106 protein-coding genes, 1 tRNA gene, 1 other RNA gene, 3 pseudogenes and 1 riboswitch (1 of these 112 only partly in view) are annotated in these 115,343 nt (G+C 48.2%); of the genes and pseudogenes, 73 read left to right on the forward strand and 38 right to left on the reverse strand.

What is annotated here, in order from left to right; translation table 11 throughout:
• The 7 genes from T411_RS01000000119750 to purF form a co-directional block, all read left to right on the forward strand.
• On the forward strand, positions 1 to 939 hold a 939-nt coding region (locus T411_RS01000000119750; RefSeq protein ID WP_032473897.1), incomplete at its 5' end, for a FimV C-terminal domain-containing protein.
• A gap of 121 nt (positions 940 to 1,060) precedes the next feature.
• Positions 1,061 to 1,855, forward strand: coding sequence for a tRNA pseudouridine(38-40) synthase TruA (truA, locus tag T411_RS0117125; protein WP_001216995.1), 795 nt, complete (start codon positions 1,061 to 1,063; stop codon positions 1,853 to 1,855).
• A 173-nt stretch (positions 1,856 to 2,028) separates the two neighbouring features.
• Positions 2,029 to 2,955, forward strand: a complete 927-nt coding sequence (gene accD / locus T411_RS0117130; protein ID WP_000118596.1) for an acetyl-CoA carboxylase, carboxyltransferase subunit beta — start codon at positions 2,029 to 2,031, stop codon at positions 2,953 to 2,955.
• Between the two features lie 44 nt (positions 2,956 to 2,999).
• A complete protein-coding gene (gene folC / locus T411_RS0117135) occupies positions 3,000 to 4,265 on the forward strand; it encodes a bifunctional tetrahydrofolate synthase/dihydrofolate synthase (protein WP_000192370.1) in 1,266 nt (421 codons plus the stop codon).
• Entirely contained in the window at positions 4,266 to 4,862 is a 597-nt protein-coding gene (locus tag T411_RS0117140) for an SPOR domain-containing protein (RefSeq protein WP_000157055.1), read from the forward strand.
• Between the two features lie 62 nt (positions 4,863 to 4,924).
• Positions 4,925 to 5,416 (forward strand): CvpA family protein, encoded by a 492-nt coding sequence (locus T411_RS0117145; RefSeq protein WP_001104251.1) that lies wholly within the window; start codon positions 4,925 to 4,927, stop codon positions 5,414 to 5,416.
• 32 nt (positions 5,417 to 5,448) lie between these two features.
• Entirely contained in the window at positions 5,449 to 6,963 is a 1,515-nt protein-coding gene (gene purF, locus T411_RS0117150; protein ID WP_000334237.1) for an amidophosphoribosyltransferase, read from the forward strand.
• A 126-nt stretch (positions 6,964 to 7,089) separates the two neighbouring features.
• Here the strand turns inward: purF and T411_RS0117155 are convergent, their stop codons facing one another.
• The 3 genes from T411_RS0117155 to T411_RS1000000121510 all read right to left on the reverse strand — a co-directional run bounded on the left by T411_RS0117155 (position 7,090) and on the right by T411_RS1000000121510 (position 9,391).
• Positions 7,090 to 8,415, reverse strand: a complete 1,326-nt coding sequence (locus T411_RS0117155) for a Na+/H+ antiporter family protein (protein WP_001889879.1) — start codon at positions 8,413 to 8,415, stop codon at positions 7,090 to 7,092.
• Between the two features lie 100 nt (positions 8,416 to 8,515).
• Positions 8,516 to 9,190, reverse strand: a complete 675-nt coding sequence (gene rnt / locus T411_RS0117160; RefSeq protein WP_000130223.1) for a ribonuclease T — start codon at positions 9,188 to 9,190, stop codon at positions 8,516 to 8,518.
• 69 nt (positions 9,191 to 9,259) lie between these two features.
• Entirely contained in the window at positions 9,260 to 9,391 is a 132-nt protein-coding gene (locus T411_RS1000000121510; protein ID WP_001172787.1) for a hypothetical protein, read from the reverse strand.
• A gap of 72 nt (positions 9,392 to 9,463) precedes the next feature.
• Between T411_RS1000000121510 and motY the strand changes: the two genes are divergently transcribed.
• A complete protein-coding gene (motY, locus tag T411_RS0117170) occupies positions 9,464 to 10,348 on the forward strand; it encodes a flagellar protein MotY (RefSeq protein WP_001045943.1) in 885 nt (294 codons plus the stop codon).
• Between the two features lie 48 nt (positions 10,349 to 10,396).
• Here the strand turns inward: motY and T411_RS0117175 are convergent, their stop codons facing one another.
• From T411_RS0117175 to T411_RS0117225, 10 genes are all read right to left on the reverse strand, one after another.
• Positions 10,397 to 10,834 carry a DUF2753 domain-containing protein gene (locus tag T411_RS0117175; protein ID WP_001021926.1) on the reverse strand — a complete coding sequence of 146 codons (438 nt, stop codon included), beginning with the start codon at positions 10,832 to 10,834 and terminating at the stop codon, positions 10,397 to 10,399.
• Positions 10,835 to 10,996: 162 nt separating this feature from the next.
• Complete coding sequence (gloA, locus tag T411_RS0117180) at positions 10,997 to 11,413, reverse strand: lactoylglutathione lyase (RefSeq protein WP_000064966.1); 417 nt, start codon at positions 11,411 to 11,413, stop codon at positions 10,997 to 10,999.
• Between the two features lie 40 nt (positions 11,414 to 11,453).
• Positions 11,454 to 12,095 (reverse strand): endonuclease III, encoded by a 642-nt coding sequence (gene nth, locus T411_RS0117185; protein WP_001057745.1) that lies wholly within the window; start codon positions 12,093 to 12,095, stop codon positions 11,454 to 11,456.
• A 26-nt stretch (positions 12,096 to 12,121) separates the two neighbouring features.
• Positions 12,122 to 12,814, reverse strand: a complete 693-nt coding sequence (locus tag T411_RS0117190) for an electron transport complex subunit E (RefSeq protein ID WP_001293888.1) — start codon at positions 12,812 to 12,814, stop codon at positions 12,122 to 12,124.
• A gap of 1 nt (position 12,815) precedes the next feature.
• Complete coding sequence (gene rsxG, locus T411_RS0117195) at positions 12,816 to 13,445, reverse strand: electron transport complex subunit RsxG (protein ID WP_000954366.1); 630 nt, start codon at positions 13,443 to 13,445, stop codon at positions 12,816 to 12,818.
• Between the two features lie 11 nt (positions 13,446 to 13,456).
• On the reverse strand, positions 13,457 to 14,503 hold the full coding sequence (gene rsxD, locus T411_RS0117200) for an electron transport complex subunit RsxD (protein ID WP_000863737.1): 1,047 nt from the start codon (positions 14,501 to 14,503) through the stop codon (positions 13,457 to 13,459).
• Entirely contained in the window at positions 14,503 to 16,824 is a 2,322-nt protein-coding gene (gene rsxC / locus T411_RS0117205; protein ID WP_000949718.1) for an electron transport complex subunit RsxC, read from the reverse strand. Before rsxC ends, rsxD begins: the two co-directional genes overlap by 1 nt.
• Positions 16,825 to 16,832: 8 nt before the next feature.
• Positions 16,833 to 17,420, reverse strand: a complete 588-nt coding sequence (gene rsxB, locus T411_RS0117210; protein ID WP_000104488.1) for an electron transport complex subunit RsxB — start codon at positions 17,418 to 17,420, stop codon at positions 16,833 to 16,835.
• On the reverse strand, positions 17,420 to 18,001 hold the full coding sequence (gene rsxA / locus T411_RS0117215; protein ID WP_000141550.1) for an electron transport complex subunit RsxA: 582 nt from the start codon (positions 17,999 to 18,001) through the stop codon (positions 17,420 to 17,422). Before rsxA ends, rsxB begins: the two co-directional genes overlap by 1 nt.
• Before the next feature lie 219 nt (positions 18,002 to 18,220).
• Positions 18,221 to 18,296 (reverse strand) — tRNA-Asn (locus tag T411_RS0117225).
• A gap of 586 nt (positions 18,297 to 18,882) precedes the next feature.
• Between T411_RS0117225 and uvrB the strand changes: the two genes are divergently transcribed.
• The 3 genes from uvrB (at position 18,883) to luxU (ending at position 23,056) form a co-directional block, all read left to right on the forward strand.
• A complete protein-coding gene (gene uvrB, locus T411_RS0117230) occupies positions 18,883 to 20,913 on the forward strand; it encodes an excinuclease ABC subunit UvrB (RefSeq protein ID WP_000029983.1) in 2,031 nt (676 codons plus the stop codon).
• Positions 20,914 to 21,301: 388 nt separating this feature from the next.
• Entirely contained in the window at positions 21,302 to 22,711 is a 1,410-nt protein-coding gene (luxO, locus tag T411_RS0117240; protein WP_001164507.1) for a quorum-sensing sigma-54 dependent transcriptional regulator LuxO, read from the forward strand.
• Between the two features lie 3 nt (positions 22,712 to 22,714).
• Positions 22,715 to 23,056 (forward strand): quorum-sensing phosphorelay protein LuxU, encoded by a 342-nt coding sequence (gene luxU / locus T411_RS0117245; protein ID WP_001209531.1) that lies wholly within the window; start codon positions 22,715 to 22,717, stop codon positions 23,054 to 23,056.
• On the opposite strand, the gene T411_RS0117250 is transcribed toward luxU, so the two are convergent.
• Positions 23,045 to 23,935 (reverse strand): YvcK family protein, encoded by an 891-nt coding sequence (locus T411_RS0117250; protein ID WP_000061070.1) that lies wholly within the window; start codon positions 23,933 to 23,935, stop codon positions 23,045 to 23,047. The genes luxU and T411_RS0117250 overlap by 12 nt on opposite strands.
• Positions 23,936 to 24,112: 177 nt before the next feature.
• Positions 24,113 to 24,252: riboswitch (molybdenum cofactor riboswitch) on the forward strand.
• On the opposite strand from T411_RS0117250, the gene moaA reads away from it, so the two are divergent.
• The 5 genes from moaA (at position 24,241) to moaE (ending at position 26,988) form a co-directional block, all read left to right on the forward strand.
• Positions 24,241 to 25,230, forward strand: a complete 990-nt coding sequence (moaA, locus tag T411_RS0117255) for a GTP 3',8-cyclase MoaA (protein WP_000068572.1) — start codon at positions 24,241 to 24,243, stop codon at positions 25,228 to 25,230. (Overlaps the previous riboswitch by 12 nt.)
• A gap of 59 nt (positions 25,231 to 25,289) precedes the next feature.
• Positions 25,290 to 25,802 carry a molybdenum cofactor biosynthesis protein B gene (gene moaB, locus T411_RS0117260; RefSeq protein WP_000509705.1) on the forward strand — a complete coding sequence of 171 codons (513 nt, stop codon included), beginning with the start codon at positions 25,290 to 25,292 and terminating at the stop codon, positions 25,800 to 25,802.
• A gap of 10 nt (positions 25,803 to 25,812) precedes the next feature.
• Positions 25,813 to 26,292, forward strand: a complete 480-nt coding sequence (moaC, locus tag T411_RS0117265) for a cyclic pyranopterin monophosphate synthase MoaC (protein ID WP_000080915.1) — start codon at positions 25,813 to 25,815, stop codon at positions 26,290 to 26,292.
• On the forward strand, positions 26,289 to 26,534 hold the full coding sequence (moaD, locus tag T411_RS0117270) for a molybdopterin synthase sulfur carrier subunit (protein ID WP_000598590.1): 246 nt from the start codon (positions 26,289 to 26,291) through the stop codon (positions 26,532 to 26,534). Before moaC ends, moaD begins: the two co-directional genes overlap by 4 nt.
• A gap of 1 nt (position 26,535) precedes the next feature.
• Positions 26,536 to 26,988, forward strand: a complete 453-nt coding sequence (gene moaE, locus T411_RS0117275; RefSeq protein WP_000350079.1) for a molybdopterin synthase catalytic subunit MoaE — start codon at positions 26,536 to 26,538, stop codon at positions 26,986 to 26,988.
• 14 nt (positions 26,989 to 27,002) lie between these two features.
• Here the strand turns inward: moaE and T411_RS0117280 are convergent, their stop codons facing one another.
• Complete coding sequence (locus T411_RS0117280; protein WP_000200622.1) at positions 27,003 to 27,977, reverse strand: GGDEF domain-containing protein; 975 nt, start codon at positions 27,975 to 27,977, stop codon at positions 27,003 to 27,005.
• Positions 27,978 to 28,205: 228 nt separating this feature from the next.
• Here T411_RS0117280 and T411_RS0117285 point away from each other — a divergent pair, with 228 nt between their 5' ends.
• The 3 genes from T411_RS0117285 (at position 28,206) to udp (ending at position 32,263) form a co-directional block, all read left to right on the forward strand.
• The gene (locus tag T411_RS0117285) at positions 28,206 to 28,622 is read left to right on the forward strand and encodes a CBS domain-containing protein (protein WP_000377741.1); all 417 of its coding nucleotides are present in this window, start codon (positions 28,206 to 28,208) and stop codon (positions 28,620 to 28,622) included.
• Positions 28,623 to 28,734: 112 nt separating this feature from the next.
• Positions 28,735 to 31,041 carry a zinc/cadmium/mercury/lead-transporting ATPase gene (locus T411_RS0117290; protein WP_000337457.1) on the forward strand — a complete coding sequence of 769 codons (2,307 nt, stop codon included), beginning with the start codon at positions 28,735 to 28,737 and terminating at the stop codon, positions 31,039 to 31,041.
• A gap of 460 nt (positions 31,042 to 31,501) precedes the next feature.
• On the forward strand, positions 31,502 to 32,263 hold the full coding sequence (gene udp, locus T411_RS0117295; RefSeq protein ID WP_000169476.1) for a uridine phosphorylase: 762 nt from the start codon (positions 31,502 to 31,504) through the stop codon (positions 32,261 to 32,263).
• Between the two features lie 72 nt (positions 32,264 to 32,335).
• Here udp and T411_RS0117300 read toward each other — a convergent pair whose 3' ends face one another.
• On the reverse strand, positions 32,336 to 33,151 hold the full coding sequence (locus tag T411_RS0117300) for a hypothetical protein (protein WP_000498217.1): 816 nt from the start codon (positions 33,149 to 33,151) through the stop codon (positions 32,336 to 32,338).
• 303 nt (positions 33,152 to 33,454) lie between these two features.
• Complete coding sequence (metG, locus tag T411_RS0117305) at positions 33,455 to 35,506, reverse strand: methionine--tRNA ligase (protein WP_001262550.1); 2,052 nt, start codon at positions 35,504 to 35,506, stop codon at positions 33,455 to 33,457.
• A gap of 157 nt (positions 35,507 to 35,663) precedes the next feature.
• Here metG and apbC point away from each other — a divergent pair, with 157 nt between their 5' ends.
• From apbC to T411_RS0117325, 3 genes are all read left to right on the forward strand, one after another.
• Positions 35,664 to 36,740 (forward strand): iron-sulfur cluster carrier protein ApbC, encoded by a 1,077-nt coding sequence (gene apbC, locus T411_RS0117310; RefSeq protein WP_002033968.1) that lies wholly within the window; start codon positions 35,664 to 35,666, stop codon positions 36,738 to 36,740.
• A gap of 167 nt (positions 36,741 to 36,907) precedes the next feature.
• Positions 36,908 to 37,549, forward strand: coding sequence for a uridine kinase (gene udk / locus T411_RS0117320; protein WP_001293736.1), 642 nt, complete (start codon positions 36,908 to 36,910; stop codon positions 37,547 to 37,549).
• A 97-nt stretch (positions 37,550 to 37,646) separates the two neighbouring features.
• Positions 37,647 to 39,758: an AsmA family protein gene (locus tag T411_RS0117325; RefSeq protein ID WP_000732544.1), complete on the forward strand. Its 2,112-nt coding sequence runs from the start codon at positions 37,647 to 37,649 to the stop codon at positions 39,756 to 39,758.
• 71 nt (positions 39,759 to 39,829) lie between these two features.
• Here T411_RS0117325 and cobO read toward each other — a convergent pair whose 3' ends face one another.
• Positions 39,830 to 40,546 (reverse strand): cob(I)yrinic acid a,c-diamide adenosyltransferase, encoded by a 717-nt coding sequence (gene cobO, locus T411_RS0117330; RefSeq protein ID WP_000557625.1) that lies wholly within the window; start codon positions 40,544 to 40,546, stop codon positions 39,830 to 39,832.
• Between cobO and T411_RS0117335 the strand changes: the two genes are divergently transcribed.
• The gene (locus T411_RS0117335; RefSeq protein WP_000526756.1) at positions 40,545 to 40,988 is read left to right on the forward strand and encodes a low molecular weight protein-tyrosine-phosphatase; all 444 of its coding nucleotides are present in this window, start codon (positions 40,545 to 40,547) and stop codon (positions 40,986 to 40,988) included. The genes cobO and T411_RS0117335 overlap by 2 nt on opposite strands.
• Before the next feature lie 26 nt (positions 40,989 to 41,014).
• On the opposite strand, the gene T411_RS0117340 is transcribed toward T411_RS0117335, so the two are convergent.
• The 4 genes from T411_RS0117340 to T411_RS0117355 form a co-directional block, all read right to left on the reverse strand.
• A complete protein-coding gene (locus T411_RS0117340; protein WP_001911972.1) occupies positions 41,015 to 42,313 on the reverse strand; it encodes an outer membrane protein transport protein in 1,299 nt (432 codons plus the stop codon).
• Between the two features lie 302 nt (positions 42,314 to 42,615).
• The gene (locus tag T411_RS0117345) at positions 42,616 to 43,902 is read right to left on the reverse strand and encodes an outer membrane protein transport protein (RefSeq protein ID WP_001061937.1); all 1,287 of its coding nucleotides are present in this window, start codon (positions 43,900 to 43,902) and stop codon (positions 42,616 to 42,618) included.
• Positions 43,903 to 44,161: 259 nt separating this feature from the next.
• Positions 44,162 to 44,893, reverse strand: coding sequence for a DUF3379 domain-containing protein (locus tag T411_RS0117350; protein WP_000343824.1), 732 nt, complete (start codon positions 44,891 to 44,893; stop codon positions 44,162 to 44,164).
• Entirely contained in the window at positions 44,886 to 45,392 is a 507-nt protein-coding gene (locus T411_RS0117355) for a sigma-70 family RNA polymerase sigma factor (RefSeq protein ID WP_000375854.1), read from the reverse strand. Before T411_RS0117355 ends, T411_RS0117350 begins: the two co-directional genes overlap by 8 nt.
• Before the next feature lie 587 nt (positions 45,393 to 45,979).
• Here T411_RS0117355 and fadI point away from each other — a divergent pair.
• The 3 genes from fadI (at position 45,980) to T411_RS0117380 (ending at position 50,088) form a co-directional block, all read left to right on the forward strand.
• Positions 45,980 to 47,287, forward strand: a complete 1,308-nt coding sequence (gene fadI, locus T411_RS0117370; RefSeq protein WP_000517924.1) for an acetyl-CoA C-acyltransferase FadI — start codon at positions 45,980 to 45,982, stop codon at positions 47,285 to 47,287.
• Positions 47,287 to 49,413 carry a fatty acid oxidation complex subunit alpha FadJ gene (gene fadJ, locus T411_RS0117375; protein WP_000369797.1) on the forward strand — a complete coding sequence of 709 codons (2,127 nt, stop codon included), beginning with the start codon at positions 47,287 to 47,289 and terminating at the stop codon, positions 49,411 to 49,413. The genes fadI and fadJ overlap by 1 nt, the downstream gene beginning before the upstream one ends.
• Positions 49,414 to 49,539: 126 nt before the next feature.
• Positions 49,540 to 50,088 (forward strand): NAD(P)H nitroreductase, encoded by a 549-nt coding sequence (locus T411_RS0117380; protein WP_000387680.1) that lies wholly within the window; start codon positions 49,540 to 49,542, stop codon positions 50,086 to 50,088.
• A gap of 76 nt (positions 50,089 to 50,164) precedes the next feature.
• Here the strand turns inward: T411_RS0117380 and T411_RS0117385 are convergent, their stop codons facing one another.
• The gene (locus tag T411_RS0117385) at positions 50,165 to 51,040 is read right to left on the reverse strand and encodes a LysR family transcriptional regulator (RefSeq protein ID WP_000762360.1); all 876 of its coding nucleotides are present in this window, start codon (positions 51,038 to 51,040) and stop codon (positions 50,165 to 50,167) included.
• Between the two features lie 247 nt (positions 51,041 to 51,287).
• Here T411_RS0117385 and T411_RS0117390 point away from each other — a divergent pair, with 247 nt between their 5' ends.
• The 7 genes from T411_RS0117390 to recR all read left to right on the forward strand — a co-directional run bounded on the left by T411_RS0117390 (position 51,288) and on the right by recR (position 56,869).
• Positions 51,288 to 52,379 (forward strand): response regulator, encoded by a 1,092-nt coding sequence (locus tag T411_RS0117390; protein ID WP_001911483.1) that lies wholly within the window; start codon positions 51,288 to 51,290, stop codon positions 52,377 to 52,379.
• Between the two features lie 169 nt (positions 52,380 to 52,548).
• A complete protein-coding gene (locus T411_RS1000000121515; protein ID WP_000013199.1) occupies positions 52,549 to 52,680 on the forward strand; it encodes a hypothetical protein in 132 nt (43 codons plus the stop codon).
• Positions 52,680 to 53,078 carry a YbaN family protein gene (locus T411_RS0117400; RefSeq protein ID WP_001892232.1) on the forward strand — a complete coding sequence of 133 codons (399 nt, stop codon included), beginning with the start codon at positions 52,680 to 52,682 and terminating at the stop codon, positions 53,076 to 53,078. The genes T411_RS1000000121515 and T411_RS0117400 overlap by 1 nt, the downstream gene beginning before the upstream one ends.
• 131 nt (positions 53,079 to 53,209) lie before the next feature.
• A complete protein-coding gene (apt, locus tag T411_RS0117405) occupies positions 53,210 to 53,755 on the forward strand; it encodes an adenine phosphoribosyltransferase (protein WP_000206218.1) in 546 nt (181 codons plus the stop codon).
• A gap of 18 nt (positions 53,756 to 53,773) precedes the next feature.
• Positions 53,774 to 55,852 (forward strand): DNA polymerase III subunit gamma/tau, encoded by a 2,079-nt coding sequence (dnaX, locus tag T411_RS0117410; RefSeq protein WP_000120804.1) that lies wholly within the window; start codon positions 53,774 to 53,776, stop codon positions 55,850 to 55,852.
• Positions 55,853 to 55,922: 70 nt separating this feature from the next.
• Entirely contained in the window at positions 55,923 to 56,252 is a 330-nt protein-coding gene (locus T411_RS0117415; protein ID WP_000467102.1) for a YbaB/EbfC family nucleoid-associated protein, read from the forward strand.
• Between the two features lie 14 nt (positions 56,253 to 56,266).
• Entirely contained in the window at positions 56,267 to 56,869 is a 603-nt protein-coding gene (recR, locus tag T411_RS0117420) for a recombination mediator RecR (RefSeq protein WP_001260579.1), read from the forward strand.
• Between the two features lie 109 nt (positions 56,870 to 56,978).
• Here the strand turns inward: recR and T411_RS0117425 are convergent, their stop codons facing one another.
• Positions 56,979 to 57,227, reverse strand: a complete 249-nt coding sequence (locus T411_RS0117425) for a YkgJ family cysteine cluster protein (protein ID WP_000340598.1) — start codon at positions 57,225 to 57,227, stop codon at positions 56,979 to 56,981.
• Positions 57,228 to 57,364: 137 nt separating this feature from the next.
• On the opposite strand from T411_RS0117425, the gene T411_RS0117430 reads away from it, so the two are divergent.
• Positions 57,365 to 57,802: a YcgN family cysteine cluster protein gene (locus tag T411_RS0117430; RefSeq protein WP_001880862.1), complete on the forward strand. Its 438-nt coding sequence runs from the start codon at positions 57,365 to 57,367 to the stop codon at positions 57,800 to 57,802.
• A 93-nt stretch (positions 57,803 to 57,895) separates the two neighbouring features.
• Here T411_RS0117430 and T411_RS0117435 read toward each other — a convergent pair whose 3' ends face one another.
• On the reverse strand, positions 57,896 to 58,639 hold the full coding sequence (locus T411_RS0117435) for a YciK family oxidoreductase (protein ID WP_001109956.1): 744 nt from the start codon (positions 58,637 to 58,639) through the stop codon (positions 57,896 to 57,898).
• 158 nt (positions 58,640 to 58,797) lie between these two features.
• On the opposite strand from T411_RS0117435, the gene sohB reads away from it, so the two are divergent.
• A complete protein-coding gene (gene sohB / locus T411_RS0117440) occupies positions 58,798 to 59,859 on the forward strand; it encodes a protease SohB (protein WP_000394900.1) in 1,062 nt (353 codons plus the stop codon).
• Positions 59,860 to 59,983: 124 nt separating this feature from the next.
• On the opposite strand, the gene T411_RS0117445 is transcribed toward sohB, so the two are convergent.
• A complete protein-coding gene (locus T411_RS0117445) occupies positions 59,984 to 61,051 on the reverse strand; it encodes a PLP-dependent cysteine synthase family protein (RefSeq protein ID WP_000337335.1) in 1,068 nt (355 codons plus the stop codon).
• A 121-nt stretch (positions 61,052 to 61,172) separates the two neighbouring features.
• Here T411_RS0117445 and T411_RS0117450 point away from each other — a divergent pair, with 121 nt between their 5' ends.
• Positions 61,173 to 61,631, forward strand: a complete 459-nt coding sequence (locus tag T411_RS0117450; protein ID WP_000923262.1) for an Lrp/AsnC family transcriptional regulator — start codon at positions 61,173 to 61,175, stop codon at positions 61,629 to 61,631.
• An 8-nt stretch (positions 61,632 to 61,639) separates the two neighbouring features.
• On the opposite strand, the gene tesB is transcribed toward T411_RS0117450, so the two are convergent.
• Complete coding sequence (tesB, locus tag T411_RS0117455; protein ID WP_000042747.1) at positions 61,640 to 62,500, reverse strand: acyl-CoA thioesterase II; 861 nt, start codon at positions 62,498 to 62,500, stop codon at positions 61,640 to 61,642.
• A gap of 150 nt (positions 62,501 to 62,650) precedes the next feature.
• On the opposite strand from tesB, the gene T411_RS0117460 reads away from it, so the two are divergent.
• The gene (locus tag T411_RS0117460; protein ID WP_000756880.1) at positions 62,651 to 63,082 is read left to right on the forward strand and encodes a YbaY family lipoprotein; all 432 of its coding nucleotides are present in this window, start codon (positions 62,651 to 62,653) and stop codon (positions 63,080 to 63,082) included.
• A gap of 53 nt (positions 63,083 to 63,135) precedes the next feature.
• On the opposite strand, the gene T411_RS0117465 is transcribed toward T411_RS0117460, so the two are convergent.
• Positions 63,136 to 63,438, reverse strand: a complete 303-nt coding sequence (locus tag T411_RS0117465; protein ID WP_000371949.1) for a DNA base-flipping protein — start codon at positions 63,436 to 63,438, stop codon at positions 63,136 to 63,138.
• A 50-nt stretch (positions 63,439 to 63,488) separates the two neighbouring features.
• Between T411_RS0117465 and T411_RS0117470 the strand changes: the two genes are divergently transcribed.
• The 8 genes and pseudogenes from T411_RS0117470 (at position 63,489) to T411_RS01000000119770 (ending at position 73,996) form a co-directional block, all read left to right on the forward strand.
• The gene (locus T411_RS0117470; protein ID WP_000603545.1) at positions 63,489 to 64,232 is read left to right on the forward strand and encodes a VP0952 family biofilm-associated protein; all 744 of its coding nucleotides are present in this window, start codon (positions 63,489 to 63,491) and stop codon (positions 64,230 to 64,232) included.
• Between the two features lie 146 nt (positions 64,233 to 64,378).
• Positions 64,379 to 66,400, forward strand: coding sequence for a GGDEF domain-containing protein (locus tag T411_RS0117475; RefSeq protein WP_001912619.1), 2,022 nt, complete (start codon positions 64,379 to 64,381; stop codon positions 66,398 to 66,400).
• Positions 66,401 to 66,530: 130 nt separating this feature from the next.
• Positions 66,531 to 66,627, forward strand: an RNA gene (gene ffs / locus T411_RS1000000120635) — signal recognition particle sRNA small type.
• Positions 66,628 to 66,941: 314 nt separating this feature from the next.
• Positions 66,942 to 67,283: a metalloregulator ArsR/SmtB family transcription factor gene (locus T411_RS0117480; protein ID WP_000936745.1), complete on the forward strand. Its 342-nt coding sequence runs from the start codon at positions 66,942 to 66,944 to the stop codon at positions 67,281 to 67,283.
• 96 nt (positions 67,284 to 67,379) lie between these two features.
• On the forward strand, positions 67,380 to 68,381 hold the full coding sequence (locus T411_RS0117485; protein ID WP_000985828.1) for an ArsJ-associated glyceraldehyde-3-phosphate dehydrogenase: 1,002 nt from the start codon (positions 67,380 to 67,382) through the stop codon (positions 68,379 to 68,381).
• A 13-nt stretch (positions 68,382 to 68,394) separates the two neighbouring features.
• Positions 68,395 to 68,892 carry a cyclin-dependent kinase inhibitor 3 family protein gene (locus T411_RS0117490; RefSeq protein WP_000149578.1) on the forward strand — a complete coding sequence of 166 codons (498 nt, stop codon included), beginning with the start codon at positions 68,395 to 68,397 and terminating at the stop codon, positions 68,890 to 68,892.
• A 44-nt stretch (positions 68,893 to 68,936) separates the two neighbouring features.
• Entirely contained in the window at positions 68,937 to 70,166 is a 1,230-nt protein-coding gene (arsJ, locus tag T411_RS0117495) for an organoarsenical effux MFS transporter ArsJ (RefSeq protein ID WP_000952195.1), read from the forward strand.
• A gap of 614 nt (positions 70,167 to 70,780) precedes the next feature.
• Positions 70,781 to 73,996, forward strand: a pseudogene (locus T411_RS01000000119770) (glycosyl hydrolase family 18 protein).
• Between the two features lie 89 nt (positions 73,997 to 74,085).
• Here the strand turns inward: T411_RS01000000119770 and T411_RS0117505 are convergent.
• On the reverse strand, positions 74,086 to 74,916 hold the full coding sequence (locus tag T411_RS0117505) for a CPBP family intramembrane glutamic endopeptidase (protein ID WP_000926911.1): 831 nt from the start codon (positions 74,914 to 74,916) through the stop codon (positions 74,086 to 74,088).
• Between the two features lie 283 nt (positions 74,917 to 75,199).
• On the opposite strand from T411_RS0117505, the gene T411_RS0117510 reads away from it, so the two are divergent.
• Positions 75,200 to 75,742: a YbhB/YbcL family Raf kinase inhibitor-like protein gene (locus T411_RS0117510; RefSeq protein WP_000647512.1), complete on the forward strand. Its 543-nt coding sequence runs from the start codon at positions 75,200 to 75,202 to the stop codon at positions 75,740 to 75,742.
• Between the two features lie 12 nt (positions 75,743 to 75,754).
• Positions 75,755 to 76,543, forward strand: coding sequence for a helix-turn-helix transcriptional regulator (locus T411_RS0117515; RefSeq protein WP_000048790.1), 789 nt, complete (start codon positions 75,755 to 75,757; stop codon positions 76,541 to 76,543).
• A 48-nt stretch (positions 76,544 to 76,591) separates the two neighbouring features.
• Here T411_RS0117515 and T411_RS0117520 read toward each other — a convergent pair whose 3' ends face one another.
• Positions 76,592 to 77,080 carry a hypothetical protein gene (locus tag T411_RS0117520; protein WP_001286335.1) on the reverse strand — a complete coding sequence of 163 codons (489 nt, stop codon included), beginning with the start codon at positions 77,078 to 77,080 and terminating at the stop codon, positions 76,592 to 76,594.
• 263 nt (positions 77,081 to 77,343) lie between these two features.
• Positions 77,344 to 78,333 (reverse strand): L-threonylcarbamoyladenylate synthase, encoded by a 990-nt coding sequence (locus tag T411_RS0117530; RefSeq protein ID WP_001132585.1) that lies wholly within the window; start codon positions 78,331 to 78,333, stop codon positions 77,344 to 77,346.
• A 245-nt stretch (positions 78,334 to 78,578) separates the two neighbouring features.
• On the opposite strand from T411_RS0117530, the gene T411_RS0117535 reads away from it, so the two are divergent.
• From T411_RS0117535 to nosR, 8 genes are read left to right on the forward strand one after another with little or no spacing between them, the layout of a single operon-like run.
• The gene (locus T411_RS0117535; protein ID WP_000438236.1) at positions 78,579 to 78,944 is read left to right on the forward strand and encodes an Hpt domain-containing protein; all 366 of its coding nucleotides are present in this window, start codon (positions 78,579 to 78,581) and stop codon (positions 78,942 to 78,944) included.
• Positions 78,941 to 80,083 (forward strand): HDOD domain-containing protein, encoded by a 1,143-nt coding sequence (locus T411_RS0117540; RefSeq protein WP_000215322.1) that lies wholly within the window; start codon positions 78,941 to 78,943, stop codon positions 80,081 to 80,083. Before T411_RS0117535 ends, T411_RS0117540 begins: the two co-directional genes overlap by 4 nt.
• A 34-nt stretch (positions 80,084 to 80,117) precedes the next feature.
• Positions 80,118 to 80,483, forward strand: coding sequence for a response regulator (locus T411_RS0117545; RefSeq protein ID WP_001007798.1), 366 nt, complete (start codon positions 80,118 to 80,120; stop codon positions 80,481 to 80,483).
• Complete coding sequence (locus T411_RS0117550) at positions 80,480 to 81,064, forward strand: chemotaxis protein CheC (protein ID WP_000029435.1); 585 nt, start codon at positions 80,480 to 80,482, stop codon at positions 81,062 to 81,064. Before T411_RS0117545 ends, T411_RS0117550 begins: the two co-directional genes overlap by 4 nt.
• Before the next feature lie 10 nt (positions 81,065 to 81,074).
• Positions 81,075 to 82,394, forward strand: a complete 1,320-nt coding sequence (locus T411_RS0117555; RefSeq protein ID WP_001130104.1) for a sensor histidine kinase — start codon at positions 81,075 to 81,077, stop codon at positions 82,392 to 82,394.
• Between the two features lie 11 nt (positions 82,395 to 82,405).
• Positions 82,406 to 83,710, forward strand: a complete 1,305-nt coding sequence (locus T411_RS0117560; RefSeq protein ID WP_000227833.1) for a sensor histidine kinase — start codon at positions 82,406 to 82,408, stop codon at positions 83,708 to 83,710.
• Positions 83,710 to 85,320 (forward strand): EAL domain-containing response regulator, encoded by a 1,611-nt coding sequence (locus T411_RS0117565; protein ID WP_001191584.1) that lies wholly within the window; start codon positions 83,710 to 83,712, stop codon positions 85,318 to 85,320. The genes T411_RS0117560 and T411_RS0117565 overlap by 1 nt, the downstream gene beginning before the upstream one ends.
• A gap of 16 nt (positions 85,321 to 85,336) precedes the next feature.
• Positions 85,337 to 86,680 (forward strand): response regulator c-di-GMP phosphodiesterase, NosR family, encoded by a 1,344-nt coding sequence (gene nosR, locus T411_RS0117570; RefSeq protein ID WP_001177847.1) that lies wholly within the window; start codon positions 85,337 to 85,339, stop codon positions 86,678 to 86,680.
• A 36-nt stretch (positions 86,681 to 86,716) separates the two neighbouring features.
• On the opposite strand, the gene T411_RS0117575 is transcribed toward nosR, so the two are convergent.
• Complete coding sequence (locus tag T411_RS0117575) at positions 86,717 to 88,336, reverse strand: sensor histidine kinase (protein WP_000027788.1); 1,620 nt, start codon at positions 88,334 to 88,336, stop codon at positions 86,717 to 86,719.
• A 3-nt stretch (positions 88,337 to 88,339) separates the two neighbouring features.
• Positions 88,340 to 89,152, reverse strand: a complete 813-nt coding sequence (locus tag T411_RS0117580; protein ID WP_001268833.1) for a phosphate/phosphite/phosphonate ABC transporter substrate-binding protein — start codon at positions 89,150 to 89,152, stop codon at positions 88,340 to 88,342.
• A 623-nt stretch (positions 89,153 to 89,775) separates the two neighbouring features.
• Here T411_RS0117580 and T411_RS0117585 point away from each other — a divergent pair.
• The 6 genes from T411_RS0117585 to T411_RS0117610 all read left to right on the forward strand — a co-directional run bounded on the left by T411_RS0117585 (position 89,776) and on the right by T411_RS0117610 (position 96,477).
• Positions 89,776 to 91,407, forward strand: coding sequence for an ABC transporter substrate-binding protein (locus tag T411_RS0117585; RefSeq protein ID WP_000277613.1), 1,632 nt, complete (start codon positions 89,776 to 89,778; stop codon positions 91,405 to 91,407).
• Between the two features lie 148 nt (positions 91,408 to 91,555).
• Positions 91,556 to 92,476 (forward strand): oligopeptide ABC transporter permease OppB, encoded by a 921-nt coding sequence (oppB, locus tag T411_RS0117590; RefSeq protein ID WP_001880879.1) that lies wholly within the window; start codon positions 91,556 to 91,558, stop codon positions 92,474 to 92,476.
• A gap of 13 nt (positions 92,477 to 92,489) precedes the next feature.
• Positions 92,490 to 93,392, forward strand: coding sequence for an oligopeptide ABC transporter permease OppC (gene oppC, locus T411_RS0117595; protein WP_000956294.1), 903 nt, complete (start codon positions 92,490 to 92,492; stop codon positions 93,390 to 93,392).
• A 27-nt stretch (positions 93,393 to 93,419) separates the two neighbouring features.
• A complete protein-coding gene (gene oppD, locus T411_RS0117600; protein WP_000054408.1) occupies positions 93,420 to 94,391 on the forward strand; it encodes an ABC transporter ATP-binding protein in 972 nt (323 codons plus the stop codon).
• A complete protein-coding gene (gene oppF, locus T411_RS0117605; protein WP_000110064.1) occupies positions 94,388 to 95,380 on the forward strand; it encodes a murein tripeptide/oligopeptide ABC transporter ATP binding protein OppF in 993 nt (330 codons plus the stop codon). Before oppD ends, oppF begins: the two co-directional genes overlap by 4 nt.
• 149 nt (positions 95,381 to 95,529) lie before the next feature.
• A complete protein-coding gene (locus T411_RS0117610) occupies positions 95,530 to 96,477 on the forward strand; it encodes a glutathione S-transferase family protein (protein ID WP_000517149.1) in 948 nt (315 codons plus the stop codon).
• 97 nt (positions 96,478 to 96,574) lie between these two features.
• Here T411_RS0117610 and pta read toward each other — a convergent pair whose 3' ends face one another.
• Both pta and T411_RS0117620 read right to left on the reverse strand, forming a co-directional pair.
• On the reverse strand, positions 96,575 to 98,719 hold the full coding sequence (pta, locus tag T411_RS0117615) for a phosphate acetyltransferase (protein ID WP_000091710.1): 2,145 nt from the start codon (positions 98,717 to 98,719) through the stop codon (positions 96,575 to 96,577).
• Between the two features lie 135 nt (positions 98,720 to 98,854).
• Complete coding sequence (locus T411_RS0117620) at positions 98,855 to 100,051, reverse strand: acetate kinase (protein ID WP_000041130.1); 1,197 nt, start codon at positions 100,049 to 100,051, stop codon at positions 98,855 to 98,857.
• 352 nt (positions 100,052 to 100,403) lie between these two features.
• Here T411_RS0117620 and yfbV point away from each other — a divergent pair, with 352 nt between their 5' ends.
• Positions 100,404 to 100,856 (forward strand): terminus macrodomain insulation protein YfbV, encoded by a 453-nt coding sequence (gene yfbV / locus T411_RS0117625; RefSeq protein ID WP_001060891.1) that lies wholly within the window; start codon positions 100,404 to 100,406, stop codon positions 100,854 to 100,856.
• 122 nt (positions 100,857 to 100,978) lie between these two features.
• Here yfbV and T411_RS0117630 read toward each other — a convergent pair whose 3' ends face one another.
• Positions 100,979 to 101,389 (reverse strand): VF530 family protein, encoded by a 411-nt coding sequence (locus T411_RS0117630; protein WP_000131945.1) that lies wholly within the window; start codon positions 101,387 to 101,389, stop codon positions 100,979 to 100,981.
• Positions 101,390 to 101,826: 437 nt separating this feature from the next.
• Between T411_RS0117630 and T411_RS0117635 the strand changes: the two genes are divergently transcribed.
• The 4 genes and pseudogenes from T411_RS0117635 to T411_RS0117650 all read left to right on the forward strand — a co-directional run bounded on the left by T411_RS0117635 (position 101,827) and on the right by T411_RS0117650 (position 106,267).
• Complete coding sequence (locus T411_RS0117635; protein ID WP_001201234.1) at positions 101,827 to 102,792, forward strand: ABC transporter substrate-binding protein; 966 nt, start codon at positions 101,827 to 101,829, stop codon at positions 102,790 to 102,792.
• Positions 102,793 to 102,906: 114 nt separating this feature from the next.
• The gene (locus T411_RS0117640) at positions 102,907 to 103,851 is read left to right on the forward strand and encodes an ABC transporter permease (protein WP_001272063.1); all 945 of its coding nucleotides are present in this window, start codon (positions 102,907 to 102,909) and stop codon (positions 103,849 to 103,851) included.
• Positions 103,848 to 104,631, forward strand: a pseudogene (locus T411_RS01000000119780) (ABC transporter ATP-binding protein). Before T411_RS0117640 ends, T411_RS01000000119780 begins: the two are co-directional and overlap by 4 nt.
• 166 nt (positions 104,632 to 104,797) lie before the next feature.
• Entirely contained in the window at positions 104,798 to 106,267 is a 1,470-nt protein-coding gene (locus T411_RS0117650) for a sensor domain-containing diguanylate cyclase (protein ID WP_001880886.1), read from the forward strand.
• Positions 106,268 to 106,299: 32 nt separating this feature from the next.
• Here T411_RS0117650 and dusC read toward each other — a convergent pair.
• Positions 106,300 to 107,271: pseudogene (gene dusC, locus T411_RS01000000119785) on the reverse strand (tRNA dihydrouridine(16) synthase DusC).
• A 165-nt stretch (positions 107,272 to 107,436) separates the two neighbouring features.
• Here dusC and T411_RS0117660 point away from each other — a divergent pair.
• The 4 genes from T411_RS0117660 to serS all read left to right on the forward strand — a co-directional run bounded on the left by T411_RS0117660 (position 107,437) and on the right by serS (position 111,534).
• The gene (locus tag T411_RS0117660) at positions 107,437 to 108,057 is read left to right on the forward strand and encodes a YecA/YgfB family protein (protein ID WP_001109756.1); all 621 of its coding nucleotides are present in this window, start codon (positions 107,437 to 107,439) and stop codon (positions 108,055 to 108,057) included.
• A gap of 95 nt (positions 108,058 to 108,152) precedes the next feature.
• Positions 108,153 to 108,749, forward strand: a complete 597-nt coding sequence (gene lolA / locus T411_RS0117665; protein ID WP_001045827.1) for an outer membrane lipoprotein periplasmic chaperone LolA — start codon at positions 108,153 to 108,155, stop codon at positions 108,747 to 108,749.
• A 24-nt stretch (positions 108,750 to 108,773) separates the two neighbouring features.
• On the forward strand, positions 108,774 to 110,123 hold the full coding sequence (locus tag T411_RS0117670; protein ID WP_000073973.1) for a replication-associated recombination protein A: 1,350 nt from the start codon (positions 108,774 to 108,776) through the stop codon (positions 110,121 to 110,123).
• Between the two features lie 103 nt (positions 110,124 to 110,226).
• Positions 110,227 to 111,534 carry a serine--tRNA ligase gene (gene serS, locus T411_RS0117675; protein WP_000887349.1) on the forward strand — a complete coding sequence of 436 codons (1,308 nt, stop codon included), beginning with the start codon at positions 110,227 to 110,229 and terminating at the stop codon, positions 111,532 to 111,534.
• 107 nt (positions 111,535 to 111,641) lie between these two features.
• Here the strand turns inward: serS and bioA are convergent, their stop codons facing one another.
• Positions 111,642 to 112,922: an adenosylmethionine--8-amino-7-oxononanoate transaminase gene (gene bioA, locus T411_RS0117680; RefSeq protein WP_000362279.1), complete on the reverse strand. Its 1,281-nt coding sequence runs from the start codon at positions 112,920 to 112,922 to the stop codon at positions 111,642 to 111,644.
• 132 nt (positions 112,923 to 113,054) lie between these two features.
• Between bioA and bioB the strand changes: the two genes are divergently transcribed.
• The 3 genes in view from bioB to bioC are tightly spaced (each overlapping or abutting the next) and all read left to right on the forward strand, a layout consistent with a single transcriptional unit that may run on beyond the window.
• Entirely contained in the window at positions 113,055 to 114,107 is a 1,053-nt protein-coding gene (gene bioB, locus T411_RS0117685; protein ID WP_000453785.1) for a biotin synthase BioB, read from the forward strand.
• Entirely contained in the window at positions 114,091 to 115,245 is a 1,155-nt protein-coding gene (bioF, locus tag T411_RS0117690; protein ID WP_000175211.1) for an 8-amino-7-oxononanoate synthase, read from the forward strand. Before bioB ends, bioF begins: the two co-directional genes overlap by 17 nt.
• Positions 115,242 to 115,343 carry the beginning of a malonyl-ACP O-methyltransferase BioC gene (gene bioC, locus T411_RS0117695; protein ID WP_000063017.1) on the forward strand. It continues 702 nt past the right edge of the window, so the window shows 102 of its 804 coding nt (coding positions 1-102); its start codon is at positions 115,242 to 115,244; its stop codon lies off the right edge, out of view. The genes bioF and bioC overlap by 4 nt, the downstream gene beginning before the upstream one ends.

Below are 115,343 nucleotides of genomic sequence, written 5' to 3' on the forward strand. Positions count from 1 at the left end.
GAATCAGAAGTTGAGCCGGAGCTTGAGTTGGCAAGCGTTCTCGAAGAGGAAGACTCCTTTACTGAGCTTGATGAGCTCGATTTGCCTGAGTACACTGAAAAAGACGCCTTGGCGGATGCACAGTTAGAGCCTGCCGCTGAATCGGAAGTTGAGCCAGAGCTCGGTGATGAGACAGAAACGCTAGCACAAGAGACAGAAAGTGATGCGCTGGTTGCCGATGAGGATTTACTGGCCAGTGTTGAAAGCGCAGTAGACGAGGTTCAGCCTGAACTTTTGGGCGCGACTCAAGATGTGCCACCGACACAATCTTTGGCTAACAAGGCATTTGATGAAGAAGCGCTGCACGATTGGCTGAGTGATAATCCCGATGGTGAAAAACCGTTTAGCTTTGATCGTCCACTTGATGCTAAAACGATTGATAGCGCGGGCATGGATATTGATGCCATGTTGCAAATGGGCGGCGAAGATTGGAATGGTTTCCACCTAACCCCAGATCAGCAAGCGCAGTTGCCGGATGATGTACCTGAGGATGAGCAAGCGATTTGGGCGAGTGAAACACCGGAGCCGCAAGCGAAGCCTGAAAACTGGGGATCGCAAGAGGATTTGCTGGATTTCGACCCACAGCGTGATGGCTACATGACCATCGACGAGCTCATGGCACAGGTAGAATCGGAAGAGCAAGGCTTAAATCCTGATGAAGAGGAGCTTAAGCTTGATGTGGGTCTGGATGAGTTTCCTGATGTGATTGGTGATATTCGAGATATTGATGTGGATAGTGGTGCGGAAGCAGCTGGTAAGCTGGATTTGGCCAAAATCTACATTGAAATGAACGATGAGAAAGGGGCGATTAAACTGCTCGAAGAGGCGATTGTTGACGGCGATGATGAGATTCGCCAACAAGCTAAACGGCTGATCGATGTGCTGAATGGGCGAGTGTAGCTCCCTCTGATTCTTTCGACACTTTAAAAGGCAGCTTAGCTGCCTTTTACTTTTGTAGTGATTAGAAATTTACTGGCAAACTGTTTATACTTCCCGACCCATTTTTATTGAGACAAACAGCATGAGAATCGCGTTAGGTATTGAGTATGACGGGACTCACTACTACGGTTGGCAGCGCCAGAGAGAAGTCAAAAGTGTCCAAGAAGCGTTAGAAAAGGCGCTGAGTAAGATTGCCAATCATCCAGTGGAAGTGCAGTGTGCTGGGCGAACTGATGCGGGGGTACATGGTACTGGGCAAGTGGTGCACTTTGATACCACCGCCGAACGGCAGATGGTCGCTTGGACCATGGGCGCCAACGCGAATTTGCCGAAGGATATTGCAGTACGCTGGGCGATGGCGGTTCCTGATGAATTTCATGCACGATTCAGTGCCACTGCACGCCGTTATCGTTATGTCATTTACAACCATGTTTATCGCCCGGGGATTTTGAATTCTGGTGTCAGCCATTACCACGGCGAGCTGGATGTTGAAAAAATGCAGCAAGCAGGGCAGTACTTGCTGGGGGAAAATGATTTCACCTCATTTCGTGCGGTGCATTGTCAGTCCCGTAGTCCTTGGCGTAACGTCATGCATCTGAATGTGACGCGTCACGGTCGTTATGTGGTGATTGATATTAAAGCCAATGCGTTCGTGCATCATATGGTACGCAATATCACGGGTAGCTTGATAGCCGTCGGGCGTGGTGAGCAGAAGCCAGAGTGGATTCAATGGTTATTGGCACAAAAAGATCGCACCTTAGCGGCGGCGACGGCCAAAGCGGAGGGGCTCTACTTGGTTTCTGTTGATTACCCTGCGCATTTTGGGTTGCCCGAAATGCCAATTGGGCCACTTTTCTTGCCTGATAATTTGAACTAACAGCTAGTAATTGACTCAAAAATAAACAATATTGTGCTTTGGCTAAAGCGCAGAAATAGGTACAACCAGTTTTTTGTCTACAGTTGGCATTTTCTGTGTTTTAATCCACACGCATTTTTTGTCGAATTTATCTCTCCTGCCGATGGCGGGAGATTGAGAGTAAAAGGTCTTCCATGAGTTGGCTCGAAAAGATTTTAGAGAAAAGCAACATCGTCAGTTCACGCAAAGCCTCTATCCCAGAAGGCGTTTGGACTAAATGTACATCGTGTGAACAAGTGCTTTATTACGCGGAGTTGGAGCGTAACCTAGAAGTTTGTCCTAAGTGTGATCATCACATGCGCATGAAAGCACGCCGCCGTTTGGAAACGTTTCTGGATCAAGGTGAGCGTGTTGAGCTGGGTGAAGAGCTCGAGCCACAAGACAAACTGAAATTTAAAGATTCTAAACGCTACAAAGAGCGTCTTGCTGCGGCGCAAAAAGCCAGTGGTGAGAAGGATGCTCTGGTCGTCATGAAAGGTGCTGTGCTTGGTGTTCCTGTCGTAGCGTGTGCCTTTGAGTTCTCGTTTATGGGCGGCTCAATGGGTTCTGTGGTTGGCGCTCGTTTTGTGCGTGCGGTTGAAGCGGCCATGGAACACAACTGCGGATTAATCTGTTTCTCTGCCAGCGGCGGTGCGCGTATGCAAGAGGCATTAATGTCTCTGATGCAAATGGCCAAAACCAGTGCCGCGCTAGAGCGTTTATCGGATAAAGGCTTGCCTTTCATTTCCGTGATGACCGACCCAACCATGGGCGGGGTGTCAGCGAGTTTGGCGATGCTGGGCGATATTAATATCGGTGAGCCCAAAGCATTGATCGGTTTTGCTGGTCGTCGCGTTATTGAGCAAACCGTACGTGAAGAGCTTCCAGAAGGTTTCCAACGCAGTGAGTTCCTGCTAGAGCATGGTGCGATTGATATGATCGTTGATCGCCGAGACATGCGTCAGCGTGTCGCTAGCTTACTGGCGAAAATGACTGGCCAAGCGTCTCCTCTCGTAGTTTCTGTGAACGACGCGCCAAATGAAGCGCCTTATGCGGTACCAGAAGCCAATAAAAAAGGGTAAAGTAAGCGCTAACTAAACCAACGGATTCTATGGTTGTACGTTAGATGACTCAAAAGCCTGTTCCTCAAGCCACATCTCCACTCGCGGTGTGGCTTGATTATTTAGCCCACATACACACTTCCGCCATTGATCTCGGCCTAGAACGTGTTCAAGCCGTCGCTCAAAAAGCCAAACTCACCAAACCAGCGCCCACCGTTATCACGGTGGCGGGCACCAATGGTAAAGGTTCCACCTGTGCATTAATGGAAGCGATTCTATTGCAAGCGGGTTATTCCGTTGGCGTGTACAGTTCTCCGCACTTGATTCGCTATAACGAGCGTGTACGCATCAATGCCCAAGATCTTGCCGATGAGATGCACACCCAAGCGTTTGCGCATATTGAGCAAGAGCGCGGTGACATAAGCTTAAGCCTATTTGAATTCGGTACACTCGCCGCTCTTTATCTTTTTGAGCAGCAGAAAGTCGATGTGTTGCTGCTTGAAGTGGGGTTGGGGGGCCGTTTAGATGCGACCAACGTTGTCGATCACGATGTCAGTGTCATCACCAGCTTAGCGCTGGATCATACCGATTGGCTTGGCAATGACATCGCTGTGATTGGTTATGAGAAAGCGGGCATCTTCCGTTCAGGAAAGCCTGCGATTTGTGGGCAGCCTAAGCCACCCGCAACCGTTGCTGCGCATGCCGATGATATCGGCGCTAAACTGCATCAGGTGGAAATCCAATTTAGTTATGAGAAAACCTCAGCAACGACTTGGAATTGGCGTAGTGGCCGCTTTGAATTGACCGATCTTCCTATCCCATCTCTGCCGTTACCGAATGCGGCAACGGCTTTAATGGCGCTGGGTTGCTCTGGGCTTGCCATCAGCGATATTAATATCGTGGATGGGCTACGGAATGCCCAATTAGCGGGACGAATGCAGGTGATTAGCCATCAACCTACGATAGTGCTTGATGTCGCACATAACCCGCACTCAGCCCATTATCTGGTTCAGCAACTGACACAACGCTACCCAGAGCGCACCATTCATCTGGTGTTTGGGATGTTGCATGACAAAGATATTGCTTCAACGGTGGCCGAGTTAATTCCGGCGGTTACTCATTGGTATCCCGCTTCGTTGTCTGGCCCTCGTGCGGCTACAGCGGCGCAGCTCTGTCAGTATTTACCTGCGGATATTACTCAATATGCCAATCCTGTGTCGGCATTTGAAGCCGCGTTGACACAGGCTGGGGCACAAGATGTCATTGTAGTTGCGGGCTCTTTCCATACGGTAGGTGAAGTGCTTGAACATTGGCAAAAGAGAGGGGAATAAATGGCCAGTAAATTTCAAAGCCGTTTAGTTGGCACCATAGTGTTGGTCGCCATCGGCGTGATTGTGCTGCCCGATGTGCTTGATGGTAAGAAAACGCATTTTAAAGAAGAGATTGCCAGCGTCCCAATTAAACCGCAGCCGGAAGGCGAGGTAGAAAAGTTTGAAGTGCTGGATCCGGTGCAAGATGATATTGCCTTACCTGAAGCGCCGGTTTCCGTCACTCAGACGGGGCAGGATAATCAAGCCAGTGTTGCACCAGTAACGCCGACGGTGGTGAAAAACAGTGCGCCAGTCAAAGTGGCAGCAGAGCAGCCTGTGCCCGTGACGGTCACTGAGGTTCCAGAAACGAATGAATACCAAGATTCCGCGTGGATCATTCAGTTAGTGGCACTGAAAAATGCCGATAATGCACGCAATCTCGTGGCTGACTTACAAAAGCGTGGTTACCAAGCGCATGTCAAACAAGAGAATGATTTCACCCGAGTGATTATTGGTCCTGATGTTTCAAAATCTAAGTTAGAAACCCAACTCGTGGAATTGGAAAAAATTACCGGTGCTAAAGGTCAATTGCTCAAATTTAAACCACTAAACCCATAAGAAAACGTTTGCGTCGCGTTTTTTTCTGTTAAAATGCGCGCCAACTTAAGATGTAAGAACTCATGAACTGGTTAGATATTGTCATTTTAAGTGTGATCGGCTTGTCTGCGCTGATCAGTCTTGTTCGCGGCTTTGCCAAAGAAGCCTTGTCTTTAGTGATTTGGTTTGGGGCGTTTTATATCGCTTCGGAGTACTACGCCAAACTGGCGGTGTATTTCACCAACATTAAAGATGACATGTTTCGCAATGGAGCGGCGATTGCGGCTCTGTTTGTGGCGACATTGATCGTCGGTGCTATCGTTAACTACGTGATTGCCCAACTGGTCGAAAAAACAGGACTCTCAGGAACCGACAGAATTCTCGGTGTGGTGTTTGGTGCACTACGTGGAGTGTTGATTGTCGCAGCAGGTCTGTTCTTCATGGATGCGTTTACCGCATTTCCAAATACAGAGTGGTGGAAAAGCTCGCAGCTAGTGCCTGAATTCAGTCGCGTTATTGCTCCGTTCTTTGAACACCTAAAAGCAACATCAAGTTTTCTCTCTGGCGCGATTTAGCGCCGGAGACGGTTGAAATCGAGGATTAGGACATGTGTGGTATTGTTGGAATCGTGGGTACAACGCCTGTAAACCAGTCAATTTATGACGCTTTGACGGTCTTGCAGCATCGTGGCCAAGATGCCGCGGGTATTTGTACCATAGAAAGCAATCGTTTTCGTCTGCGTAAGGCAAACGGATTAGTCAGGGATGTCTTTGAAGCGAAACACATGCAACGCCTGCAAGGCAACGTCGGGATCGGCCATGTGCGTTACCCCACCGCAGGTAGCTCTAGCGCCTCAGAAGCTCAACCTTTCTATGTCAACTCTCCTTTCGGTATCACACTTGCTCACAACGGTAATCTGACCAACGCGAACCAAGTGCGTCAAAAGCTGTTTGAAAAAGACCGTCGTCATGTGAATACCACTTCGGATTCAGAGGTGTTGCTCAATGTCCTGGCTCATGAAATTGATACCGTAAAGGGCAATGTCACCGCCGAAGATGTGTTCCGTGCAATCAGCAATGTTCACCGTACCATTCGTGGTGCTTATGCGGTGGCGGCGATGATCATTGGTCACGGTATGATTGCGTTTCGTGACCCACACGGTATTCGCCCATTGTGTCTCGGTAAGCGTGAAGTTAATGGTCAGCTCGAATATATGGTCGCCTCCGAATCGGTCGCACTGGATGCGGTTGGGTTCGACTTCGTGCGAGATGTCGCGCCCGGTGAAGCGATTTATGCCACTTTCGACGGTGAGCTCTACACCAAACAGTGTGCCGATAATCCAGCACTCAACCCATGCATCTTTGAATTTGTCTACTTTGCGCGCCCAGATTCGTTTATCGACAAGATTTCCGTTTACAGCGCTCGTGTAGAGATGGGTAAGCGTTTAGGTGAGCGCATCAAAAACGATTACAGCGATCTCGATATCGATGTAGTCATCCCGATTCCTGAAACCTCTTGTGATATCGCCCTACAAATTGCACAGGCGATTGATAAACCATATCGCCAAGGCTTTGTTAAAAACCGCTATGTTGGTCGAACCTTTATCATGCCGGGTCAGCAGCAACGTAAGAAATCGGTACGCCGCAAACTCAATGCGATTCGCTCAGAGTTTAAAGATAAAAACGTACTACTGGTGGATGATTCTATCGTGCGTGGCACTACCTCAGAGCAGATCATTGAGATGGCTCGTGATTCTGGGGCGAAGAAAGTCTACATCGTCTCTGCTGCCCCTGAGATTCGCTTCCCGAACGTGTATGGTATTGATATGCCAAGTGCCAATGAGCTGATTGCTCATGGTCGTGATAACGATGCTATCTGTAAGCAGATTGGTGCTGATGCCTTGATATTCCAAACTTTAGAGGATTTGGTGGAAGCGGTTCGCTGTGGCAACCCTGATATCGTCAAGTTTGAAGCTTCGGTCTTTAATGGCGAATACGTGACGGGTGACATCGATCAGCAGTACTTAGATTTTCTCGAGTCAATGCGCAGTGATGACGCGAAAGTGCAGCGTGAAATTCAACAAGATCTGGCTAACCTTGAGCTGCATAACGAAGGTGCTTAAGCAAATAACGGGTTCGGATCATCATCAAAAAGGCTTCCTGCGGGAAGCCTTTTTCGTTATCCCCCTCACGACCGCTACGCTTGGGTGAGGGGATGAGGTGATGGTTGGACTCTTGGTTAGCGGAGGTTACAGCACCATGGCGGCAATCCAACCGAATACGATGAGTGGCAGATTGTAGTGAATAAAGGTTGGCACAACGGTTTCCCAAATATGCTCGTGCTGACCATCCGCATTGAGGCCGGATGTTGGGCCTAAGGTTGAATCGGACGCAGGAGATCCTGCATCTCCTAACGCAGCGGCGGTACCGACCAGAGCAACGGTGGCCATTGGGGAAAAACCAAACGAAAGACACAGCGGCACATAGATGGTTGCGATGATCGGAATGGTCGAGAATGACGAGCCGATGCCCATAGTCACCAACAAGCCTACGACTAACATCAGCAGAGCTGCTAGAGCTTTATTGTCACCAATGCTGGTGGAAAGCGAAGTGACCAGTGTTTCAACGCCGCCAGTGGCTTTCATCACTGCGGCAAAACCGGCCGCAGAAATCATGATAAAGCCAATCATCGCCATCATATGCACGCCTCTTGTGAACACATCATGCGTCTCTTTCCACGCAATCACGCCCCCAAAAGTGAATACCATAAAGCCTGCTAGTGCGCCAATGATCATAGACCCCGTCAACAATTGCACCGCTAATGCAGCCACAATGCCGACACCCGCAATCGCGATATGCTGTTTATTGATCGACGAGCTTTCTTGTTGCACTACGGTCAATTCCGTTTCTTGATACTCACGAGGTTTGCGATAGCTAAAAAGTACCGCCAGCAACAGACCAAAAATCATCCCAGCTGCGGGCAAAATCATCGCCGTGGGAACTTGGCTTGCGGTGATGCTTTCCAAACCATTTTCATGCAGGTTTTTTAGCAAAATGTTGTTGAGGAAAATGCCGCCAAAACCGACGGGAAGCACCATGTAGGGGGTGATCAAGCCAAAAGTGAGGACGCAGGCGACTAAGCGACGGTCGAGTTTCAGCTTAGCAAAGACACTCAGGAGCGGCGGGATCAAAATGGGGATAAACGCAATGTGGACGGGGATGACGTTTTGTGAGGCCATCGCCATCAGCAGCAAAGAGATGAGTACGAGGTATTTTAACCCGGTTGATGCTGCGTGGCTTTCTTGGCCGTGAATGCGACGAATCACGCTTTGCGCCAGTAAATCGGTGATCCCCGATTTCGAAATGGCCACCGCAAAGGTGCCAAGCATGGCGTAACTCAGGGCGATCGTGGCGCCACCACCCAAACCGCTTTCAAATGCGGCAACGGTTTCATTCAAACTCATACCAGCGACTAAACCACCGATCACGGCACTGAACGTCAAAGCAACCACGACGTTCACCCGCATCAGGGCTAGCAGCAGCATGACACAAACGGAAATGACTACTGGATTCATATTTTTTCTCGGGATGTTGTGTATCCCCAGCCCACTTGAAGAAGCAAGAAGGGTAGGGATGGGCCTGATTGGTTAAAGCGGTTCATGGGTAGAACGAGCTTCAATCTAAATCGGCATCGTTGTTATTGTCCTCATCATCATTGACCAATGGCCAGCCACCTAAAGCTTTCCACTGGTTGACAATGGTGCAGAACAGCTCTGCAGTTTTTTGGGTATCGTACAAGGCGGAATGTGCCTCGCGATTGTCAAATTCCATCCCAGCAGTTTTACAGGCTTTAGCCAGCACGGTCTGCCCGAAAGCAAGACCACTTAGCGTTGCCGTGTCAAACGTGGCAAAGGGATGGAAAGGAACACGTTTTAATTTACAACGTTCGCTCGCGGCCATCACGAAACTGTGATCGAAATGCGCGTTATGCGCCACAATAATGGCGCGGCTGCAATCTGCGGCTTTTTGCTCTTTGCGAACCAGTTTGTAAATCTCTTTTAATGCATGATCTTCACTCACCGCCCCCCGTAGTGGGCTAAACGGATCGTAAATGCCGGTAAATTCTAGTGCGGCTTTTTCGAGATTCGCGCCTTCAAAGGGTTCGACATGAAAATGGATAGTACTTGCTGGGTGTAAATCGCCGTTTTCATCCATACTCAAGGTGACAGCACAAATTTCTAAAAGCGCATCGGTTTGCGCATTGAATCCTGCGGTCTCTACATCGATAACCACAGGAAAATAGCCACGAAAGCGTTTTTTCAAGGTTAGCGCGTCATTTTTATCAGTCATGCGGGTTCTAAATTGTGTGATAAGGCTGGCATTATTGCAGATTCTGCGGTGGAGCAAAACCTAGCTTATCTAAATCGCGGCAATTAATTGTTCAATAAAGAGAAGCGATAAGGTTGAAAGGAATGCATTCACGGCTGTTTTGCGGTAACCAAGTTGTTTGGGAACCGTCATGCCTGTATCGTGCTGGCTAGATTTTTGCATCATCTCCACCAAGTCTCGCAGGCGGCAAATTATCGCCTGAGCATGCAGTATCAGTAGTGAGAAAAAGTATTTATGAATAAATGGGTTATCACAAGTTTGTTTGCCATAAGCATGTTATCAGCGTCTGTCGCTTCGGCGTTGGAAGTGCGTTATGTGGCAACACCACAACAGTCTACGTGGCAAATGGCAACCAATACTCCGTTGGAATGCCGCCTTGTGCACCCGATCCCCAACTATGGTGACGCCGAGTTTTCGTCTCGCGCTGGCAAGAAAATCAATCTCGACTTTGAATTAAAAATGCGTCGCCCAATGGGGGATACCCGTAATGTCAGCCTAGTCTCTATGCCTCCGGTTTGGCGGCCGGGGGAAGGCGCAGATCGCATCACGAATCTGCAGTTTTTCAAACAGTTTGATGGTTATATTGGTGGACAGACCGCGTGGTCGTTACTCAGTGAACTGGAAAAGGGGCGCTACCCGACCTTCAGTTATCAAGATTGGCAAAGCCGCGATCAACGTATTGAGGTTGCGCTCTCTTCAGTGCTGTTTCAGCAACCCTACAATGAGTTTAGTGACTGTATTTCTAAGCTATTGCCTTACAGCTTTGAAGACATCTCGTTTACGATTTTACACTACGACCAAGGCACCAGTGTTGAGTTGAATAAAGCGTCACAAAAGCGTTTGGCACAGATCGCTGAATATGTACGCTATAACCAAGATATTGATTTAGTGCTGGTTTCCACCTATACCGATTCCACGGACACCAATAACAATAGCCAAAATTTGTCGGAACAACGGGCTGAGGTACTGCGTGAATACTTTAAATCGATCGGGTTGCCGGAAGATCGTATTCAAGTGCAGGGCTATGGCAAACGTCGGCCGATCGCCGATAATGCTTCGCCGATTGGTAAAGACAAAAACCGCCGCGTGGTGATTTCACTAGGCCGAACTCAGGTGTGATAGCGAGTCACACCTGAATTGGGAGAGCGCATTGGTTGGGTGATACCGTTAATTGAGGCGAAATTGAGCAATAATCTCGCATTTCGAGGCGGTATCTATATGTTGCACCATGCGTGCGATCTCTGGATTAGGGTGGCGCTTCATAAAATCGAGCAGCGCTTTACGGCAGCAGCCTAGAGAGTCAACAAAAGCTTCACAACCCGGTTTATGGCACTGAGGGATGAGCGTGAGGACGCGCTCTGAGGCCAGTTGTAGGTATTTAAGCTCGTATTGGTTATCGCCTATGGTGCGCCAAAACTTGGCCATGTTGTGGCAAGAGATAACCGAGATCATCATGCGATCTTCCATGTCAATCTCTTCACTTTCATCCAACTGTTGGCTGACGGTGAGCGCTTGTTGATAGTGAAGAATGCTGCGCAGGTGGTCTGACTCCTGCATAGCGATATCGGCTAATAGGGTATGCCTTTCCCACTCTTTTATATTCATCACACCTTCTCCTTAATTATCTGTTGCCTCAGATTAATTGATAATTATTATCATGTAAATGACAGGAATTGTGTGGGAATTACGCATTGTAGAGAAAGGGTGAAAGAACAGCGCGCAAAAAAATGCCGTCCATAAGACGGCATCATGCATCAGAATCGGCGATTAGCCTTCAAGACCAGCATGGGCTTGCTTGTTTTGGATAAGCTCAATCATGTAACCATCAGGGTCTTTCACGAAAGCGATGTGAGTTGTCCCGCCTTTCACTGGGCCTGGTTCACGGGTTACAATGCCTCCCGCTGCTTTGATGGTATCGCAAGTCGCATAAATATCATCAACCCCAATCGCGATATGGCCGTATGCGTTGCCTTTCTCATAGTCCGCCACGCCCCAGTTGTAGGTCAGTTCAATGACCGCACCTTGGGATTCATCACCATAACCTAAGAAGGCGAGGGTGTATTTGTACTCAGTATTCTCATTTTTGCGCAGCAGGCTCATACCCATCACTTGAGTATAGAATTCGATCGATTTATCCAAATCGCCGACGCGTAGCATGGTGTGCAAAATACGATGGTTGGACATTAAGAGCTCCTTACTTTCCGGATAACGGTTTTTTGGGAAATTAGCTTTCTGGGTACACTTTATCTTTGAATTCACAAAGATCTTCGATAATGCAACTGCCACAACGTGGTTTGCGCGCGACACAGGTGTAACGGCCATGCAGAATCAGCCAGTGGTGCACATCGAGTTTAAACTCATTAGGTACGACTTTGAGTAGCTTGTGCTCTACTTCGTCGACGTTTTTGCCGACCGCAAATTTGGTGCGATTGGAGACGCGAAAGATGTGCGTATCGACCGCAATAGTCGGCCAGCCAAAGGCTGTATTCAACACCACATTGGCGGTTTTACGCCCAACGCCTGGCAGCGCTTCTAATGCTTCACGATCTTCCGGCACTTCACCTTGATGCTTTTCAAGCAAAATACGGCAAGTTTTGATGACGTTTTCGGCTTTAGAGTTAAATAAACCAATGGTTTTTATGTACTCTTTGACGCCATCAACACCTAGATCAAGCATGGCTTGTGGCGTATTGGCCACTGCATACAGTTTATCGGTGGCTTTGTTGACGCTGACATCGGTTGCTTGCGCGGAGAGCAGCACAGCAATCAGCAACTCAAAGGGGGAGTTCCAGTTTAATTCGGTTTCGGGTTTTGGGTTGTTAGCCCTCAGCCGTTCTAAAATTTCAATCCGTTTCGCGTTATTCATTAGACGGGTTGGCTTCCTTGATCTGGTTAGACATTGGTCACGCGTGCACGCTCTATGGCTTGCTTTTGTTGTTTTGGTTGGCGAGCGGCAATCTGTTTATCAATCACGCTTTTAGCGGCGATCAAAAAGCCAACGCCGATGAAGGCACCGGGGGGCAGCAGTGCCAGCAAAAAGGCGCTGTCAAAGTGAAACACTTCGATGCGTAGAACTTTAGCCCATTCTCCGAGTAGGAGGTCCGCGCCATCGAACAGCGTGCCATTGCCGATGATTTCGCGCAGTGATCCGAGCACAACCAGTACTGAGGTCATCCCCAATCCCATCCAAAATCCGTCTAACGCGGCTGGGAGCACATCATTTTTTGAAGCAAACGCTTCAGCACGACCTATGATAATGCAGTTGGTCACAATCAGCGGAATAAAAATGCCGAGCGAGAGATAAAGCCCGTAAGCGTAGGCGTTCATCAGTAACTGTACGCAAGTCACCAGCGAAGCGATGATCATCACGAACACCGGAATTCGGACTTCTTTCGGCACATAATCACGCACGAGAGAGACGGTGACATTCGAGCCGACGAGAACAAGAAGCGTGGCAATGCCTAATCCGAGGGCATTGGTCACGGTGGAGGAAACGGCGAGCAGCGGACACAATCCCAGTAATTGCACTAAGGCTGGGTTGTTGTTCCACATGCCATTTAACATCAGAGTTCGGTTTTCACTCATGTTATTGACCCTCACACGGATTCGGCTGATTGTGCAGCTGTTGTTGATGTTGGTTGACATACTCCACGGCTTTTTTGACCGCCAGTACGACAGCGCGAGGAGTAATGGTTGCACCCGTAAATTGGTCAAACTGACCGCCATCTTTACGTACTTTCCAGTCATCCTGATTATCGGCGGTGACTTGTTGGCCGTTAAAGCCTAATACCCAATTACTGATCCGTAAATCAATCTTATCACCTAGCCCCGGTGTTTCTTGGTGGGCAAGTACACGCACACCAAGTACGGTGCCGTTATTGGCGATCCCGACGATCAATTTTATTTCACCGTTATAACCATCGGGGGCAATGGTCTCAATCGCAATGGCTGTGGGCTGGCCGTCACGTTGCGCCAGATAAGCATGCATGGGTTTGGCTGTACCGAGTTTGTCATCATTGACTAAAGTACAGGCTTGCGCCAGAGGGTTATCGTGATACTTATGTGGGATCACTTGGTTGAGAACCTGCAGTAGCTGCTTTTGCTCTTGTTGTTGAATTTGCTCTGCGGTGAGGGCGTATGTCAGCGCCACCAAACCCGTTGAAACACAGGCAAAGACGGCGAGGATCAGGCCATTTTTTCGAATTGCTGTCAGCATAAGTCGCGCTCTTAGTGTCCGTAAGTTCTCGGTTTGGTGTAGTAGTCAATCAGCGGTACGCACATGTTGGCGAGCAGTACGGCAAAGGCGACACCATCAGGGAAGCCGCCCCAACTACGGATCAGAAACACCATTGCACCGATGAAGAAACCGTAAATCAAGCGGCCTTTATCCGTCGTGCTGGCGCTGACCGGATCGGTCGCGATAAAAAATGCGCCCAGCATGGTTGCGCCCGAGAGTAGGTGGATCATGGGGGACGCGGTTGTTCCCGGTGCAAAAAGTTGTGCCAGTAACGCTGTGAAAACCAAACCTGCCAGCATTGCCACTGGAATGTGCCAACGGATAATACGCAGTTTCAGCAGAATCAGGCCACCGAGTAGATAGGCAATATTGACCCATTCCCAACCGATACCCGCAAAGCCACTAAACTGAGGCTGGGTCAAGGTTTCACTCATGGTGTGTCCTGCTTTGAGCGAGGTCTTGATCGCATCGAGCGGGGTTGCCATGGTAATGCCATCGATGCCCGTACGGATTTGCTGTAGCGATAGACCATCACTGTCAAAACCGCCGAAGATCAGTGAGAACGAGTCTACCAGTGAGCTGGGTTCGGCGGTTAATTTGATGGGCGCCATCCAACTGGTCATCTGAACCGGAAAGGAGATCAACAACACTACGTAGGCGATCATCGCTGGGTTAAAAGGGTTTTGCCCAAGTCCACCATACAAATGTTTGGCAATCACGATCGCAAAAATCAGACCGATCACGACGACCCACCATGGTGAGAGGGGCGGGATAGCGACCGCGAGTAACCATGCGGTAACCACCGCGCTGTAATCGCGCAGTGCTGAGATTGGTGATCGTTTACGCAGCAGCATAATGCCCGCTTCGAGTGCCACTGCGACCGAGATGGCCAGCAGTAACTGGATCAGTGTGCCGTAGCCAAAAAAGTAAGTCTGAGCGATCAGGCCGGGCAGTGCGCAGACTAATACCCAACGCATAACGTCAGCCGTGCTGCGCTTACTGCGTAAATGTGGGGAGCTAGCAATAAAGAAGGCCACTAGTCTTTCTCCTCAGCGTTTAAATTAGATGATGATTGTTGGGCGGCTTTCCGTGCTTTGGCGCGAGCAATCGCGGCGGCCACCGCAGCTTTTTTCGGGTCAGCGTCGTCACTGCTTGGCGTGGCTTGTTCTGGCTGAGCTGTACTTTTGGTTTCCTGCTGCTCTGCTTTACGCGCTTTAGCGCGAGCAATAGCGGCAGCGACCGCAGCTTTTTTCGGGTCAGCGTCGTCACTGCTTGGCGTGGCTTGAGCTGGCTGAGCTGTGCTTTCGGTTTCCTGCTGCTCTGCTTTACGCGCTTTAGCGCGAGCAATAGCGGCAGCGACCGCAGCTTTTTTCGGATCAGCCTCGTCACTGCTTGGCGTGGCTTGTGCTGGCTGAGCTGTGCTTTCGGTTCCCTGCTCTGCTTTACGCGCTTTGGCGCGAGCAATGGCGGCGGCGACCGCAGCTTTTTTCGGATCAGCATCGTCACTGCTTGGTGTGGCTTGTGCTGGCTGAGCTGCGCTTTCGGTTTCCTGCTGCTCCGCTTTACGCGCTTTGGCGCGAGCAATCGCTGCAGCGACAGCCGATTTCTTATCGTCCGCACCATCACTGGTTGATGCTTCAGTCACTTCACCTTTTTGTGCCTTGCGTTCCCGAGCTTGGCGTTTACGCTCTTCACGTAGTTTAGCCATTTCACTATTATCAGGCTCACTGGCACCACTTTGCGCTGCTTCTGCCTGTTTGGCTTTAGCGCGTGCAATCGCAGCCGCAATAGCCGGTTTTACGCTGTTATCGGTTGGCTCGAGCTGAGCTTTTTGGGCTTTAACCCGTTCAATGGCCGCCGCAATCGCATCGGAGCCACCTTGCTGCTGCATCTCTTTGCGGCGATCTTCCGCCGCTTGCTTGAAGCGATTTTCACGCTCCGCTTTATCCCGCTCCATGCGCGCTTTTTTCTCTTCGAAGCGTGCTTTTGCTCGTTCAGCGGCTTCCGCTTCTAAGCTGCGGGTACGAATTTCTGCTTTGGCTTGGCGATAGTACTGCACCAACGGAATTTCACTCGGGCAGACATAAGCACAAGCGCCGCATTCAATACAGTCTTTTAGATCGAGCTCTTCGCACTTATCAAATTCTTCGGCTTTCGCGTGCCACTGTAACTGCTGTGGTAATAGCGATACCGGACAGGCTTCGGCGCATTGACCGCAGCGGATACACGCCATCTCATTATCACTACTGGTTAACTCATTGCGTGTAGGCGCAAGAATACAGTTAGCGGTTTTAGTGATCGGCACTTGCGCATGGGGTAGAGTGAAGCCCATCATCGGGCCGCCCATGATGAGACGCGGCAGCTTTTTATCGGCTTTGTAGCCAAACTCATTGAGCAGCGCTTGGACAGGCGTGCCGAGCAATGCCCAAACGTTACGTGGTTTACGGAAACAATCGCCGGTGAGTGTCACTACACGGCGGATCAGAGGTTCACCATGTACAATCGCGCGCGCAATCGCCTGCAATGAGCCGACATTTTGCACCATTAAACCGATATCGGCAGGAATACCACCTTTCGGAACTTCCAAGTTAGTCAGGATTTTGATGAGTTGTTTCTCACCACCAGACGGGTATTTGGTTGGGATAACGCGGATCACCATCGGTTTGTCTTGCGCGGCTTGCTGCAGCGCTGCAACGGCTTCCGGTTTGTTATCTTCAATCCCGATGATGGTGAGTTTAGGCTTTAGAATGTGCTCAACAATCTCGATTCCCTGAATAATTTCATGGGCATATTGACGCATTAACACATCATCTGCGGTGATATAAGGCTCACACTCGGCGGCGTTAATGATCAAGATTTCGGTGCGCGAAAGCCCAGATTGCAGTTTCTTCGCAGTTGGGAAACCTGCGCCACCCATACCTGAGATACCGGCCTGACGGATCAGCTCCAACAGTGTTTCAGGGGTCAACTGCTGAAAATCCGGCTGCGGCTGCAACTCAAACCACTCTTCTTGTTGGTCTGGCGTTAGTACGATACACAGCTCACTCAAACCGGAAGGGTGAGCGACGGTACGTGGCTCAATAGCGCTAATAACGCCTGAAGTTGGTGCATGAATCGGCAACATGAAGGTCGACGTATATTGCGTCAGCGGCTGGCCTTTTAAAACGCGATCGCCCACTTTCACCAGTAGATCGCCGGCCTTACCAATGTGCTGCTTGAGTGGCAGTACCAGCTCATTCGGAATGCTCGCATTGATAATCGGCTGACGGTTGGATTGGTGTTTATTTTCAAACGGATGAATGCCGCCGGGGAAGTCCCAAAGCTTACCTGATTTGATTTGTTCGATTAATGACAACATACCCATCCTTAATTCGCACTTTTCTGCGCAGCAGGCGCAGAATCGGTCACATTGACCACAGGGATGGCATTGAGTTGCCACTTCCAGCTCTCTGGCGTGGTTTGTACCGGGATCATTTCAATACAGTCGGTCGGGCAAGGCGCGACGCACAGGTCACAACCCGTGCACTCATTTTTGATCACTGTGTGTACGGCTTTGTTACCGCCCACAATCGCATCGACCGGGCAAGCCTGAATACACTTGGTGCAGCCGATACACATGTCTTCATGAATAAAGGCGACCATTTTGACTTTGTTGTCCAGATCGTGGGCGGAGTCTTGCACTTCGACACCCATCAAATCTGCAAGTTTTTCAATGGTCGCTTGGCCACCCGGAGGGCATTTGTTAATCGCATCACCATTAGCAATGGCTTCGGCGTAAGGGCGACATCCGGGGTAGCCGCATTGGCCACATTGGGTTTGTGGCAAGATAGCATCTATTTGGTCCACGATAGGGTCGGCTTCTACCTTAAAGCGAATCGAAGCAAAGCCGAGTATGGCTCCAAACACGGCGGCCAATGCCGCCAGCGCAATAACAGCGATGACTATGGTACTCATTACAGTTTCACCAATCCGGTAAAGCCCATAAAGGCCAAAGACATTAAACCTGCGGTGATCATCGCAATGGATGCGCCCTTAAAGGGAGCGGGGACATCGGCTACATGGATTCGCTCACGCATTGAAGCGAACAAGATGAGCACCAGCGAGAAGCCAACAGCAGCGCCAAAACCATAAATGATCGATTGAATAAAGTTGTGATTTTCGTTGATGTTGAGCAGCGCAACCCCTAATACCGCACAGTTGGTGGTGATGAGTGGCAGGAAAATGCCCAGCAGGCGATAGAGTGTCGGACTGGTTTTGTGCACCACCATTTCGGTGAACTGTACTACGACAGCGATCACCAAAATAAAGCTCATGGTGCGCAGATACTCAATGCCGAGCGGACGTAACACGTAACTTTCCACCAGATAAGCGCACACCGAAGCTAAGGTGAGGACGAATGTCGTCGCCAACCCCATGCCAATGGCGGTCTCTAGTTTTTTTGATACGCCCATAAAAGGACATAAGCCCAAAAACTTCACCAGTACAAAGTTATTGACCAGCACGGTGCCGATTAACAACAAAAGATATTCGGTCATAGTTATATAAATGTTTGCTTCCGATCCCGGCATTATCCTGCTTTGCCAAAGCAATAACAACCAAGGAAAGATAAGGTTTTAGGTAGATGGAGATAAATTATACGCAATAAGTGGCAAATGGGATGCGAATGGCAGGGATTGATAAGAGATCTTGACGGGAATCTTGCAGAGAAAAACATCAATAAAAAAGCCCAGTCGTTACTGACTGGGCTCTAAATTTGGCTCCTCCTGCGGGACTCGAACCTGCGACATACGGATTAACAGTCCGCCGTTCTACCGACTGAACTAAGGAGGAATAGTTTCGGCGCGGATTTTAACGACCCAACTAGTGGGTGTCAATGATTTTCAATGAAAAAAAGCGCACTTTTTTATGTCGTAAAGGGTTTACTTTTTTGTATCCCTTACCGCTATTGAGCTGTATTCACTTATCCACCAAAATTGTGGATAAGTGTGTTAATGGATCTTGAGTTAATGTTTGAGCGAATAAGTCTTGAGTAAATACTCAGTTTGATTTTGGTGTGGTATTTTCGTTAAGTATTTATTTTTTTGGGGAATTTTTAGCTTTTCCACAGTGGTAACTCAGCTCAGTAAATCGATGAATTACAGACAAGAAAATGCGTTCAGAAGAAAATCTGGGGAAAACAGGTGGATTATTTTTTGGATCAAGAGTGGCGCTAGGCCGATGTAGGGCTGAGGATGTTAGCAAACCTCTATTGAGGAAGCTAGGAATATTTTCACGAAGATTAAGATCTGCCCCACAGGAACTACGAAATCTGTTTACACCACGTTGTACGTGGCAAAAAGCGAGAGAAGAAGTGCTTGATCATCCGGTCAGCATCCCGCCACAATAGCGCTCAACACAAAAGCGTGACGAGGATGCAATGAGCAAAGCATTTGAATTGGTTTCAGACTATCAACCTGCTGGTGATCAGCCTACCGCGATTAAGCAATTGCTGGAGGGGTTGGAAGCGGGCTTGGCTCATCAAACTCTGCTTGGGGTAACGGGTTCAGGTAAAACCTTTACGTTAGCGAATGTGATTGCCACCGCGCAGCGTCCCACCATTATACTTGCGCCTAATAAGACACTGGCGGCTCAATTGTACGGCGAAATGAAAGCCTTTTTTCCCAACAATGCGGTGGAGTATTTCGTTTCTTACTACGACTACTATCAACCAGAAGCCTATGTGCCGACCACGGATACTTTTATTGAAAAAGACGCGTCCGTGAACGCTCATATTGAACAGATGCGCTTATCGGCCACTAAAGCCTTGCTTGAGCGCAAAGATGCGGTGATTGTCGCTTCAGTTTCTGCCATATACGGTCTGGGCGATCCGGACTCTTATCTAAAAATGATGCTCCATTTACGTCGTGGTGATGTGATTAATCAACGTGACATGTTGCGTCGTTTGGCGGAGCTGCAATATTCACGCAATGATATGGCATTTGAGCGCGGTCAGTTCCGGGTACGCGGAGAAGTGATTGATATTTTCCCTGCCGAATCGGATCAAGAAGCTGTTCGAGTGGAAATGTTTGATGATGAAATCGAATGCATCAGTTTATTTGATCCGCTGACCGGCGTGATTACGTCACGCGATTTAGCTCGCTTTACGATTTACCCCAAAACTCACTATGTCACCCCACGCGAGCGCATTCTTGAGGCGATAGAGCAGATTAAGAGCGAGTTGCAGGTCCGCCGCCAATATTTGCTGGATAACAATAAATTGCTGGAAGAGCAGCGGATTTCTCAGCGAACTCAGTTTGATATTGAGATGATGAACGAATTGGGATTCTGCTCAGGGATCGAAAACTACTCACGTTACCTAAGTGGTCGTGCAGAAGGCGAGCCGCCTCCAACGCTCTTTGATTACTTGCCTCACGATGGCTTGCTGATCATCGATGAATCACACGTCACCGTGCCGCAAATTGGCGCGATGTTTAAAGGCGATCGTTCACGAAAAGAAACGCTGGTGGAGTTCGGTTTTCGCCTACCTTCAGCCTTAGATAACCGCCCACTTAAGTTTGATGAATTTGAAGCATTAGCACCGCAAACCATCTTTGTGTCAGCAACACCGAGTGAATATGAGCTCACTAAATCGGGTGGTGAAGTGGCGGAGCAGGTGGTGCGTCCAACCGGTTTGTTAGACCCGATCATTGAAGTACGTCCGGTCGCCACTCAGGTGGATGATCTGCTTTCTGAAGCGCGCATTCGCGCGGCCAATGATGAGCGGATTTTGGTGACTACCTTAACCAAACGCATGGCCGAGGACTTAACCGAATATCTGCATGAGCATGGTGTGAAAGTTCGCTATTTACACTCGGACATTGATACCGTCGAACGGGTAGAAATTATTCGTGATTTACGATTAGGCGTATTTGATGTGTTGGTGGGGATCAACTTGCTACGTGAAGGTCTGGACATGCCAGAGGTCGCTTTAGTGGCGATTTTGGATGCTGATAAAGAAGGCTTTTTGCGTTCCGAGCGTTCACTTATCCAGACCATGGGTCGTGCAGCACGTAACGTGAATGGTAAAGCAATTTTGTATGCCGACTCGATCACCAAATCCATGCGTAAAGCGATCGATGAAACCGAGCGTCGCCGTGAGAAGCAGCTGGCTTATAATGAGCAGCGCGGTATCACGCCGCAGCCTTTAAAACGCAGCGTTAAAGACATCATGGAGCTGGGCGATATTGCGAAATCGCGCAAACAGAAGAACAGCAAAGTGGTGCCATTGGCGAAAGTAGCTGAAGAATCGGCGGCTTACCAAGTGTTGACTCCTCAGCAGCTTGAAAAAGAGATCAGTAAATTAGAAGCCGCAATGTATCAGCATGCGCAGAACTTAGAGTTTGAGTTAGCGGCGCAAAAACGTGATGAAATTCATCAGTTGCGTCAGCAGTTTATCGCCAATAGTTAGCCTTTCTTTCATTTTTAGAGGAAGCTGCGCGATAACACGACAGTGTTCGCCAATCATAGGTATCTTTATGTGAATTAGGGATAAATCAGGCGCCACTGAGCAAGTGTTTAGGAAGAGAAAAACACTGATTTCAAACACGCAGATAAAAAAATAGCCAATAGAATGAGTCTATTGGCTGTTATTTGTGAACATTGATTATTCACTAACAACGTCAGTTGGCTAGGTGACCCTTGCGGGTCAGTAGTAATCAAGCACATATCGTGCCAACTCAAATCGGTCTAGATGTGTGATGTTTGGCATCATTTATCAAGAAATTTTAATTCAAATTTGCAAAATGCAATTCCAAATGCAATTATTACAGCAAAATGCAAAATAATATGGCTAGGCTATGCAACATAATCAATCTTTGCAGAAAACAAAATATGTCCTCATGGTAGAAGACACGGCGTCGGTGGCGGCGCTGTATCGTTCTTACCTCACACCGCTGGATATTGATATCAATATCGTGGGTACCGGACGCGATGCCATCGAGAGTATTGGCCGTCGCGAGCCTGACTTAATCCTGCTGGATTTACGTTTGCCAGATATGACGGGGATGGACGTACTCTATGCAGTGAAAGAGAAATCACCGGATGTGCCTATCGTGTTTATGACCGCTCATGGTTCGATTGATACGGCGGTTGAAGCCATGCGTCATGGTGCGCAAGACTTTTTGATCAAGCCGTGTGAAGCGGACCGACTGCGGGTCACAGTGAATAATGCGATTCGCAAAGCCTCGAAACTCAAAAACGATGTTGATAATAAAAATCAAAACTATCAAGGCTTTATTGGTAGCAGTCAAACCATGCAGGCGGTGTACCGCACCATTGACTCTGCGGCGAGCAGCAAAGCCAGTATTTTTATTACCGGCGAAAGTGGTACAGGTAAAGAAGTGTGCGCGGAAGCGATTCATGCCGCGAGCAAGCGTGGAGATAAGCCATTTATCGCCATCAACTGTGCGGCCATTCCGAAAGATCTGATTGAAAGTGAGTTGTTTGGTCACGTCAAAGGGGCTTTTACTGGGGCGGCGACTGAGCGTCAAGGCGCGGCAGAAGCGGCTGATGGGGGAACCCTCTTTTTGGATGAATTGTGCGAAATGGATCTGGATCTGCAGACCAAACTTCTGCGCTTTATTCAGACAGGGACATTCCAAAAAGTCGGCTCTTCCAAAATGAAAAGCGTGGATGTGCGTTTTGTGTGTGCAACGAACCGCGATCCGTGGAAGGAAGTGCAAGAAGGACGCTTTCGTGAAGACCTGTACTACCGCTTGTATGTGATCCCGCTGCATTTACCGCCATTGCGCGCGCGTGGTGATGATGTGATCGAGATTGCTTATTCACTGCTTGGCTTTATGTCCAAGGAAGAGGGCAAAGATTTTGTCCGTTTGTCGGCTGAAGTGGTGGAGCGTTTTCGCCAATACGAGTGGCCGGGCAACGTGCGTCAATTGCAAAACGTTTTGCGCAACGTGGTTGTGCTCAATGAAGGTCGTGAAATCACCCTAGATATGCTGCCTCCTCCTCTTAATCAAATGTCCGCGCCGATCAATCGGGCTTTACCGCTTGCGCATGAGAATAAAGTATCCGTGCATGAGATTTTTCCGCTGTGGATGACCGAAAAACAAGCTATTGAACAAGCCATCGAAGCGTGTGATGGCAACATTCCCCGTGCCGCAACCTATCTGGATGTCAGCCCGTCAACCATCTATCGCAAGCTGCAAACTTGGAATGAAAAAGTGAAAGAAAAAGAGAAGGAACGGTAAGCGATGAGAGAATGGATCAACCAAAGCAAAATCGACTTACTGGCGAAGGAGATCGGTGAAGAAAACGTGCCGATCTTGGTCAACATTTTTCTTGGTGAACTCAATGATTACCAAAGTAAGTTAGTCAGTGATACGGTCGCGGACAAACTCGGGTATCTCAAGGAAATCAGCCATGCGCTGAAAAGCAGTGCGGCCAGTTTTGGGGCTGATCGCTTGTGCGCCAAAGCGGTGGAGTTAGATAGTCGCGCCAAATCTGGCGAGATGATGGACATCTCGCTAGAGGTTGAACATATGCTTGAGTTACTGAAGCAGACGCATCAATGCTACTCCGATTTAGTTCATTAACTGCTCTTCGATAGCTTGTCTCAGCTTCTGCCGATCATGACGCCAGTCGCGGTTGGCGGAAGCCAAATCTCGGGTAACAAAATTCCAACGCTGTTCTAACTCTGGATGAGGGTGATGGCCCAATACCACATCAATTTTGCGCCCTTGGCAGGCGCGTTCACACCATTCCAATTTTTGCTCTAAGCTCATTCGTCCTGCAGGTCCATATTCTGGCGATAGGTTCTCGACAAAAATCACTTTCGCAGTTTGATTACGAGCAATCGCCTTGCCCAATTCTGGCAGCAGAAGAGGAGGCATGACGCTGGTTAAAAAGCTTCCGGGGCCCAGAATCACGCAGTCTGCGTCTTGAATGGCGGTTACCGCTTCTTTGGTGGCCGGGACTTCAGGCGCAAGGTCAAGTCTTCGCAAATCTTGAGTCATCTCATCGACGCTGGTTTCACCGGTGACCCATTTGCCATCCATAGCGAGGGCTGCCAGATCGGATGGATGTTCAGACATCGGTAGGATATTGACATCGACTTTGAGCATGTTGCGAATAAGATTGATCGCATCCAATGGGCGCACCGAAAGGTTATCTAATGCGGTGAGCATTAGGTTGCCCAAGTTGTGGCCGTTGAGCTCCCCTGCGCCTTTAAAGCGGTATTCAAACATCATTGAACTGATCGACGGCTCGGTAATCAACTGGTTGATGCAGTTACGGGTATCTCCCCAAGCAATCCCACCTTGGCAGTGACGAATGCGTCCTGTTGAGCCGCCGTTGTCTGTGGTGGTGACTATGCCTGTGGCATTGGAACCAAACACTTTGAGCGCTGCCAGCATTCGCCCAAGACCGTGGCCGCCGCCAATCGCAACCACTTTTTTGTTTTCGTATAGAGACATAGGTTTTTCTTATTTTTTCATAACTCGCAGCAATTTAGCTAACTTGGTTCATAATGAGTACCCATTTAGGGCTAATTTCTGCAAGGTAACCATTTTTTTCTGGTTAAGGCTAGAATCACGTACAATTATTAAGTATTTTACCAGCAGCCTGAGCTAAAGAGATGGCAACATCATAGTGCTTGGCCTTAACTCCGAGCTTACCGCGCTAAGTTTAAACCTTTAAATATGCGTTGTAAGCCAGTGACCGCTTGTCACAAGGGCAGAATTGGAAATGATTTTGCCTCCCGTATTTGGAAAGGTGTTCTGTGGCGCAACAATTCGAAGACAGATTTCAGCGTAAATTTTACTATTTACGTCTATCCATAACCGACGTTTGTAATTTCAAATGTACGTATTGCTTACCTGATGGTTACAAGCCATCAGCGGGTCGCCCTGCCTCTTTTCTGACGGTGAATGAGATTCGCCGAGTGGTGAGTGCGTTTGCCCATTGTGGTACTTCCAAGGTCAGAATTACCGGCGGTGAACCTTCACTGCGCAAAGATTTTGGCGAAATCATTCATACCATAGCGCAAACTCCCGGCATTCAAAAAGTTGCGACGACCACCAATGGCTACCGTTTAGCCAAACATATTGGTGAGTGGCGCGAAGCGGGGTTGACTCAACTGAATGTCAGCGTAGATAGCTTAGATCCACGTATGTTTGCGCAAATCACCGGTGAAAACCGCTTTCAGCAAGTGATGTCCGGCATTGATCGCGCCTTTGAAGTTGGATTCGAGCAAGTCAAAGTCAACGTGGTACTGATGAAAAATCTTAACCACCTTGAACTGCCCCAATTTATGGCGTGGATTAAAACTCGCCCCATCCAACTGCGTTTTATTGAGTTGATGCAAACCGGAGAAATGGACGCGCTGTTTGCTCGCCATCATGTTTCTGGCATTTCGATCCGCGACTATCTCTTCGGTAACGGCTGGTTACTCAAAGCCAGAGCCGATAACGATGGCCCTGCACAGGTGTTTATCCATCCGGATTTCCAAGGCGAGATTGGCCTTATCATGCCTTATGAGAAAGATTTTTGTCGCAGCTGTAACCGCCTTCGGGTGTCAGCACTTGGCAAACTGCATCTGTGCTTATTTGGCGAACAAGGCATCGAGCTACGCGATCTTTTGCAAGACGATCACCAAGAAAACGCATTGATTGAACGAATTCAAACTCAGTTGCAAAACAAGGCGGAAACCCACTTCCTGCATGATGGAAATTCGGGTGTGACGCCGCATTTAGCCTCGATTGGCGGCTGAGTTTCTACCGATAATCTGACCTCACCATTGAGGTTTAACCATTTTGAAAAGGTGAACAAATGGGTCACGCAGAAAGCAAATTTCAAGCAGCAAACATCGCCGTTTTAACCGTGTCAGATACGCGCACGGAAGAAAACGATACCTCAGGCCGTTACTTGGCAGAGCAGCTTCAAGAAGCTGGCCATACACTGGCAGATAAACAGATCGTGATTGACGATATGTACAAAATCCGTGCGGTGGTTTCACAGTGGATTGCGGATGAAACCATCCAAGCGATTCTGATCACCGGTGGCACTGGGTTTACGTCACGTGACAGCACACCTGAAGCACTTAAGCCTCTGTTTGATAAAGAAGTGGAAGGTTTTGGCGAGCTGTTTCGCATGGTCTCTTTTGAAGAGATTGGCACCTCGACCATTCAATCGCGCGCGGTTGCGGGGTTTGCTAACCACACGGTGATTTTTGCTATGCCGGGTTCGACTGGCGCATGCCGCACCGGTTGGACAAAAATCATTAAACAGCAATTGGATGCTTCCCATCGCCCATGTAACTTTATGCCGCACCTAACGGTATAGGGGAGGTTTGATGAGCCAACTCACTCATATTAATGCTTCGGGTGAAGCCAATATGGTGGATGTGTCGAATAAAGCCGATACTGTCCGTGAAGCTCGTGCCGAGGCCTATGTGCGCATGGCACCCGAAACGCTGCAACTCATCCTCTCTGGCCAGCACCATAAAGGGGATGTGTTTGCCACTGCGCGTATTGCGGGCATTCAAGCCGCGAAACGTACGTGGGAGCTTATTCCGCTCTGTCACCCGTTGCTGCTTTCCAAGGTGGAAGTACAGCTTGAAGCCTTGCCAGAACAAAGCAGCGTACGCATTGAATCTCTGTGTAAACTCAGTGGTAAAACCGGGGTGGAAATGGAAGCGCTGACGGCGGCATCGGTGGCGGCACTGACCATTTACGACATGTGCAAAGCGGTTCAAAAAGACATCGTAATTGAGAACGTGCGATTGCTTGAAAAATCGGGCGGAAAATCGGGACACTTTAAGGTGGATGCATGATTAAGGTGCTGTTTTTTGCCCAAACTCGAGAGTTGGTGGAGTGCGATAGTCTGGTGGTTGACCACGCTTTTGCAACGGTAGAAGCTTTGCGCCAACATTTAGCGCAGCAGCCGGGTAAGTGGGATATGGCACTTGAACCGGGTAAGCTATTGGCGGCCGTTAATCAATCGATTGTGCCATTCGATACAGAGCTACAAGATGGCGATGAAGTGGCCTTTTTCCCACCAGTGACTGGAGGCTAGTATGGACCATCGCGTATCGGTGCAGAAGGAAGATTTCTCTGTTGCTCAAGAATATGAAGCGTTAGCGCAAGGCTCACAAGCGGGGGCTGTGGTGACTTTTGTCGGCAAAGTTCGGGATATGAACTTGGGCGATAATGTCGTGGGCTTACACCTTGAACACTATCCGGGCATGACGGAAAAATCCTTTCTGGAGATTTGCGATATGGCTCAGGAGCGTTGGCCTCTACAACGCGTTCGCGTTATTCATCGCATCGGCGATATGCTCAGCGGCGATCAAATCGTGTTGGTTGGTGTCAGCAGTGCGCACCGCAATGCTGCGTTTGCAGCGTGCGAGTTCATCATGGATTACTTGAAAACCCGCGCGCCATTTTGGAAAAAAGAGCTGACGACCGAAGCGAGTCGCTGGATTGATTCACGCGACAGTGATCATCAAGCCGCGCAGCGCTGGGAATAAGAAGAGTAATAAGGCTATTCATGCCAAGTGGTACTACTAAACATATGAATGGTGCCACGTTGCTCATGTTTGGCATGAAACAGCGCTTTATCGGCGACTAACACAAGCTTTTCCGCGGTCATTTCTTTCTCTATTTGATCACAGTGGCGAATGCCTACGGTAATCGTCACATGATCCGCCACTCGAGAACTCAGGTGCGGGATGTTCAGCTCATGAATCATCGCCATCAGTTTTTCGGCTCGTTGCTGGCACTGCTTTGCATCGACTCTGGTCATAAAAATCAAAAATTCATCCCCGCCGTAGCGAAAGCAGAGATCGAGATTCGATTTCCATTGACGCAGCGTTTGGCTGACCTTGCGCAGGACATCATCGCCTTGAATATGGCCATATCCGTCGTTGTACTCTTTGAAACAGTCAATATCGATCATCAATAATGCGCTGCTGACCCGATCGAGTCGGGCGATGTCCAGTGCTTGCGGCAGCAACGAATCCATTGCGTAACGGTTGTACACTTGGGTCAGATGATCCATATGAGTCAGGTGCTCAAGTTCCAACTGATGCTGCGCGAGTTTTTCAACCGTGTGCTTGTAGTCTGAGATGTTACGCACGGTCCACAACACCATGTCTGTGTTGGGAAGAGGGATGACTAATGCGGAGAAATACTGCTTTTGGCTTGGCCCAGGGACATTGTCAAAACAGGGCAACTGGGTTGGATCAATTTCATATTCCAACTCTTTGGCACAGCCCTGCTCGATCGCTTGTTGGATGACGTCAGTAAACCAAGCAGCCTGTGCTGCCGGTAACACATCATACTGGTTTAAACCGACCAGATAAGAGGGGTTGTGATGGCGTTCACTGTCCGTACCTCCCCATGCTTCGATATACACCCCTTTCTTATTGATGAGAAAAGTGGGTTCAGGCAGCGATTGAAAAATAAACTGCAGAATTTCAGGATTGGCAATAATCGTCGAGGAAAAAATAGAAGTCACCGACCTGATTCCTAATGAGTGATCGCTTATTACTCTATTTATAGATGATCTTACTCAGAACGGATACGGGTAGGCCGTCACATTCAATCTCAAAAGCTCATGTTCATAAAAAAGGATGAATTTTTGGAAATTGTGTGGTGCAACCACAAAATGAAACAGGATAAATGGCTCATTTTGAACAACACTTAACTCAATCAGCGTGAGATGGGTTTAATAAAGGAGAACAGGATGGACTCACTGAAAGTCAGCGATTATATGACCCTACAAGCGGTAACGTTCAGTCCAGATATGTCGCTCAGTGCGGCGCTCGAAAAAGTGGTGCGTTCAGACAACATGGGCGGCCCTGTGATTGATGCGCAGCGGCATGTGATTGGCTTTTTATCCGAACAGGATTTGTTGGATAAGCTGGTGCATGCCAGTTATCACTGCCAAGATGCCCATTTGGTGAGTGATTGTATGCACAAAGAGGTGCTCTCGGTTGCGCCAGAGACTTCCATTATTGAGCTTGCGGCGATGATGAAGGTCGGAAAACCGAAAATGTATCCTGTGGTGAGTGATGGCAAATTGGTTGGTGTGATCACGCGGCGTGATGTGCTACGAGCCTTGAGCAAAACCTTAACCAACTGTTTTCAACATCCGGTTTAATGTGACCGATGAGCATGTCCAACTTTTTATGCTTTTGTGCTTGAATCCGCTTGACCTTGAAGTTGACTCCAAGGTGTAAGCTGATCACAGCACACAAAAAGGAGATGGAAATATGTGTACTAAACACCATGCTTGTCGTTCAAAATCGTTAACTCAACCTATGCACAGCCACCAAACGAGCTGTGACGGAAGCCCCAAAATTGTCGCCATTCGTGCGGCAGGCGTAAGCGCTTCTTGTGACGGCGATAGTTGCTGTACCAGTGATGGTGGTGGCGGTGCGACGTTGGAAGAAGACCCCGAGCGACGTCACGAACCACGTTCATCACACTATCAGCAGAGTTGGTATATCGCAGGAATGGACTGTCCTTCTTGCGCACAAAAAATTGAAAAAGCCGTTAAGCAGTTGGGTGATGTCACTCAAGTGCAGGTGATGTTCGCCACTCAGAAATTGGTGGTTGGCTTTAATCAACCCTCAACCGCGCCGCTTATCGAACAAGCAGTACGCGACAGCGGTTTTAGCCTAAACCCAGCCGCCAGTTCAGCGGCAACACCATCCCAATCCAAGCCGCCCCTCTGGCAGAGTGAAAACGCACGAATTATCGGTATCGCTGCGCTGATGGCAATAGGTGCCTTAGTCAACTCCAGCGAGATGAGCCGCTGGATTTATACGCTGACTTGTCTATTGGGGCTGTTCCCCATCCTTCAACAAGCTTGGCGTCTTGCCAAATCGGGTTCTCCTTTCTCGATTGAAACCTTAATGTCGGTTGCCGCAATTGGCGCGCTTTATTTGGGGGAAACCTTAGAAGCCGCCATGGTATTACTGCTGTTTTTGATTGGTGAGCGCTTGGAGGCTTATGCCGCTTCTCGGGCACGTACGGGCGTACAAGCCTTGATGGCGCTGGTGCCAGAAACGGCGATTCGTATAGAACATGGAGAGCGTGTTACCGTTCCTGCCGCGCAGTTGCAACCGGGCGATGTCATTGAAGTGGCTCCCGGAGGTCGTTTACCAGCGGATGGGCGCTTACTTGCCGCCGCCAGTCTGGATAACAGTGCGTTAACGGGCGAATCCTTACCTGTCGAATTAACGGCAGGGGAGCGAGTTTCTGCAGGTTGTGTGATCGTGGATAAGGTGGTGCAGATTGAAATCACCTCGAAACAAGGTGAAAACGCCATCGACCGTATTTTGCATATGATTGAAGAGGCGGAATCGCGCAAAGCACCCCTGGAGCGTTTTTTAGATAAATTCAGTCGTTGGTATACCCCGCTGATGATGCTGGTCGCGCTCGCCGTGATTGTGGTCCCGCCATTAGCGTTTGGTGCCGATTGGCAGACTTGGATTTACCGTGGCCTTGCTTTGCTGCTCATCGCTTGTCCTTGTGCGCTAGTGATCTCCACACCTGCGGCGATCACTTCGGGTTTGGCGGCGGCGGCGCGTCGTGGGGCTTTAATTAAAGGTGGTGCGGCATTAGAGCAATTGGGAAAAATCGAGACCATTGCCTTTGATAAGACAGGCACCTTGACCGAAGGTAAACCGCAAGTCACAGACCTTATCCCGCTGCAAGGTTGGGATAGCGCGACCTTGTTAGCTCGGGCTGCTGCGATTGAGATGGGCTCACATCATCCCTTAGCGACCTCGCTGGTGGCAAAAGCGCAGGCGGAGCAACTGACCATCCCACAAGCGCAAGAGCGTACCGCCTTGGTTGGGCGAGGCATTAGCGGCCAGATTGATGGTGTTCAGTATCGTCTGCTTGCGCCAAATCGGGTCGAAACCAAATTGCCCGACGTGGTGAAACAGCATGTCGAAATGCTTGAAGCTGAAAGTAAAACCGTAGTCGTGATGCTGGCAAGTGACGCGGTGGTTGGTGTGATTGCTTGGCAAGACACGCTGCGCAGTGATGCACGTCAAGCGGTCGCCGCCTTACATCAACTCGGGATTAACGCCTTGATGCTGACGGGAGACAACGAACGCAGCGCGGCCGCAATGAGCCAGCAACTGAATATGGATTTTCGGGCAGGTTTATTGCCGCAAGATAAAGTCGGCTACATTCAGCAGTTGGCGCAACATCAACGTGTCGCCATGGTGGGCGATGGCATTAACGATGCCCCAGCCATGAAAGAGGCGAGTATTGGTATCGCAATGGGCGGCGGCACCGACGTCGCGCTAGAAACCGCCGATGCAGCACTGACTCACAATCGCTTGATTGAGTTGCCGGGGATGATTGAGCTGTCTCGTGCTACGTTGGCCATCATTCGCCAAAACGTGGTCTTAGCCTTGGGACTTAAAGCGGTGTTCTTAGTCACCAGTTTACTTGGCATCACCGGATTATGGATGGCGGTATTGGCCGACAGCGGTGCAACCGCACTGGTCACGCTCAATGCACTGCGTCTGCTTAAATTCCGCTCTTCGACTTCGGAATAAGGTCGTTTAACTAGGAGGTTCGCCTCCTAGTTTTTCCGTATGTGTTTCAAGTCTCAACAACTATACCAAAACTACTTGGAGTTGCAGGTAGGCGGCAAGAGAGTGACAAATTTGTCTGGAACAAATTTGCACAGCCATCGGCTGGCCTTTGGTGAGAGCCAAGGATGGCTCTCATAATCCCCATGAGCATAGATAAACACTGTGATTGGGGTGAGCGAACGTAGCCAACACCGCTGCAGCTTCAAGTAGGAAGGGGATAGAGGTATCTCTCTGTAATAGGAATCGACTTGCATTACAGATACATTTGTTTGTGATGCAAATCGATTAATTATGAAAGTTTGATGTTTATTGCTGTCTTTGGTGTGATTGTTATCACTTATTTGCGCGAAGCTATCGGGTAAAGTAACTCCGTACCCTAAATGATAAGTGCGCTGAATAGACGCAATTGAAGGAGCCCCCTATGACCAAAACCGTATTCCACCTTGGTGTGACTGAAGCAGATTTAAACGGTGCCACACTCGCTATTATTCCGGGCGACCCTGCTCGTGTGCAGAAAATCGCGGAGCTGATGGATAACCCTGTTTTCCTCGCAAGCCATCGTGAATATACCGTATACCGCGCAGAGCTGGATGGGCAGTCTGTGGTGGTGTGTTCAACCGGTATCGGTGGACCTTCAACATCGATTGCGGTTGAAGAGTTAGCACAATTAGGCGTGCGTACTTTCTTGCGCGTTGGCACGACTGGTGCGATCCAGCCTCATGTGAATGTCGGTGACATGATTGTCACAACCGGTTCTGTGCGTTTGGATGGTGCAAGTCTGCACTTTGCGCCGATGGAATTCCCAGCGGTACCGGATTTTGATGTGGCGACCGCAATGAAAGCGGCAGCACAAGAAAGCGGTGCAACAGTCCATATGGGTGTGACAGCGTCCTCCGATACCTTCTACCCAGGCCAAGAGCGTTACGACACTTTCACTGGTCGCGTAGTGCGTCGTTTCCAAGGCTCGATGAAAGAGTGGCAAGACATGGGCGTGCTCAACTTTGAAATGGAATCGGCAACTCTGCTGACCATGTGCGCGAGCTCTGGTTTGAAAGCGGGCTGCGTGGCGGGTGTGATCATCAACCGTACTCAAAAAGAGATCCCAGATCACGCGACGTTGAAAGAAACCGAAGCGCGTTCTATCAAAGTTGTGGTGGAAGCTGCACGTAAGATGCTGAAATAAGAGGCATATCTTCTTCACTGAATTAAAAAGCGCCACTTGATGTGGCGCTTTCTATTTCCTTTACCTACCCGTTTACGCCACAACAAGCTGTGGTAACGGGTGATAGAGGCTTTCCACCAAATCATTGAGCATATGGTCGTATACCTGCGCAATGGTGGCCGAAAGTTCAGTGCTTAACTGATAGAGTTTATGGCTCTCTGGCATTAAGTCACTGCTGTCGGTGATTTCGTTCAATTGGCGCATCGCGGATGAGCAGACTGGTGATCCCAGCGTTAAAGGGCTGATCAGCGCTAACTGATTGAGCTTACGTTGCATCAGCTCACAATAGTGGCGAATACGTAAGTTATTGTTTTCATTTCGAGAGTCATCAATGCACAAGCGCAATTGGGTGAGTGTTTCCATCGCATCAAAAATTTGTTGCCAGTTCATGTGGTACTCATCACTCAATTCTTCTCGTCCTGATTCCGCAAGCCAAGCGAGCACCACATCATCCATCAAGTACATGCAGTGGCGGATCAATTTGCCATGCAGGCGTTGATTTTTTCCCACATTGGCTTGCTCCCATTCGTTTAACACCGTTTTCAACGAGTTTTGCAAAATTCGATAGGAGGGTTTGTTGTCAAAGTGGGCGATCTGGATCAGTTGCTCCGACTTTTCTAACAAACGCTTTTGTAGCTTGGAAAGATCGTGCTCAGTTTGCGAATGCGTCTCTTGTTGGCTGAGTGTTTGATGAGTGAGACTACGGTGCTGGCGGCACAGCGCCAACACTTCGCGCAAACAGATCAGCAGTTCAAATTTACGCTGTTGTGTTGAATGTTTCCGCTGAGAGAGCGTATAGATCAAGCCAAGAATTGCTAAAGACAGAACCAGAGAAATTGTCACAAACATAGCCACCTCCGTGTTGGTGTTGGACCATCCCATTCCTATGTGGAAGGGTACAGAGTGGTATTGCAGTTTGAATGCCAAAAAATTAATGATTAAAAATCAATAAGTTATTGTTTTTGGTTGATTGGGTATGCACATTTATGGGGCATAATGCGCAAAAAATGTGAGCTAGACCGTGTAATGGCCAAGAGAGTCATGCTGGATAAGAAGAGAAAATGTTTGGCTTGAGAAAGCGGGTGATGACAAAAAAGCCTTTGCAGATGCAAAGGCTTTTCAGGTGTTGGCTTGCTAATCAAGACGCAATAATTACATCACACGCATACCCGCTTGAGCGCCTTGATGGGGTTCAAGTAACCACAGGTCGCTACCGCCAGGGCCTGCGGCGAGGATCATGCCTTCAGACATACCAAACTTCATCTTACGCGGTTTGAGGTTTGCTACGACGACAGTGTATTTACCAATCAGATCTTCTGGTTGGTACGCAGACTTAATACCAGAGAAGACTTGACGGGTTTCACCGCCGATGTCCAGTTCAAACTTGAGCAGCTTGTCCGATTTCTCGACCGCTTCACAAGAAAGAATCTTAGCAATCCGCAGATCCACTTTCGCAAAATCATCAAACTCAATCTCCGCCGCTAGGGGATCTTTGCTCAGCTCGGTTTCTGCGCTCTTTGGTTTTGCGGCATCTGCTGCGGCTTTTTCGGCTGCCGCCTCGGCTTTCGACGCCTCAATCATAGCTTCAACCTGTTTCGGATCGATACGGTTGAACAGTGCTTTGAATGGCGTTACCGCATGATCCGTTAGCGGAGTTGCCACGCCTTCCCAAGTCAATTCTTGGTTAAGGAAAGCTTCAGTACGCTCTGCCAACGCAGGCATCACTGGCTTGAGGTAAGTCATCAGTATGCGGAATAGGTTAATGCCTACCGTACAGATGTCTTGCAGTGCTTGGTCTTGGCCTTCTTGTTTCGCGACAACCCAAGGGGCTTTTTCATCCACATACTGGTTGGCTTTATCTGCCAATGCAGTAATTTCACGGATGGCACGACCAAACTCACGTGCTTCAAACAGCTCAGCAATACGATCGGCTGCGCCAGCAAATTCAGCGTACAGCTCAGGCTCCGCAAAGTGTGCAGACAGCTTGCCATCAAAACGTTTAGTGATGAAACCTGCATTACGTGACGCAAGGTTTACGATCTTGTTCACCACATCCGCATTCACACGTTGGGTGAAGTCTTCGAGGTTCAAATCGAGATCATCAATGCGGTTATTCAGTTTTGCCGCGTAGTAGTAACGCAGACACTCTGGATCCAAGTGATTCAGGTAAGTGCTGGCTTTCACAAACGTACCTTTCGACTTAGACATTTTCGCGCCATTGACGGTCACATAACCATGCACAAACACGTTGGTCGGTTTACGGAAACCAGAGCCATCGAGCATGGCAGGCCAGAACAAGCTGTGGAAATAAACGATGTCTTTACCGATGAAATGGTAAAGCTCGGTTTTGCTGTCTTTATTCCAGTATTCGTTAAAGTTCAAATCGCCACGCTTGTCGCACAGGTTTTTGAATGAACCCATGTAACCAATCGGAGCATCTAGCCATACGTAGAAGAATTTGTCTTTCTCGCCCGGGATTTCAAAACCAAAGTAAGGTGCATCGCGGGAAATATCCCACTGCTGCAAGCCGCCTTCAAACCACTCTTGCATTTTGTTGGCGGTTTCTGATTGCAGAGAGCCTGAACGTGTCCACTCTTTGAGCATGCTTTCAAACTGAGGCAGGTCAAAGAAAAAGTGCTCAGAATCTTTCATCACTGGCGTCGCACCAGAGACGGCGGATTTTGGATTGATCAGCTCAGTCGGGCTGTAAGTCTCACCACACGCGTCACAGTTGTCGCCGTACTGGTCTTCCGATTTACATTTCGGGCAAGTGCCTTTTACGAAACGATCCGGCAAGAACATCTCTTTTTCAGGATCGAACAGCTGAGAAATGGTGCGGCTTGAAATAAAGCCGTTCTTTTTCAGTTGCAGATAGATGTGCGAAGCCAGCTCGCGGTTTTCATCGCTGTGCGTGCTGTGGTAGTTATCAAAGCTAATATCGAAGCCAGCAAAGTCGCGTTGGTGCTCTTCGCTCACCATCTCGATCATCGCTTCTGGTGTCATACCCATTTGCTGTGCTTTCAGCATGATAGGTGTGCCGTGCGCATCATCCGCACAGATGAAGTTTACTGTATTGCCACGCAGACGCTGATAACGAACCCAAATGTCAGCTTGGATATGCTCAAGCATATGACCAAGGTGGATTGAACCGTTCGCGTAAGGCAGGGCACAAGTTACCAGAAGTTTTCTTGGATCGTTTGCCATACTTAATATTCGCTTTTCTTGATAGGGACCAAATTGAAGCGATAATACTACCCTAAGCACGCAGTCACGCCAAGGCGCGCAACAGTTGATTCCCCTATCTTTTTCGGGGTTCAGTTGCTCTTTGAGCGGTGGTAGCATGGGCAAAAAAGGGGAAGTTATGCAATCTATTCAATCCAAACAGGATCTCTGCCGCTGGCTGAGCCAATTTTCGCATCCCGATTTAATCAGTGATTGGGCGATGTCGCCTTCTATCGTCACCATCACGCCCAACCAGCAAGTCAATGTGCAATTGCCTTTTGCTGCCCATTCACTGCTGACTGAATTAAGTGATTGGATTGCCAAACAGCAAGCCAGTGGAGCCGTTGCGCCAGTAACCTTTGACATTCAAGTAAAACCTCAAGCGCTGGAAACTCGCGTAAATGCGGCAGTCAAAGGGGTGAAAAACATTATTGCGGTGACGTCAGGCAAAGGTGGCGTGGGTAAATCCACGACGGCGGTGAATCTTGCACTCGCGATTGCGAAGTCAGGAGGCAAAGTCGGTCTATTGGATGCCGATATTTACGGCCCCTCAGTACCGCTGATGCTCGGTAAAACCAAAGCAAAACCTGAAGTGCGTGACAATAAATGGATGCAGCCAATTGAGGCGCACGGCATTGCCACGCATTCGATTGGTTATTTGGTGGATGAGGCGGATGCGGCGATTTGGCGTGGACCAATGGCTTCTAAGGCGCTGGCACAGTTACTCAATGAAACCGAGTGGCCGGATTTGGATTATCTGGTGATCGATATGCCGCCGGGCACCGGAGATATTCAGCTCACCCTCGCGCAGCAAATTCCGGTGACCGGCGCAGTGATTGTGACCACACCGCAAGATTTAGCCTTAGCCGATGCTCGCAAAGGCGCGGCGATGTTTGCCAAAGTGGACGTGCCTGTGATTGGGTTGGTGGAAAACATGAGTTACCACATCTGTAGTCATTGCGGCGAAAAAGAGCATATTTTTGGGGTGGGCGGAGCGCAAACTCTTGCCGCCGAATTTGGCTTATCCCTGCTGGCACAAATTCCGCTGCATATTGACATGCGAGAGGATATTGATGCGGGAGTTCCGACTGTGGTGGCGCGTCCCAATAGCGAGCATACCGAACGCTATTTAGCGTTGGCGCAGCGTGTGTGTGCTTCGCTGTTCTGGCAAGGCAAAGCCAAACCAGAGAGCATTCAAATCCAGTGGGTTAATTAAATTCTCTAACAGCCAGAGTGAATGTAATCGTTTGCTCTGGTTTAATCTTATCCATCCGACATTTATGTGGCTGTTTTTGCCTAATGCAAACTGGTATCTCGGTCACATTCTCCCTATAATCAGGCGGTTTACCTTCATTCCTCACAACCATGTTCGGGTGCATAACCATGTCTGAGAATAATCAATGTGTCATCGTCGGTATTGCTGGCGCTTCTGCTTCTGGTAAGAGTCTCATTGCGAGCACGATTTATAATGAGCTACGCGCCAAAGTGGGTGACCATCAAATCGGTGTGATTACGGAAGATTGCTACTACAAAGATCAGAGCCATCTGAGCATGGAAGAACGTGTTAAAACCAACTACGACCACCCAAGTGCGCTAGACCACGATCTCCTTTGCCAACATTTGCAAATGTTGGCGCGTGGCGAAGCGGTTGAAGTGCCAGAATACAGCTACACTGAGCACACACGTACCGAGCAAACCACCACCATGACGCCGAAGAAAGTGATCATTCTGGAAGGCATCCTGCTTCTGACTGATCCACGTCTTCGTGATTTGATGCACGCGACCGTATTTATGGATACGCCGCTGGATATCTGCTTGCTGCGTCGTGTGAAGCGTGATGTACAAGAGCGTGGTCGCACCATGGAATCTGTACTGAAGCAGTACCAAGAGACGGTACGCCCTATGTTTATGCAATTTATTGAGCCGTCTAAACAGTACGCTGACATCATTGTGCCGCGTGGTGGTAAAAACCGTATCGCGATTGATGTTCTCAAAGCGCATATCGCAAAATTGCTCAAATCGTAATTTTGACCAGAGCTTTGCATCGCTTAGCTTTATTTTTCAAAGTAGAAGTGGCACTTTAAGTGCCACTTTCTTTTTCTCGTCAAGCAAGGAAAAGCAGATGAAAAAACTGTTTATTTCTCTTCTCGGTTTAGTTGTGCTGATTGTTGGCGCACTGCTGGCCTTAGTGTTGTTGGTTAACCCCAACCAATTTAAACCTTTAATCGTAGAGCAAGCCAAAAAACAAACTGGCTTAGATTTGGTGATTGAAGGCGATATTGGCTGGCAATTTTTCCCATCTATCGGTTTTGAGTTAGGCAAAACCGAGCTGAAAAACCCGCAAGGTTTTGCTAGCCCAAACCTGTTTAAAGTTGAGAGTGTGGGTATTGATGTCTCAGTGATGCCACTGCTCGATAAACAGCTCAAAATCGGCAACATCCGTTTGGATGGCGCAGAGTTCCATCTGGAAACGCTTAAAGATGGTCGCTCCAATTTGGATGCCTTGACGCAAGCGCAATCTAAACCCGCGTCCGCGCCAGCGACAACCGACTCTGCACCCGCTTCTCAGCCAAGCTCAAGCGAGCCAGCCGCGGCGTGGAGTATTGAATTAGGGGGCGTGTCTGTCTCCAATGCGGTGTTGGAAATAACGGATAAAAAAGCGGGTTCGCATACCAAGCTGTATGACGTTCAACTGAGCGTTGCTGAGTTTGTGCCAGACAGCTGGACGAAAGCGACCTTTGCCGCGAAAGGCGATAAAGATCAGCAAAAGTTTGCCGCGCAAGGTGAAGCGGAAGTGCGCCTATCGGCGGATTTCAAGCAGTATGCGCTGCGTGACATTAAGCTTGATGCGAGCTTTAGTGATCCGAGTAACCAAATCGATTCAGTCAAACTGAAACTCGACACCTTTGAGTTTGATAAAGCCAATGCGCTGACCTTCTCTGTGGCGGGTAAAGCGGCAGACATGAAGCTTAATGCGCAAGGTTCTGCCTCATTGATGGTCAATCAAGCGATGAGCAAAGTGGGTTTGGATGCGCTGAAACTGCAAGCCGAACTGGAAGGGGCTGCGTTACCGCAATCACCGATGAAGTTAAGTTTAGACTCTCAAATTGCTTTCGATTTGACACAAAACCATCTCAGTGTGCTGCTCAACAAACTAACGGCTAATGCGCTAAGTTTCGATGGCAAAGCGGATGTCACTCTCGCAGATATTCCGAAAGTGCGTTTCAACTTGCACAGCCCTGAGATTGACTTGGATGCCTTCTTAGGCACGAAAGCTCAAGAGTCGCAACCTGCGCCAGCCAAGGAAGCAGCGGCATCCTCAGCGTCAGCACCCGTGACAAATGCCCCAGCAGAAGTGGAACCGGACTTGTCGGCACTCAACGCCTTGGATGTGGCCGGTGAGATCAGCATTGATAAATTCAAAGCCAGCAACGCCCATCTGCAAAATGTAAAAGCGAATTTTGCGGTCAATCGTGGCGTGGTGGATTTGAAATCCTTCACCGCGAATCTGTATCAAGGATCCGTGCAAGCTAGCGCGCAAGTGGATGCGCGTAAAACGCCCGCGACTTACAGTGTGAAGAAGCAGATCAAAGGGGTACAGGTTAAGCCTTTACTAAAAGATGTGCTGAACAACGAAATGCTAGAAGGGACAGGCAATATTGATATGAATGTGCAAGGCCAGAGCCTAACACCAAGCGGCATCCAGAAAAATCTGGTTGGTACTGTGGCGATTAACTTTGCCGATGGTGCGGTGAAGGGCATTAACGTGGCGCACTTGATTCGTACCCACTACGCCAAGATCAAAGGCCAAAATGTTGAAGAAGCGGATGCGGTAAAGAAAACCGACTTTAGTGCGATGACGACGACGCTGAAACTCAATAAAGGTGAAGTAACGACCAACGATCTTAATATGCAATCGCCATTGCTGCGCATTCATGGTGAAGGTAAAGCCAATTACCTACAGCAGAATGTCGATTTTCTGGTGCGTACTTCGATTGTTGGAACCTTGGAAGGTCAGGGCGGTAAGAGTTTAGATGAGCTGCGCGATGTGACTATCCCGATCAATATTTCAGGTGCGTGGAGCGATCCGAAGTTCCGTTTGGTGTTTGATGATGTACTCAAACAAAAAGCCAAGAAAGAAGTGGATCGCGGCGTGGAAAAACTGACCGATAAAATCAAAGATGAAGACACCAAAAAAGCGGTGGATGGGTTGCTAAAAGGTCTATTTAACTGATGGTTATGCATCGCTAATGAAACTAAAAAGGGCTGAATATCAGCCCTTTCTTATTGATTTTTTTAAGTGTTTTACCAATCGACCCCTTTAAGGGCTTTCACGCCGGATTCGAAAGCGTGCTTGATGTTTTTCACTTCAGAAACCGTATCGGCCATCTCAATCAAAGTGCGGTGTGCGCCGCGCCCCGTGATGATCACCGATTGCATTTTCGGACGCTGATTGAGTGCTTCGACCACTTCATCCAACTCGATGTAACCGTAGCTCACCATGTAAGTGAGCTCATCAAACAGCACCACATCCAGCGATTCATCCTGCAACATGCGTTTGCAGTGTTGCCATACTTCTTGTGCCGCTGCGGTATCGCTGTCGCGGTTCTGGGTTTCCCAAGTAAAGCCAGTCGACATGACTTGAAATTCAACGCCGAGCTTTTCTAAAAGATTACGCTCACCATTCTCCCAAGTGCCTTTGATAAACTGAGCCACCGCACACTGTTTACCGTGACCTACCGCGCGCGCAATGGTGCCAAAACCTGAGGTCGATTTTCCTTTACCATTGCCAGTAATAATCAGCAGCAACCCTTTTTCTTCTTGAGCGGCGGCAATTTTGGCATCCACTTGCTCTTTGACTTTTTGTTGACGAGCTTTGTGACGCTCTTGTTTGATTTCATCGCCGGACATGGCAAATCCTTTTTCAATCTGAAACTTGTCGCTATGATAGCCCAACTCGTCAGTGGCAAACACCAAACAAAAATAGGGATATAAGATGCAGAAGGTACTCGTGGTGTGCATGGGCAATATTTGCCGTTCTCCGACCGCAGAAGCGGTATTGCGTGCTAAGGCGGCACAACTCAAGGTTGATGTGGAAGTCGATTCAGCAGGCACGATTGGGTATCACCAAGGGAATCCACCGGATGCACGCTCAAAAGCGGCAGGAGAGAAGCGGGGATACTCATTTTCTGGCATCAAAGCGCGAAAGATCCGCGATGAAGATTTTGTGAAATTTGATTGGATTTTAGCCGCAGACCAAGAAAATTTAGCTGAGCTGAAAGCTCGCTGCCCTCAATCCCATCAACATAAGCTGTCATTGATGCTCAGCCACAGTGACTCGGAATACCAAGAAATTCCGGACCCTTACTATGGTGGTGAACGCGGTTTTGAGCTGGTGCTCGATTTGGTTGAAGACGCGGCAGAGCAGTTTTTACTGAAACTAAAACAGCAAGGCCAGCATTAAGCTGGCCTCGATAAAGTAGAATGACCTTAGAAGCGGTAGTTCGCTTGAACACCGATCAGCCATACATTGCCTGATACATTGCCCGTAAATGCACCACCGATTGCGGCTGCAGTTTGGTCTGAAGCGTCACGAGGTTCGTTGATGGTGGCATCTTTCGCAAAGATATAGGTAAAACCGGCATCGAGAGTCAGTTGTGGCGTTGCAACATAACTACCGCCGACACTTACCCAAGTACGGTCTGTTTCCGGGATGGTTGCTGTGCGGTTTTTATCGTCTACCGCTGATGTGTCGTATGCGACGCCCGCACGCAGAGCGAGTTTAGCATCGTATTGATACGTTGTGCCCAAAGCAAAGCGGTAGTTGTCTTCCCAGTTTTCTGATTTGATGAGGTCAGATTTTTCTGGGAACACAGCTGTCAACTCTTTGAATGAACTCCAATCTGTCCAGTTAATGCTAGCGTGAATCGCCCACTGGTCATTGAGTTGGTGGAAGCTTGCCAGTTCAGCCGTCGCCGGTAGAGTCACAGACATCATGCCGGGTTTATAACTACCGTAACTGACTCCTTCTGCATGGCCTTCAAAATCCATCACCACTTCCGATTTATAGGCGAAACCTACGCGGTGATCTTGATTGATTTGCCATGCGCTGCCTACTTGCCAACCCCAAGAGTTATCTTCACCTTCCATATATTTTAATGTTGTACCTTTAGGTAAAGTCATGACGTTGTTAGTAATAGGATGACGAATCAGATTTTTTGCTGGCGCAGTTGCACCGAAATGACCTTCACCCATCACATAACGCACACCGCCACCAATACTCAATTGAGGCAAGATTTGGTAAGCAATATTGAGGTTCGCTTCTTTGCTGATCACGCTCGCTTGGCTGCCAAAGTGAGAGGCTGCAAACTCAGTACCCAGATCCGTTTCCATACCGTAGTTAGTACCAAGAGCAAAACCCAGTGCCACTTGTTCGTTTAAATGGTGTGACAGGTAGAAATTCGGAATCACTGCATCGTGGGCAAAATCGTTTGAAGATGCGTGAGTTTTACCTAGTTGTGCGTGGTTTACTGTACCCTCAACATCCACGTTTGGATTCACGTAAATTGCGCCGGCAGAAACTTGAGTGCCCTCTAAATAGGTCAGCATTGCAGGGTTGCGCCATTGTGCGCTGGCATTGTCTGCCATCGCGGCTTCACCGGCGTAAGCACGGCCAAGACCCGTTGCTGAATATTCAGCAAGCTGGAAACCTGCCGCTTGAGTAAAGGTAGAAACGCTGGCTAAACCGAAAGCCACAGCACAGGAGAGGAGAGTCTTATTGGTTTTCATTGGGATTGTTCGCTGAAATTTGCTGGTTTTTGTTGCGGCAAGTCTACGGCTAGAGCAATTGCTTTAAAACTTCAAATCAATGAAAGTGCAGGATTTGAAGTTTTAGCCTGTAAAATTGATATTTTATAGATGATATTTCTATTTATTAAACAAAGGTTATTAAAGGTTCAGCGTACAGATGTAGTGATATTGAGGTGGTTAATCGCACGCTTGTACGCTGACATTAAGCAAAACTAGGCAGTCAGCAAAAGAAAGGGGCTGATAAATCAGCCCCTTAGTAATGATATGTTGTGACGTTTTAATTAAAACGTACGGCTGTATTGTAAGCCCAACAGGATTGCGTCTGCGTGGGTTGTTGCGGTTAGCTTAGAACCCGCATCATTTTCGGAAACTGCGACATCTTTACCCATTAAGTAAGTAAATCCAAAGTCTACGTTTGATTTGTCATCGATGTTATAGGTAAAACCTGCTGATAACCACTGGCGATCTGAATCAGGAACAGAGATAGAAGTACGTGAATCTTGTGCGCTAGTATCGTACATATAGCCTGCACGCAGTGTCCAATCACTATTTAAGTAGTATGTGCCACCGATAGAGTAGTGCCAGCCATCTTGCCACTCATACATCTTATCGTAGCTGCCTTTGGTTAGAGCGCCAACAGAAGAGCGAGACGTTACAAGGTTGCGGAACTCAATTTTGTCGAAAGCACTCCAGCCAATCCACTGTACGCTATAGTGTACGGCAAACTGAGTATTCTCAATTTTGTGGAAGCCAGAGAACTCAGCGATATCCGGTAGTGGTAGCGTGATCTCTTGTCCGTAATCGTCTTTAGCTTTAAATTCTGGGCTATAGCGGTAAGACAAACCAAAGCGGTTATTCTCATCCATTTCGTAAACTGTACCCAAGTTAAAACCTACTGCCCAACCATCCGCTTTATCGACGTTGAGTAGTGATGTGCCTCGAGCTGGGATAACGGTCGTCGGGTTCACCACAATTGTACTTGCTGGGAAACTGGTTCCGGCAATACGTTTCATGGTGCCTTGCCCATAAATCAGGTCTAAACCAGCACCGAAACTCCATTCTTTGTTGACGCGATAAGAACCTGCTAGGCCTAAGTTAAAGCTTTTAACGTCAGTTAAGCCACCGTATTCAGAGGCTGGATAAGAATCAGAAAACTCAGTTTTTGTACCAAAGTTTGAATAAGCATTAACCCCCCAAGCAAACTGTTCATTGACTGGAACGATCAAATGAATATTAGGTGCAACGGAAGTACCACCTACGTCATCCGTGTCTTGAACAGAAACTGAGTTACCGAGAACACCTCGATAAGAGACATCTTTAACGTCAATCATGGTGGTAATGGTTTCAAAACCAAGAGAGAGCGCCATCTCATCAAACAGTGCCATCGCCGCTGGGTTGCGAGACATTACGGCTGCGTTATCGGCGATAACGGCATCACCCGCAAAAGCGCGACCTAGGCCGGTAGCAGATTGTGCGTTGAGCTGGAAACCTGCTGCAAACGCTTGTTGTGTGGCTAGCGTTACCGTCACGGCAAGCAGGGATTTTTTAAACAGACGCATGTTGTTCATTAGACTTTTCCTTTTTGGTTTCGCCTCTTATGGGCGTTGTTGTATGAGCTTTTGCTTTATTTGAGCAATTGCTCAGTGGTGGCTGATCCTAGACGCTAGTATAGGAGATAGAAATCCGACCATTGTCTAATTGAGCGAGAAAATTACTGAAATGATGGCTATTTGGCAGGAATTTAGGCGAAAACTCTAAAACTTAGAGTTTTCGCTCTATTTTAACTATTCACAACAATGCGTCAGTGTCATGTTGAGTATGCAAAAATCAGATGGATGATTGGATCATGGGCATGAGCTTATTGGCAATGTTGGTCAGGTTTTCATCCTTCTCACCGACCAAGATCAAACTGGCATTTCCGACGGGTTCAATGATGCCTGCCATCCCTTCTTGCTTGAATAGGCTGCTTTGTGCGCTGTGGATGGGCGTAAAGAACAGAGTTACTTTGCCTTTTTCACCTTGAAATACCATATGTACGGCATTGTCTTTACCAAAACCACAATGGTTGAGGTAATAGACGTGATAAGGAAAATCGCCTTCCATTTTGTAGGCAAAAGGCCGCATCTTGGCATTGATTTGCTGCATGTCCGCTTGTTCATCCAATCGGTTGACGAACCCTTCTTCATGGATGACATGTTGCACCGCCATGTCAGACAGGCTGGCTTGCGCGGGAGAGATCAAAAGGTTGCCCCACTGGATTTGTCCAACAAGCAGCCCAGCAGTAAAGGCAACCGATGCCGCGATCGCCATGGCTTTTCGAACAAACTGCGGGCGGATGACTTTCTCATCTTCCACTAAAGTCGTTTGTTTGAATAAAATTTTATCGGCCAAATCATCCGGCACATCGACTTTGAAGGCCTGAGCGATCTGCTTATCGAGCTGAAGTACATCATCGACAAACTTAGCGTTAGCCTCACTTGAGGTCATCATATCCAGTGTGTCGTTATCGCGCTGTTTAGGATCAGACATGACTTTGCGGCGAAATTCCAGTTCATCCATTTTGCTGCTCCGGGTAGTGTTCTGAACCATCCATCATCTCTTTAAGTTGGTTACGTGCTCTAAACAAACGGGTCATCACCGTATTTTTATTCAGTGAAAGGATGTCTGCGATCTCCTCACCACTGAATCCGCCCACCACTTGTAGAAAGAGGGGCTCGCGATATTCGACATCCAACTTCAAAATTTGCCTTTGCAGCCACTCATTTTGATGGTGCTCATCATCGCTATATTTGGCTTCGTAGTCGTGATCGTCGATATCGACTAAGTCAAACTGTTTACGCTCAAAGCGGCGAGCATTTTCTCGGCGCAAAATCGTAATTAGCCAAGCTTTGGCTGCTTTTTCATCCAGCAGGCTATCGAGCGATTTCCACGCTCTCAAGCAGGTTTCTTGCACCAAGTCTTCGGCAATCGAGCGATCTTTACACAACCAATAGGCGTATCGGTAAAGGTCGCGATGATAAGCTCGCACCAGTGCTTCGTATTTTCTTTGTCTGTCCATGTCATTATTGACCGGACGTTGGGAAACTTTCTTTCCAAACAGATTCAATATCGACACCAAGGACTCCCTGTATGCGTCGTGTTATTCCAATTCATTTTGCCAAACTCCTGTTGCGCTATGCGGTTTGACTCGAAGATGGTGATAGGACAGAAATTATGCGAAGGAGTTCACGACTTATGAAGTTTCAGCGCGTTATGGCTCTCTATCTCAACAAGTCGTTTAATCGCATTAAACTTGATCTAATTCAAAATCTCATACTCTGAAGCCGTTATAGTAGCTCCTGTCATCTCGTTAGTCATTACGACTGACATTGTTGAGCAAAGATGACACTTCCTTTTGAAGGCTGACTTTACTTTCTCCTAATCAGGAAACTGATTTTTCAATTGGCGTAAGTTAATTGCTTTACCCATTCCGACCACACAGTTCTGTGTGGTTTTTTTTTGCAAAAAATCCTACCAACACCGGTTTGCCAGTGTTTTTCATCTCGAAAGGATTGTTTAAATCACGATTATTTAAACGGCCGTTTGATTTGTTTAACATTCTCGTTACAATGCGCCAGGTCAGACCTCTTATTCGAAGGAGAAATCATGGGCAAACAAGAAGTCAGGACTCGTTCTGGAGAACGAGTGGCGATTGTGGCCGGGCTACGTACGCCGTTTGCGCGTCAAAGCACCGAGTTTGGTCAAGTACCCGCAGTCGATCTCGGCAAAATGGTAGTACAAGAGATGATGGCTCGCACCGCTATCGATCCTAAATTAATTGAGCAAGTGGTGTTTGGCCAAGTGGTACAGATGCCAGAAGCGCCGAATATTGCTCGAGAAATTGTACTAGGTACCGGAATGTCGATTAACACGGATGCCTACAGCGTTACTCGCGCTTGCGCCACCAGTTTTCAAGCCGCCGTCAATGTGGCCGAAAGTATCATGGCTGGCAGCATAGATATTGGTATTGCAGGTGGTGCGGATTCTTCTTCTGTTCTGCCGATTGGTGTTTCTAAAAAACTGGCGGCTTCTTTATTAGCCTTGAGTAAAACTAAGACGGTCGGGCAGAAACTTAAACTGCTCAGTAACCTCTCTTTTAAAGACTTGATGCCCGTACCTCCTGCGGTCGCGGAATATTCAACGGGTCTTTCGATGGGGCAAACTGCTGAGCAGATGGCCAAAAGCTATGCGATTTCGCGCGCTGAGCAAGATGCGTTAGCACATCGTTCACATACTTTAGCGGCTCAAGCATGGACAGAGGGCAAAATTCGCGATGAAGTGATGACGGCTTTTCCTGAGCCATACAAAAAATGGCTGGATATGGATAACAACATTCGCATGGACTCCAAGCTAGAGAGCTATGCTAAGTTGCGTCCTGCCTTTGACCGTCAATACGGTTCGGTGACCGCAGCAAACTCAACCCCACTGACGGATGGCGCCGCCGCGATTATGTTGATGCGTGAAGGTAAAGCGAAAGAGCTTGGTCTTGAGATCATGGGGTATATCCGCTCTTATGCGTTTGCCGCGATTGGCGTAGAAAAAGATATGCTGATGGGGCCTTCTTACGCCACTCCGATAGCCTTGGATCGCGCAGGCATCACCTTAAATGATCTCACTTTGATTGATATGCACGAAGCCTTTGCCGCGCAAACCTTAGCGAACTTGAAGATGTTCGCCAGTGACAAGTTTGCTCAAGAGCAGCTAGGTCGCGCACAAGCGATTGGTGAAGTGGATATGAGTAAATTTAACGTGCTGGGTGGCTCACTGGCTTATGGTCACCCATTCGCGGCAACAGGTGCGCGTATGATCACTCAAACTTTGCGTGAATTAAAACGTCGTGGCGGTGGTTTAGCCTTAAATACGGCTTGTGCTGCGGGTGGCTTAGGCGCTGCTATGATTCTGGAGGTGGAATAATGGATAACAACAATGCATTTCAGCTCTCGTTTGATGAGCAGCATTACGCTTGGCTGGCGATTGATGTCCCGGGCGAAAAAATGAATACCCTGCAAGCGGCATTTGCAGAAGAGATGCAAGCCGTTTTTGCAACGCTCAATGAAAAACGAGGACAGATCAAAGGGCTGATTATCCACTCTCTTAAGCCGGATAACTTTATTGCGGGTGCGGATGTCCGCATGTTGGAAGCTTGCCAATCGGTACATGAAGCACAAGCGTTAGCCTCGCAGGGGCAACAGATGTTCCAGCAGCTTGCCGATTTGCCTTTCCCTGTGGTCGCGGCGATTCACGGCCCTTGCTTAGGCGGTGGTTTAGAATTGGCTCTGGCGTGTGATTATCGTGTCTGTACTGAAGATGAGGTAACACGTCTAGGCTTACCAGAAGTGATGTTGGGTTTGCTTCCGGGCTCTGGCGGTACGCAGCGTTTACCACGTTTGATTGGTTTACTGCCTGCGCTGGACCTCATCTTAACGGGCAAACAATTGCGTGCCAAAAAGGCCAAGAAATTGGGTGTGGTTGATGCATGTGTTCCGCACTCAGTACTGTTGGATGTGGCCAAACGTCTTCTAGAAGAAAAAGGGCACAAAAAGCGCGCTCAAGTTACGCTACCGATCAAAGAAAAACTGCTCGCCAATACCGGCTTGGGGCGTAAGTTGATTTTTGACCAAGCGGCCAAGAAAACGCAGCAGAAAACGCGTGGTAACTACCCCGCAGCGCAAGCCATTTTAGAGGTCATTCAGTATGGCCTAGAAAAAGGGATGCATGCTGGCTTGGAATATGAAGCCAAGCGTTTCGCTGAATTGGTGATGACCCGAGAATCGAAAGCACTGCGCTCCATTTTCTTTGCGACCACAGAGATGAAAAAAGATCTCGGTGCGGATGCCAAACCCGCACCTGTGGCGGCTGTGGGCGTGCTCGGTGGTGGTTTGATGGGGGCTGGCATCAGTCACGTTACTGTGGCGAAAGCCAAAACATCGGTGCGCATCAAAGATGTGGCGAATGATGGTGTGCTCAATGCCCTCAATTACAACTACAAGCTGTTTGATAAGCAGAGACAGCGCAAGATTTTGACTAAAGCACAGCTGCAAGCGCAGATGTCGCAGCTCTCGGGTGGGACTGGCTTTGTGGGTTTTGATCGCTGTGATGTAGTGATAGAGGCTGTGTTTGAAGACCTGAAACTTAAGCAACAAATGGTGGCGGATATTGAAGCGAATGCCAAACCGACAACGATTTTTGCGACCAACACATCCTCGCTGCCGATCCATCAGATCGCGAGCCAAGCGCAGCGTCCGCAAAATATTGTGGGTTTACATTATTTCAGCCCAGTTGAAAAAATGCCGTTGGTGGAAGTGATTCCTCACGCGACCACCTCGGATGAAACCATTGCGACCGTGGTGACATTGGCACGTAAGCAGGGCAAAACACCGATTGTTGTTAAAGACTGTGCTGGTTTTTATGTCAACCGCATTTTAGCGCCTTATATGAATGAAGCCGCGCAAGTGCTGATGGCGGGTGAACCTATCGAAAAACTCGATGCTGCGTTACTGGATTTTGGTTTCCCAGTGGGGCCTATCACCTTGCTTGATGAAGTAGGGGTCGATATCGGAGCCAAGATCATGCCGATTTTGGTTAAAGAGCTTGGGCCGCGTTTCCAAGGACCGGACGTCTTTGATGTGCTTTTGAAAGATAACCGTAAAGGCCGGAAAAGCGGTAAAGGTTTCTACACCTACAAAGGCAGCAAGAAGAAAGAAGTCGATAAATCCGTTTATAAACTGCTGAAGTTAACCCCGGAATCTAAGCTAAACGACAAAGAAATCGCGATGCGTTGCTTGTTGCCTATGCTCAATGAGGCGGTTCGTTGTCTCGATGAAGGCATTATTCGCAGTGCACGTGATGGCGATATGGGCGCGATTTTTGGCATCGGTTTCCCGCCGTTCTTAGGTGGGCCTTTCCGTTACATGGACACGCTTGGTTTAACCAAAGTGGTGGAAATGATGAACCAACACACCGAGAAATATGGAGAGCGGTTTGCTCCATGTGACGGTTTGTTGACGAGAGCGGGATTGGGCGAGAAGTTCTACCCCTAGTATCCGGTGAGACTATCCCCTTATCACGAATAGAAAGAGGCCGAGTGCCTCTTTCTTATTGCGAGTGATTCTCAAAAATCTGTGCTAGGATGAAACATAAAATCAAGAAGTAACAAGGAATTCAAAATGGAAGCGCTCGATTTATTGCTCAACCGTCGTTCAATTGCCAAATTGGATGCGCCAGCACCACAAAATGAGGCATTGGATAATATTTTGCGCGCGGGTTTACGCGCTCCAGATCATGGTGCTTTGACTCCATGGCGTTTTGTGGTTGCACAAGGTGAAGGGTTAGCCAAACTTGCCGCCATTTTAGAGCAAGCGGAGATTGCCAACGGCAGTGATGAAGCGGTGATCAGTAAAGCGAAAAATGCGCCTTTTCGCGCACCCATGGTGATCACAGTGATCGCTAAAGTCACTCACAGTGAAAAGATCCCTGCGTTTGAGCAGCATCTATCCGCCGGTTGTGCAGTACAAGCCATGCAAATGGCGGCCGTAGCACAAGGGTTTCAGGGGATTTGGCGCTCTGGAAGTTGGATGTTCCATCCGGTTGTCCGTCGTGCTTTCAATGTACAAGGCGAAGATCACATTGTCGGTTTTCTCTATCTTGGGACTCCCGGGACTACGGCAGCTAAAGTGCCCGAACGTGAGCTTAGCAAGTATGTGGAGTATCTCTAAATACGCAGTTCTGGCAGTAAGGAAAAAGGGCGCGAAGCCCTTTTTCTATTGAAATTCTTTATAAAAAGACGAGTGTTTATTGCAGGTGGTAGCCAATCACAAAATCAATAAACAGACGCACTTTTTCTGGCTGGTGATCTTTGTGGTTATACAGCATGTAGATATCCCGCGGATTTGAGCTCCAATCCGACAGCACTTGTACCAAACTGCCATCCTCAAGAAATTCACGCAGCATCACATCGGGCATGAGCGTAATGCCTAAACCTTCTGAACATGCGCTGCGAACAACATTCAGTGCGCTGGCTTGAAAACGGCCGCGATCACTGTTGACGACAGTTTCACCTTGGCTGTTGGTCAGTTGCCATTTGAGCAATGGATAACCTTTGAGTAACTGATGTTGATGCAACTCTTCAGCATGAGTCGGTTGCGGATGGCTCGACAAGTATTGAGGGCTGGCAACCAAAATGTCTTTTACTTCACCGATTTTACGAGCTATCAAGCTGGAATCACGCTGTGGGCCAACTCGGAAAATCACATCCCATTCAGTGGGGTCGAGATCGTCGGCTTGGTTACTCATCATCAGCTCAATATGAATATCGGGGTATTTTTCCATAAAGGCATTGAACATCGGCATCATCATTCGTTTTGTCAGATTGGATGGTGCAGAAATACGAATGCGTCCCGACGCACCACGACATTCATCGGTGATCTCTTCTGTCATTGAAGCGAGACGCTCCAGCAGGGGAGAGCAATCTTTGTAGAAACGTTCGCCCGCTTCGGTCAGAGTCAGTTTACGAGCGTGACGATTGAGCAACCTAAGGTTTAGGGAATCCTCCAAGGCTTGGATCCGTCTTGTGATCGTTGCCACAGGGATCATGGTTTTTTTTGAAGTTGAGGTATAGCTTCCATTTTCGACAACCAGTCGAAAGAGGTTTAGGTCATCTAGTTTCATCGTTTCTGACACATTATGTTGCAACTATCGCTAATTTATACACATATAAGCCGATAAATTTTGCGTGATGTCAACTTGTAAGATGATTTATTGAAAACCATACATCTTGTGATTGATTAAATTTCAGGCCCCACGGTTTGTGTAATGCCCAGTTCGCGGCTACTTTTTAATTAATCAATAATTCAACTTTTCCGCCGCAAGCTAATGGTGACTTGTGCGGTAGACTTTATTAGTGAGGTCGATGTTTATGTATAAATCTCACATCCCGGAAGACTGCGAAGAAGAAGCGCAGATAACGGCAGCAAAGCTGATTTTGCTGGTGGATGACGATCCTGTTTTCCGACGAATGACCAAAGGCTATCTTCAAAAATATGGCTATCAAGTGATCGAAGCTGAAAACGGTTTGGATGGTTTGCGAAAATTGCGTGATCACGAGCCAGACTTGATTCTGTGTGATTTGTCCATGCCTGTGCTTAACGGAATTGAGTTCGTTGAGGAGGTCAGTTCGTCCTATCCTTCTTTGCCTCTGGTTGTTGTTTCGGCCACCGAAGAAATGGCCGATGTGGCTAAAGCGCTGCGCTTTGGGATTAAAGATTTTCTACCCAAACCGATCACCAATCATTCACATCTTGCGAGCGCAATAGAAAAAGTGTTGGCGAATGATGATCATCAACGAGATTTTGCAAGTTGTTGGTATGGTGCTGATCGCCAAGGGAGTATCCCTGAAGAGCAAGAGTTGCATTGGCATTTACAATATTTGAAAGACAACCCCAATGCTGCCAAAGAATTGCTCGAAGCACTATTACCAGAAAAGGATTCTCAGCTTGGGAGCTGGAAATGCAGCTATCGATTACTACAGTCCGCCGAATTGATGCCACTGGTTTTTGACTACGCTTGGCTTATGAACGGTCAATTTGTGTTCTATGTGGTTGATGCCGCGAGCCATCGTGAGTGTGGGGCAGCTTCTACATTGCTGGTGCGCGCCTTGTTCCATGATTATTTGCGAAATCTGCGTAACTTTAGTGTCGAACTAAAAGATCTTGCCGAAATCATCGAACGGGGAATCCATTGTTCTGAGTGTATTGGTAAAGTTTCTGCCCTGTTTGGGGTGGCTGATCTTGCTGATGGTACTTTGTCACTATTACCCGCGGGGCTTGATTGCCAGTGGTCAAACGGCTACGTACACAATCGGATTACTTCTGGTGTTCAGCTAGGTGATAATAGCCTGCGCAATTTCATCACCAAAGATTTGCCGATTCGTGCTGCTTGTCAAATCAGTTTAAGTAAACCCAGTGCCTACAGTTTTACTTTGGATCTCTATCAAGGTTGTGAGGGGTGATTTTTCCGCCTAAAGTGTGAGTGTGATTGTAACTTTGCATCGAGCTGCTAATAACCTTATACATTGTCAGTGTTTGTTGCAGCTCGCTTTCGTTATAGTTCCGACCACAAAATTAATGAGGCTACCTTAGAGTTGCCCAGTTTAAAGTCACCCAAAAGAGAAAATTACAATGGCAAACCAAGAGTTCAAAGAACCCTTCAATATCTATTACTTTCTAGGCGTGGTTGCAGTCCTGCTGATCCCGACTCTGCCTGCGACACTGACTTGGATTCGTGTATTTAACGGGTACGCTGGATTTTAATGCGTTCATCCTTACCACGTTTTTTGTTCAGTGTTATTGGAATAACCAGTCTATGCCTAGGGATACTGGGCATATTTCTTCCTCTTCTGCCCACCACCCCCTTTATCTTACTGTCTAGTGCTTGTTTTTTACGCAGCAGTCCTCGGTTCTATCGCTGGTTGAATCAACATGCGACATTTGGCCCTATGATTCAAAACTGGCAACAACATGGCGCGGTCAGTAAAGTGGTGAAAAAGCGTGCCACACTCTTTATCGTGCTGAGTTTTGCCTTTTCGATCTGGATGGTTCCTTGGCTGTGGCTCAAGGTTGCGCTGTTTATCTGGCTTGTGCTTTTGATCACTTGGTTTATCCGTTTACCAACCCATGAGCTGGTTGCTAACCAACAAGAAAATCACTAGCATTAGCGGGAAGTGTGCCCACTCTTCGAGTGGGCTTTGTTTTTTCAGTGCTGTCGTTCCCTTGTGGCAGACGGCTCCGAAATTGTTCTGTCATCACCTAAGGTGATGAAGCAACTGAAGTTAAAGTAACTATGACAACTGAAACTCTTTCACTGATCAAATCCAGCATCAAAAGTATTCCTGACTACCCGAAAAAAGGCATTCTGTTTCGTGATGTGACCAGCTTGCTGGAAGATGCCCAAGCCTACCAAGCGACCATTCAACTTCTGGTTGAAAAGTACAAAGACATGGGTTTTACCAAGGTTGTGGGCACAGAAGCGCGTGGTTTCTTATTTGGTGCTCCTCTAGCACTAGAACTGGGTGTCGGCTTTGTGCCTGTGCGTAAGCCGGGTAAATTGCCGCGTCAAACCGTCGCTCAATCTTATGAGCTGGAATACGGTACTGATACGCTCGAAATTCATGTGGATGCGATCAAACCGGGCGACAAAGTACTGGTGGTGGATGACCTGCTGGCGACCGGTGGTACGATTGAAGCGACCACTAAGCTTATCCGTCAATTAGGGGGAGAAGTCGAGCACGCTGCCTTCGTGATCAACTTGCCAGAAATTGGTGGTGATAAGCGCCTTGAAGGGTTAGGCTTGCAGGTTTACAGCATCTGTGAATTTGAAGGTCACTAACCGACAACGGATATTGGAATGAGTTATCTTGCTTTAGCACGCAAATGGCGTCCGACACGATTTAGCGAAGTGGTCGGACAATCCCATGTTTTAACCGCTTTAGAGAACGCTTTGGCGCAAAACCGTTTGCACCATGCGTACTTGTTTAGTGGCACTCGAGGCGTGGGTAAGACCACCATAGGTCGTTTGTTTGCGAAGGGGCTCAACTGCGAGACGGGCATAACGGCTACGTCTTGCGGCCAGTGTGCAACCTGTCAAGAAATTGATCAGGGACGCTTTGTGGATCTGCTCGAGATTGACGCTGCATCACGCACCAAAGTGGAAGATACGCGCGAGCTACTCGACAACGTGCAGTACAAACCTGCGCGTGGACGCTTCAAAGTTTACCTGATCGATGAAGTTCATATGCTCTCGCGTCACAGCTTCAATGCGCTACTGAAAACGCTTGAAGAGCCGCCTGAGTATGTGAAGTTTTTGCTGGCAACCACTGATCCACAAAAGCTGCCTGTGACCATCTTGTCGCGCTGTTTGCAGTTCCATCTCAAACCGATCAGTGTAGAAAATATCCAGCAGCAGCTCGATAAAGTGCTGCACGCCGAACAGATCTCGAGCGACAGCAAAGCACTCAATCTGCTCGCCCATGCTGCGGATGGCAGTATGCGCGATGCTCTTAGCTTGACCGATCAAGCGATTGCGTTGGGCAATGGCGTTGTGAAAAGTGACATCGTCGCGCGCATGCTTGGCACGCTAGACACGGATCATGCCCTGCATCTCTTGCAAGCCATCAGCTTGCAAACGCCACAAGCAGTCATGGATTGCATCGAAACACTTGCCCCAAATGGCGTAGAGTGGGATGGATTGCTGCAACAGCTTTCGACTCAACTGCATCGAATTGCTATGTACCAAGCGCTGCCTGCCACCTTGGATAAATCGCTGCCAGAGGCATCGCGTATTGAGTCGTTGGCCAAAACCTTAGCGCCGCAAGATGTGCAGCTTTACTACCAAATTGCGCTCAAAGGTCGACAAGATTTACCACTGTCACCCACGGCGCGAATTGGCATTGAAATGTTGATGCTGCGTATGATGGCGTTTCGTCCATCTCACGTCTCCTTGGCGAGTGTGATTTTGCCACCCAATACGGCAGTGACAGCTCCAACAATCGCGGCACCGACTTCTCAAATGGCGACTTCAGCACCGCAACCACAACCCGTTGCGCAGTCAAACGTATCGCAACCTGCCTCGCAAGCGATACCTTACTCTGTCGCACCGCCAATGATGGCAGCACAGCCTGTGGTAGAAAGCGCGGTGCCAGTCACTCAGCGAGAAGCATCACACTCGATAAACGCTCCAGAAGTCTCTGTTGTCACCAATACCGACACGCAGAGTCAGGCCAGCATGCCAGCCCTAGCAGGGTTGCGTCATCAACTGCGCTCTAAGCGACAAGAAGTACAAAACAAAGGCGCGGATGGAAAAAAGTCTGACGCGACATCTGCTACTCCAGCGTCGGCGCTAGAGCGTATTGCGCAGAGAGCACAACAAGTGCAGGTGTCGCCAGAACGCAATGATGAAGATGAGTTGGAGCCCGAAGAGGAAATCTATCAATGGCGTCCGATGCAACCTATCGAAGTGGCGGTAAAAAGTGAAGTCACGCCAACGCAACTGAAAAAAGCGTTAGAGCATGAAAAAACGCCGGAAATGGGAGCGAAGTTGATTGAAGAAGCGGTCGCGCAAGACGCGTGGTCGGCATTGGTTCAACAGCTAGAGACTGCCAAAATGGTTGAGCAATTGGCGCTGAATTCCGCTTTTGCTCGTCAAGGCGATCAGATTTCTCTAACGCTGCGTCCAAGTCATGCCCATCTGCACAACGAAAAAGCGCAGCAAGAGTTAGAACAGGCATTGAATCATGTGCTTGGTGAAGCTTGTTCATTAAACATTACCGTCGGGCAAGAGGGTGAAACACCCCTTGAGCTGCGTGAGCGGCTCTACCAGCAGAAACTCACTTCTGCGCTGCACAGTTTACAAACTGATCCAAACGTGCAGTTTATTGAGCGTCGATTTAATGCGCAGCTCGATAGTGACAGCGTACGACCCATTTAACTGGGGTTGAAACCTAAGTGTCTCACCCCCACACTATGTGAAACATTCAACGATAACCAGAGAGATAAAGATGTTTGGTAAAGGCGGAATGGGCAACCTGATGAAGCAAGCCCAACAAATGCAAGAGCGTATGCAAAAGCTGCAAGAAGAGATCGCAAACATGGAAGTGACCGGTGAATCCGGTGCTGGCCTTGTGAAAGTGACCGTCACTGGCAGCCACAGCGTGCGCCGTGTCAACATCGATGAAAGTCTGATGGAAGACGACAAAGAGATGCTGGAAGATTTGATTGCTGCCGCATTTAATGATGCCGCTCGTCGTATCGAAGAGACGCAAAAAGAAAAAATGGCTTCAATCACCGGTGGAATGCAACTGCCTCCGGGCATGAAAATGCCATTCTAATCTGAGCTGAATTTATGCGTACCAGTCACATGCTGGAACATTTGATGGAAGCATTACGCTGCCTGCCGGGTGTTGGCCCAAAATCAGCGCAGCGTATGGCATTCCATCTGTTACAGCGCGATCGTAAAGGTGGTTTACAACTGGCTGAGGCACTGAGTCAGGCGATGGTCGAAATCGGCCATTGTCAGGAGTGCCGAACTTTTACTGAGCAGGATGTTTGTCACATCTGTAGCAACCCAAAACGTAAAGAAAATGGTCAGTTGTGTGTGGTTGAAAGCCCAGCAGATATTGCGGCGCTAGAAGCTACCGGTCAATTTTCTGGTCGCTATTTTGTGTTGATGGGGCACTTATCACCGCTGGATGGTATTGGCCCGAGCGATATTGGCCTCGATACGCTGGATTATCGCTTGCAACGCGGTGATATCAGTGAGGTGATCCTCGCCACTAACCCGACGGTGGAAGGTGAGGCGACCGCGCAATACATTGCCGAGTTGTGTCGTGAGCATCAAGTCACCGCAAGCCGCATTGCACATGGTGTTCCCGTGGGCGGCGAACTTGAGTTGGTGGATGGCACGACCTTATCCCATTCGCTGTTGGGCCGTCACAAACTGTTTTAACTCAGCCTCAAAAATTACAATGCCGCTCGATGAGCGGCATTCTTTTATCTGTACTTGTCTTTTAATCTGTGTTCGGAGGCGAAGTCGCGTAGCGGAATCCACGTTATGCTTAAGTTAATCGCTCAAGTTCGGTTAAGTTAGCCAAGGCTTGCTGATTGGTTTTTCCACACACGACAGGGCAAGCTTTGAAATCGTGACACACTTTTGGGCGCTCAGGGCGGCCAAATAGTTGGCACAAATTATCCTCATTAAGCTGAACACAGCGCACACCAGCCGGTTTGCCATTCGGCATGCCTGGAATCGGGGAGGAGATGCTTGGCGCTATGCAGCAAGCGCCGCAGCCTAATCGACAATCCATCATAATCTCTTTGCGCTGGAAAAATGGGCGGCCATCCTAACAGAAAGCTTGATAGGATGCACTTGCGCTTTTCTTGCACTTTAGCGATGTAAAGAGTATAAATCGTCCCCCCGATAGATAAACCGTAAGACACTGCAATGAGTACACCCTTCTGGCAAAGCAAAACGTTAGACCAAATGACCGAAGCCGAGTGGGAATCGCTGTGCGATGGCTGTGGTAAATGTTGTCTGCACAAACTCATGGACGAAGATACGGATGAAATCTACTACACCAATGTGGCGTGTAGCTGGCTCAATAGCGACACCTGCTCTTGTAAAGATTACCCCAATCGTTTTAGCTCAGGTGAAGAGTGTTTAAAGCTCACTCGCGACAAGATTGAAGAGTTTAACTGGCTGCCTGATACCTGCGCTTACCGTTTGCTTGGTAATGGTCAAACACTTCCAGAATGGCATCCTTTGCTGACCGGCTCGAAAGACGCCATGCATGCCGCCGATGAAAGTGTGCGCGGTAAAATCGTTTATGAAGTGGATGTGATTGATTGGGAAGATCACATTGTGCTGATGAGTCGAGATTAAGCGCTTTACTCATCGATGGTGATGTTAGAGAACAAAAACGCCTTGCTGCTTGCAAGGCGTTTGTCTTTGTGTGAAAGCGAAAACTAAACCGCGTTATTTCTTTGGCTGGGCATCAATACATTGACCGTGCACTTCACGGCCTTCTGGAGCCATCAAGTACAGATAGAGTGGCATAATATCGAGCGGTGTTTTTAACTTGTCTGCATCCTCTGCTGGGTAGGCTTTCGCGCGCATCGCGGTGCGAGTGCCGCCCGGGTTAATCGCATTGACTCGAATGGTGCTTTCACTCAATTCATCGGCCAGAATTTGCATCATACCTTCAGTCGCAAACTTAGAAATCGCGTAAGTTGCCCAGAAAGCACGGCCAATATGACCTACGGTAGACGTGGTAAACACAATTCGAGCATCGGCTGATTTGTGCAGCAGCGGTAGCAGCGCTTGAGTCATAAGGAACTGTGCTTTCACGTTCACTTGCATCACTTCATCGAAGCTGTCTTCGCCAATTTGATCGAAGGGGCTGAGTACGCCAAGCAAGCTGGCATTGTGTAATACGCCATCCAAACGGCCAAATTGATCTTCTATTGTATCGACCATATCCAGATAATTTTGTTTGGTTGCGCCTTTCATATCTAAAGGAACAATCGCCGGTGTCGGATAACCCGCTGCTTCAATAGCATCATAGGTTTGTTCGAGCTTTTTCACGGTACGGCCAAGTAAAATCACGGTCGCGCCGTGCGCCGCGAAACTGATCGCCGCTTGCTTACCAATACCATCACCCGCTCCGGTGACTAAAATCACTTTCTCTTTCAAAGCGTCTGTTGAGACTGAATAATTCACGTCTTATTCCTTATTATTTTTTAGCTCTTCCTGCTGGCAAACTCTGGCTGAGGCGTGTCAAAAATCCAAGGTTAGTCGAGTTGGAAGAGGATTTGCTTTAAGTCTTCGTGACAAGGTGGTTACAATACACCAATTCGTATTCAAGAAGGATGAGTCACTTGGAGTTTTTGTTAGATTACGGCCTGTTTTTGGCCAAGATTGTGACTGTGGTAGTCGCATTGGTCGCAGTACTAGTGATAGTAAAATCATTGGGCGGACGCAGTGGTGGTGCCAAAGGGGAGTTGGAAATCACCGATCTGACCGAACAGCATAAAGAGACGGTTGAGCGTTTAGAGGCTTATCTGCATGACGAAGCGTTTTTAAAAGCGCGCGATAAAGCGGATAAGAAGAAAGAAAAAGCTGAGCAGAAAAGTCGTGAAAAGTCGCTTAAGCAAGCGGCGAAAGAAGGTGAATTGGAAAGCAAACGCGATCCGCATCTGTTTGTGCTTGATTTTCACGGCAGTATTGATGCGAAAGAAGTCGCTTCACTGCGTGAAGAGGTGAGCGCGATTTTGGCGGTGGCACAAGCGGGTGATGAAGTGCTGCTGCGTTTGGAAACTGGTGGCGGCATGGTGCATGGTTATGGTTTGGCATCATCACAACTGGATCGCCTTAAAGCGGCTGGCTTACCGCTGACGATTGCGGTAGATAAAGTTGCAGCTAGCGGCGGTTATATGATGGCCTGCATCGCTGATAAAATCGTCAGTGCGCCATTTGCGATTGTCGGATCTATCGGTGTGGTGGCTCAGTTACCAAACTTCCATAAACTGCTGAAAAAGAACGATATCGAGTTTGAACAGCTCACGGCGGGCGAATACAAGCGCACCTTAACCATGTTTGGTGAAAACACCGATAAAGCGCGTGAAAAGTTCAAGCAAGAGCTGGAAGAAACACATCAACTGTTCAAAGACTTTATCCGTGAGCATCGACCCGCGTTGGATCTCGATAAAGTCGCGACAGGTGAACACTGGTTTGGCACGCAGGCCAAAGCTCTGGGGTTGGTCGATGAGATTCAAACGTCCGATGATTTGATTGTTGCCGCGTGCAAGAGCAAAACCGTACTTCTGCTGCGTTATACGCAAAAGAAAAAGCTGGCCGATAAACTGGCCGGAGTGGCCGGTGATGCCGCCGACAATGTGTTGCTGAAACTGATCAGTCGAGGCCAACGTCCCTTGGTTTAAGGTTGATTGGTTTACTGTTCGTTGCCGTAATGAAAAAACGCGCTTAGTTTGCTAAGCGCGTTTTTTCATGGTCATCCCTAAATCATCGCTTTTTGCGCTGGGATGGTTTGCATGGAGTAAGCACTTAATCCAAACAGCCTGTCGCGGAGAATGTTTCCAACTTGTGCAGATATTTACTTAAATCGCCAATGTTGTTTTTGACCCACTCAGAGTTGTAATAGGTATCAAGGTAGCGTTCACCGCTATCGCACAAGAGCGTGACAATCGAACCTTGCTCACCGCGGCGCTTCATTTCGCAGGCGAGTTGCAGCGCGCCATACAGGTTAGTGCCAGTGGAGGCGCCTGCTTTACGGCCAAGAATTTTCTCCAACCAGTAGATGGTCGCTACACTCGCGGCATCAGGGATCGCACGCATTTCATCTACCACATCAGGAATAAAGCTCGGCTCGACTCTTGGGCGGCCAATGCCTTCAATTTTGCTGCCGCAGTCACGGGTTAGCTCGGCATTTCGCGTGCGGTAGTAGTCATAAAAAACCGAGTTTTCCGGGTCAACCACACACAGTTTGGTGTTGTATTGTTGGTAGCGAATAAAGCGGCCGATAGTGGCTGAGGTGCCTCCCGTCCCCGGGCTCATCACAATCCAGCTTGGAACGGGGTGTTGTTCCATCTGCATCTGGCTAAAAATACTGTCAGCGATGTTGCTGTTACCACGCCAGTCGGTGGCTCGTTCAGCGTAAGTAAACTGATCCATGTAGTGGCCTTTCAGCTCTTTCGCGAGACGATGAGATTCTGCGTAAATTTGATCGGAGCGATCTACAAGATGCGCCTTGCCCCCATAGAACTGGATCTGTTCGATTTTTTTACGCGCGGTGCACTTTGGCATCACGGCAATAAAGGGTAGGCCAAGCAAGCGAGCAAAGTAAGCTTCCGATACGGCAGTACTGCCAGATGAGGATTCAATAATGGTAGTTTCTGGGCCAATCCAGCCATTACACAGCCCATATAAAAACAGTGAACGGGCGAGACGGTGTTTGAGAGAACCGGTGGGGTGGGTACTTTCATCTTTCAGATAGATATCGACGCCAGAGACGCAAGGTAAATCGAGTTTAATCAGATGGGTGTCGGCGGAGCGTTGATAGTCTGCTTCAATTTTACGAATTGCACTGTTAATCCACTGATGGTCGGTACACATAATCCAGTTTCTCCCTTAGGTTACCGAATCAGTTTAGCTAGGCTTGGAGAGAAAAACTTTGCCATTTTGCCTATGCTTTTGTAGTTTTGTAGAAAAATTTTCTCTAAAAAAGGCAATTTGTATGTTGCTCGACAAAGTTGATCGGCAAATCTTGGCCATTTTGCAACAAGACTGCACCGTGTCACTCAATGAATTAGCCGAAGCGGTCAATTTAACCACAACGCCTTGCTGGAAGCGTTTGAAAAAAATGGAAGAAGGTGGCGTGATTCGCGAGCGAGTCGCACTGCTTGATGCGCAAGCCCTTGACCTCTCTTTCACGGCCTTTGTCATGGTGACGACCAATAACCACTCCCATGAATGGTACTGCCGCTTTGTGACTGCCGTGGAAGAGTTTCCCGAAGTGATGGAGTTTTATCGCATGGCGGGAGAATACGATTACATGATGAAGGTGCAGGTCAAAGATATGCCGTGTTTTGACCGATTCTATAAAAAACTGGTCAATAGTATCGAAGGGTTGAACAAAGTGACCTCCACCTTTGCGATGGAGTCACTTAAATACACGACTCAGTTACCGCTCTAAGGGTGAGATCAGCTTAAAAAGCGCATAACGCCTTCTTGGACGGCTGTTGCGACCAAATTGCCTTGGCGATCATAAATCTCACCACGCACTAAACCACGTGTATTGCTCGCCGTAGGACTTTCGATGGCAAACAGTAGCCAGTCATCCATCTTAAACGGACGGTGGAACCAGATAGAGTGGTCAATGGTTGCCACTTGGAATTTTGGTGTCATCAGAGAAACACCGTGTGGATGCAAGGCGGTCACTAAAAAGCCCCAGTCAGACGCATAGCCAAGCAAATACTGATGGATGAGCTGGTCATCGGGCATATCGCCATTGGCTCGGATCCACAAATACTGCTTAGGCTCCGCTTTTTCTGGCTTCAAGGGGTTGATGACAGTAACGGGACGCATCTCAATCGGTTTTTCACCACAAAACGCTTTTTGCAGTTTTTCTGGTAAGAAATGCGCAATCTGCGCCGCGAGTTCGGATTCGGAAGCAAAGTTCTCTGGCCCTGGAACCACAGGCATGGTTTTTTGGTGCTCAAATCCCGGTGCATCACCATGGTAGGACGCAGTCAGATAAAAAATTGGCCGACCATTTTGGATCGCTTTAACACGGCGAGTGCTGAAGCTTTTGCCATCACGAAGATTTTCTACATCGTAAATAATCGGTTTTTCTGGATCGCCAGGGTAAAGAAAATAGCTATGGAAAGAGTGCACAGTGCGATCTGACTCGACCGTGTAGCGAGCTGCCGACAAGGCTTGGCCAATCACTTGTCCGCCATAGACTTGAGGAAGCCCCAAATTTTCGCTGGCACCGCGATACAGCCCCTCTTCCAGTTTCTCCAATTGCAGCAGACTTAATAATTCGTCTAACGGTTTACTCATGACTTAGGACCCTCTTTTGTAGTTTGATGATTTTGTGATGTTAGTCAGACATTTGTCAATAATCCTGCTGTCCAATGACACAAATACCGTGGTGGCATATAATTTGCTGGTTTTCTAATGTGATGTTTCCCAGTTGTGTAGTGAGGCGCTATGAAAAAGGTTCTACTTATTGTTATCTCTATCCTGTTTGGTTCTGTACTCGTAGGCTGCCAAATGAATGAATCCAACAAGACACAAGATAAAATCCAATCGATTACGGGGAGTGTGGCATACCGTGAACGCATTGCGTTGCCGGATAATGCGGTGGTGACAGTTTACCTACAAGACGTTTCCTTGGCTGATGCGCCAGCGACGGTTATCGCAAAACAGAACTTCATCACTAATGGTATGCAAGTACCACTTGAATTCAACCTAGCGTATGACAGCCGCAAGATCAAAGCGAGTCACCGTTACAGTGTGAGTGCGCGTATCGAAGTCGACGGTAAGCTACGTTTCATCACGGATACTCATTACGGTGTGATCACCGATCCTGAAGCGACTAAACACGTACCTATGATGCTGATTGGTGTGCATGGCGAATAACTCGCGATAAGGCGTTATTCCGTTAAGCTTTTCTGATTGCACAATGGCAGCCATCACGGCTGCCATTGATATTTACGTAGCGATATTTTCCCAGTGTCACTCACCTCTATCCCTTCGGCTAACAATAATTGCCGCTGGCGCACAAAATCTTCCCCTTGTAGTGAAATTTTGCCTTGGCTGTTGATGACTCGAAACCAAGGTAACTGACTCCCCTCAGGTAAATGACCCAGCGCTTTGCCCACATGGCGTGCATAGCCCGGATAACCGGCCATTTTGGCGATAGCGCCGTAAGTCGAAACCCGACCAACCGGAATTTGGTGAATCACGACAAAGATCTGTTGTAAAAACTGGTCCATAATACAAGTGCCCGAAACAAGTTTACCAAGGATAGGTATAGGGAGTTGGCATGATACTGTCTGCCTTACAATTTCTCATCGCGATTCTGTTTTCCATTGTTGCTGCGTATGTGGCAGGTTTGAGTGAGGGCGATATTCCGATCATCGCATTTCTGATCCCTGCTCTCTGGCTATTACCTAAATCAGGATTTTCTAGCGTTGTCATGTTGCTCGCGATGGGGATCTTTGGCCTAACCTTACCACTCCAACCGGTGGCGTTGTCTATCAGTCAGTGGGTGCTTATTCCGCTGTTGATGGTGGCGTTTTCTCCACGTAGTAACTGGGGAGTGATCTTAGTCAGTGCTTTGATTGTACTCACTTTGCAAGTCGGCATCATGGTAACGCAATCGGCGGGCAAACTGGAAGGCTCACCTATGGTGACTGTGGTGCAGATAGTTATGGTGATGTTGATCTGGTGGGCAGCTCGAGGTTGGAAACCAAATCATGCTCACAGTTGGTGGGCATTGGCTTTAGTGATTCCGCTCTGGGTGGCCGAGCAATTTTATGCGGTCACCCTAGCGTTACTGATAACCGGAATTATTGCTGCATGCGAAAACCTGATCCCCAAAGCAACCCCTTCTTTAAACTGGGGAAGCTTGTTGGGATGGAGCCTACCTTGTGTCAGTTTTGCTGCGTTAGTCGTTTCACCCGCGACAGAAGTGCCCAATCCGGTCTTTGTGGTATGGATCTGCATTTTGGTCACAGCTTGGACCACAGACTATGTATTGAAAAGCACAGAGGAAGCGCACGAATAGTCCATTGAGTGCATCAAATAGCCAGATGAGAGCCTAATAAAGCATCGGTGGCTCTATGAAATTTATTACCTAAAGTTGATAGTGGGGTGGGGGTATTTACGATAAAATGCGCAGCAAAAAATACAACATACCATTATTCAACGTCTATGCTACTTAACGCTTTTTCACGCCGAGTCTTCCTTTGGCTAGGTTGGCTATTGATTTCCACCAGCAGTTTAGCCGCTACATCTACGACGTATAAGGTCGCCACCGAAGCGGATGACGTGGTGACTCGTGTGCTTTTTGATTCGATTGCTCACCACTTCAACCTTGAAATTGAATACGTCAACTACCCCAGTTTTAACGATATTCTGGTGGCGATAGAGACTGGCAACGCCGATTTTGCTGCCAACATTACTTACACTGATTTGCGTGCTCAACGTTTTGATTTTTCAAGACCAACCAACATCGAGTACACCTATCTCTACAGTTATGGTGGCCTACGTTTACCCGAGTTGCGCCTCGTGGGTATCCCGAAAGGAACCACCTACGGGACCCTACTAAAAGAACACTATCCCTATATCCAGCAAGTTGAGTATGAAGGGCATTTAGAAGCGCTCACTTTGCTGGAAAGTGGCCGAGTAGACGGAGTGGTTGATGCGATCAATCAGCTCAAACCTATGCTACTGAAAGGGCTTGATGTACAACTCCTTAACGACCAATTACCGATTCAGCCTGTTTCTATTGTGACGCCTAAAGGCAAACACTCAGCGCTATTGGGCAAGATTGAAAAATACGCGCATTCGGCTCACGTACAACGTTTATTGCGTGAATCGATCCAAAAGTATCAATTGGACATCCGTAAGCAAGCTCTGCGTCAATCCGTGGTTGAGAGCGGACTCAACGTGCAGCGTGTATTGCGTGTTAAGCTAGAGAACAACCCGCAATATGCACTTTATCAGCCAGACGGTTCGGTTCGTGGGATCAGTGCTGATGTTGTGTTTCAGGCCTGTGAGATGCTACTGCTGAAATGCGAATTGGTCAGTAATGGTCAAGAAACATGGGAGAGCATGTTTGATGATTTACAGGATAAAAGCATCGATATTTTGGCTCCTATAACGGTTTCTCAGCAGCGTAAAAACCTCGCTTACTTCAGTGAAAGCTACTACCACCCACAAGCGATTTTGGTCAAACGTGAACACTATAAAGACGATGTGTATAGCAATGTGTCTGAGTTGGTGGCTGAACGTATTGGCGTCATCAAAGACGATTTTTTTGAAGAGCTGTTACAGCAGATGCTGCCGAACAAGATCTTGTTCAGCTACGCAAGTCAGGAAGAGAAAGTTCAAGCCTTACTGAATAAAGAGGTGGACTACATAGTGCTCAATAGAGCCAATTTTAATCTCTTGCTTCGCGAGTCAACGGAGATGTTACCGATTGTAGAAGACACCATGATTGGCAGTTTCTACCAATATGACATTGCGATAGGTTTTGCTAAAAATCCACTTGTTGCAACTCTGGCACCTCTTTTCTCTCGGGCAATTAAAATGCTCAATACCGAACAGATCATACATACCTATGATTATCAGCCAAATTGGCGAGCCACATTACTTGCGGAAAAGAAATATCAGCGCAGTACTCAATGGCTTTTTGCCATGGCTTTCATCGTTTTGTTTATGGTGGCGTTTTACCTCCATGGCATATCACATACCGATAACCTTACTAAGTTGCGCAATCGTCGCGCTTTGTATAACCGATACCGCCGCGGGTTATCGCCTCGCCTAAGCTTGGTTTATCTTGACGTGAATACGTTTAAATCAATCAACGATCAGTATGGACATGAAGTGGGTGACAAAGTCCTTAAGCAGTTGGCTCAGCGCATCGAAGCGGTATGGCGTGGGCGCAGCTATCGGATTGGTGGGGATGAATTTATTTTAATCGGTGAATGTTCTGCTAAGCGGCTTGAACATGTGGTTGCGCAATGTGAACGTTTTATGTTTGTGGATGCAGAGCGCGATGTCAGTTTTGAAGTGAGTGTGGCGATTGGTATTGCTAAGAATCGTGAGCGGACCGAATCACTCAATGAGGTGATGCACCAAGCGGATATTGCGATGTATCGCGCTAAGGCGGAATCGACGCAATCGCCATTTCAGGCTGCCAGCAAGGTAAAAGGATTACACATCGTTTAATCAAACTGGTGAAATGCTGTTCGGTTGATGAGCAATGTGGGGGTAAATCAGGATTATCGCTTGCATTGCCTAAGTCGATGTTTAATAATCGCACCCGCTTTGGAGCAATCCAAACTCAAATCGATGGGGGCCCTGGTCCTCCCGCAACACTAGTTCGTGAACCTGGTCAGATCCGGAAGGAAGCAGCCACAGCGGATGATGTGTGTGCCGGGATGTGGCTGGGGTCTCCGCCCATCTGACGTTCTAAAAATCCAATTCTTCCCCAATAATTCTGTGAGCTTCCTTGTTCAAGGGATAAGTTGACCTAGTCTAAGCTATTGCTACTTCCTACCCTCGGTTCTACTCATTTTTCTAGTCTGAATGATTTTTTATCCAAGCACAATTTGTCTTACCTCATTGTTTATTCATGGTTTTATTAATTTTTGATGACAGATGTTGCAGTCATCGTTGATTTATTTTTATCCAATACATCAAACACTGATTGACATCGATTTTTTCCCCAATAAAATATCTGCATATCCATATATATTGGAGTTTGATTATGTTACCCCACCAGTTTTTCAAATTACTCGCCGATGAAACGCGGGTGCGCTGCTTACTGATGATTGCTCGGGAAGAGAAGGTTTGTGTGGCTGAACTTACCGAAGCTTTGAATGAGAGTCAGCCGAAAATTTCTCGCCATTTGGCATTGCTGCGTGCCAGCGGCGTGGTGGTCGATATCCGTCAGGGGCAGTGGGTGTTTTATCGTATTTCCGATCAACTGCCGGGATGGATGCGCAAGCAGATCCAAGGGTTGGTGGAATCCAACTGTCTTAAACAAGAATACCAGCAAGATATTCAGCGCCTCGCCGAGATGACTTCTCGTCCTCAGTGCTGTGTGTAAAGAACCAAGTTGAGTTATCCCTCAACGGCTTAGCGTTGTAGCCAAAATGGCTGCTTAGTTGGGAAGGGATAAAAACAAGTTTAAAGGAAAAGGAAGATGGCAATTAAAGTCGGAATTAATGGATTTGGTCGTATTGGGCGTTTGGCTTTAAGAGCTTCGTTTGATTGGCCTGAGATTGAGTTTGTACAGATCAACGATGTGGCGGGCGATGCTGCAACATTGGCACACCTTTTGGAGTTCGATTCGGTACAAGGTCGTTGGCACCATGCTGTGGGTAGTGAAGCGGATGCTGTCCTGATCAACGGCAAACGCATTCGCGCAACACAAGAAAAAGCGATTGATGCAGTGGATTGGTCGGGCTGTGATGTGGTGATTGAGGCTACGGGTAAGCACCGTAAAGGCGAGTTCTTGAACCAGTATTTGGCACAAGGAGTAAAACGCGTCGTCGTTTCAGCACCTGTCAAAGAAGAGGGGATCGCCAATATCGTGGTCGGGGTGAACGATCACATCTTCAACCCTGAACAACATCGTATTGTCACTGCCGCTTCTTGTACCACTAACTGTATTGCTCCAGTGGTGAAAGTAATCCATGAAAAACTGGGTATCGCGCAAGCCTCTTTTACTACCATCCATAACCTAACCAATACGCAAACCATTTTGGATGCACCGCATAAAGATTTACGCCGTGCACGTGCTTGCGGTATGAGCCTCATCCCCACAACCACCGGCTCTGCTAAAGCGATTATCGAAATTTTCCCGGATCTGAAAGGCAAGATTGATGGACACGCCGTACGTGTACCGTTGGCGAATGCCTCGTTAACCGACATCATTTTTGATGTGCAGCGTGATACGACGGTGGAAGAGATCAATCAGCTGTTAAAACAAGCCTCAGAAAACGAGCTTAAAGGCATTCTGGGTTTTGAAGAGCGTCCACTGGTGTCGATTGATTACCAAGGCGATCAACGTTCAACGATTGTGGATGCGCTCTCCACCATGGTGGTTGGTAAGCGAATGGTGAAGATCTACGCTTGGTATGACAACGAAATGGGTTACGCCACGCGCACCGCAGAATTGGTTCGTAAAGTCGGTTTGGCATAAGGAGTAGTAAAAAATGACGCATCCTACTTGGGAATTACCGGTAGCCGACAATCTGGCGAGTTTAGTGCTCACACCTTGCCCGGGAACCAAAGGTACACCACTGCCGGAAAGCATTGCCCAACTCAAAGCGCAAGGGGTTTCGGCAGTAGTCACGGCGCTAAGCCATGAGGAAATGGAGCAGCATGGTGTCGGTGAGCTACCAGCGGAAGTCGAAAAAGCCGGATTACAGTGGTTTCATGCGCCGATCGAAGATGATTGCGCGCCGGATGCGGCCTTTGCGCAAGATTGGCAGCATTGCTCACCCGCTTTGCATCAGGCACTCAGCCGCGGTGAAAAAGTCGCTTTGCATTGCATGGGAGGTTCGGGTCGTACTGGCTTACTGGCCGCGCATCTGCTGCTGGAAAAAGGTTGGCCGCTGGAAAGCATCATTACTCAGGTGCAAGCATTAAGGCCGGGTGCATTTACCAAAGAAGTGCAAGTGCAGTACGTGCATCAAATCGTCAAACCATAACCCGATCAAGGGCCGCATAAGCGGCTCTTTTTAAGAGAGTGTTTATGTTGTCCCAACTGAATGCCCATGTTCGTCAGTACATGCTCGTGACGTTCAACTACTGGAATTTTACTCTGACTGATGGGGCGCTGCGTATGTTGGTAGTGCTCTATTTCTATGATTTAGGCTATTCCAGCTTAGCTATTGCCTCGCTATTTCTGTTCTATGAATTTTTTGGTGTCGTGACCAACTTAATTGGCGGGTGGCTTGGGGCTCGGCTTGGGCTGAATCGCACCATGAACATCGGGCTTGGCTTGCAAATCATCGCACTTTTGATGCTGGCAGTGCCAGCAAGCTGGCTGACCATTCCTTGGGTAATGGCCGCGCAAGCCCTGTCGGGCATCGCGAAAGATCTCAATAAGATGAGTGCCAAAAGCGCCATCAAAACCCTAGTGCCAGAAAATGCACAAGGCGCGTTGTTTAAGTGGATTGCGATCCTGACGGGGTCAAAGAATGCCTTAAAAGGTGCTGGATTTTTCTTGGGCGGAGCGTTGTTGTCTTTGATCGGTTTCCAGTACGCAGTGGCTGCCATGGCGGCTGTGTTGGTATTGGTTTTCATTGGCAGCGTAATGAGTTTGAAATCCGATCTCGGCAAGGCCAAGAACAAGCCGAAGTTTTCCGATATTTTCTCTAAATCGGCGAGTGTGAACATCCTGTCGGCGGCACGGCTATTTCTGTTTGGCGCGCGCGATGTGTGGTTTGTCATCGCACTGCCTATCTATTTAGGCAGCGTGTTTGGTTGGGATCACAGTGCTGTGGGCGGTTTTCTGGCGCTTTGGGTGATTGGCTACGGCGTCATTCAAGGATTCGCGCCCAAAATCACAGGCAGCAAATCGGAGCATCCACCAGCAGGGCGAGCCGCTATTGGCTGGGCATTGGCACTGTCTTTGGTCACGGGGCTGATTGCTTACGGTGTGCAGATACAGTGGCACCCAGAAGTGGTGATCATCGGAGGACTCATGCTGTTTGGTGCGGTATTTGCGGTGAACTCTTCACTGCATTCATACCTGATTGTCAGCTACGCCAAAGATGATGGCGTATCGCTTGATGTCGGCTTCTACTACATGGCGAATGCGATGGGGCGCTTAATCAGCACGATATTATCCGGCTGGGTCTTCCAGCTTTGGGGGCTGGCAGCTTGTTTGTGGGTCTCTTTCGGATTTTTAGTGCTGACGACGCTGATCTCATTTTGGCTGCCGAATCGTGCGTATACGTCACAAGTGAATTTGAAATAATGAGCTTGGTCGATTTTTTGTAGTCGATATGTACCCCTAGTCAATAATTTACCAATCCGCTTTTACGGGAATGCACAGATAATTATTTATTGGAAATGTTTATTGGCGACTTTTTATTGTGTGGGGTTATTCTGACTCTTGGGTTAATGACTTGGCGGCTATCTTTATAAAAACATGTTGTTTTTGTATATCAGTATTGTCTGATTTTTTATTTATGATCAAAAATAAAGTGACTGACTTATTTGGCGTGAGTGATTATTGACCTGAAATGTAATTAAGTGTGACTGAAATTTGTATTGATTAAGGTTTTGTGCATTGAATTTAAAGGGTTGGCATTGATCTTGTGCCTATTTTGTTGTTTGGGTATTTATCTTAATTATGGTTCTTTCTAGCGAGCGATAATTTTATTGAACCGTGATCTCAATGATTTTATGAATTATTTCTTTCTGATTATTTTCAAGTTCTCAATGAGTTTGTTTAAAATTATGAAAGTGTCGTTACATTTGCTTACATCCGTTTGAAACAGACTGAAACAGTTTCTTTTCTATAATGAGACATAAATTTTGTTCAATAAAATAAGTCTCGAAATAATGAAAAGATCAGCATTAACTTTAATGCCGACCGTTCTTGCATTAGCAGTGGGAATGGCGATGCCTGCAGTGCAGGCGGCAATCAATAGTGACGCTTCTGTGGTTGGTACGGAAAGCCAGTGGTGGAATACCTACAAAGTGACGCTCACTAACAACGGCAATCAGCCAGTTGAACTGCGTGATGCGAGCATTGCGTTTGATACCAACCTTTCACTTTCAACACCTTCTTGGTCAGCACAAGGCATTTCTTACCCAAGCATGAGCTTTAGCAGCAATGCGCAAGGTTCAGTGTTTAGCAATCGCTTAACTCTGAGCTTTGATCAAGGCAGTTGGGTAAAAACGCAACTGCTACCGGGGGCAAGCATTGATCTTACCTTAGGTGTCAGTGGTGTGCTCGAGCTGAGCCTGCTGCAAAGCACGATCGCTCTGGAAACCGATGGTGAAGTGGAGCCGGGCGAACCAGAAATTTCGCTAGAGCTGGCTTCACCCGTTCAAGGTGCAGAGTTCATTGAAGGCCAGACCGTTGCGATTGTGGCTAACGTTACTGCAACCAACACAACAGTAAAAACTGTCACGTTCTTGGTGGATGGTGAGCAGATTGCGTTGCTTGAGCAAGCGCCATTTCAAGCTAGCTGGACTGCGGCTGGTGAGGGGGCTCACTCCATCAAAGCCATCGTGGAAGATGCTTCTGGTTTGCTGAAAGAGCAAGCGGTACGTATTACCGTCAAAGCCGAAGAAATTGATCCACCGGTTGAGCCAGAAGTACCCGTTGCACCTGTGATTGAGTTGACCAATCCACGTAACGGACAAAGCGTATTCTTGGGCAAAGTCACCACACTGGCTGCGAATGCGACAGACGAAAATAATGATCTCACCGCAGTTGAGTTTTTGGTGAATGGCGAATCGATTGGCCGTGTTACTCAGGCTCCATATCAACTGGCTTAGACTCCGGTAGCTTTGGGTCAATACACCATCGAAGCGATCGCTTACGATGCAGCAGGTCATCAAACGCAAACCCCAATGGTGACAGTGAACGCCAAAGAAATGGGCACGGGCAACCTAAGTTGTGACATCAAACAGATCTATCGTGAAGATGGCACTGAGTGTATGGGTGACGATCACCCGCGCCGTATCATCGGTTATTACACCTCATGGCGTACTGGTAAAAACGGTCTGCCAGCGTACCTCGCCGGCGATCTGCCTTGGGAAAAACTGACCCACATTAACTACGCGTTCGCCAGCATCAACAAGTCTGACTTCAGCATGCAAGTGGATGATTCCGCGACCAAGATGACGTGGGAAAATGTACCGGGTGCCGAGATGGATCCTTCACTGCCATACCAAGGTCACTTCAACCTGCTGAGCAAGTTTAAGAAACAGTACCCCGATGTGAAAACGCTGATTTCTGTCGGTGGTTGGGCGGAAACCGGTGGTTTCTATCCAATGACGACCGATCTGGCTTCTTGTTCAGTGAACATGGAAGGCATCAAGGCGTTCAACAAATCGGCGGTCGATTTCATCCGTCAATACGATTTTGATGGCGTGGATATCGACTACGAATACCCATCATCAATGAAAGATTCCGGTAATCCGGTCGATTTCGAGCAGTCGAACAAGTGTCGTGGCCAGTTGTGGGATAACTACATGGTGATGATGACCGAACTGCGCAAAGCGCTGGATAAAGCGGGCGAAGAAGATGGCCGTCGTTATATGCTGACTATCGCGTCACCTTCATCAGCTTACCTGCTGCGTGGTATGCAAGACTTCGCGATGCAAGATGTACTGGATTACGTCAACATCATGTCTTACGACCTGCATGGTACGTGGAACGAGTTTGTCGGCCCACAAGCCGCACTGTTTGATGATGGTAAAGATGCTGAGCTGGCCAAATGGGGCGTGTACACGACTGCAGAATATCAAGGCATTGGCTACTTAAACCAAGCGTGGACGCACCACTTCTTCCGTGGCGCCTTTAAACCAAGCCAAATCAACATGGGGATTCCTTACTACACCCGTGGCTGGCAAGGCGTGAGCGGCGGCGATAAAGGTCTATGGGGTCGTGCGGTTGAGCCAAACCAATCGTCATGTCCAGAAGGCACCACTGTTTGTGGTTGGGGCGCGGAAGGTACCGATAACATCTGGCATGATGTGGATGCCAACGGTAACGAAATCAAAGCCGGTGTGGTACCCATGTGGCACGCGATGAACCTGATGCACGCTGAAAAATTGGGTATTGACGGTATGCCAAGTTACGGCCCAGCGTGGGGTATGGATCCAAACAACCCGAAACACCTGATTGAAGGCAAATACGAGCGTGTGTGGAGTCAAGAGCTGCAAACGGCATGGCTTTGGAACGACACCAAAAAAGTATTCCTGAGCATTGAAGATAAAGACTCACTGAAGCCAAAACTGGATTACATCGTCGATAACGGTTTAGGCGGCATGATGATTTGGGAGATGGCGGGTGACTACTCGTATGATGCGGTGAAACGCGAATACGTGATCGGTTCTGACATGACTTCTTATGCCCATGAAGTGTTTGCCGCGGCGAAGCCGATGGATATTCGTCATAACGATCTGCCACAACCAGACTCGGTGATTGACGTTACGGTATCGACCACAGAATGGCCAGAAGGCGATAGCAACTACCCAATCAACCCGAAATTGGTGTTTACCAACCACTCAAATGTGGCGATTCCGGGTGGTTCTACGATTGAGTTCCTGATGCCAACGTCAACCGGTGATATCGTCAAAGATTGGAGCGGTGCTGGTCTGAAAGTGATTGAAAGCGGTCATACCGGCAGCAACTTCTCGGTGAATGGTGAGAAGAAACTGTTCCACAAAGTGGCCGTGACACTGCGCTCAACCGAAACGATCCCTGCGGGCGGTGAGTACAGCGTCGATATGGTGTACTACACCCCAGTCTCTGGCGTGGCTAACGGCGTGCGCTTTATCGTGGGTAACGAAACGGTCGGCTTGAAGAAAGACTTCCCAACATTGCCAGCGTTTGAAGGTGCCACCGATGGCGGCAATGGGAACGAAGGCGGTGCGGGTCAATCTTGTGCCGATGCCGGCATCAACCCTAATGGCTTGAAAGTGTACCCAGAGTTTCCACGTGGCGACCACGCGGCAGGCGGTGACCAACTGATCCACAATGGTTCTGTATGGCAAGCCAACTGGTGGACGAACAGTACACCATCCAGCGCCGATGCATCATGGAAAGCGGTGTGCAAAATCTAAGTTAACTACCGTTCATGAAACATAAGCCCAGCCATTTGGCTGGGCTTTTCTATGCTTGGAAAAAGGGATAAGAAAAATGGAAAAGGCGTTTAACGCGCCAGCATGGGATAGGTGAAAAACAGCAAGTGAGCGAAGTTAAATAAGAAATGCACGCCAACACTGACCCAAAGACGCCCGGTAAAATGGAACACCAAACCATAGCCAAGCCCCGCAAGGGCGGCGAAGATCATTAGTAATGGACCACCCGCAAAATGGGCCATACCAAACAGCGCACTGGCGATCAAAAGTCCGGCAATGGCGCCAAACTGCTGCTGAGCTTTTTGCTGAATCAAACCACGAAATAGCGCTTCTTCTGCCACACAAGTAAATAGCAAATTGTTGAGGGCAAAAATCCACCACCACTCCGGTAGTGACCATTCAAATGCCAGCGCGCCTAACCAAACCGCGATCGGCAAGAGAGCAAATAAAGGCACTAAGGTCAGCAGTGTGGCCTTGATGTTCGCAGTTTTAGACTGACCCAGTAGTGCTGGAAACGCGAGTAACAGAGCAAAAAACACCAGCGGTTTATCTAAATTCAGATAAAGGCTGAAAGGGGTACTGTGCGCACTGGCGATCACTTTATCCAGCACTTTGAGGTTAGAAAAACCGGGTAGCCAATGGAGAAATAGCGCTAAACACCACAGCAGCAAAGCAACCCAAGCGGTCGTGCGCCAGTGTGATTGACCATTCGCAGCCAGATACGCCAGGGCAAAACCAACACAGATGATTCCAGCGCCAACGAAGGTGAGGTAACCACTTCCTAATGCACTGAGCAGAGTGATGATCAGTAGTCCCCAACTAACGCGGTGATAACGAGCGAAGCCCGCCATGATCGCTAAGGCCAGCGGTAGCCAAAGCAAAGCGGATGCAGAAAGTAACATATTGATATCCTATTTATTTCCTCTTGCTTCAAGAGCTTGAGGTATTTAAGGCAGGGATAATGACGTGCTAAGCGAGCAAGGACAAGCCACGAAGTCAGGCTTTCTTACTGGTTAAACCTGTTGAACAGCTATACCGTGAGCCTTTTTTGCACGTTGACAGTGATTGAATGTAACGATAAAACTCAAAAGTAACGAATCTTGAGTGTTTTTTGAGTTTTATTGTTGCTTATTGAGTGATTGAAGAAGGTAAATTATTCACGTCAACTTAACGAGGAGAATCTCAATGAAAGCACGTCATCTTTTACCTGTACTCGCCGCCGCGATCACTTTTCCTGCGCTGAGCAGCCCTGTCATGACGCTCACTAGCCAAGACATTCAAGAAGGTTCACGAATGGCGAAGCATTTTGTGTTTAATGGTTTTGGTTGTAGCGGTGATAATTTGTCGCCACAACTGAGCTGGAACAATGCCCCGAAAGGCACCAAAAGTTTTGCCATTACCGCTTATGACCCCGATGCACCGACTGGCAGTGGTTGGTGGCACTGGGTAGCACTGGATATCGCGGCGGATCAACATAATGTGGCGCGTGGCGCAGCTAAGCAACTTAAAGGCGTACGTGAACTGAACAACGATTACGGCTTTAGCGGCTTTGGTGGTGCGTGCCCTCCACAAGGTCACGGTATGCACCGTTATCAATTTACGGTTTGGGCACTCCCGTTTGAAAAAATGGAGATCCCACAAGGGGCTTCTAATGCTTTAGTGGGTTTTATGCTGCGCGCTAATGCGCTTGAGCAGGCCACGCTAACCGCAACCTATGTGAATGAATAATAAGGAAGAGAAATGAGCAAAGTGATCGTGCAGACTGGGCAGTTTAAAGGTTTGCGTAAACAGCCTCTGCATAATGTCTTGATCTATGCGCCCACCATTATTTGGGTAACACATGGAAATAAACAGCTCTGGTGGCATGACACGACGCTCAATTTTCATTCTGCTGATTGGCTGATGTTGCCAGCCAATCAGTATCTTACCTTTGTGAATGTACCGCAGCAGGCGCAGTTTTATTCACGCACCTTGACCTTACATGAAGCGCCACCTGTAGAGTGGATAACTCAATCAAGTCAATATGAGCGAAATGAACAACCTAGAGTGAGAGTGACGGCTGAGCTGGCCTACTGTTTTGAGCTGCTTTACGAGATGAACCAACAATCGCTCAGTGAAGAGACACAGCGCCAGTTTGTGCTGGGTTTTTACGCGCAGCTGCGGGATGAGAAAGCGCTACATCTCCTATTTCCAAGCGATAATGCCTCAATGCGAGAGCGTTTAGCGCGTTATTTAAGTGTTAATCCCGGTGATGAACACAATATTGAAACGGTTTCGGCGCATTTTGCGATGAGTCGAGCGACCTTGGCTCGACATTTGGCAGCGGAAGGTACGGGTTTTCGAGAAGTGCTCAGTGAAGTGCGGATGAACTACGCGCTTGCGCTGCTACAAGAGCTACGTCCTTTGATGGAGGTCGCGGTGGCTTGTGGGTATCAATCATTGACTCGATTTTCGGCGCGCTTTAAGCAGCAGTATCGGCTTACGCCTTATCAGTATTTACAAACCATTACGGATAAGCCGGAAAAATAAAAAGAGCCACCTTAGGTGGCTCTTGAACTATGGATTGGATTACCGAGATTAAATGCCCGCGCGCTTTAGAAGGCCTGCCATCAACGCTGAGCTCGATTTCACTTGCTTAGATTTGTTGAGCAGATTTTTCGCTAACGTTTGGTTATCAATGCTTTTGGCGATGTAAGACATCGCATGATAGAAATCGCTGGCAGATTTAATCTTGGTGGCGTCATTGAGTGGCGCAAGCAATTTCACCATTTCCGTGCCTTTCATTTTTTTCTCAGTGGCGTACGCTTCAACGGCATCCAGCACAAGATCGAGGTCGTTCATGGCTTCGGCACTTTCCACGCCATTCTTTTTCATCTCTTTTTGGTTACGTTTACGCAGTTGCTTGATCATAAACGCAGGTTTGTTAATTTTTCTAAAACCAAAATAACCCGCAGCAATCACGATGACGATCCCGCCGACCACATAACCCCAAATGGAGCCGCTTGACTCAACTACAGGTTGTACGGTTTGTGTGGCAAAATCGACGGTGGTAGAAACATCAGACATCTTACAAATCCTATCGGTGGCGCTTCGAAACAGAAGCTATTAATTAATCTGGCTGCCGAGTCGGCGCATTGCGGTGCATCAATCTTTATTGAAAGGGCGATTGAAAAGCACGTTTTTTTCACCAGCTTTGTGAACATCAATGGGGATGTACATCGACAAAACCAAGCTGATATCTGCAGACATCTCAGTTTGGTTGTCTAGTTTGCTGCGTGAGCTCACAAAAATGGTGACCTTTCTTCTCTGTACTCGGCGTGGGTATTGGCTTAGCTGGCTGCGCGACGCAGCCGATCATGCACGGCAAGCCACGCTTCACCTTGTGGTGGACGCTCTAACCAAATTTCATCTACGCCCCATTTATCCACTTCGGCCAGAGAGCGGTACAAGGCTTGGCCGTAGGCTTTGGCTTCTTGCGGCATCGGCTTGAGTAAACGCTGCTCGCTGGCTTGCAGCGCAGAGAGATTAAGTAGCGCGATGCGAAGCTCATCCGATTGAGTGGCAAGCTCACGGGCTAGGTCATCAATCACCCGTAGGCGCGTTTTCGGTTGATAGTGGCTATCGACATTTCCCGGCACCGCAACTTGATGAACTTGTGGCTGCAGTACTTCTTGACCCAATACCGCGCTAAGTTCACTGGCCGTTATCGGGCCTGCGCGCAGTACACGAAAAGGTTTGCTGGTTAAATCGACAATCGTGGATTCCAAACCGTGTTGGCATTCACCGCCATCCAAGACTGCGGCGAGTCTGCCATTCAAACCATCAAGCACCTGCTGGGCTGAGGTTGGGCTGAGTTTTTTGTAGGGGTTGGCCGAAGGTGCCGCCACCGCTAAGCGATGCGTCTTCAAAATATCCAGCAAGACAGGATGAGCGGGAACACGAATGCCGACCGATTCTAAACCGCCAGTCACAACAGGTGAAACCTGCTTGGCTTTGGGGAGCAAGAGCGTCAAAGGCCCCGGCCAAAAAGCTTCGGCAAGTTGATACGCTTCTGGCGCAATATCGGTCGCCCATTCAGAGAGTTGTTCTGCCGACCCGAGATGGACGATCAACGGATGATTCGCTGGGCGACCTTTGGCACTAAAAATCTGCTTCACCGCTTCAGGTTGGGTGGCATCGGCCGCCAGTCCATAAACGGTTTCGGTCGGTATCGCAACCAGTTGGCCTTGCTTAAGTAACTGAGCTGCGCATTCAATATCAGCAGGTGTCATCGCTGAAAGCTGTTGGGTATTCAACAAAAAATCTCCGTGGTTCGGCATAACTTACTCGCATCATCCATTCACCGATGAAAGGGTGTCCGGTGTTTTGAAGGGCGGCATTCTAACAAAATTTGACCCAGATCCCTACTCAAGAATGCTTTTGAACGATAAACCTTAGTATGGAGTTTATCGATAACTTTAAAACTAAAAGTGTGCACCGCTACCGTTTACATATCCGATAATGAACTACACTGAGGTTAAGGTATTGGTTTATATCGCAACCCTAACATTGGAATGAAAAAGAGATGGAGCAGAGTGTCGCATTTAACATTTCGACAATCGCCAAAATGGTCGGCAGCGATCTGGTAGAGCCTATGTTGGTGAGCTATCAAGAGAACACGCAAGCTCAGTTGACGAAATTAATCACGATTGTTGCAACGCAGTCCGTCAGTGAGCTGCATCGCTTGGCACACAGCATGAAATCCTCGGCAAGGTTCATTGGTAGTGATGCTCTGTCCGAATTCTGTTTTCAACTTGAGATGAAAACGGCCGCCGACCCAGAGTGGCATAGTGACTATGTGCGGCAAGTGGAAGAATTATGCCAGCGAAGTCGCGATGTCCTTGAACAAGTCACCATCTATCTAGAACAGCAAAAAGTGAGTAATCGATGACAGTAGAAGCGATGAAAGTTGTTTGCGTCGATGACGACGATTTTATGCTCAAAGCGTTAGGACGTATGATTCGCCGCATGCGACCTGATTGGGAGATTGAGTTAGTTGAAGATGCTAACCATTGGGTGGTGGATGTAGAGCACGCGCCTAGCGTGGTGATTTCCGATCTGCTGATGCCGGGGAAAAATGGTGAAGCCTTGCTGACGGAATTACGTGCGCGTTGTCCAGAGACTATGCGGGTACTGTTAACCGGAGATACGACCCAAGAATTGCCTCGTAAAGCGCACACCTATGCGCAATTTGTGCTTCCTAAACCTTTTACTCACGAAGATTTTGAACATCTTTTCTTATGTGTCGAACGGCTGTATCGAATGCCGTTCAATATTGAATGCCGCAAGCGACTGGGGGCGTTAGAGGAAATTCCGATCCTGCCTAACTCCGTTCGTAAGTTACAACAAGTGATTGCTTCGCCAAATTGCAGTATGGACGCGATTGCGGAAACCATAGTTCATGAGCCTGTATTGGTGGCCAAAATCATTCAAATCGCCAACTCATCCTACTTTGGTTTTCGGCGTAATACCGATTCGCTGCATGAAGCGGTTGCGCGTTTGGGCGCGGTTTTGGTGGAGTCTATCGCCATCTCTTTGCTCGCAATTCATCCCAGTAATGTGAACTCAGCGGAAGATCATCAATGGGTGGCAGATTGCGCCTTCAAATCCAGCTCCATTGCCAGAGCATTGGTGAGAGAGTTGGGTTTTCCGCGTCAGGATCAAGACCGGATTTTTGTGGCGAATTTACTGACCTCAATTGGCAAAATTCTGCTGCTCGAAGATGGTGCAAGTAAAAAAGAGTTTTTGGATTACTACCACTTACAGCCTGGGTATGCCGATTGTGATGTGATATCGGCATACATACTGATTATGTGGGGCTACGATATTGATATAGGGGATATCATTCTCAACCAAAGATTGACCTCGTTTAGCGGTGAGCATTTAGAGCAGCTAGGCAGTCTTTCATGTCTGGCGAATAGAATTGAAAATTGCAAGCAAATCAATGAATACCGACAGCTTGTACAAGAAGCACCAGACTCAATACAAGGTGCGCTCAAGGAACTGGAAACTCAATTTTTTCCAGCTTAGTCAGTGAAATACTGAATTTTAAGGGAGTGAGTTTATGGCGATTCGACTAACGGTAGCTGATGATTCAAAGATGTCACGCAAGTCCGTGATTAGGGCGATTCCTGCCGGTTGGGATGTAGAGATAACCGAGGCTCAAAATGGAAAGGAAGCCGTAGAGAACTATAACAATGGCCTTGCTGATGTGATGTTTCTCGACCTCACCATGCCTGAAATGGATGGGATACAAGTCTTGGAACACTTTCACCGCATTGATGCGAAATGCTTAGTTATCGTGATTAGTGCGGATATTCAACCCTTGGTTCAGCAACGAGTTCGAGAGTTGGGCGCGCTGAACTTTTTGCAAAAGCCACTCGATCCAGCGCAACTGGAACAAACACTTCATGAGGCAGGGTTGCTATGAGCATTGTACTTTCCGCAGATCACAAAGACGCATTGCAGGAATTCATGAACATCTCTATGGGTCGAGCCGCCAGTAAGCTTGCGACCTTGCTTAATTTGCACGTCACCATCTCCGTTCCCAACATTCGGGTCGCGACAGAGGAAGATATGCGTGCGCTGCAGTCTTATGCCGCTGATTATTATTACACCCGACAATCTTTCTACGGCGGAATGGATGGAGAGCTGATCACCTTAATGAGCCGTTGCGGTTGTGAGCAAGTGGTCAATGACCTTAACCATTCGAAAGGTATGGCGGATGGATTAGTCAGTATTGAAGAGAGCATTTTGGATATCTCCAACATCCTTTCTGGGGCGAGTTTAAAAGGTCTATGTCAACAGATTGAATTGAAAACCAAAATTCAACCACCAGTCATCTTTGATCCGACCCATCAGCCTTTGCCAATTTTGCAATGGCGTCTGTCTTTGATTATGGAAATCAATTTTCTGGTTGAGAAGGCCTCTTTTTCTGCCAAAACCATCATCTGTTTTGCTGATAAAGAGTTAGATAAGGTATTTGCCCATCTCGACGAACTCTTGATGTAAGGATACGAGTATGGCAAAGAGTCGTTTATTGCTCTCTGAACTACTGGATCAACTCTCTTTTGCGCTCTGTATCGTGCGTAATGACTATGTGATCGTCAAAGTGAATGAATATTTTGAATCACGTGTCATTTTTGATGGGGAAACCATGCAAGGGAAGAACATCCTAGAGCTATTTCCTGAATCCGCCGATTATTTAAAGCGCAAAATTGATACGGCGCTGGTGATTGAATCCTCCAGTTTCAGCAGTTGGGAGCAGAAACCGCATCTTTTGCCTTTCAAAAGTTCTCGCCCAGTGTCGGGCGAAGAAGAGCAGATGTATCAAAACCTCGAAGTGATCCCGATCCACAGTGAAGATGGGACGATAGAGCATGTCTGTCTCTGTGTGTATGACGTCACGATTCAAGCGAGCCAGCAACAGGAACTTAAGCGAGTATCGCAAAAGCTTGAAGAAGAGCATCAATCCCAAAAAGTGTTAATCAAGAAACTGGAAGATGCACAAGGGCAATTAATTCAATCGGAAAAAATGGCCTCAATTGGTCAACTTTCTGCGGGGATCGCCCATGAAATTAATAACCCAGTAGGCTTTATTACCTCGAACCTACAAACGTTAAGCGACTACTTTAATAGCTTAGAGAAAGTTCTGAAAAGCATTACCCAGACGATTGGTCAGAGTAAAGACACGGCACTCAATGAAGCTTGTCAGAAGATCCTTAAACAAGGACAAGTAGATTTTATTTTGGAAGACACGGCGGAGTTGATTACCGAATCTCTCGAAGGCTCTTCACGCGTCATGTCGATTGTAAAAAACCTCAAAGAGTTCTCACACGTTGACCGTTCAGAGTGGAGTTACGCCAATCTAGAAAACTGTATCGAATCGACGTTGAAAATCATCAATAACGAGATCAAGTACAACATCACGTTGGAGAAACACTACGCGGCCAATGTGCCCGATGTTTTTTGCCAGCCGATGCAGATCAATCAGGTGTTACTCAACATATTGGTGAATGCCAGCCATGCCATCAAAGGCGAAGGGACGATCACCATTACCTTACAATCTGCGGGGGACGACTTTGTTGAAATACACATTCGAGACACGGGATGCGGTATTCCGGAGGAGATCCGCGAGCGTATTTTTGAACCCTTCTTTACCACAAAACCTGTCGGTTCGGGGACCGGATTAGGTTTATCTGTCTCCTACGGCATTATCAATAAGCACAATGGTACGATCAGCGTCACCAGCGAAGTCGGTAAGGGGAGCGAATTCACCATTCGTTTACCGGTGAATCCCAGTGCCGAAGCGGTAGACAATACCGATGCCAAAGCGATGTAAATGGGGGCATTATGGTAGACAAACTACGCACTTCTGGCGCAGCTATGCGAGAACAAGAGAATGATTGCCATATTCCTTTTGCTCTGTTGGCCTTTATCAAGGTGCTGTTTTCCAATGTAAAGCCAAAGCGTAAGTTCGATAGTTTAATGACCACCATCAGCGATTTAGTGCCCGGGTGTCAGATTGCGTTACTTGAACGTCAATCCGACGAGCACTGGCGTATTATTCAAACCAGTGGCTTGACAGTGGAGACTCGCTTCAAAACCGCATTACCTCCATTTATTGAAGATGAGTGGTACTGCATGCCGAATGTGCAAGCGGAAATGGTGTGGCGAGAGCATTACGCACACTGTTTTCCTGACTGTCAGAGCGCCTTAGCTGCGAAGTTTCACACCGCCGAAAATCATTATCTCCTGCTGATTATGCAGCCGATGTTGGATGGTTTTAATCATTCACAACGCGATGAGTTATATGCGCTATTTGATGTTACCAAAAGTGCGCTTTACTCCATGCTGCAATTTCGCAAAACCGTTATCGATAAGCATCAGGTTCAGCAAGAAGAAAAATTGGCGTCTTTAGGTAAGTTAGCCGCTGGCGTCGCCCATGAAATCAATAACCCGCTTGGGTTTGTGATGAGTAACTTCAGTTTCCTGAATGAATACGTTGCTCAGATAAGGCAGCATCCACAAATTCAACCGATAGCCGACCCTAGGCTTCATGAGATGATCGCCGATAGTGAAGCGATCTTGATGGAGAGCTTAGAGGGACTGTCGCGGATCAAAAATATCGTTTCGAGCCTCAATGTGTACTCACATACGCATGAAAATATGGCAGAAATTGATATGCGTGACGTACTGAGTTCGGCACTGGCTTTGATTATTGGTGATCTGAAATACCGAGCTCAGTTTGTGTATCCCGCACCAGAAAAGCCTTATTACATTCGTGGCAGCTACAACAAGCTGCAACAAGTGTTTATCAACTTGATTATTAATGCGGTGCAATCCGTCTCTGCAACCCAAGAAGGGGTCGTGCGTCTTGAGCTCTGTGAAGTCCGTTGGCCGGGAGAAGGCATTCCACGCGTACAAGTGCTGATTGAAGACAATGGCAAAGGGATCAGTGCAGAGCACCTTGAAAAAGTGTTTGATCCCTTTTTCACAACTAAAAAAGTTGGTGACGGAGCGGGCTTGGGGTTATCCGTGGCACGTGAAATCATCGAAGAACACCATGGCAAAATAAAGCTCTGTTCGACAGAAGGGGTCGGAACGCGAGTCTTTGTGACACTGCCACAAGCGGTGCGTGCTCAAGGAGCCTTCTGATGCAAAGCAACCGTGAAATTCTGCTAGTGGATGATGAACCTGCGGTGTTGAATGCCTTAAAGCGCGAGCTGCGTCCTTATTTCCCCCATCTACATACCGCCACTTGTGCGCAAGAAGCGTTAGAGCTTTTAAAGCAACATCCAGTACAGATGGTGATTTCCGATTATCGGATGCCGGGCATGAATGGTGCGGATTTGGTGATAGAGATTAATCGCCGCTATCCGCACATTATGTCGCTTATCCTCTCTGGGCAGGCGGATATGAATGGATTATCGCGAGCCTTGAATGAAGGCGATCTGTACAAATTTTTGCTCAAGCCTTGGGAGCGAAATTATCTGCTGCAAACAATCTTGCAGTGTTTTAGTGAAAAAGAGCGCCGTGAAGAGTTTGATACCGTTTCCGGACTCAAAACATGGCAAGTACTCAACAAACAGATCTCATTATTACAGTCACTGGCTGACCACCCCTATCTTGTGCTGATCATGGAGTGGACGGCGCCGCTGGAGGACCTGCAAAAACAAGCCATTTCGCAACATGTGATCCAGCAACTTCCAGAAACTGAGCACATCTATCAAGATGGAGCACGTTGGTTTTGGGTTACTCACCGCTTAACGCCTTGGTATCAAACATTATTTAAGTTAATTGATAGCTTTCAGAACCCAGCACCTTCAGATAATGCGGCCTTTGATATTGCTCAGCCGCCGCATTGGTGGATTGCCGATATTGAGTCTTGGCCTGATGTTGAGTTGAAGTTAGTCAATCCGCCATGTGAGAAAAGCGCGTTGGTTGATCATTTCCCTATCTTTGGGTTGGGCAATGTGGACGAGACGCTGGAAATTAAACAGCTATTGAATATTTATCGTGACCTCCAACTCGGCCATTTTTGTGCCTTCTATCAGCCTCAAAAGCACATCGATTCTGGGGGCGTCGTAGCGTTTGAAGCCTTAGCCAGACGAGTGATTGGCAAAGGATTGTATGAAATGCCCGATCGTTTTTTCCCGATCTTGGAAAAGTACCATTTGATCCCGACGTTAACTGAAGTCATGGTGCGCGACATTTTGACCTTTTTAATGACGGAAGATGCGGTCTTACAAGACATCACCATAGGGGTAAATATTCCGGGAAAAATGCTCACTGACGGCAGTTTTTATCGTTTGTTACTGAGCGTCGCGGAGGAGAAGCAAGCACAACATGCGTTGCATCGACTCTCTGTTGAGATCACGGAACACGATTTGATTGCGGATTTTGATGCCGCTAAACATGAGATTTATAAGCTAAAATCATTAGGAATACGCTGCGCGTTAGATGATTTTGGTACGGGATATTCTGGTTATGAGTACTTGTGTGAAATTCCGTTTGATGTAGTGAAAATTGATGGGCGATACATTCAAAGTTTGGGCAAGGCGGAATCAAGTACGGTCATTTTACAATCGATGATTTCTAGCATTAAATCCTTGTCTATGCAGGTGATTGCAGAATGGGTCGACTCAGATCAGCAATATCAAATTTTACAAGAGATGGGATGTGACCTGGTGCAAGGTTATTTAGTTAGCCCGGCTATTTCACCACAACAAGTCCTGAACTATCTCCATAACAAACTATCTCCATAAAAAATAGGGGAGCGCTATGCAAATGGATAACATGCACGATGAGAAGTTAAACGTCCTGTTACTTGATGATGAAAACGATATTTTGAAAGCGCTTAACCGTGTGTTGCGGATGGATTACAACGTAGTGACCTTCGATAACGGCGCTGATGCGTTGGAATATCTGCAGGAAAACCCAATCCACATCATCATCTCGGATATGCGTATGCCAGAGATGGATGGTGCAGATTTTCTTGCCAAAGCGCGAGAAATGCAGCCGGATACGGTGCGTTTGCTGCTCACCGGATATGCGGATATTCAATCGACAGTACGTGCGGTTAACGCAGGAGGGATTCATACCTACATCAGCAAACCTTGGGACAACGAAAACCTCAAGCTCATTGTAGGAAAAGCCGCCGAGTTTTATCGCTTAAGTCGGGATAAAGAGCGCCTGACTATTGAATTGGAAGAACGCAATAAAGAACTGGAAGTTGCGAATCAGGCATTAGCTGAGAATAACCATAAACTTGCGCAATTTAATCAAGAATTGGAGGCGAAAGTACAAGAGCGTACCGTCGCCTTACAAGAGAGTAACAAGCGCTTAGAATCCTTGCTTGCTTCACGCAATAAAACGTTTAAAGATATTTTGGCTATGGTGACCGCGATTATCCAGCATCGTACGGGGTTCCCTGCGGATCATGCAGAGCGGATCGCAAATCAGGCCAAATCGGTCGCTCTTAAACTGAAATTATCAGAGGCCGTTGCCAGCCATGTTTATTTATGTGGGCTTATGCATCAAATCGGCCTGATTGCTGAAACCAGTAATGACTGGAAAGTGGTCAAGGTGCATCAGGATTCGGAGATCCCCATTACCCCGAACGTGAATCCGATTTTGGGTGCAGAAATTGTGGGCCGAATTAAGCGCTTTGAACCGCTGATGGAAATTATCCGTCATCAAGATGAGCTGTATGATGGTACAGGGAAGCCGGATCATTTACGTGGTGAGCAAATTCCGATTGGTGCGCGGATCATAAAAGTCGTCAAAGATTATGACTTCTTAGTTGCGGGGGCGAATAACCCAAGACGCATGCACACCAAAAGTGCGCAAGGCTATCTGCGTCAGCAGTCCGAAGTCTATTACGATCCTAAAGTCGTGGAAGCCTTTATTACGATTGTGAGTGCAGTGACTCGAATTGAAGAGGGTATGGAACTGTGTGTCAGCCTGAGCGAAGTGCGTCCGGGCATGGTTATCAAACGTGATATCTATCTACCCAACGGCAATTTAATGCTGACGGCTGGCAACGCAATGAGTGAGCCTTTATTACGTAAACTCAAAGAGTTAGAACAAGAGATGAATATGCCGATCCCTGTTTATATAGGATAAGGGCATAGGATAAAGAGATAAGAATTAGTCAGGTCGTTACGGTTTGTTGGGGGCTAACGGTAGGGGGGCTAACGGTAGAGTAATTAACACTCGGGTGCCTTGTCCTAGTTCACTAAAGAGTTGTATGTCGCCATCGTATTTTTTGATGCTGCTGTAGGCCTCGGTTAAACCGAGGCCTACGCCTTTACCCACATCATGAGTGGTAAAGAAGGGGTCAAAAGCGTGCTGTTTTTCTTCGATACTCATACCGCGACCAAAATCGCGCACCTCAATTTCTAACTGTTGATGATCATGACGCAGCGAAAGTTCGATACGGATCATTGGGTCATCGGAGGCGTAAGCTTGATAGGCGTTATTTAAAATCGCACTCAACGCGGTCACGAAATCGTTGCTGTAGCAATAAATCAACGGTGGATAGAGGGTTTGTTCTTTCCAGACTACCCACTCTCGTAATCCGCAAATTTGAATGGCTTGTTCCACTAAGCTGAGTGGAGAAACCCAACTGCTGTCATGGAGCGCGGGTTCGGCTTGGCAACGCTGAACTTTATCGACAATCGTTTTTATTCGGTCAACACAGTGCAGCGCATCCCTAAGGCTTTCCTCAATCCCTGAAAAACTCTCTTCGAGATAAAGCGCATTTTTGGTTTGGGTGAACTTGCCATGAAAATCACTTCCGCTTAGCAGAATATCAATCTGTTCAAATCCCACCTTAAGTTGATTAAAGTCTTGTTGGAGTAGCTGCAAGTGGCTTTTCAGTGCGCCATTAGGGTTGTTAATCTCATGAGCAAAGCCTGCAGCCAGTGTACCAATCGAAATCATTTTCTCGGTTTCAACCAGCTTATCTTTCATTAAAGTGAGCTTAGTATTCATCTCTTCCAGTTGCTGATTTTTTGCGAGTAGGGTTTCCGTACGCTGGTTAACCTTATCTTCAAGCTCCAAATTCCACTGCTCAAGTTGATGTTGGTAATCTCGCATGGTCGCTTCTGAATGGCGCAGCGATTGCACCATTTGTTGAAAAGAGTGGGCGACGCGACTGATTTCATCATGACCTTGGATTTCAAGCAGGACTTCACGATTGCCGAAGGTGATTTGATCGGTTGCGGTTTTGAGTTCCGTTAAACGTCGGGTTAAGGCATTCCCCAACAAGTAAGAGAACAGGGCGACTAAGCCCATTTCCCCTAGCACAATCAGTAGTGTCCATTTACGGGCGTGAGCGAGTTGTTGCTCGAGATAAGAGAGATCAAAGCCGATAAATACGGTACCAAACAGAGTGCCGCTCACCTCAATAACATCGGTGATGGGATAGATGGATTGGAGTTTAGAAAAATCTTGATCGTTAATCGTATGGTAAGCCTCGAATAAATCGCGGTTGCCTTTAAAGGTTAAGAGTTTTCCATGGGGATTTTCGACCGCGACATAGACGATGTCTTGATTGGACATCATTAACGTGGCGGCAGAATCGATACTGGCCAGATCGTAAGCCAGTACTGGATTTTTCACCATAGTGGCAAATAGAGCAATGGTCGTTTGGGCGCGCTTTTGTAATCCATCATAGTTGGTGGACTCAAGATAGCTTAGGGTGAAGGTGATCAAAATCGTCAGCAACAAAGCTTCGATCAACGCCACACCAAGCATGGTCTTTAAGCGTATCGACATCGCTTATTCCTTAAGCAGATGAGAGAGGGTTTGGATATCTAATTCACGGATGTCGTCCCAATCACTGTCTCGAGCGGCTTCAATGCCGGAAAACCCAATCGCCTTAAGCTGCAAACGGCCTTTCTCGGTCTGATCAAGGTTGACTAATGCATTTTGCACAGCGGACACCTGATCTGAGTGCAATCTTGGATGATAGGCGAAAGCGTGCGGCGTAAAGCTGGGGCTTTCCCACAATATTCTGAGTTGGCTGGTGATGGCCTTTGGGGCATTGTTAAACGTGCGTTTAATACCACCACCTGCGACAAAAAAGCCATTCGCCACATTCAAGTAAACGGAATCGTGTGAGGAGACATATTGAGACTCAATATTTATCCCTTCTTTTTTTAACAGCGCTTGAGGAATGATGGTGGCAGCAAAGGCCGCAGGAGAGGGAAAGGCGAGACTTTTTCCATCGAGATCTTGTATGGACTTTATCGGGTTCTCTTGGGCAACCACTATGATGCCTTGTAGCTTTTGATCTTTTTGCTTGGCCAGCGCGACATACCCCGGCTGTTGATGAAAGAAGGTGTAGTGATAAGGATTCATGTACACCAAATCATACTCGCCATTTAGCACTCGCTGTTCAAATTCAGGAATAGTCGACGCGGTATGAAACTCAATAGAGAAGCCTGTCGTTTCAGAAAGATTTTCCAGAATCGGCACCCAACGCTTCGCTAATTCTTCAGGGGATTGTTGTGGGACGACGCCAAAAGAGAGGGGGGAGGCCCAAGTAAATGATGAAACACACCAGATGAATATAAACCAACCGTAGCGCATAAAGTTACCTTTGGGTTTCTAATACTAATGGGGTAAGTATAGAAAATGGTTGATCAGCTTGGTGATTATTTTCTGGTAAAGAAAAGTGATGAATAAGTGTTGCTCTATCTGTTCAGCAAAATTTACGTTTTTACTCAATACAGATTGATAGGCTTGAAGGAGGCTCAAAATCCGTCGTCTTATACCAAACGATTGCTTGAAACGTAGGTTTGATATTGCTCACGTTTTTGTGTTGTGAGATAGCGCATTGTCATTAAGAGTTGGTGTTTTTGTGTACAAAATGTTAAATAGATCAGAGTTATCTAGCATAATGCGCTGTACATTGAGGGCGCACTAGATAATCTGGCACATTGTCTGTTTAGGCCAGCTTCCACGCTCTAATCCGCTAGAGATAATCATGAGTGGTGAAGTTTTTTACTAATGTCTGAGAAAACCAAAGAGGATAGTCTGTTTTTAAGACATTTTTATGGCAAATTAATTCAATGATTGCTAATGTGTGCCGCAATCCCTGTCAGGTGTAAGTTGTTTTTGTTTAAAACTTATACGACAAACGACAACAATCAGCCGTTCTGAATACCTGACATGGAAGTCATGGATGCAATACTAAAACTTGGAGTTTATGCATGTATAAGAACAAAATCACCCAGGCACTGCTGTTAGGTGCTGGTTTAGCGGTGGCTACCACGTCATTCACCTCTTTTGCAGCGAATGTTCCTGCTGGTACCAAACTTGCTCCTGTTCAAGAGCTGGTTCGTGGTAACGGTACTGAAGTCGCGTCTCTTGATCCGCACAAAACGGAAGGTGTTCCTGAGTCCAACGTGATTCGTGATCTGTTAGAAGGTCTGGTAAACCAAGACGCTAACGGTAACGTGGTTCCGGGTGTCGCTGAAAGCTGGGAAACGACAGACAACAAAACCTTTACTTTCCATATTCGTAAAGATGCGAAATGGTCTAACGGTGACCCTGTTACTGCACACGATTTCGTCTACAGCTTCCAACGTGCTGTCGATCCTGCAACCGCTTCTCCTTACTCTTGGTATATGGAATACACCAAGATGAAGAATGCGAAAGAAATCATTGCCGGAGAGAAAGACAAATCAACACTGGGCGCGAAAGCAGTTGATGATCATACTCTGGTTTTTGAGTTGGAGACTGCCGTTCCTTACTTCGTGATGATGATGGGTCACACAACGGTGAAACCGATTCACAAAGCGACAGTAGAAAAATTTGGTGATCAGTGGACCAAACCTGAAAACTTTGTCGGTAACGGTGCTTACGTTCTCGACAAGTGGGTGGTTAACGAGCGTTTAGAGCTCAAGCGTAACCCTCAATACTGGGACGACAAAAATACTGTTCTGAATAAAGTGACTTATCTGCCAATCGAAAACCAAGTGGCAGAGATGAACCGTTTCCTATCGGGCGAAATTCAGATCACGAACGAACTGCCACTTGAGCACTTCAAACGTCTGAAAAAAGAGCATCCAGAATCTGTTCAAGTGCAAGGCCAACTCTGTACTTATTACTACGGCTTCAATAACAAAAAGCCACCATTTGACGATGTTCGCGTACGTAAAGCCCTTTCTTACGCGATTGACCGTGATGTGGTTTCTGATGCGATTCTAGGCCAAGGCCAAAAACCGGCTTACTTCCTGACTCCGGAAATCACCGCAGGATTTAGCCCAGAAATGCCAGCTTACGGCAAAATGACTCAGAAAGAGCGTATTGCAGAAGCGAAGAAATTGCTGGAAGAAGCGGGTTACAACAAATCTAACCCTCTGAAATTCACTCTGCTGTACAACACCTCAGAAAACCACAAGAAGATTGCAACTGCGATCCAATCTATGTGGAAAACTTCTCTGGGCGTTGATATCGCACTGGAAAACCAAGAGTGGAAAACCTACCTAGATACTCGTCGTCAAGGCAACTTTGATGTGACTCGTGCGGGATGGTGTGGTGACTACAACGAAGCGTCTTCTTTCTTGACTCTGATGTTGTCGAGCAACACTTCAAACGATCCGCAGTACCACAGTGCTGAATACGACGCCGTGATTGAAAAAGCGAAAACGTCAACTTCTGAAGAAGAGCGTCAAAAACTCTATGCGGATGCAGAGAAGTTGTTGGCTCGTGATATGCCAATCGCGCCAATCTACCAATACGTAAGATCGCGTCTTGTTTCTCCAACCGTCGGTGGCTACCCATCGAATAACGCGGAAGACAAGATCTACGCCAAAGATCTTTACATCAAAGCTCAATAATAGAGCCATATTCCTAACGAGTTGAAGTTGCAGTGATGACTGCAACTTCATTCGTCGGGGACAAAACTATAAATAACGTAGACGCTGCATGTGAAATTCACGTGCAGGGTCTTTGCATTTCCTTGTCACAGATTGAAAGAGTGAGCTTATGCTTAAATTCATAGCAAAAAGGATATTTGAAGCAATTCCAACGATGTTGGTGTTGATTACTATATCTTTCTTTCTTATGCGCTACGCGCCAGGTAACCCATTCTCTTCAGAACGCCCTCTGCCGCCAGAAGTGATGGCCAACATCAATGCCAAATATGGCCTAGATAAACCCGTTTCTGAACAGTATTTAACCTATTTGACCAACATTGTTCAGGGTGATTTTGGCCCATCGTTTAAGTACAAAGACTATACGGTGAATGAGCTTATCGCCAGTGCACTGCCTGTTTCCGTGAAAATTGGTCTCGCCGCATTTGTGTTTACTGTGATCATGGGGGTAACGGTCGGAACCATTGCCGCCCTGAAGCAGAATACGTGGATAGACTACACCATCATGTCGACCGCCATGTTAGGGGTGGTGATGCCCTCGTTCGTGTTAGCGCCAGTACTCATATATATCTTCGCTATCCAGTTTAGTTTATTCCCTGCCGGTGGCTGGCAAGACGGTGGGTTTGAGTATATGGCGTTGCCGGTTTTGGGTATGTCACTGCTCTACGTCGCGACATTTGCGCGTATTACTCGTGGTTCGATGATTGAAACCTTGAACAGTAACTTCATTCGTACCGCACGTGCGAAAGGTTTGAGCTATGGCTATATCGTGGTCAAGCATGCGTTAAAACCTGCACTGCTGCCTGTGGTTTCTTACATGGGACCCGCTTTCGTCGGTATTATCACAGGTTCGGTTGTTATTGAGACCATTTTTGGTTTGCCCGGCATTGGCAAGCTCTTCGTTAACGCCGCCTTCAACCGAGATTATTCTCTGGTGATGGGGGTAACGATCCTGATCGGTTTCCTATTTATTCTGTTTAACGCGATTGTCGATATTCTCCTCGCTTACATCGATCCGAAGATTCGCTACTAATAGGACTTAGATAATGTTGACGAAAAAAGAAAATTTAGCGGCGATTGAAAACTTCTCACAAAACCTTGAGATTCAAGGTCGCAGCCTGTGGCAAGACGCGCGTATTCGCTTTATGCGTAACAAAGCCGCGATGGTCAGCCTGTTTGTTTTGATGTTAATCACCCTGGCAGTCGTCTTTCTGCCGATGTTTTCCGCTTACAGTTATGAAGATACGGACTGGTATGCCATGCACGCTGGACCTTCAGCGGAGCACTGGTTTGGTACTGATGCTCTTGGTCGCGACCTCTTTGTGCGCACGCTCGTGGGTGGTCGTATCTCACTGATGGTCGGCATCATGGGGGCATTGGTTGCAGTACTGATCGGTACTTTGTATGGCGCGGCCTCAGGTTTTATCGGTGGCCGTACTGACCGTGTAATGATGCGTATTCTGGAAATTCTGTACGCTATCCCATTCATGTTCTTGGTGATTGTATTAGTGACGTTTTTTGGTCGTAACATCGTGCTGATCTTCGTCGCGATTGGGGCAATCGCATGGCTGGATATGGCGCGTATTGTGCGCGGCCAAACCTTGAGCCTACGTAGCAAAGAGTTTATCGAAGCGGCGCATGTGTGTGGTGTGAGTAAGTGGAACATTATTACGCGCCATATTGTGCCAAACGTATTGGGCATTGTAGCGGTTTACTCCACCCTGCTGATCCCAAGCATGATTTTGACCGAATCTTTCCTTTCTTTCCTTGGTCTTGGTGTTCAAGAGCCGATGACAAGCTGGGGCGCGCTGTTACAAGAGGGCGCTAACACAATGGAAGTGGCTATTTGGCAACTGCTATTCCCCGCCGCATTCATGGTGTTGACCTTGTTCTGCTTTAACTATGTCGGCGACGGTCTGCGTGACGCGCTCGATCCAAAAGACAGATAAACCAAGAAGAATAAAAAGGAAGCAATGATGAGTTTATTAGATGTCAAAGATCTGCGCGTAGAATTCTCTACCCAAGACGGTATTGTCACCGCAGTGAACGATCTCAATTTCTCTCTTAAGCAGGGAGAAACTTTAGGTATTGTGGGCGAATCCGGCTCAGGAAAATCACAAACCGTATTTGCCATCATGGGGCTACTCGCCAAAAACGGCAAAATCACCGGTAGCGCGAAATTTGAGGGTAAAGAAATCCTCAACTTGCCAGAGCGTGAACTGAATAAAGTGCGCGCCGAGCAAATCGCGATGATTTTTCAAGACCCAATGACTTCACTTAATCCCTACATGAAAGTGAGCGATCAGCTGATGGAAGTGCTGATGCTGCATAAAGGTATGGGTAAAGCGGAGGCGTTTGAAGAGTCAGTACGCATGCTGGAAGCGGTAAAGATCCCAGAAGCGCGTAAGCGTATCACCATGTATCCGCACGAGTTTTCTGGCGGTATGCGTCAACGTGTGATGATTGCGATGGCTTTGCTGTGTCGCCCGAAACTGCTGATTGCCGATGAACCGACCACCGCACTCGACGTTACTGTTCAAGCGCAAATCATGGAGCTGCTTAACGAACTGAAACGTGAGTTCAATACCGCAATCATCATGATCACCCACGATCTGGGGGTGGTGGCTGGCTCTTGCGATAAAGTGCTGGTGATGTATGCCGGCCGTACTATGGAGTACGGTTCAGTAAACGATATTTTCTACAACCCAAGCCACCCTTACGCAGAAGGTTTGCTGAGCGCGATCCCGCGCTTGGATACCGAAGGGGAAGTGTTGCCGACGATTCCGGGCAACCCACCTAACTTGCTGCGTTTGCCTGTCGGCTGTCCTTATCAAGAACGCTGCCATCGCGTGACGGATCGCTGTAAGCGAGAAGCTCCGCTCTTGCTGCCGTTTGGTAACGGTCGTCAACGTGCGTGTTTTTCTGATTGGGAGGCTTGGACAAAATGAGCGTAGAGAAAAAATTATTACTGGACGTTAAAGATCTTAAAGTCCATTTCAACATTACCCCGAAATCGGCATGGCCATGGACCAAACCCGTTACCTTGAAAGCGGTTGATGGGGTTAACGTGCGTCTGTATGAAGGCGAAACTTTAGGGGTAGTGGGTGAGTCAGGTTGTGGTAAATCGACGTTTGCACGCGCCATTATTGGTTTGGTGCAAGCGACTCACGGTGAAGTGGTGTGGTTAGGTCAGGATTTAACACGTATGCAGGAAGTCAAACGCCGTGCAACGCGTAAGCAAATCCAAATGATCTTCCAAGACCCTCTGGCATCGTTAAACCCGAGAATGACGGTCGGTGATATCATTGCTGAGCCACTACAAACCTTCTATCCCGAGCTTTCCAAGCAAGAAGTGAAAGATCGGGTAAAAGAGATGATGGCCAAGGTTGGGTTACTGCCTAACGTGATCAACCGTTATCCGCATGAGTTTTCAGGCGGTCAGTGTCAGCGTATCGGTATTGCTCGCGCGCTGATCCTCAAACCTAAGATGATCATCTGTGATGAACCGGTTTCCGCTCTGGATGTGTCGATTCAGGCTCAGGTCGTTAACCTTCTCAAAGAGCTGCAAAAAGAGCTCGGTTTAAGTCTGGTGTTCATCGCGCACGATCTCTCGGTGGTAAAGCACATCTCAGATCGCGTGTTGGTCATGTATTTGGGTAATGCGGTAGAGTTAGGCGTCTCTAAAGAACTGTTTGCCAACCCTAAACACCCTTATACCAAGGCATTAATGTCTGCAGTGCCTATTCCTGACCCCAACATCGAGCGCAATAAGACCATTCAGATGTTGGAAGGGGATCTGCCTTCACCGATGAACCCGCCTTCAGGTTGTGTGTTCCGTACTCGTTGCCCGCAAGCCACGGCAGAGTGTGCGAAGACGAAACCAGTGATTAAAGGTTCGGATATTCACTCAGTCTCTTGTTTATACGCTGAGGCATAAATTCAGCCTGTGACGGGCCAAGCGCGATTCCTCGTTCGGATCGCGCTTTTTTTGTATTCGAATATTTTGAACAACACGACCAATCGCCTTGGGTTAAGTGGCGTGCCCAGTTGCTTATAATGCCTAAAAGATGAGAATTTGGGGGCAAGATGGGCAAGCTAATTAAAGGCAAATGGCACGATGTTTGGTACGACACCAAACAACATGATGGCGAATTTATACGCGAAGATGCAGGGTTTCGTGACTGGGTGAAAGCGACGCCTGATGCGCAATTTGCTGCAGAATCTGGCCGTTATCATCTCTATGTCTCTTTGGCGTGTCCGTGGGCACATCGCACCTTGATTTTTCGTGCTCTCAAAGGGCTGCAAACGCATATTGATGTGACGATTGTCTGTCCGGATATGCTCTCACATGGTTGGCAGTTTGGCATACCAGAGCCGCTGTATGGCTACACTCAACTACATCAACTTTATACCCATGCTAAAGCCGATTACACCGGACGAGTCACGGTGCCTGTGTTGTGGGATAAAAAACTTCACACGATTGTGAGCAATGAATCTTCCGAAATCATCCGCATGTTCAACAGTGCATTTAATGAGTTAACGGGCAATCAAACCGATTATTACCCTCAAGCGCTGCGCACAGTGATTGATGAGTGGAATGAGTTCATCTATCCCAACATAAACAATGGGGTATATCGTTGTGGTTTTGCGACCACGCAAAAAGCCTATGAAGAAGCGTTTGAAGCGCTGTTTGCGGCGTTGGATAAAGTTGATCAGCATCTGACAACGCATCGCTATTTAGCGGGAAACCAAATCACCGAAGCGGACTGGCGTTTGTTTACCACCTTAGTGCGTTTTGATGCGGTGTATGTCGGGCATTTCAAATGTAACCGCCAGCGTATTACGGATTACCCACATCTGAGCGGTTATTTAAGGGAGTTATACCAAGTCCCCGGCATCCAAGAGACGGTCGATTTTTACCACATTAAACGCCATTACTATTTCAGTCATACCACGATCAACCCCACTCAAGTTGTGCCAGTCGGGCCGCAAGTGGATCTACTCAGTCCACACCAGCGTGAACGAATTGGTTGAAAAGGGTAGATAGCAATCTATAAAGCGCATAAAAAAGCCCCCGAATGTCGGGGGCTTTTGCCTATTTATCACCAGAAAAGATGACTGTGACTAGCGCTTATTTCTGCTCTTGACCTGCTTGGATAGCCGTCAGGGCGATGGTGTAGACGATATCGTCAACCAATGCGCCACGAGACAGGTCGTTAACTGGCTTACGCATACCTTGCAGCATAGGACCGATAGACACTAGATCCGCTGAACGTTGTACCGCTTTGTAAGTCGTGTTACCTGTGTTCAGATCTGGGAATACGAATACGGTCGCTTTACCTGCCACTGGCGAGTTAGGCGCTTTAGAAGCCGCTACGTTTTCCATGATTGCCGCGTCGTATTGCAAAGGGCCATCAATCACGAGATCTGGACGTTTTTCTTTGGCGATGCGAGTTGCTTCGCGCACTTTATCAACGTCTGCACCTTGACCAGAAGTACCGGTCGAGTAAGAGATCATCGCTACGCGAGGCTCAATACCGAAGGCCGCTGCAGAGTCGGCAGACTGGATAGCAATCTCAGCCAGTTGCTCTGCGTTTGGATCTGGGTTGATCGCACAGTCACCGTATACCAGTACCTGATCAGGCAGCAGCATAAAGAAGATCGATGAAACCAGAGACGCATTCGGCGCAGTCTTGATGATTTGTAGTGGTGGACGAATGGTGTTTGCTGTGGTGTGAACCGCACCAGAAACCAGACCGTCAACTTCGTTACGCTCAAGCATCATAGTGCCGAGAACAACGGTATCTTCCAGTTGCTCGCGCGCCACCACTTCAGTCATGCCTTTGCTCTTACGCAGTTCAACCAGACGTGCTACGTATTTCTCTTGTGCCACTTTTGGATCGATGATTTCGATACCAGAGCCGAGTTCAACACCTTGCTGAGCAGCAACACGCTTGATCTCTTCTGGGTTACCCAGAAGTACACACTGTGCAATACCGCGTTCAGCACAGATAGCAGCTGCTTTCACAGTACGTGGCTCATCACCTTCTGGCAGTACGATACGCTTGTTCGCGCTACGAGCCAATTCAGTCAGCTGGTAACGGAAGGCTGGTGGGCTCAAGCGACGAGACGCTTGCGCACCTTCAGTCAGAGAGTCTACCCATGGGCCGTCAATGTGGCTTGCCACGTGTTCGCTGATGAATTCGATACGCTCTTTGTCATCGGCTGGAACTTCAAGGCTGAAGCTTTGTAGGTTCAGCGACGTTTGCCAAGTGTTACCTTGCGCTTTGAAAATGGGCAGACCCGTGTCAAAAGCAGGCTTACATAGGCTAACCAGTTCACGTGGGATGTCGTAGCCGCCAGTCAGCAGTACGGCACCGATTTCCACACCGTTCATTGCTGCGAGTGCCGCAGCCACAATCACGTCAGGACGATCAGCGGAGGTTACTAGGAGTGAGCCTGGTTTGAAGTGCTCAATCATGTTCGGGATAGAGCGAGCACAGAAAGTGATGCTCTTGATACGACGAGTATTGATATCACCTTGGTTGATGATCTCAGCTTTCAGGTGCTTCGCCATATCGATAGCACGAGTCGCAATCAGGTCGATGCTCCATGGTACACAGCCCAGCACACGAATTGGGCTGGTGTTGAAGATCTGCATCACTTCAAGGTTAGCTTGTTTCGCATGGTCAGCATCATCAAAGATCTCTGACAGGTCAGGACGAGTACGGCCAGCTTCATCAACAGGGGCATTCAGCTTGTTGATGATAACGCCAGAGATGCTCTTGTTCTTGGTGCCACCAAAGTTAGAGCACGCGACTTCAATGCGCTCTTTCAGTTGCGTTGGGTTATCAGTACCCGGAGTGGCAACGAACACAATTTCTGCACCGAGAGTGTTGGCGATCTCCGCGTTCACTTGGTTAGCAAAAGGGTGCTTACGCGTTGGAACCAGACCTTCGATCAGAGTCACTTCTGCATCTTTGTTGATCTGGTTGTAACGCTCAACCACGGTTTCCAGCAGAACGTCCATCTTCTCGCTACCGATCAGAGTCTCGGCGGCAGACATACTCATCGGCTGGCCGATCTTGATGTCGCTGTTGCGGCTCATGACAGTAGACGTCAGGTCAGGTTGATCATCGCCAGTACGTGGCTGCGCGATAGGCTTATAGAAAGAAACGCTAACCCCTTTACGCTCCATGGCGCGCAGGAGACCCATGCTCACGCTGGTCAGACCGACGCCAGCGCTGATTGGGATAAGCATAATAGTACGGGACATTGGTAAAGTACCTCAACACTATTGATACCAATCTAAGGTGCTTAGATTGAAAGTGACAAAGCTCAAACGCAGGACAGGCTTACGCTGAGCCCCTAAATGACACTGGCTAACCTGAGTTAGCCAGTGTAAGTCGTATTAGATGTTCGTCAGACGAGCTGTATCTTCTGCAATCACTAACTCTTCGTTAGTCGCGATAACCATCGCTGGGATACGGCTGTCTGCAGTGGTGATCACACCTTCACCGCCGAAACGGGCTTTCAGGTTTGCTGCGCTGTCAACGGTGATACCGAAAATCGCTAGACGGTTCAGAACCATTTCACGGATTGGCGCAGAGTTTTCACCGATACCACCAGTGAAGGTGATCGCGTCCAGACGGCCGTCTAGGCTTGCTGTGTAGCCAGCAACGTATTTCGCTAGGCGGTGACAGAATACGTCCATTGCGCGAGTTGCTTCTTCTTTTTGGCCGTAGTTGTCTTCAACGAAACGGCAGTCAGAAGTCACTTCAGTCAGACCCAACAGACCCGATTCTTTGGTCAGCATGGTGTTGATTTTCTCAACTGAGTAACCCAGCGTGTCGTGCAGGTGGAAAATGATCGCAGGATCGATATCACCACAACGAGTACCCATCACCAGACCTTCCAGTGGAGTCAGACCCATAGATGTGTCAACCGATTGGCCGTTTTTGATCGCACACACAGAAGCACCGTTGCCTAGGTGGCAGTTGATGATGTTCAGTTCGTTTGCAGGTTTGCCCAGACGCTCAGCCGCTTCACGTGCGATGAACAGGTGAGACGTACCGTGCATGCCGTAGCGACGAATACCGTGCTCTTTGTACAGGTTGTATGGCAGAGCGTACAGGTACGCTTCTTCTGGCATTGTTTGGTGGAACGCAGTGTCGAATACCGCAACATTTTTCAGCTCTGGGAACGCTTTTTGCGCCGCTTTGATACCGATGATGTGTGCTGGGTTGTGCAGTGGAGCGAGTGCTGCACAATCTTCGATGCCTTTCAGTACAGCGTCGTCAATCAGTGCAGATTGAGTGAACTGCTCACCACCGTGTACCACGCGGTGACCGATCGCTTTCAGTTGAGCTGCCAGTTCTGGTTTAGAAGCAAGAATAGTTTCAACGATGAAAGACAGAGCTTCATCGTGTGCAGCGCCTTCGCCCAGTTGAGCTTCGTGCTTGCCGTCCAATTTCCACTTGATACGAGCTTCAGGAAGGTGTAAACATTCAGCGAGACCTGAAAGATGTTGTTCACCGCTTTGAGCGTCAACAACTGCGAACTTAAGTGAAGAACTACCGCAGTTTAAAACTAAAACCAGCTTAGACATGAGTGACTACCTGTAATAATCGGTTGGGATAAAAAAATCAGTACCAAGAGTAGATGACGCCTCGATGAATGCGCCCTAATCTCGGTCAATAAAACGTCAATTTCCGTATCGTGAAGACGTGACAAAGTCAGTATAAGTCGTCGATGCAATCCGTGCAGGAATCGTCTCAACGTTGCCTAAATTGTAAATAAGGGCAACAATGAGATTGAGAGTCCGCAAAGCATAGCGATAATGGACAAATATAACAAAAAAAATTTGAATCAATATTAGCTTTTGTCAAATTTTTGCGTCTTTTGTTGAATCATTCAACTAAATTTCAGTGGGTTGAGCAAAGAGCAGCGAGGAAGTGGATATGAATAATAAAGTCGGCATAGTGCATAGCCTAAAAGATGGCCAGAAGTACATGGATATTTGGCCGATGCGCAAAGAGTTAAATCCACTGTTCCCTGAGCAACGCGTGATTAAAGCCACACGCTTTGCGATTAAAGTGATGCCTGCGGTTGCGGCGATCAGCGTGCTGACACAAATGGTGTTTGCCAACACGCAGGCCATGCCTCAGGCGATTGTGGTCGCTTTATTTGCTATGAGCTTGCCACTGCAAGGCATTTGGTGGCTCGGTCACCGTGCCAATACCCAACTACCTCCGGCGCTTGCGAGCTGGTATCGCGAACTCTATATGAAGATCGTCGAAACTGGTTTTGCACTGGAGCCGATCAAAAGCAAACCGCGCTATAAAGAGCTCGCGCAAGTGTTGAATCGTGCGTTTCGACAACTGGATGATACTGCGCTAGAACGCTGGTTTTAAGGCTACCGAGTAGGCTATTTGTCCCATCAGTGTGACCAACGAATATCGAATAGCATATCGAATCGTTGGTCACAGAAACTTGCCGCGTGCCAAGGCAACCTATCCCATGAGATCAAGATCAGTTAGCGCTGATTGTAGCGACTGCGAGACGTTCTTTCTTTATGAGCAGAGGCCGCTTTCGCCTGAGATTTCAAAATAGAGTCTACCGTTAATGCCATCGGCTCTTTAGGGTGTAGGCCGTGAGGGAAAGTTCTTGCGCGTGGCGGGAGAGTAAACTCTTCACTGGAAGCGCGAGGCATGCGTTTAAAGCGATAGAGATAAAAATTTTCTAGTTTTTCTCGTGCCCACTCGGTCTTGTTTAAATATTTGACACTGCTGGCAATCGAAGGCTTGGTATGAAAGCAGTTAAAGCGCATTGCAGTATCTAAAATATCCCAGCCATAAAAATCCACCAGCTCTTGTAGCAAGGTTTCTAACTTAAGGCCGTGTAGTGGATTGTTCTTTTGTAGTTCGATTCTTTCTTGATCGGTCATAATAATCGGCTCCTAAGGGTAAATAGAGTAGGTATACCAAGATTTGGCAGAGATGAGCCATGTACTTGTTGACCTCTGCGCGGCGGCGCATTCTAGCAGAGTTGATCTTACATCCCTATGGTTATCTGTTATGGGGATCATCTTTTATGGGGTCACCTTAATCATAGCGTTTATCTGGGTTCATGAGAGTGAACTTGCCTACCATCCTCTGTCGCTCCACGTCGTTTGGGAAGAGAGATAGTTAACTTCACTTCCATTTTCGACATTGACCAAATTCTGAGCTTTTTTCTGTTATCTAACTGTTAAATCCTACTTCCCTTTGCCTAAAGTTACTGGTAATAATGTTGTCAGCGACACCCTAAGTGTCCAATAACAACTATTAAAGCTACACCCACACACAACATCATAAAAACTATGCTTTATATCAAGGAGTTAAGATGAGAGCAGGCAAAGTTATTGCTACCGCCGTTCTAGCCGGAGCTGCACTACTGTCTTCCCAGAGTATCATGGCCAAAACAGCCAAAGTCGCGGTATCACAAATTGTGGAACACCCCGCTTTAGATGCGACACGTCAAGGGCTACTCGATGGATTGAAAGCCAAAGGCTATGAAGAGGGCAAAAATCTAGAGTTTGATTACAAAACCGCGCAAGGCAACCCTGCCATTGCGGTCCAAATTGCCCGTCAATTTGTCGGTGAAAACCCAGATGTTTTAGTCGGTATTGCGACACCTACCGCCCAAGCACTGGTTTCTGCCACAAAAACCATACCTATTGTGTTTACCGCAGTGACTGACCCTGTTGGGGCTAAGTTGGTGAAACAACTTGAACAACCGGGCAAAAACGTCACGGGTTTGTCAGATTTGTCTCCGGTTGAGCAACATGTTGAACTGATTAAAGAAATCCTACCCAACGTCAAATCGATTGGCGTGGTGTACAACCCAGGTGAAGCCAATGCGGTCAGTTTAATGGAGTTACTCAAACTCTCGGCGGCAAAACATGGTATTAAGCTGGTCGAAGCGACTGCGCTGAAAAGTGCTGATGTTCAATCAGCCACCCAAGCGATTGCAGAAAAGTCCGATGTGATTTATGCCCTGATCGACAACACAGTTGCCAGTGCAATCGAAGGTATGATTGTGGCGGCTAACCAAGCCAAAACCCCAGTCTTTGGTGCAGCAACGTCTTATGTAGAACGCGGCGCAATTGCCAGCCTAGGTTTTGACTATTACCAAATCGGAGTGCAAACCGCTGACTACGTGGCGGCTATTTTAGAAGGTAAAGAGCCGGGTTCGCTTGATGTTCAAGTGGCAAAAGGTTCGGATCTTGTGATCAACAAAACCGCCGCAGAACAGTTAGGCATCACCATTCCTGAAGCCGTACTTGCGCGTGCAACCAGTACCAAATAAGTAAGCTCTATCCAAATGACGAGGGGGTAACGCTTGACGCGCTAGCCCCTCGTCGGAAGCGTATATTCCAAGGAGTTGGGGTATTTCAACTTCTGTAAGCAGAAAGGAGTATGTATGTCTGCTTTTGCCTTTTTTGGCGCTTTGGAGCTTGGCTTGTTGTATGGCTTAGTAGCTTTGGGCGTGTATTTAACTTTCCGAGTGCTGGATTTCCCTGATTTGAGCGTCGACGGCAGTTTCCCAATGGGCGCTGCGGTGGCGGCTACTGCGATTGTGGCAGGAATTAATCCATGGGTGGCGACAGGATTGGCCATTCTTGCTGGCGCCGCTACCGGTTGGGTCACGGCTTTTCTGAGTGTGCGATGTGGTATCTTGCATCTCTTGGCCTCGATTTTGACCATGATTGCTGCGTTTTCCATCAACATCCGCATTATGGGACGTCCTAATCTGGCCTTATTGGGTGAAGACACCATTTTGACCCCGTTTGAAGCCTTGGGTGATCCTGTCTTAATTCGTCCTCTCGTTGTCGCAGTATTGGTCGTGATTTCTGCGCTATTGGTTATTCGACTGCTCAACAGCGATTTCGGTTTAGGATTGCGAGCCACAGGTGTCAACGCTCGTATGGTGGCAGCCCAAGGGGCAAGCACCGCGTTTTACACGTATTTCTGTTTGGCTCTGTCTAATGGTTTTGTCGGTTTTGCAGGGGCTCTATTTGCGCAAACCAACAGTTTTGCGGATGTCACTTCTGGCGTTGGTACAATTGTGGTGGGGCTTGCTGCGGTTATTTTAGGACAAACCCTGATCCCCGGTCGCAAGATCTGGGTCGCTGTCGTGGCGGTCATTGTCGGCTCTGTGCTGTACCGTTTAGCGGTTGCCTTCGCACTCAGTTCAGGCATGTTTGGCTTACAAGCGTCCGATCTTAACTTGGTGACTGCCGTGTTAGTGGCTTTGGCGCTGATCATGCCGAAGATTAAAAGGAATTTAAAATCAAAAAAGCGTAACGCACCTGCTCAGAAGCCCGAAGTCTCTCAGCAGGGAAGCGTGTCAGGAGATGCAGTATGATCCGTTTGCAAGATATTCAGGTGACGTTTAACCCTGGCACGATTCTGGAAAATCGCGCATTACGCGGCGTATCGCTAGAGGTTCCGGAACACCAATTTTTAACCGTGATTGGCTCTAACGGGGCGGGGAAGTCGACGCTACTCGGTGCGGTCACTGGTGAAACGCCTATCGTGGGCGGTCAGGTGTTAATTGATGAGATTGATGTAACCAAACAGAGTGTGGATCAGCGTGCGAATCTGTGTGCTCGCGTGTTTCAAGACCCATTAGCGGGAACCTGTGGAGCCCTGACCATCGAAGAGAATATGGCGCTCGCTTATATGCGCGGTAAAAAACGTGGTTGGAGCTTGGCGCTCTCAAACCAGCGCCGGAAGTTGTTCCAAGAACGGATCAGCATCCTCGGTTTGGGGTTAGAAGATCGTCTCGGTGACAATATTGGTTTGCTCTCAGGTGGTCAGCGTCAGGCGGTGAGTTTGGTGATGGCGACACTGTCAGAAAGCAAGCTCTTGCTCTTAGATGAACACACGGCGGCACTCGATCCTCGTATGGCGGCATTCATTATCGATCTCACGAAAAAAATTGTTAAAGAGTTCAATTTAACCGTGATGATGGTGACCCACTCGATGAAAGATGCTCTGGCTTGTGGTGATCGCACCGTCATGCTGCATCAAGGTCAGATTGTCTTGGATGTCACAGGGGAACAGCGCGCGAACATGGGCGTTCCTGAGCTTTTCTAAAGTGCGTGGAGAAGAGTTGGCAGACGATAGTTTGCTACTGAGTTAAGTGCCTGTTTGAATAGAAAACGGTGAGGAAAAAGAGACGGATGATGAACAAGCGCTAACACTGTTTTGTGTTTTTTGGCATAATCGCCGCAACGCAATATCCCTACCCATCATAAGCGTTATCGGTTTATGGTGGGTTTTTCATTTCTAGAGGTTAGCAGGCAATTATGAATCAGCGCATGAGTTTAACTTGGATTATCTGTGCGCCACTGTTTATCGTTTTTGTGCTGGCCGCATCGGTCTTTCAGCAATATCTGTACGATCTTAACCAAGAAATTGACGACGCCTACGCTGACATTCAACAGCAGCTTGAGCGCGCCGAAAAAGTGGTGACAGCGCTGGATTACACTTTCACGCATAATCAACGCCCGGCAGAGAATATATTGTTTAAACACTCAGCCCGTGTGGTTGCGAATGTTTGCCAAATCAAACCGATAGATGGGTTAGTTCTGGCTCAGGGGCTGAGTTCCAGCTTTGCTGTTCCCAAATTAGATCTAAGTTATATGCTGATTGGGGATGCCTCGTTATGCGATTCCAAACCAAGTCATGATCCCAGTTTACAAATCAAACTCTCCATGGCTCCTATACTCTCGTTTTTGCATGACATGGATGAATATATTTATGGTGTGCATTATGTGGATAGCAGCGGTTATATCATTTCATCGCCGGATACCATCAGCGAAAAGGTAACCTATCAGCAAATTAAAGACTTTATCAGCGAGAGTCCTTTGTGGAGCCATGCGATTGCTGCCCCCAATATGATTGCCGTTGATGGGCCTTATCGCTCAGTGATCAGAGAGCAACATGAGTGGTTATTAACACTGATTCTGCCCGTTTACCGTGACGCGGATTATCAAGGACTCGTTGCGGTAGATATTGGTTTACGCGAACTGCTTAGCCGCATGCCTCATTTAGCATCTCGTTTTGACATGATTGATTTGAATGAGATGGCTATTCCAACGTTTGCCTATCGTCCACACAAGCTCACCAGTGAATATGCAGACTATCATCAGGTGGTATTTTATAAGTTGGATATTCAGTCCGAATTGAGCAATTTTCTTACTGAGAAGAGCGGTAATTTACTGGTCGTTGCTCTGGTGTACCTCTTTCTCACAGGCGTACTTATCTATCTCAATACGCGCTGGGATCGCCAGCATTATGCGCAGCTCGCCGCGCGTGATCCGATGACGGGTTTACTCAATCGACGTGGTATGGAAAGCTTTCTGAAAGGCAAACGCCACAGTCAATATTTAGCCATTGCCGTGTTGGATATCGATGACTTCAAACAGATCAATGATGCTTATGGTCATGATATGGGGGATAGAGTGATCTGCTACATTGGTGAGCAGATTGAAAACCATATTCGTAGCTCAGATGCCGTGGCACGCTTTGGTGGCGAAGAATTTGTGGTTTATGTCACAGCAAAAGAAAAAGAGCAGATCACGAGAATTATGCAGCGCATTTTTGATGCGGTTTGCCGCGAGTCCCCTTTAATACTAGAGCCAGGTTTTACCATCTCTGGTGGGATAGAGGTGGTTGAAAGTACAACCGATCGCAGTTTTGAAGATTTGTTTAAAGCCGCTGATGAAAAGTTGTATGTAGCGAAAACCAGCGGCAAAAATCAGTTGGTTTACTGATCAGTTGATTTACTGATTCGTTGTTTTACTCATTAGACAGGTAGCTCGGCCGCAGCATGATGGAGTTGATCGCGATAGCGATGTAACTGATCAACGATCGGCTCGACTTGAGTCAACGTACGTAACTCACCAAACAGCTCATTAGCCTGAGGGTAGGCGTGGCGCAGATAAGCAAACCACTGCTTAATACGGTTTGGGTAGTATTTGCCTTTGTCACCACGGACTTCAAATTGCGTGTAGCGCAGCAACAAATCCACCACTTCATGCCAAGGCATGGCGGCGTGATTGTGTTTGACCACATTGCCTAAATTCGGCACGTTGAGCGCGCCGCGGCACACCATGAGTGAATCGACACCTGTGGTTTGGATGCAAGCTTGACCATCGGCGTAATTCCACACTTCACCGTTAGCAATCAATGGAATACTGCATTTTTGGCGGATCTGGTCAATGTAATGCCATTTGATTTCGCTGGCCTTGTAGCCTCCGGCTTTGGTGCGCGCGTGCACAGTGAGCTCATCGGCTTTAGCTTACGCAACGGCATCGACAATCTCAAAACAATCTTCCGGATCTTCCCAACCTAAGCGGATTTTCGCCGAAACAGGAATGTGCGCCGGTACTGCGTCACGACACGCTTTGACCACCTGATAAATCAACTCGGGATGCTGCAAAAGAGCCGCGCCACCTTTGCTCTGATTGACCATTTTGGCAGGGCAGCCGAAATTTAGATCGATGCCATAAGCCCCAAGCTCAGCAGCGCGGATCGCGTTTTCGGCCATCCAGTGTGGGTCTTGGCCAAGCAGTTGTACTTTTACCGGAACACCGGACGGAGTTTTAGAACCGTGCCGTAATTCAGGACAGAGGCGATAAAACACATGATCAGGCAGCAGCAGATTCACTACGCGCACAAATTCGGTGACGCAGAAGTCGTAGTCATTGATTTGTGTCAGCATGTCACGCATCAAATGATCTAACACGCCCTCCATCGGGCCTAAAATAACTCGCATAGTGATGAATACCGGCTAGCGCTGAAGAAAAGGGAGCGAGATTGTAGTAGTAGCATCAATAAATGTCACCCATCCTTTCTGATTCAAGTTCAGTGTGACAGCCTGCCACTTCTTTCGCTTTGAGTATATAATGCGGCGCAACTTTCCTTGTCTTAAGTGTTTTCTATGAATTATTCCCTGATCGATCTCAGCGCGATTGAATGCCCTGAGTCGGATCTGTTTATTGAAGGTGTGGTGCTCGCCGCTAATTTTGCGACTCGTCCGCTCGATCCTGAGCAGTGGCTACCCGAGCTGTTTGTCGAGCAACATCAGGCGCTATTACAACCGGTGACCGAGCAAATTCATCTCCAATACCAGCAACTTAAAGGCAATGGGTACGATTTGTTGACGCTGTTGAATGAGCATGCACCCTCGCGTGAGCAAGGTTTGGCAGATTTTTCGGAAGGCTTTATGCAATTATGGCCGCAAGTTGAACCCATGTGGCAGCAAGGCGCATTTGCAGATGGTTCGATCCGCATGCTGCAAGCATTATTGACCACCTTGATGTTGGCGATTGATGAAGCGCAAACCCAAGCGCAAATGCGCGAAGCGGGCTATGAACAAGTTCCTGCGCTCGCCGATTTGATCGAGCAACTGAATTTAATGGTGCACGAAGTCGCGCTTGCGGCGGATGAAGCCATGCTCGGCGCTAAAGCACAAAGTGTGAATCCGTTTAAAGGCATTGGCCGCAATGATGCTTGCCCTTGCGACAGCGGTAAAAAATTCAAACAGTGTTGTGGGCAATAGTTTATTACACATCACTGACACGTTAGAGAAGGCAAACGCTTAGGCTTTTGCTTTATTATCTTCCTCATCGCTAAATTGCTTGGAGCAGAGTCAGCATGAACAAATGGTTAGCCCTGTTATTTTGTAGTTTCTCGGCCATTGCCGCCCCTAAAGATACCTTAAGTGAGCGTTTAGCCATGAGTGAAGGCTTCAGCGCGACCTTTAATCAGCAAGTATTAAGCCCAGAGGGCAAAGTGATCCTGACCGGAAATGGCAAGGTGGATATTGCTCGTCCGAGCCTATTTCGTTGGGAAACCGAAACGCCAGATGAAAACTTACTGGTCTCTGACGGTACAACCTTATGGCATTTCGATCCTTTCGTGGAGCAGGTCACCTTGTACCGCGCCGAAGAAGCCTTAGAGCAGACGCCTTTTGTGCTGCTGACTCGTAATAAAGCCAGCGATTGGGATGCGTACCATGTGGAAGAAAAGGGTGATGTATTTACCCTGACGCCTACCGCGCTGGATTCAAACCAAGGCCGTTTCCAAATCACCATCAGTGAGAAAGGGGTGGTGCAAGGTTTTAAAGTGATTGAGCAAGATGGTCAGCAGAGCGAATTTACCTTTAGTAAGGTGAAACAGCAGAAACCAAACGCTAGCGTATTTAACTACAAAGTGCCGAAAGGCGTGGAAGTTGACGATCAGCGTAACTAAATCAGCACCAAGGAAGCGAGTCGAGTGAGTAATTACAGCTTAGATTTTTCCGGCGACGAAGATTTTCGTCCGTTAGCTGCCCGTATGCGTCCACAAACGGTGGAGCAGTATATTGGTCAGCAACACATCTTAGGGCCGGGAAAACCGCTGCGCCGTGCATTAGAAGCGGGGCATATTCACTCGATGATTCTTTGGGGACCTCCGGGCACCGGAAAAACCACTTTAGCCGAAGTGGCAGCCAACTACGCCAATGCGGAAGTGGAACGCGTATCGGCAGTGACGTCCGGAGTCAAAGAGATCCGTGCCGCGATCGAAAAAGCGCGTGAGAACAAACTCAGTGGTCGACGCACTATTTTGTTTGTCGACGAAGTCCATCGCTTTAATAAATCGCAGCAAGATGCGTTTTTGCCGCATATTGAAGACGGTACGGTCACTTTTATTGGCGCAACCACGGAAAACCCTTCTTTTGAGCTTAATAACGCGCTGCTTTCCCGCGCGCGGGTTTATAAGCTCACCTCACTCAATCAACAAGAAATTCTGCAAGCTCTGCATCAAGCGATTGCCGATACTGAATGCGGGCTTGGCAAAGTGGCGGCGGTATTTGCTGATAATGTTTTAGATCGCCTAGCCGAACTGGTCAATGGCGATGCGCGCATGTCGCTCAATTATCTTGAGCTGCTGTACGACATGGCTCGCGAAGATGATCAGGGACGCAAGCAGATTGATCTGCCTTTATTGGCTGAGGTCGCTGGTGAAAAAGTGTCGCGCTTTGATAACAAGGGCGATATTTGGTATGACCTGATTTCCGCTGTACACAAGTCGATTCGAGGTTCTGATCCCGATGCGGCTCTGTATTGGGCGGCGCGGATGATTTCCGCAGGCTGTGACCCTTTGTATATCGCGCGCCGTCTGCTCGCGATTGCCTCTGAAGATGTTGGTAATGCCGACCCGCGGGGCATGCAAGTGGCGCTTTCTGCATGGGATTGCTTTACCCGCGTGGGGCCTGCAGAAGGCGAGCGCGCGATTGCTCAAGCGATTGTCTACCTCGCCTGCGCACCGAAAAGCAATGCGGTGTACACCGCGTGGAAACAAGCGCTGTCGGATGCGCATAATCTGCCTGAGTTTGAAGTACCGCCGCATCTGCGTAATGCCCCAACGCGATTGATGAAAGATCTCGGTTATGGTGAGGAATACCGTTACGCCCATGATGAACCGGGCGCTTATGCTGCAGGGGAGTGCTATTTCCCACCAGAAATGAGTGGAACTCGCTACTATCAGCCTACTCAACGCGGGCTAGAAACTAAGATTGCTGAAAAGTTAGCGTATCTGGCGGATTTGAACGCAAAAAGCCCACAAAAGCGCTATGAAAAGTAGTGCCTTTTGGTTATCTTTGGCAGGGTAAATTTCAATACGCGTGGCTTTGGCTAAAAAGGAAGCACACGCGCTTTCTCGCAACTCTTAAAGCATAGGATTAGCAATGCTGGATTCTAAATTACTTCGTACTGAGCTGGACGAAACAGCTGCAAAATTGGCACGTCGCGGTTTTAAACTCGACGTGGAGACTATCCGTACTCTTGAAGAACAACGTAAGTCCATTCAAGTAGAAGTTGAGAATTTACAATCCACGCGTAACTCCATCTCCAAGCAAATCGGTCAACTGATGGCGTCTGGCGACAAAGCGGGCGCAGAAGCGGTTAAGCAACAAATCGGCACCTTGGGTGACGATCTGGATGCGAAAAAAGTGGAATTGGATGCGGTTATGGCGCAATTGGATGCGATCACCCAAACCGTGCCTAACATTCCAGACGATGCAGTGCCAAACGGTAAAGACGACAGCGAAAACGTAGAAGTGTCTCGTTGGGGCACCCCAAAAACGTATGATTTTGAAGTGAAAGATCATGTGGATTTGGGTGAAATGGGCGACGGTCTGGATTTCGCAAGCGCAACCAAGATCACGGGTGCGCGTTTTGTGGTGATGAAAGGTCAATTTGCTCGTTTGCACCGTGCTATCGCACAGTTCATGTTGGATCTGCACACCGATCAACACGGCTACACTGAGCTGTATGTGCCTTATCTAGTGAACGCTGAAACGCTGTTCGGTACAGGCCAATTACCAAAATTCGGTCAAGATCTGTTCCACACTGAGCCTCTGACTGAGAAAGCCAGTGATGAAGAGCCACGCCGTCTATCACTGATCCCAACCGCAGAAGTGCCAGTGACCAACTTAGTGCGCGACACCATTTTGGATGAAGCTGAACTGCCTCTGAAAATGACCGCACACACGCCATGCTTCCGTTCTGAAGCCGGTTCTTACGGTCGTGATACTCGTGGTCTGATCCGTATGCACCAGTTTGATAAAGTGGAACTGGTACAAATCACTCGCCCTGAAGATTCTATGGCGGCATTGGAAGAGTTGACTGGCCATGCAGAAAAAGTTCTGCAACTGCTGGAGCTGCCTTACCGCAAAGTGATTCTGTGTACGGGCGACATGGGCTTTGGCTCGTGCAAAACTTACGACTTGGAAGTTTGGGTTCCAGCGCAGAAGACGTACCGTGAAATCTCTTCTTGTTCAAACATGTGGGATTTCCAAGCGCGTCGTATGCAAGCGCGTTTCCGCCGCAAAGGTGAGAAGAAACCTGAGTTGGTGCACACGCTGAACGGCTCTGGTCTGGCGGTGGGTCGTACCATGGTCGCGATTTTGGAAAACTACCAAGAAGCCGATGGTCGCATTGCGATTCCTGCGGTACTGCAAAAGTACATGGGCGGTTTAACCCATATCGGTTAATCCCGTTTTCCTTTAAAGGGAAATTAGCGCTCAAAACGTATAAGAATGAAAAAAGCCGACGTGATGTCGGCTTTTTTATGCTTGTCGTTTGTTGCGCAGCATATTGTCTATTGCTTAAAGCAGTTTGGTTGGCTTAACGCGGCTGCCATTGCATCCACCAGCTTTTGCAGATGTTCAGGTTGACTAATATAGGGTGGCATCAGGTAAATCAACCGACCAAAGGGTCGGATCCAAACCCCATGCTCCACAAAGAGAGCCTGAATCACTTCCATATTGACCGGAAAATGTGTCTCCACCACACCAATCGCGCCTAGCCAACGAGTCTGTTTCACTAGTGAAAAATTATTGAGTTTAGGCAGTTGCTCGGCAAAAAACGCTTCAATATTCGCGACTTGCTGTTGCCAATCCCCTTGCTCAATCAGCGATAAACTCGCACTCGCCACCGCGCAAGCCAGCGGATTGCCCATAAAAGTTGGGCCATGCATAAAGCAGCCTGCTTCCCCCGCACAAACGGTATCGGCCACTTGTTGGGTAGTGAGGGTAGCGGATAGCGTCATGTATCCGCCAGTCAGCGCCTTGCCCACACAGAGAATATCCGGTTGAATTCCCGCATGTTCACAAGCAAAGAGTTTGCCTGTGCGGCCAAAGCCGGTCGCAATCTCATCCAAAATCAGCAGTACACCAAATTCGTCACACAAAGCTCTAACTTGGCGTAAAAACTCGGGGTGATAGATACGCATACCACCAGCCCCTTGCACGATAGGTTCAAGGATTACGGCGGCAATCTGGTGGTGATGTTCAGTCAATTTGTGACGAAAATCGGCAATATCACGCTCATCCCACGCATCAAAAAATCCGCCTTCTGGCGAATTAGCGAAAATATGCTCGGGCAGAAAACCTTTGTACAGGCTATGCATGGAGTTATCTGGATCGGTCACTGACATCGCGGCGAAGGTATCGCCGTGGTAGCCGTGGCGTAGGGTGAGAAACTTTGCTCTCGGTTGACCTTTGCTGTGCCAATACTGCAACGCCATTTTAAGGCTCACTTCCACCGCAACCGAACCTGAATCGGCGAGAAACACTTGCTGTAAATTGTTGGGCGCGAGCTTGAGTAGCTTTTGGCAAAGCTCAATCGCCGGTTGATGAGTTAACCCACCAAACATGATGTGTGACATCTGCTCGATTTGCTGGTGCGCCGCTTGATTGAGTTTGGGGTGATTGTAACCGTGGATCGCTGCCCACCAAGAGGACATGCCGTCAACTAAGCTGCGCCCATCTTCAAGTGTGATCATTACGCCATCGGCTCGGCTTACCGGATAACAGGTCAGAGGTGTCAAGGTCGAAGTGTAGGGATGCCAGATGTGGCAACGGTCGAAGGCTAAATCCATCATCATTCCAAAATTAATAAAAGATTAATTAATAACCACATGTAAACCTTGTGATTTTCTTATTGTTGACAGTCTAACGCCTGTCAGTAGACTAGCCAAGCATAAAACCAATAACCCCAATAAGGATTACACGTGGAAGTTCGTCATAACTGGACGGTCGCTGAGGTCAAAGCGTTACTGGATAAACCTTTTATGGATCTGCTGTTTGAAGCGCAGCAGGTGCATCGTCTTCATCATCCGCACAACCATGTGCAGGTCAGCACGCTGCTGTCGATCAAAACTGGCGCTTGTCCAGAAGATTGCAAATATTGCCCGCAAAGTGCTCACTACCGTACTGATGTAGATAAAGAGCGTTTGATGGAAGTCGAGCGCGTATTGGATGCGGCGCAAAAAGCCAAAAATTCAGGCTCGACCCGTTTTTGTATGGGCGCGGCGTGGAAGAATCCGAAAGAGCGTGATATGCCGCTGCTCAAAGAGATGATCCGCGGCGTGAAGGATATGGGGCTAGAAACCTGCATGACGCTGGGTATGTTGACGCCAGATCAAGCGCAGCAATTGGCGCAAGCGGGGCTGGATTATTACAACCACAACCTTGATACCTCTCCGGAATTTTATGGCAACATCATCACCACACGCACATACCAAGATCGCCTAGATACCTTATCGCACGTGCGTGATGCCGGGATGAAGATCTGCTCGGGGGGCATTATCGGCATGGGCGAAAGCACCAATGACCGCGCTGGGTTATTGGTTGAGCTCGCGAATTTGCCGACTCATCCGGAAAGTGTGCCGATCAACATGCTGGTCAAAGTGAAAGGTACACCACTGGAACAAGTCGATGATGTGGAACCCTTTGATTTTGTGCGTTTGATTGCGGTAGCGCGCATTATGATGCCGAAATCTGCGGTTCGCCTTTCAGCTGGACGCGAGAAGATGAATGAGCAGATGCAGGCGCTGTGCTTTATGGCAGGAGCCAATTCGATTTTCTACGGTTGCAAACTGCTGACCACCCCCAACCCAGCGGAAGACAGCGATATGCTGCTGTTTAAAAAGCTAGGAATTAACCGCGAACAAGTGGCGCAAAAGCCCGATGAAATCACGGAAAATGAGTTGTTGGATAGAGTCGTTGAACGAGTAGCCGCGCGCCCAACCGCCAGCGATTTATTTTATGACGCTGCGCTTTAAGTCGCGGATTGAGCAAGCTCTGAATGAGCGTGAACATTCAGGGCTGACTCGCCGTCTTCAGCTTTTAGATCGAAGCGCACAAGGTGAACTGATTCAGCAAGATCGTACTTACCTGAACTTCTCAAGCAACGATTACCTTGGTTTAGCCAATGATGCTGAGTTAGTGCAGGCTTGGCAAACCGGTCTGGCGCGCTTTGGCGCAGGCAGTGGCGCTTCGCCGATGGTAACTGGTTTTAGCTCCGCTCATGCCGAGTTAGAGCATGAGTTGTGTCACTGGCTTGGTTACGAGCGAGCAGTCTTGTTCAGCTCTGGCTTTAGTGCCAATCAAGCCCTGCTGTTTACTTTGCTCGAAAAAGAGGACTTGCTGCTGCAAGACAAACTCAATCACGCCTCCTTGATGGAAGCGGGTATGTTAAGTCCTGCCACCATGAAACGCTTTAAGCACAATGATACTGAGCATCTTCGCCAATTACTGCATGAGCAGAGCAACAGCTTAGTGGTGACGGAAGGGGTGTTTAGCATGGATGGCGATTGCGCACCCTTGGCGCAAATTGCAACTTTAGTGAAACAGCGCGCTTGGTTGATGGTGGATGATGCGCACGGCATTGGCGTGCTTGGAGAGGATGGGGCAGGGAGCTGCCAAGCGGCAGGGATTCATCCCGAGATTCTGGTCGTTACTTTTGGTAAAGCTTTTGGGTTAGCAGGTGCGGCGGTGTTGTGTGATGCGCACGTTGGTGATTATCTGACGCAATTTGCACGCCACCATGTGTATTCCACCGCTATGCCTCCGGCACAAGCGCATGCTCTGACTCATGCTGCGCGGATGATCCAAAGTCAGTCTTGGCGCAGAGAACAATTGGCTGAGCTGCTGGCGTGTTTTGATGAGCAGTGCCGCAATATTCCGGGTTTTGTGGCAACACAAACGCCCATCAAACCTTGGTTGTTGGGCAGCTCTGATTCCGCATTGAGTGCATCCCACGAGCTCAAGCAGCAAGGGATTTGGGTGAGTGCCATTCGACCACCCACCGTGCCTGTAGGCAGTGCGCGTTTACGTATCACGATAACGGCGGCGCATACCCAAGCGCAGATACGCCGCTTATCGGAGCAGTTAAAACATGTGATGGAGAAGGACACATGAGCATGACAGCCACGGAGCTTTGTGTTGAATTAAAAGACAAAAGTGCGATTGCGCAAGCCTTTGGCAAAGCCGCCGCGCACTATGATCAGCACGCGGCT

The organism is Vibrio cholerae ATCC 14035, from assembly GCF_000621645.1.
Taxonomy (GTDB): Bacteria; Pseudomonadota; Gammaproteobacteria; order Enterobacterales; family Vibrionaceae; genus Vibrio; species Vibrio cholerae.

Coding starts and splice junctions, on each gene's coding strand:
- bioA (WP_000362279.1), bottom strand. CDS start 112,922: ATGGATTTAGCCTTCGACCGTTGCCACATCTGGCATCCCTACACTTCG.
- rsxA (WP_000141550.1), bottom strand. CDS start 18,001: ATGACCGAATATCTTTTGTTGTTAATCGGCACCGTGCTGGTCAATAAC.
- T411_RS0117470 (WP_000603545.1), top strand. CDS start 63,489: ATGATACTGTCTGCCTTACAATTTCTCATCGCGATTCTGTTTTCCATT.
- recR (WP_001260579.1), top strand. CDS start 56,267: ATGCGTACCAGTCACATGCTGGAACATTTGATGGAAGCATTACGCTGC.
- motY (WP_001045943.1), top strand. CDS start 9,464: ATGAATAAATGGGTTATCACAAGTTTGTTTGCCATAAGCATGTTATCA.
- lolA (WP_001045827.1), top strand. CDS start 108,153: ATGAACAAATGGTTAGCCCTGTTATTTTGTAGTTTCTCGGCCATTGCC.
- purF (WP_000334237.1), top strand. CDS start 5,449: ATGTGTGGTATTGTTGGAATCGTGGGTACAACGCCTGTAAACCAGTCA.
- moaD (WP_000598590.1), top strand. CDS start 26,289: ATGATTAAGGTGCTGTTTTTTGCCCAAACTCGAGAGTTGGTGGAGTGC.
- cobO (WP_000557625.1), bottom strand. CDS start 40,546: ATGCACACCACGAGTACCTTCTGCATCTTATATCCCTATTTTTGTTTG.
- T411_RS0117510 (WP_000647512.1), top strand. CDS start 75,200: ATGAAAGCACGTCATCTTTTACCTGTACTCGCCGCCGCGATCACTTTT.
- T411_RS0117580 (WP_001268833.1), bottom strand. CDS start 89,152: ATGCGCTACGGTTGGTTTATATTCATCTGGTGTGTTTCATCATTTACT.
- T411_RS0117535 (WP_000438236.1), top strand. CDS start 78,579: ATGGAGCAGAGTGTCGCATTTAACATTTCGACAATCGCCAAAATGGTC.
- T411_RS0117505 (WP_000926911.1), bottom strand. CDS start 74,916: ATGTTACTTTCTGCATCCGCTTTGCTTTGGCTACCGCTGGCCTTAGCG.
- oppF (WP_000110064.1), top strand. CDS start 94,388: ATGAGCGTAGAGAAAAAATTATTACTGGACGTTAAAGATCTTAAAGTC.
- T411_RS0117530 (WP_001132585.1), bottom strand. CDS start 78,333: ATGCCGAACCACGGAGATTTTTTGTTGAATACCCAACAGCTTTCAGCG.
- T411_RS0117400 (WP_001892232.1), top strand. CDS start 52,680: ATGCGTTCATCCTTACCACGTTTTTTGTTCAGTGTTATTGGAATAACC.
- rsxG (WP_000954366.1), bottom strand. CDS start 13,445: ATGCTGACAGCAATTCGAAAAAATGGCCTGATCCTCGCCGTCTTTGCC.
- udk (WP_001293736.1), top strand. CDS start 36,908: ATGTCTGAGAATAATCAATGTGTCATCGTCGGTATTGCTGGCGCTTCT.
- T411_RS0117335 (WP_000526756.1), top strand. CDS start 40,545: ATGGGCAATATTTGCCGTTCTCCGACCGCAGAAGCGGTATTGCGTGCT.
- fadJ (WP_000369797.1), top strand. CDS start 47,287: ATGGATAACAACAATGCATTTCAGCTCTCGTTTGATGAGCAGCATTAC.
- T411_RS0117515 (WP_000048790.1), top strand. CDS start 75,755: ATGAGCAAAGTGATCGTGCAGACTGGGCAGTTTAAAGGTTTGCGTAAA.
- T411_RS0117585 (WP_000277613.1), top strand. CDS start 89,776: ATGTATAAGAACAAAATCACCCAGGCACTGCTGTTAGGTGCTGGTTTA.
- nosR (WP_001177847.1), top strand. CDS start 85,337: ATGCAAATGGATAACATGCACGATGAGAAGTTAAACGTCCTGTTACTT.
- T411_RS0117490 (WP_000149578.1), top strand. CDS start 68,395: ATGACGCATCCTACTTGGGAATTACCGGTAGCCGACAATCTGGCGAGT.
- T411_RS0117450 (WP_000923262.1), top strand. CDS start 61,173: ATGTTGCTCGACAAAGTTGATCGGCAAATCTTGGCCATTTTGCAACAA.
- T411_RS0117445 (WP_000337335.1), bottom strand. CDS start 61,051: ATGTGTACCGACCATCAGTGGATTAACAGTGCAATTCGTAAAATTGAA.
- T411_RS0117520 (WP_001286335.1), bottom strand. CDS start 77,080: ATGTCTGATGTTTCTACCACCGTCGATTTTGCCACACAAACCGTACAA.
- luxO (WP_001164507.1), top strand. CDS start 21,302: ATGCAACATAATCAATCTTTGCAGAAAACAAAATATGTCCTCATGGTA.
- T411_RS0117190 (WP_001293888.1), bottom strand. CDS start 12,814: ATGAGTGAAAACCGAACTCTGATGTTAAATGGCATGTGGAACAACAAC.
- yfbV (WP_001060891.1), top strand. CDS start 100,404: ATGAATAATAAAGTCGGCATAGTGCATAGCCTAAAAGATGGCCAGAAG.
- rsxC (WP_000949718.1), bottom strand. CDS start 16,824: ATGTTGTCATTAATCGAACAAATCAAATCAGGTAAGCTTTGGGACTTC.
- moaB (WP_000509705.1), top strand. CDS start 25,290: ATGGGTCACGCAGAAAGCAAATTTCAAGCAGCAAACATCGCCGTTTTA.
- T411_RS0117540 (WP_000215322.1), top strand. CDS start 78,941: ATGACAGTAGAAGCGATGAAAGTTGTTTGCGTCGATGACGACGATTTT.
- arsJ (WP_000952195.1), top strand. CDS start 68,937: ATGTTGTCCCAACTGAATGCCCATGTTCGTCAGTACATGCTCGTGACG.
- gloA (WP_000064966.1), bottom strand. CDS start 11,413: ATGTCCAACCATCGTATTTTGCACACCATGCTACGCGTCGGCGATTTG.
- folC (WP_000192370.1), top strand. CDS start 3,000: ATGACTCAAAAGCCTGTTCCTCAAGCCACATCTCCACTCGCGGTGTGG.
- T411_RS0117140 (WP_000157055.1), top strand. CDS start 4,266: ATGGCCAGTAAATTTCAAAGCCGTTTAGTTGGCACCATAGTGTTGGTC.
- T411_RS0117380 (WP_000387680.1), top strand. CDS start 49,540: ATGGAAGCGCTCGATTTATTGCTCAACCGTCGTTCAATTGCCAAATTG.
- T411_RS0117485 (WP_000985828.1), top strand. CDS start 67,380: ATGGCAATTAAAGTCGGAATTAATGGATTTGGTCGTATTGGGCGTTTG.
- T411_RS0117465 (WP_000371949.1), bottom strand. CDS start 63,438: ATGGACCAGTTTTTACAACAGATCTTTGTCGTGATTCACCAAATTCCG.
- T411_RS0117640 (WP_001272063.1), top strand. CDS start 102,907: ATGTCTGCTTTTGCCTTTTTTGGCGCTTTGGAGCTTGGCTTGTTGTAT.
- rsxB (WP_000104488.1), bottom strand. CDS start 17,420: ATGAGTACCATAGTCATCGCTGTTATTGCGCTGGCGGCATTGGCCGCC.
- T411_RS0117635 (WP_001201234.1), top strand. CDS start 101,827: ATGAGAGCAGGCAAAGTTATTGCTACCGCCGTTCTAGCCGGAGCTGCA.
- nth (WP_001057745.1), bottom strand. CDS start 12,095: ATGAATAACGCGAAACGGATTGAAATTTTAGAACGGCTGAGGGCTAAC.
- T411_RS0117390 (WP_001911483.1), top strand. CDS start 51,288: ATGTATAAATCTCACATCCCGGAAGACTGCGAAGAAGAAGCGCAGATA.
- T411_RS0117425 (WP_000340598.1), bottom strand. CDS start 57,227: ATGGATTGTCGATTAGGCTGCGGCGCTTGCTGCATAGCGCCAAGCATC.
- T411_RS0117620 (WP_000041130.1), bottom strand. CDS start 100,051: ATGTCTAAGCTGGTTTTAGTTTTAAACTGCGGTAGTTCTTCACTTAAG.
- fadI (WP_000517924.1), top strand. CDS start 45,980: ATGGGCAAACAAGAAGTCAGGACTCGTTCTGGAGAACGAGTGGCGATT.
- T411_RS0117340 (WP_001911972.1), bottom strand. CDS start 42,313: ATGAAAACCAATAAGACTCTCCTCTCCTGTGCTGTGGCTTTCGGTTTA.
- T411_RS0117250 (WP_000061070.1), bottom strand. CDS start 23,935: ATGTCTCTATACGAAAACAAAAAAGTGGTTGCGATTGGCGGCGGCCAC.
- T411_RS0117610 (WP_000517149.1), top strand. CDS start 95,530: ATGGGCAAGCTAATTAAAGGCAAATGGCACGATGTTTGGTACGACACC.
- truA (WP_001216995.1), top strand. CDS start 1,061: ATGAGAATCGCGTTAGGTATTGAGTATGACGGGACTCACTACTACGGT.
- moaC (WP_000080915.1), top strand. CDS start 25,813: ATGAGCCAACTCACTCATATTAATGCTTCGGGTGAAGCCAATATGGTG.
- T411_RS0117300 (WP_000498217.1), bottom strand. CDS start 33,151: ATGTTTGTGACAATTTCTCTGGTTCTGTCTTTAGCAATTCTTGGCTTG.
- T411_RS0117560 (WP_000227833.1), top strand. CDS start 82,406: ATGGTAGACAAACTACGCACTTCTGGCGCAGCTATGCGAGAACAAGAG.
- T411_RS0117480 (WP_000936745.1), top strand. CDS start 66,942: ATGTTACCCCACCAGTTTTTCAAATTACTCGCCGATGAAACGCGGGTG.
- apbC (WP_002033968.1), top strand. CDS start 35,664: ATGCAATCTATTCAATCCAAACAGGATCTCTGCCGCTGGCTGAGCCAA.
- pta (WP_000091710.1), bottom strand. CDS start 98,719: ATGTCCCGTACTATTATGCTTATCCCAATCAGCGCTGGCGTCGGTCTG.
- oppB (WP_001880879.1), top strand. CDS start 91,556: ATGCTTAAATTCATAGCAAAAAGGATATTTGAAGCAATTCCAACGATG.
- T411_RS0117415 (WP_000467102.1), top strand. CDS start 55,923: ATGTTTGGTAAAGGCGGAATGGGCAACCTGATGAAGCAAGCCCAACAA.
- metG (WP_001262550.1), bottom strand. CDS start 35,506: ATGGCAAACGATCCAAGAAAACTTCTGGTAACTTGTGCCCTGCCTTAC.
- T411_RS0117145 (WP_001104251.1), top strand. CDS start 4,925: ATGAACTGGTTAGATATTGTCATTTTAAGTGTGATCGGCTTGTCTGCG.
- T411_RS0117285 (WP_000377741.1), top strand. CDS start 28,206: ATGGACTCACTGAAAGTCAGCGATTATATGACCCTACAAGCGGTAACG.
- T411_RS0117565 (WP_001191584.1), top strand. CDS start 83,710: ATGCAAAGCAACCGTGAAATTCTGCTAGTGGATGATGAACCTGCGGTG.
- T411_RS0117345 (WP_001061937.1), bottom strand. CDS start 43,902: ATGAACAACATGCGTCTGTTTAAAAAATCCCTGCTTGCCGTGACGGTA.
- T411_RS0117325 (WP_000732544.1), top strand. CDS start 37,647: ATGAAAAAACTGTTTATTTCTCTTCTCGGTTTAGTTGTGCTGATTGTT.
- accD (WP_000118596.1), top strand. CDS start 2,029: ATGAGTTGGCTCGAAAAGATTTTAGAGAAAAGCAACATCGTCAGTTCA.
- T411_RS0117630 (WP_000131945.1), bottom strand. CDS start 101,389: ATGACCGATCAAGAAAGAATCGAACTACAAAAGAACAATCCACTACAC.
- T411_RS0117660 (WP_001109756.1), top strand. CDS start 107,437: ATGAATTATTCCCTGATCGATCTCAGCGCGATTGAATGCCCTGAGTCG.
- moaE (WP_000350079.1), top strand. CDS start 26,536: ATGGACCATCGCGTATCGGTGCAGAAGGAAGATTTCTCTGTTGCTCAA.
- tesB (WP_000042747.1), bottom strand. CDS start 62,500: ATGAGTAAACCGTTAGACGAATTATTAAGTCTGCTGCAATTGGAGAAA.
- oppD (WP_000054408.1), top strand. CDS start 93,420: ATGAGTTTATTAGATGTCAAAGATCTGCGCGTAGAATTCTCTACCCAA.
- rnt (WP_000130223.1), bottom strand. CDS start 9,190: ATGACTGATAAAAATGACGCGCTAACCTTGAAAAAACGCTTTCGTGGC.
- T411_RS0117475 (WP_001912619.1), top strand. CDS start 64,379: ATGCTACTTAACGCTTTTTCACGCCGAGTCTTCCTTTGGCTAGGTTGG.
- T411_RS1000000121510 (WP_001172787.1), bottom strand. CDS start 9,391: ATGCAAAAATCTAGCCAGCACGATACAGGCATGACGGTTCCCAAACAA.
- T411_RS0117355 (WP_000375854.1), bottom strand. CDS start 45,392: ATGGACAGACAAAGAAAATACGAAGCACTGGTGCGAGCTTATCATCGC.
- T411_RS0117460 (WP_000756880.1), top strand. CDS start 62,651: ATGAAAAAGGTTCTACTTATTGTTATCTCTATCCTGTTTGGTTCTGTA.
- T411_RS0117385 (WP_000762360.1), bottom strand. CDS start 51,040: ATGAAACTAGATGACCTAAACCTCTTTCGACTGGTTGTCGAAAATGGA.
- T411_RS0117550 (WP_000029435.1), top strand. CDS start 80,480: ATGAGCATTGTACTTTCCGCAGATCACAAAGACGCATTGCAGGAATTC.
- udp (WP_000169476.1), top strand. CDS start 31,502: ATGACCAAAACCGTATTCCACCTTGGTGTGACTGAAGCAGATTTAAAC.
- T411_RS0117545 (WP_001007798.1), top strand. CDS start 80,118: ATGGCGATTCGACTAACGGTAGCTGATGATTCAAAGATGTCACGCAAG.
- T411_RS1000000121515 (WP_000013199.1), top strand. CDS start 52,549: ATGGCAAACCAAGAGTTCAAAGAACCCTTCAATATCTATTACTTTCTA.
- bioF (WP_000175211.1), top strand. CDS start 114,091: ATGACGCTGCGCTTTAAGTCGCGGATTGAGCAAGCTCTGAATGAGCGT.
- T411_RS0117155 (WP_001889879.1), bottom strand. CDS start 8,415: ATGAATCCAGTAGTCATTTCCGTTTGTGTCATGCTGCTGCTAGCCCTG.
- serS (WP_000887349.1), top strand. CDS start 110,227: ATGCTGGATTCTAAATTACTTCGTACTGAGCTGGACGAAACAGCTGCA.
- T411_RS0117175 (WP_001021926.1), bottom strand. CDS start 10,834: ATGAATATAAAAGAGTGGGAAAGGCATACCCTATTAGCCGATATCGCT.
- T411_RS0117350 (WP_000343824.1), bottom strand. CDS start 44,893: ATGGATGAACTGGAATTTCGCCGCAAAGTCATGTCTGATCCTAAACAG.
- apt (WP_000206218.1), top strand. CDS start 53,210: ATGACAACTGAAACTCTTTCACTGATCAAATCCAGCATCAAAAGTATT.
- oppC (WP_000956294.1), top strand. CDS start 92,490: ATGTTGACGAAAAAAGAAAATTTAGCGGCGATTGAAAACTTCTCACAA.
- T411_RS0117430 (WP_001880862.1), top strand. CDS start 57,365: ATGAGTACACCCTTCTGGCAAAGCAAAACGTTAGACCAAATGACCGAA.
- T411_RS0117290 (WP_000337457.1), top strand. CDS start 28,735: ATGTGTACTAAACACCATGCTTGTCGTTCAAAATCGTTAACTCAACCT.
- uvrB (WP_000029983.1), top strand. CDS start 18,883: ATGAGCAAAGCATTTGAATTGGTTTCAGACTATCAACCTGCTGGTGAT.
- luxU (WP_001209531.1), top strand. CDS start 22,715: ATGAGAGAATGGATCAACCAAAGCAAAATCGACTTACTGGCGAAGGAG.
- dnaX (WP_000120804.1), top strand. CDS start 53,774: ATGAGTTATCTTGCTTTAGCACGCAAATGGCGTCCGACACGATTTAGC.
- T411_RS0117575 (WP_000027788.1), bottom strand. CDS start 88,336: ATGTCGATACGCTTAAAGACCATGCTTGGTGTGGCGTTGATCGAAGCT.
- T411_RS0117555 (WP_001130104.1), top strand. CDS start 81,075: ATGGCAAAGAGTCGTTTATTGCTCTCTGAACTACTGGATCAACTCTCT.
- T411_RS0117650 (WP_001880886.1), top strand. CDS start 104,798: ATGAATCAGCGCATGAGTTTAACTTGGATTATCTGTGCGCCACTGTTT.